This is a genomic window from Acidobacteriota bacterium (assembly GCA_016716905.1).
GTDB lineage: Bacteria > Acidobacteriota > Vicinamibacteria > Vicinamibacterales > SCN-69-37 > SYFT01.
On sequence record JADJUS010000022.1, the window covers coordinates 804269 to 912500 of the forward strand.

Here is a 108232-nt window from a genome sequence, read left to right on the forward strand (position 1 = left end):
AACGCGGGACTCATGCCACGTGCCGGCCGCTCGATCGACCACAAGCAGCCGCGACTCACCACGCGCGCGCGGGTGCTGCGCGATCAGGCGTTCGGGGAGATCAAAATCAAAGTCGCTGACGCGCACACCGTATGGTGGCACGTCTCACGGGTGCACCACAGTGATCGAGAACACCACTGGGCCCACCTGACCCGTCAGGCCCGACACCTGGATGCAGTACGTGCCTGCGGCCAGACTTCCGCTCAGGTGCGGTCCTGCCCCAGGTGTCGCGGCCACGTACGCATTGGCTCCAACGATGCAGACGCCTCCCGCTGTCACCGTCCCAGCCCCGACACCCAGCGGCACCGTCGGCTGCACCGAGCCGTCGGGAAGGGTCTGCGCTGCCGACGTCAGCGTCACGGTCACCTGCCCGCCGCCCTGCCCCACGGAATACGTTTTGATTGTGTTCTGCAACACGCCGGTCACCGGCGCGGCGACAGTGCCGGTCAACACCTCGGTGATCAGGGCTTCCGGCGGGACTGTCGGTTGATACAGCGTCACCGACTGATTGCAGCCGGTTGTGGCGAGGGCCACGCCGGCCAGGGCGAAAGCGAGGTGCCTGATTCGCATACGAGATTCTACGCCCGCCGGCCCTCCCGCCCGGGAGTGCTCAACAGGACAGCCGTGAAATGCGCGGCATGGCACAGTCGGAACATGCTACGAGCAGTCAAAGATCTCAAAGGCTACGCCCTCCTCGCCACCGACGGCCCCATTGGTCATGTGGTGGACGTGCTGGTTGACGACCGTCATTGGGCCGTCCGATATCTGGTGGTGGATACGGGCACCTGGTTGTCGGGCCGGAGGGTCCTGATCTCCCCCATGTCGCTGGGCCGCCCGGATTGGGCTCTGCAGCAACTCCCCGTGTCGCTGACGAAGGATCGGGTGGAACACAGCCCGGATGTGGATACGCAGAAGCCGGTGTCCCGCCAGCACGAAGAGGAACAACTGAGCTACTACGGGTATCCCGTGTATTGGGAAGGCACCGGCCTGTGGGGAACGGGTGCCTATCCGGGGATGCTGGCGGGCACCTCGGCCCTGGCCAGCCAGTCAGGCGCTTCAACAGCCACCGCCGAGCAGGACCCGCACCTGCGGAGTTGCGACGCCCTTGTCGGATATCAAATTCTCGCCACCGATGGCGACCTCGGCCACGTCGAGAACTTCCTCCTGGACGATGAGTCGTGGGCCATACGGTATTTCGTGGTCAACACGAGCAACTGGTGGGGTGGACATCATGTGCTCATCGCACCCCAGTGGGTGGAACGCGTGAGCTGGCCGGACTCGACGGTGACCCTGGATCTGAGCCGGGAAGCCATCAAGAACGCGCCGCCCTACGACGAAGCCAAGTTGTTCGAGCGCCAACACGAATTCGCGATGTACGAACACTACGGCCGGCCGAAGTACTGGGCGGACGAGCCGGAAGACCAGCAGTAAAAATAAAGCGTGGGTTTCAGCCCGTTTGGCGCGTCAATAGACGTGTGCTGGCTGAAGAGGACGTGCTTCGCGTCTACCGTGAGACCATCCGGCCGCTGTACGCCTACGTATCGCGCCGAGTGGGTGGCGATCGCAGCCTGGCCGAAGACCTGGTGCAGGAAACATGGATGCGGGCGCTCGACAGCTGGCCCGCCAGTGGACTGCCTGACGATCCGATGGCGTGGCTGGTCCGCGTCGCCCATAACACCCTGGTCAGCCACTTCCGTCGCCGGCGGCCCGTGTCCATTGATCCCGCGCTGATCGAAATTGAGGACGAGCGGTTCTCGCCCGCTGCCCCGGATTCAGCGGCGGTGATTGGCTGGGGCCTGGCCCAGTTGCGGCGCGGACACGCGGATGTCCTTGAAGCGTTTTACTTCGACGGCAAGTCCGTGCGCGAAATCGCCACAGCGCACTCGACGTCCGAGCGCGCGATCGAAGGCCGGCTTCGACGTGCCCGGGCCAAACTGAAAACACACCTCGACCGGATCCTGCGGAGGGACTGACCATGCATGAACCCAACGACGAATTTGTGAAGCGGCTGGAATGGCAGGTAGGCCTTGAGACGCGCCGCCGCAATCGCCTGGCCGATGCGCCGAAGCAGTTGTGGTGGCGATCGGCCTGGGTCATTGCGGCCTCGATGGTCATTTCGATGGCCATCGGCGGTGCCGCCGTCGCAACCGCCTATGAGGCGCAGGCCAGCGGCCGCCGCGAGCAGATTGTCTCGAACCTTGAGCAACGTTCTGATCTCGCGAAGCAGCGGCTGGCCCTCGCCACCGCCGAACTCGCATCCGCTGAGCGTCGTTTCGAAGTCGGGATGGGAACCGACCAGCAGATCATGGACGCCGGCCTCACCGTGGCCGCCGCTCAGGCGCAGATCGAGTCCATTGCACTCGACCTGGCCGAAGTCCGGATTACCGGCCAGGATCCTCGGAACGAATTGTCAGCGCCGGCCGTTTCGGGTCGCGACTTTGTCGGCGAACGGTTGCGCGTGGCCCTGTCAGTGCCTGAGAAGACGCTGGCACTGGAACGGAAGCTGGCAGAAAGCGTGCAGCGGCGCGTAGAGATCGGCACGATGGAGCCAATCCTGGTGGAGGTCTCGCGCGCGCGCATTCTGGACCTGGAGGCGTCCATTGACACCATCCGCAGAAAGCTCCTGATCCGCCAGCAATTCCTCGGCGGCAAGATGGACAAAGTCGAAGCAGAACTGCGCGTCCTCGAGACGGAGGCCGAACAACAAATCAGCACGCTGAAACCCAAGCTCGCCCTGGCCACCACGGACGCGGATCGAATCGCGGCGAGGGTAGAGGTCGGGACTGCGCACCCTCTGGATCTGGCGGCAGCGAAGCTGCGCGGGATGGAAATGGCCACGGCGCTCAGCAAGGCCGAGCTTGAGTTGGCGGTCGTGCGCCGCCGGATTGATCAGCACCGGGCGGGGCGGGACTGAGTCAGCGCGCCGACACGTGTTTCTGCACGTCGGCCAGGTACTGCTCCATCGTCGCGGTCTGCGAGAAGACGTAGCGCGCAAGGAAACGGAAGATCGGGTTGTAGACCTCGCCGTCTTCCGTAATCGTCAGGCGCGTGCCGCCGCCTTCCGCAGCAAGGTCGTACGTCCACGTGCCGCCGAAGGGTTGCTCCGGGTCATCAATCCGAGTGAGGAACCGAGACGGCGAGACTGACGATTCGATCCTGAAGATGATCGGGCCATTGCTGCCGTCTTCCCGAAACCGTCTGCCGCGACCATCGTCGGGCAGGATTTCGACCGCGGTCACGCCGGTGCGCCAGGACGGGTATTGATCCACCTGGGTCACGGCGCCGAAGACGCGAGCGGGCAGTGCGTCGATCACGGCACTTCGAGAGGCGGTGTGGCCGACGGGAAGCATCCAACCGACGACGGCCATCAGCCCGACCAGCCCGACGAGGACGGCGAATCCCACGAAGACCCGTTTGAACACGACGGGGATCCTACGCTACATCCCGCCGCGCAAATTGCCACGCGCCGAACGCGGTAATCGCGGCGGCACCGATGGCGCTGAACACGGCCGGGTGGATCACGGCGCCAGGCAGCGGTCGCAGCGTATGCAGGGTGAGCGACCACGGAAACCAGGGTCCGTATTCCGGTGAGTTGACCGCCATGAAGCCGACGACCATGGCGCACATGCCGAACCCCATCGCGGCGATGAATGAAGGCCATCGCAGGCTCACCCAATGCTGGATGGCCACCGCCATCAGGGCTGCAGCGGTGATCTTGAGGAGGGGCCACGCGACCACTCCCATCGGTAACGCCACGATCTTGAGGTCTGGAGCAAACTGCCTGAGCAACAGTCCGCTGACCATGGTGCCGGCGAAGAGCACGACGTGCGCGATCGCGACCAGTGTCAGGGTGACGATGAATTTGCTGACGTACACCGTCCATCGCGGCACCGGCATCGTCATCAGGTACTTCCAGTTGCGATCGGTGTGTTCCAGGCCCGCGAGCAGCGAGGTCTCGAGCGTAATGAACAGCGGCAGCATCAGCATCGTCCACAGCGAGATGCTGTTCCTGCCAATGCTGTCCCACACATCGGGATTCTGGCGGACGAGGGATGAGGTGCCCATGATCCCGAGCAGAAAGTAGAGGAAGACCACCACCAGCGGCAGCACGGTCATGCGGAGCGCCAACGTGCGCCGCAGTTTCATGTACTCAGTTGCGAGCACGGCGGGAAGCGCCTGGAGGCCGATCATCGGACCTCCGATTGCGTCATGCCAAGAAACATGTGTTCCAGCGAGTCTTCCTCGTGCACGAGCTGATGGACGTCGAACCCGGCTTCAACGAGAATCCGGTTGAGCGCCGCGGCTGGGGCGGTGGCTGCGGCGATCAGCGCCTCACCCTGCCGATCTGTGGACCAGCCGCGCGCATTCAGAAGGACGGCGGCGGCGGCCGGACGGTCCACGATAACGCGCAAGCGTGACTGGCGTCGCGCGGCGAGATCGGCGACAGCGCCCTGAAACACCATCGTGCCCTGCGACAGGATGCCCACGTGTGTGGCCAGTTGTTCCACCTCACTCAGGAGATGGCTCGAGAGGAACACGGTCACTCCGTGTTCGGACGGCATAGATTTCAACAGTTGGCGTACCTCGTGGATGCCGGCCGGGTCCAGGCCATTGGTGGGCTCATCAAGCACCAGCAGTTCCGGTTGCCCGAGCAGTGCCTGTGCCAAACCAAGCCGCTGCCTCATGCCGAGGGAAAAATTTCCGACCAGCTTCCTGCCGACACTTGAGAGACCGACGGTCTCGAGGACGCGCGAGATATCAGCTGACCGACGTTGAAGCAGCCGCGCAGGGATGGCCAGGTTCTCGGTGGCGGTCAGGTGCGGGTAGAGCGACGGCATCTCCACGAGCGACCCCACGCGCCGAAGCACGGCCAGACGCTCGGTGGCCAGAGGCAATCCAAACACAGTGATGGTGCCGCTGTCGGGCCGAATCAGCCCGAGGATCAGCCGGATGGACGTGCTCTTGCCGGCTCCGTTCGGGCCCAGAAACGCGTACACGGCGCCTTCGGGCACTTCCAAGTCGAGGGCACGGACGGCTGGCTGGCCGTTAAACGCCCTGGACAGCGTCTGCGTCTCAATCAGGTTCGGCACGCCGGTGGTTGGACGTGTCCAACAAGTGGAAGTTCATTGTGTCGGCCCTCCCAGCGACCGAAAACGGCCACTCCAGAGTAGACTCTCAGCCGGAGGATTGACCATGACTCGCCTGCGCCATCTCGTTCCCACCCTGTGCTTCATTGTGATCGCGGCTTCCGCACCTGTTGGGCTTTGGGCCGGACAGGCGACGCGCACGGTGTATGTGTCGGTCATGGACTCCACAGGTGCGCCGGTCGGCGACATGAAGCCGGAGGAATTCAGCGTCAAGGAAGACGGCACGGCGCGCACCATTGCCAAAGTGGAGCGGGCCTCAGAGCCGATTCACTACGTGATCATGGTGGACACGACGCCGGCGGCGGGCCGGGCGGTGAATGACATTCGCACAGCGGTGAAGGCCTTCACCGCGCTGTTGCTGAGTGCCGATCCGAAGACGCAGTTTTCGTTTGTGGAGTTTGGCGGAGCCGCCATGACCGTGATGGACTTCACCTCCGAGCAGGCGAAGATCGATGCCGGCCTCGGCAAGCTGATGCCCAAACCCAGTGAGTCGGTGTTGAATGAAGCGCTGGTCGAGGTGTCGAAAACATTGGCGGCGTTGCCACCAACCACGCGCAAGGTCATTCTGACCATCAACATGGAACCCACGATCGACTCCACGAACGTGCAGGCGAGGCAGGTGGCCGAGGAAGTGCGCAAGTCAGGCGCCATCGTCTGGTCGGTGGCACTGCAGGAAGGCGCACGGCGCGATTCCAACCGTGAAAACCTGCTGAAGGGGTTGGCGGCCAACACCGGGGGCCGGTGGGTGGTACTTCAGGGACCGAGCCAGACCAACCTGGGCGCATTCCTGCGCAGCATCGCGGCCAACTCGTTTTCGCAGTACGCCGTGACGTATACGCCGGGTGAGAGCGCCACGCCGGTGAAAGTCACCGACGTGGCCGTGTCGCGTCCGGGAGTGCTGGCACTCTCGATGAAGTGGAGCCGCTAGTTACATACGTTCGTTGACAGCTTTGGCGGCCGCGTTGGTGGCGTCCACCGCCGTCTGTCGCACGTTCTCGTACGTCTCCACGCCACGCTGCGTGGCCTTCTTCCCCCGTTCCACCAGGTCGTCGACCGCGTGAGAAACGGTTTCGTACCCGTCAGTCGCGCTCCGGCGAAGCCGCCCTGTGGAGTCGTAAATTTGCTGCCGCAATTCGGCACCTGCCTTGGGCGCCAGGAGCATCCCAACGGCCGCGCCTACCGCGGCGCCACACAGCAGCCCCATCACAAAGCCGCCACCGTTGCTGTCATTTTCAAAAGTCTTCATTTCACGCATCATTGCCTCCTTCGTTAACGAACCTGTCTAAGTCGCGATCTTTTGGGGCCGGCCGCTTCAAGCGCGCGGCCTTGCCCGCGGCGCGAAACGACGACACCGCGGCGAGCACACCCTTGGTGACCGCCCAGCCGGGCATCACCGTCGAGGTCACGACCGATGCCGCGTGGCTGAGGCCGCCGTTGATGCCCTGCACGGTTTGCTGAACACGGTCACCGGCGTGGCGGATACGCGCCACTTCCGTGCTGACGGTATCGAGCACATCGTTCACGCGCCGTGTGAGCGGTTCAATGTGGCGGCGCTCCAGTTCATCAATCGTCCGTCGGCTGTGCGCGTACAGGCGATAGCCAAAGATGGTGAGAGCGGCCAGCGCCGCAATCTCCACGACGCTCGCCACGGCGAGAACCGCCATCCACATATTCAAGTTGCTGAGCTGATCGGCCGTCATAAGTTCCCCACACACAGCGTAGTGGGCCGGCCTGCAATCGTCTGTCTCGTTTGCGACACTCGCTGCCTGCGGGGTGTGTCATCTGGGACAGCCAGGACTTCGTCGTCTCTGTGACAATGCCGAATTCAGGAGGTCTTCTTATGATGCAGGTCATCGATCCGAAGCGATTCGACGCCTTTGTCCAGCTGCTGTCGCTACCCGACCCGGCGGACCTGCCTCGACGAGGCCGGATCCTGCGATGCGAAGGAGACCCAGACCGCCGTACCACACGGCTACCGGCGATTCTGATGGGCTGGCTGCAGCGGCGTTATCTTGAAATTGATCTGGAAGAGGCCACAGGCGCCGTGATTCGCGGTCACAAGACGCGCGCCCGGGCGGACCTCCGCCTGCTGCGCCCCACCGGCACCGACAGCCTTACAGGCTCCAGCGGAGCAAGACCGAGCCTACGGTAAAGCCCGCGCCGACCGACGTCAGCAGTACAAGATCGCCCTTTTTGAGCCGGCCTTCCTTGCGCGCGTCCACCAGCGCGAGAGGGATCGTCGCGGCGGTGGTGTTGCCGTAATGCTCGAGGTTGATGATCACCTTGTCCATCGGCAAGCCAATGCGCTCGGCCGTGGCCTCGATGATGCGACGATTGGCCTGGTGCGACACAAACAGGTCCAGGTCCGCGCCGGTGAGGCCGTTCTTCGTCAGCACACGTGTGGCGATCTCGCCGCTCTTGCGCACCGCAAACTTGAACACGGCGGCGCCGTCCTGCCTCATGTAATGCAGGCCCTGATCAACCGTCTCATGCGTGGCCGGCAACCGGCTGCCACCCGCAGGCATGCACAGAGCCTCGCCGCCATGGCCATCGATCTCATTCGCGAAGTCGATCAGGCACGGTTCATCCGGACCAGCCACCGACAGCACCACGGCGCCGGCGCCGTCTCCAAACAACACACAGGTTGATCGATCCTTGTAGTTGATGATCGACGACATGACATCGGCGCCCACCACCAGCGCGTGGTCGGACGCTCCAGACGCCACCATCTTCCACGCGGTCGTCAGCGAATACACAAACCCGGAACAGGCCGCACCCAGATCGAATCCCCAGGCATTCGTGGCGCCGATCTTGGCCTGCAGCACACACGCCGTGCTCGGGAAAATGGTGTCGGGCGTGGTGGTGCCGAACACGATGAAGTCGATGTCCTCAGGCGTGAGTCCGGCCTCGGCGATTGCCGCCAGCGCAGCCGGCTTGGCGATATCGGAGGTCGCTTCGCCTGGCGCCACCTTGTGACGTTCGCGAATCCCCGTCCGCTGCAGGATCCACTCGTCCGAGGTGTCCACCAACTTCGACAAGTCGTCATTCGTGATCACGCCGGGCGGAACGTAGGCGCCCAACCCCGCAATCTTCACCGGTCTCATCGTCACCACAATCGATCCTTTCCAGGAGCCATCAGTCCGAAATATTCATAGGCACGCGCAGTGGCGACTCGCCCCCGCGGTGTGCGATCGAGAAACCCTATCTGTATCAGATACGGCTCGTAGATATCCTCGATCGCGTCTTTTTCTTCCCCGATGGCGGCCGCAAGGCTGTTGAGCCCCACAGGGCCGCCGCCAAACTTGTCGATGATCGTGCGCAGCAGACGGCGATCGGCTTCATCAAAGCCGTGTTCGTCCACCTCCAGCAACTCCAGGGCCTTGTGACAGACCTCGGACGTGATCACGCCGTCGGCGCGCACTTCGGCGAAATCTCGAATGCGCCGCAACAGCCGATTGGCGATGCGGGGCGTCCCCCTGGACCTTCGGGCGATTTCCTCGCAGGCGCCAGGCGCCGTCTGCACGCCGAGGATTCGCGCCGATCGCGTGACGATCTCTGTCAGGTCCACGTCCTGGTAAAAATCCAGGCGATGGACGATGCCGAATCGGGCGCGGAGGGGCGACGTGAGGAGGCCCGCACGTGTGGTGGCGCCAATCAGCGTAAAGGGCTGGAGGGGAACCTTGACCGATCTCGCGCTCGGCCCCTGGCCGATCAGAATGTCGAGCTCGTGGTCCTCCATCGCCGGATAGAGGATCTCTTCGATCACCGGACTCATACGGTGGATTTCGTCGATGAACAGGACTTCACGCGCCTGGAGCGAGGTCAGCATCGCGGCAAGGTCGCCGGGCTTCTCGATGACCGGCCCCGACGTGGCGCGGACGGGTACGCCCAGTTCGTTGCCGATCACGTACGCCAGCGTCGTTTTGCCGAGACCAGGCGGGCCGAACAAGAGCACGTGGTCGAGCGCCTCTGCGCGTTGGCGCGCGGCGGTAATCGACACCTGAAGGTTCTCGCGCACGCGATCCTGGCCGATGTATTCGTCAAACGTCCGCGGACGCAGTCCCGCGTCGTACTGCGCGTCGTCATCCTGCGGCGTCCCGTCGACGAGGTGGTCGCCAGGCATCGACTCATCGCTGCGCGGGTCGCTCATCGCGCGAGTTCCTTCAGCACTTCACGCAGTGCCGGTTCAAACGCCATGACATCAGGCGCACGACCCAGTACGCGATCGACCGCCTTGTCGGCGGCTGCGCGCTGGTAGCCGAGGTTAGCCAGGGCCGAAAGCAGGTCTTCGCGCACGGCCGCGCCACCTGTGGATGGGCTGGCGGGCACCTGGCCGAAGTCCTGGGCGAGCCGGTCGCGCAACTCCACCACCAGGCGTTCGGCCGTCTTGCGTCCCACGCCGGGAATGGCCGTGAGGCGGCCGAGATCGTTGTCGCGAATGGCGCGACCGAGATCCGACGGCTCGATCCCGGAGAGAATGGCGAGGGCGAGTTTGGGGCCGACACCATTGACGCCGATCAGGCGCTCGAAGAGCGTGTGCTCGAGCGCGGTGGCAAACCCGAACAACTGGATGATGTCCTCGCGCACATGGGTGTGGATGCGGAGCGCCACGGGTGAGCCCGCGTCGCCGAGTGTGTAGATCGTGGACAGTGGCGCGAGCACTTCGTAGCCCACGCCCTGCACGTCAATCACCAGACGCTGCACGCGGCGCGCGTCTTTCTCGAGCAGACGACCCGAAAGGTAGGCGATCACGGCGCCTGTCGCCCGGCAGTCGCCGGCCGGTAGTCGCGCCAGTTCCGGAGGTGCCGGGGCAGCGACCGCGTGGTGCGGCGCGCGAGCGCAGACGTGCCGGAATGGCTGTGGCACAATGCGGCCGCGAGCGCGTCGGACGCGTCGAACGGCTTGGGTAACGCGGTCAGTCCCAGCAGCAACTTCACCATGTGCTGCACCTGGACCTTGTCGGCACGGCCGTAGCCGACCACCGCCAGCTTGATCTCCGCGGGGGTGTATTCGACGATCGGCACACCGGCCTGCACGGCGGCCAGCATGGCCACACCTCGCGCATGACCGAGTTGCAGGGCCGATCGCACATTGCGGGCGTGAAACAGGTTTTCGATGGCCACGCAGTCGGGCGACGTCTCGCGAAGGACGCGAGACAAGGTCTCGTGAATGACGTGAAGCCGTTCGGCAAACCCCGATCCGGCCGGCGCTGAAATGGCGCCGCACGTCACCAGGACGTGGCGGCTGCCGCCAGTCTCGACGCACCCATAGCCGGTGCGAATCGAGCCTGGGTCAATGCCAAATATCCTCACGCCAGAGAGGCCTCGATGTCCTTTTCCTCGAAGTCGGCGTTGGTCCAGACGTTGCGGGTATCGTCGCAGTCGTCAAGCGCCTCCATCAATTTCATCATCTGGGCCACGGCCTTGCCTTCGATGGTGACGTAGTTCTGCGGCAGCATGGCGACTTCGGAACGGTCGGGCTCAAGGCCGAGGGCCTTCACCGCGTCGAGCACGGCCTGGTGGTTTTCGGGGCTGCACGTCACTTCCCAGACATCGCCTTCGTCCTTCATGTCGTCGGCGCCCGCGTCGAGCGCGGCCGACATCAGCGTGTCTTCCTGCGCCTTCGCCTTGTCCACCACGACCAGGCCCTTCTTGTCGAACATCCAGCCGACGCTGTTGGCTTCGCCGAGGTTCCCGCCGTACTTGCCGAAGATGTGGCGCACTTCACTGACCGTCCGGTTGCGGTTGTCGGTAATCGTATCGACGATCACGGCCACGCCGCCGGGGCCGTAGCCCTCGTACATGATCTCTTCGTAGTTGACGCCTTCTTCTTCACCGGTGCCGCGACGAATGGCGCGCTTGATGTTGTCGGCAGGCATGTTGACCTGCTTCGCATCAGCGATGATCGTGCGGAGGCGGGGATTCATGTCGGGGTCGCCGCCGCCGTTGCGCGACGCCACCGTCAGTTCCTTGATGATGCGCGTGAAAATCTTGCCGCGCTTGGCGTCGGCCGCGCCCTTCTTGTGCTTGATAGTGTGCCACTTGGAATGGCCAGACATGCCTGATCTCCCACCGCGTGAAATGCCGCCCTTCCGGGCGGAAAAATGGACCGTTTATCGTAACACGCGGCTGTTCTCGGGCTTGAGGAACAGCCCGAGCGACGATCCTCTCCCCGTACGCAGCGACGTTCCTCTCCCCCTTATGTAGCTCGGCCTGTTCCTCAAGGCCGAGTGGGGCTACCGCCGCCTGGCCAGCACCACCCAGACGTCTGCTTCCGGGTGCCAGGGCGCTCCGTCATAACTGCCGCGCACATCGTCCACCCGGAAGCCGGCCCGCTCAATTTGCGTAAGAAACTGCGCCATTGGCAGAGTCCGGAATGTCAGCGTGAAGTGGTGACGGCGCACCTCGCGACCGCGGCGGACGACGTATTGTTCGTCGAAGATGGTGAGGCCCTTGCGCCGGTCCTGGCGCACCGATTCGACCAGCGAAAGTGTGGTGCCGGGCGCGAACTGGCCCCGGATGGGAATGCGTCCCGAGTACTCCTCCCACACGGCGAGATCGGGCACCAGATCGATGCCGAGCAAACCGCCGCGTTTGAGGGAGGCCGCAGCCGACGCGAGCGTGGCCTCGAGATCGCGGTCGTTCAAGAGTGACTGAAGCAGGCCGTAGGCGGCCACGACGGCACCGAGTTTACCGGGCCGCACCGGAAGCGCGCGGACGTCGCCCCGCAGCAGCGACGGCCGAACGGCCTTCGGCACTCGCGCCAGTCGCCGCCGTGCGCGTGCCAGCATGGGTTCGGAACGGTCGATGCCAAGCAGCCGTCGGTTGGCGTCGGCTTCAGAGGTCAGCCAACTGCGCGCGATCGGTGCCAGAAGCCGTCCGGTGCCGCAGCCCAGTTCAAGCACGGGGCCGCGGGTCTCGCCCACGGTCTTCACCCAGAACGGCACGTCGCGCCGCCCGAGGGTGCGCGCGTTCTCCCAGTCGTAAAACGGCGCGTAGGTGTCCCAGCCGTGCCAGCCTTCGGTTTTGGCCACCCTAATACCCAACCAGGAGGCGGGCGGCGCGTTCGACGTCAGCTTCGCTGGGAAGGAACGCGTCCTCGAGGGGTGGCGAGTACGGCACCGGCGAGTCGAGCGAACCCAGGATGCGCACCGGCGCATCAAGCCACTCAAACGCCTCTTCCTGGATGATCGCTGCCAGCGACTCGCCCACCCCGCCCGTGCGGGAGTCTTCGTGCACGATCAGGACACGGCCGGTGGCACGCGCCAGTTCGAGCACCGCATCGCGATCGAGCGGCACGAGGGTGCGCAAGTCGAGCACGGCCGCTTCGATGTTTGAGGCGTGCAGTTTCTCAGCGACGCGCATCGCGACGTGGACGTACGCGCCGTAAGAAATGATCGTGAGATCTGTGCCCGCCCGCCGGAGGGCGGCCTTGCCAATAGGCAGGGGCGCAGGCGCGGCTTCTTCCAGCTGCTGCTTGATGCGCGGGTCGCGGTACAGCCCGATGTGTTCATAAAACAGCACCGGATCGGCGTCGGCCACGGCGGACGCCATCAGGGCCCTGGCATCATGCGGCGTGGAAGGGGCCACAATCTTCAGGCCGGGCGTGCGATAGAACCACCCTTCCGTATTCTGCGAGTGGTACGGGCCTGCGTGACGAAGCCCGCCCCATGGCATCCGCACCACCATCGGCACTTCGCCACCCCATCGATATCGAATCTTGGCGGCGTTGTTCACGAGCTGGTTGAACCCGGTGGCGACAAAGTCGTTGAACTGCATTTCGCCGATCGGCCGCAATCCCGCCAGCGCCGCGCCGATGCATGTGCCAAGAACAGCGCCTTCGGCCAGCGGCGAATTGAGGATGCGATTGCCGTATTTTTCAAGCAGCGGCCGCAGCAGCAGGAATGCGTTGCCGTATTTGCCGCCGACGTCCTGGCCAAACACAAAGACGCGAGGGTCGGCAGCAAGCGCGTCGCCCACGCCCATCATCACGGCGTCGAGCAGTGTGGTGCCGCGTTTGTCGAAGGGCGGCGCCGTCTCCACCTGCATCGCCGACTCAGGACGCGACCGGAAGCGCCGCCGCACTTCGGGATCGAGCACTTCCACCCGACGACGGTCCACCGGGTCGTCGCGGAAGACGCCGGTCGTCACCGTGGCGGGGTCGGGCCACGGCGCAGCAATCACGGCCTGCGCCTCAGCATCCACCAGCGCCTCTGCGTCGCGCTTGAGTTGCTCAACACCTGCGGCATCAATCACGCCGCGGGCGATGAGCCGGCGCGCGTACGTCGGAATGGGATCGCGCTCCTTCCAGAACGCGTACAACTCAGGATTCGCGTAGCCCTGCGCGGTGAGTGGCGGGTAGTCCCACCCTGGCTGGGGGTCTTTGCCCAGGTAAAGCATGTCGTCGTGATGGGCATGCCCGCACATCCGCATGGCGACCAACTCAATCAACGTCGGGCCGTGGCCCGCCCGGGCGCGCTCGGCTGCCCACGCAAACGTGGCTGCAATGGCTTCGGGGTCCGTGCCGTCGATGGTCACCCCCGGCACACCGTAGCCGATGGCCTTGTCGGCGAACACCCGCACCGCCGACTGCTCTGCCACCGGCGTGGACAGCGCGGTCTGGTTGTTCTGCAGGCAGAACAACACGGGCCAGCGGCGCGCCGCGCAGACATTGATTGCCTCGTGCCATTCACCCAGCGACGAGCCGCCTTCGCCGATAAACGACACCGCGATGCGCCCGCTCTGTGTTTGCGCGAACGCGCAGCCCATGCCGGCGGCGGTCAGTGTGCTGATGGTGAGCGGCGCCGATGCCGGCAACACGCCCCAGTCAAAGTCACCCAGATGCAGGTCACGCCCACCCATCGGCGGGCCGGCCTTCCCCATCTGCGCACTCAAGACCTGCCGCACGGCGTCGGCATCGCTTCGCATTGCAAGCGCGGCACCCAGGTCGCGAATAAGCGGCGCCACCACATCGCCTTGCCAGGCGCCTGCTTCGGATCGCCACGCCGGACCACGGCGGAGGCGCAGCGGCACGGCATAGATCGCTTCCTGTCCGAGCGACCGGAACCCTTTCCCCTGGAACGAGGCAGCGCCGTACTTGACCTCGCCGCCCGAGAAGAAGTGCTTCAGGCGATTGTCCACCGCGCGGGTCAGGATCATGCCCCGCAACATCTCCACGCGCTCCTCGTCTGTGAACGACTGAGCGATGGCCGAGCGCGCCAGGAAACCATCGACCGCGTCAACCAGTTCCGCCGTGGCGTGCGCCGCTCGCACGTCGCTGCCCACTCCGGGCGTCGTCGCCACCGGAGGCGAGGCATGGTGGGTCAGGTGTATCCGAATCCTGTCGGGCAGCATCCGGCGCAGTCGATCGCGCACCCAGGCCAGGTCTTCGACGCTTGTCAGGACATCAAACGCGGACAACACGGCAGGCAACCCGAACGGATGACGCTCGGCGACGAATGCGCGCAGTCCGTCGCGCAAGGAAACGTTGGTCACTCGACCTGCCATCGGCACACTTTAACAAGCCCACGGACCAAAGCGCCATAATCGTTGCATGTCATTTCACGATCTCGTCTCCGGTGCCCTGGTTGTGGCGCCGATGACCAAGGGTTCCAACCTGCCGTTCCGGCGTCTGTGTGTGGAACTGGGCGCTCGGGTGCTCGTCAGCGAGATGGCCGTGGCCCGCCGCCTCAAACAGCGCCGCGGCAGTGAGTTCGCGCTGCTGCGCCGGGCACCCGATGAGCCGTGTTTCGGTGTGCAACTGGCGGGCAACAAGCCGGAAGAAATGGCCTGGGCTGCCGCCCTGGCGCAGTCACGCGGTGCGGACTTCGTTGATGTGAATCTGGGCTGCCCGATCGACCACTTCACGCGCATGGGCCTGGGCGCGGCGCTGGGCCGCCAGCCGTCCAAGGTCCGTCGCATTGTCGAAACGATGAAGGCGGCTGTCACGGTACCGGTCACCGTGAAGATCCGGCTTGGATGGAAAGCCGATCAGCTCAACTATCTTGAACTGGCGCGGGCGGCGGTGGAAGGCGGCGCCGACGGCGTCTTTGTGCACGGTCGCACCCGCGAAGCCCGGTACCGCTACCCCGCCAACTGGGATGCGATCGCCGAAATCGCCGCGGCCCTGACGGTGCCGGTCATCGGCAACGGCGACCTGCTCTTTCCGCACGAGGTGCACGAGCGCCTGGCGTCGTCCGGATGCGCGGCGCTCATGACCGCCCGCGGAGCCCTCATCAAGCCGTGGCTCTTCCGCGAACTCACGTCGGGCTACTGGGACATCACCGCCGAGGAGCGCCTTGAAATCTACCGCCGCTACACGGCCCTCGCCCTTGAACACTGGGGCGACGATGAACATGGGCGGACGCGGGCGCGCGAGTTCCTGAGGTGGCACGCCGGGTTCTGGTGCCGCTACGTGCCGCAACGCGCGGACGGGCACTGGCCCTCGATGCAGATCCGCGAAGTACTGGACCAGCCGCGTTCCCCGCTCGAAGCGCTTCTCTCGCGGTCAGACGACCCTGCGCTCGAGTACGTGACCGACGAACTCCTGAACGCGGGCGATCTCTCCGCACCGCCCCCTGTCCCCGCCGTCGTCACCGACAGTCGGGCCGATCGCGGCCGGCGCACGGAGGAAGACGAGCCGGTCGAGGCAGGATGATCAAAACGACCGCTGAGAGCAAAACGACCTCTGAGGTAATGACCGTTGCAACTGATCGGTCATTACCTCAGAGGTCGTTTTGTCACAGATGTCGTTTTGTCAGCGCATGTAGACGCGGCCGTCCACGACGCACGCGTCCAGTCGAATTTCCCGAAGCAGCGCCAGCGCCTCGTCGGGCGTTTCGACCATCGGTTGACCTCGTGCATTGAGCGACGTGTTCAGCACGATCGGCACACCGGTGGCGGCCTCGAACGCCTGGAGCACATCGCGCAGTCCTCCGGCCCCGCTCGGCACGGTCTGCACGCGCCCGGTGCCGTCGACATGCACCACCGCCGGCACGAGGGCGCGGCGACCTGGCAGGAAGGCGGGAGCGCGCAACATCAGCGGACTGGTTGCCGATGTCTCTCCGAGATCGAACCACTCTGCCGCACGCTCCTCGAGGATGGCTGGTGCGTACGGCCGGAACGCTTCCCGGCGCTTGATCGCATCCAGCTTCGCCCTGACGTCGGCGCGCCTGGGGTCCGCCAGGATGCTCCGATGCCCAAGCGCTCTCGGACCAAACTCTGAACCGCCCTCAAACCAGCCGACGATGGCGCCGGAAGCGAGCAGGTCGGCCACTTCGGCGGCATCGGCCTTTGCCCGGGCGCCGCCAGCGGGATAGGTCCCGTACCGCCGGCCCAGGAAGTCGTCGGGCACTCGGAGCGGGCGATGCTCACTGGTCAGATGCCAGACACCATGAAACGCGGCGCCGATAGCGGTGCCGCAGTCTTCCGCCGCCGGCATCACAAACACATCGTCGAACCTGCCGCCGCGATAAAGGAGACGTTCGTTGGCTGTGACGTTCAGCGCCACGCCGCCGGCGTAACAGAGGTGGCGCACGCTCGAGTTGTGGGCGGCGCGATCGACGAACACGCCGAGTCCGCTTTCGAGGGCCGCCTGGGTGCTCGCGGCAAGATCGGTGTACTCGGCGCGCCGTTCGGGCCAGCGGTCAGCGTGCCGGAACTTCCGAGGCACGTGGTCCTCGAATCGCAGCGCACCATCAACCACTGAGAAATAGTCGGACTCGGGAATGGTTGCCGACCCATGGGCCGCCAGACCCATCAGCTTCCCCGAGTCGTGCCAGCTGCCGAAGACCTGCTCGGCCACGGTCTGGTACATGAATCCCAGGCTGGAGAACGGGAACATCCGCGGCCGGCCGTCGCCATCGTCATCAACATCCGGGTGTGCGGCCACGTGTTTCTCGACCGGCGTCACGGTGGCGCCCGACGCGCGATAGATCGAGACCACTTCCCTGCCGATCGCAGAGCCGCGAATGACCGCACGCTCACCTTCCGGAAGATCGTCCACCCGAGAGCCCATCGCGTCCACAACCAGGACCATCGAGTCGGAGAACCCGGAACACGCGTGGGCGCCGATGGCGTGACCGAGGTGATGCGAGATGGTGACGCGCGGCCGTGTGCCCAACCGCGGATGAAGTCCGAGGTTGTTGAAGGGCGCTGACGGTGGCTGCAGCGGGCACAACACCACCAGGTCGAGGTCAGCCACAGCAATTCCCGCGGCGTCGAGCACATAGTCCAAGGCACGGAACTCGCGGGCTGGAACAAGTGGCGCGTACTTCCGACGCGTCAGGCGTTCTTCCTGAATGGCCGCGACAATTCGGTGCCCGTGCATCAGGCACGCGGCGCCGTTATGCGAGGCCGCCAGGCCCAGCACCCACGGATCGCTCAACGGGTGACCCACCAGCCGGTTGCCGTGAGTCGACGACGGGCAGACGGCTCCACCATGTGCCAGGTCGTCGGGGTCGGCACGAACAGAGAGACATCGCCCAGGTGTGGATACCATCGTTCGCGGACGACAAAGTTCGGGCCTTCAGGATCTCCAAACGCGATGGCGCCACCGTCGGCTGCGGTCCAACCGTCGCACAGACCCAGCGAAACGGTGGCCCAGTACAGACGCCCGTCGGGGTGCACGGCCATGCCATCACCGGGCAACATCCGCCAGGCGTTGATCACCAGGCCATCGGGCAATTCGCGACCCAGCAGTCCACCAAGGAGCCTGCGCGTGCGTGCGCCAAGCAGAAACTTGCGCCAGTCGCGGAGTTGATTCCCATGGAGCAGGCATTTGTCGCCTTGCACCACGTCGCTGTCGAACCGTGCGTATGGCAATGCCTCGGCTTCAGCCGCAATCGCCACCGCGGCCTCGCGCGTGAGAAAGCCGGGCAACATCAGATAGCGGCGCCCACCCGCGCGGTCTTCGGCGAGTCGCCGAAGGCGCTTTGGGTCTTTCCATGCTGGAGACACGATGTCGGGCCAGTCCAGTGCTTCGTCCCAATTCACCTCGGCGATCGGTGGGGCTGGCGGCGGGGGTGCCGGCTCCCTCAGTCCTTCACGTCTCGTGTGAACCCCGTCCACCTTTCGCGCCACAACCAGTTGGCAGGCGTATTCCTGCACGAGCCGCGCCGAAAGTCGCAGGCGCCAGATGACGGGGTCTTCGACCGAGTCGACCTGGTAGTGCGAACGAATACCGAGTGCCTCGCCGTCTCCGCCGAGTGCCGCGAGCAACTCGGCGGCCGAGAACCTTTCCGCCGAAGGCACACGGTCTGCCCACGCGTAAGGGCAGCTCACAACGAGGGTGCCTCCCGGTCGCAGGAGGGCGTCGGCCTGCGCGAGCACCAGTCGCGGGTTGGCACAGGAGTCGAGCAGGTTCAACAGGAGCACGTTGTCGAACCCAGCCGGCGCAAATGGCGGGTCGGCGGCGTCGGCCACAATCGCCGTTGGCCCGTAGGACCGCGCCAGCGCCAGGTTCCAGTCGACGCCGATCACGTCTCGCCGGTGGTACAACCCGCCGCCGCCGCACCCCAGATCGAGAATATTCCCGCTCAGTCTGCTGACGAGATCCTCAACGCGACCCGCCAATGGGTCGCTGCCGCAATGGCTGAAGATGCGCACCAGCGCAGCGTCATCGGCGGTCTCGGCCTTCCAGGCACCGGCATCTTTCAGAACAACGGGCACACCGTCAATGACGGGGTAGGTGCCGTGACATCGCCCACAGGCGAGGTGATCGGTGCGAGGCTCGAGAAACCCGATCGAGAGAGAGCCATCATCGGTCCGCCGGCATCGCGGACAGACCAGTGACGTGTGCCGATCAGGGTCGATCCTCCACATTGCGCCGAGAATACACTGACAATCCCTTTTCAGCCGGTCCGCTCATCAGCAGTCCCGGTCCATCCATGCGCAAGCCAACCCGCGCAGGGGGCGCCTCCGAAGCGGCGCTCTTGCGCTGCGGAAGGCTTTCACTCAGCGGCAAGCGCATCGTGATGGTGGTGCCGCAGCCGAGGCCCTCGCTGTCGGCGGTGATACTGCCACCGTGAAGTTCCACCAGGTGTCTGCTGATGGCGAGTCCCAGGCCAAGCCCGCCGTACGGCCGGGTGGAGCGGCTGTCGCCCTGGCGAAAGCGCTCAAAGGCATACGGCAGGAACTCTGCAGCCATCCCAACGCCCGAATCCTGCACCTGCACCTCGATCGCCCTGCCGACGAGCGCGCAGCGAATCACGACGCGGCCGCCCTCGCCCGTGAACTTGATGGCATTGGACACCACGTGGCTCAGCACCTGACCCAACCGCTTCGGATCGCCCTCGATCGACGGCAGGCTTCTGGGAACAACCTTGGTGACCGTTATGCCCTTCTCATCGGCAACGGGCGACAAGTCCGCCACCACGAGCTCCAGCAGTTCAGTCACACGCACCGGCAGCCGTTCCACCTCGAGTTTGCCCGTGACGATCCGGGACACATCAAGAATGTCCTCTATCAGTCGGGCCTGGAGGTGCGCATTCCGTCCGATGACATCAATGGCTTGCGCGGTCCGCTCCGGCGACAGTCCGCCCATCTGCAACATCTGCACCCAACCCAGGATGGCGTTGAGCGGCGTCCGCAACTCATGCGACATCGTGGCGAGAAAGTCGTCCTTGTGCCGGCTGGCCTCTTCGGCCGCGGTCAGCCGCGCGAGTTCTCCCTCTTTGCGAGCCGTCACCATGATGCACACACCACCCATGCACACCGGAACGCCGTTTTCGACTTCCACCGTGCCTTTGCCTTCGACCCAACGCACGGTGCCGTCGGGCGCGACGATGCGGTACTCGGCCTGATGGGGCGTACCGTGCGTTTTTGAGTGCTGCAACGACTCAAGCACACGGGGCCGATCCTCGGGGTGAATCTCGCGCTCGAAGCCTGCAAAGGTGCCGTCGAAGCTCCCCGACGGCAGACCATGGAGCGCCTCGAGGTTGTCGGACCATCGCATGTGGTTGGTCGTGAAATTCCAGTCCCATGTGCCCATGGCGGCTGCATCCAGGGCGAATCGCAAACGCTGTTCGCTACGCTGGGCGTCTGCCGCAAGGCCCGCCATCTCAATCTCGACGTCAGCGTTCATTGCGGCCAATGTCCTGTTCGGCCAGGAACGCCGACAGCAATTCAATGTCCACCGGCTTCGTAAAGTGCCGATCGAATCCCGCTTCAGCGGCGCGGGCCTTGTGCGCAGCCTCCCCCATACCTGACAGCGCCACGAGGGTGAGCGTCGCTCCGCGCCGGCGACGGAGTTCCTCCGCCACTTCGTACCCACTGACACCAGGCATGCCAATGTCCAGAATGGCCACGTCGGGCTGAAATTCCGTGGCCAGGGCCAGGGCGGTCGGGCCATCTTCGGCAGTTGCGACGATGTATCCCTGGCGTTCAAGCACGAATGCGAGCATGTCGCGGCCATCCGCATAGTCATCCGCCACGAGGATTCGCAAGGCCTGGGTCATGCTGCAGAACGCTCCAGCACGCATCGTGCCATGATCTTTCCTCGCTTATTCGTACGCGCCTGACGGAAGGGCGTCATCGAAATGCCGCTCTTTACCTTTTGTGGACACAGAATTGGCCACGATCGGCACCCGACTACTCTCCCTTGTCATCTCACGCACATCCGGCCTGTGACTGCGTGGCTGCCAACGCATTCGATATAGTGCAGACGTGCTTCCGAATCCTGACCAGTTCAGCCGCTTCCTGGAGGTTTTTGTCCATGATCTCCGCTCGCCGCTGGGCGTGGCTCAGGGCTACATGAATCTGCTGCAGGGCGGGCAGTTGGCTGACGCGGATCGCGCGCGCGCGATGAAGGGGGTTGTGAATGCCCTGAGTCGGCTGACAACTCTGGTGGACCACGCCGGAGAACTCACGTCCCTTGACCGGGGAGAGGGTCACGGCGGCGTCCGTGTGGCTGCCGATGAAGTGTGCCACCGGGTCATGGCACAGGCGACGCGCCGCGGTGTGCTTACCGAGTCTTCGGGGATCGCTGCCGGTGTGTCGGTGAGGGCGGGCCACAGCGTGGATGCGCTGGTGGACGCGATCGCCCTCCTTCTTGATCTGGCATCGACGCATGGGCCGGCAACTCCGAAATGGCTCCTGCGGACGCGGATCGACGGCGGCGTCCTCAGCTTCGCGCTCACGCCGCCTGAGACGGAGGTTGTTGCGGATCTGGTGCCTTGTGATCCCTGGTCGTACGGAAAAGTTGACTACCTTGTCGCCCATCGTCGGCTTATTTCTGTGGGCGGGGGCGCGTGGTGCCAAGTTGGCAAGACTCGTGCAAGTTGCGTGACATTGCCGGTGGAACCTGTATGAATGCCCGTATAGCGCTCGTTGATGATGATCCCGCGTTCGCTGAGTATTTGCAGGTCTTTCTCCAGACCCGCGGATACACCGTTGATGTCCATCACAACGGGGCCACCCTGCTTGAACACCTGCAGACCGGTGCAGCGCCCCATATCGTCCTGCTCGACGTCGAAATGCCCGATCTGGACGGCCTGGAGACGTTGCGTGAGATCCGGCGTCTGCAGCCGACGGCCGAGGTCATTATGCTGTCGGGCCGCCAGGCGCCTGCGACCATTGTCGAGGCCGTCCGTCTGGGCGCCACAGACTATGTGCTGAAGGGCGGGAGTCCCGGCGGGCTCGGCGAGGCGGCACTGGAGGCCGCCATTCGCAACGCTCTTGAGCGTCAATCAATGACGGCCGAGATTGCCCGCCTCGGAGCGCAGTTGGCCGAAGACCCGCAGGGACTGCAGCCCTACTGGAGCGACTCCCATTCCATGCACGTGGTGATGGACATGGTGGACCGCGTCGCCGACAGCGCCGTGGGTGTGCTGATGCGTGGTGAAAGCGGTGTGGGCAAGGAAGTGATCGCACGCGAACTGCACCGGCGCTCGTCGCGGCGCACCCAGTCATTCGTCAAGGTCAACTGCGCGGCGTTGCCCGCGGAACTGCTGGAAAGTGAACTGTTCGGCCACGAGCGGGGCGCCTTTACCGGCGCCGGCACGTCGCGCGTGGGCAAATTCGAGTTTGCCCACCGGGGCACCTTGATGCTCGATGAAATCGGGGAAATGCCGGCGGCGCTCCAGGCGAAGTTGCTGCACGTGCTCCAGGACGGTGCGCTCACGCGCTTGGGCAGCAACCAGACCATCGACGTGGACGTCCGGATCATCGCCGCCACCAATCGCGACCTGGAAGCCATGATGGCGGCCGGCACATTCCGGGAAGATTTGTACTACCGCCTGCAGGTCATCGAGATCCGTGTGCCGCCATTGCGTGAGCGCCGCGAAGAAATCCCTGCGCTGATCGAGTACTTCCTGGCCAAGTACTCCGCCGTGTATCGCCGCCCGCTCCGCCGCCCCAGTCAACGGCTGCAGGAGGCCCTGCTGGCGCATGCCTGGCCGGGCAACATCCGCGAACTTGAGAACATGATGAAGCGGTTCGTGGTGTTGCAGGATGAGACATTCATCTTCAGCGAACTTCAGCGGCCGCGTGAGGGCGTGCGCGGATCCGTCACGTCATCGCCGGCTGCGGCGCCCGCGCCTGCGTCGGCCGACTCCACGTCACTGCCTCGCGCCGCGCGAACAGTGCCGCTCCCTGATCCACAAAACCAACGGGATCAGGATGTCACGTCGGAACAGCCGGTGGACCTGCCCACCCTGGCACGTGCGGCGGCGCAGCGTGCTGAACACAAAGCCATCAATGAGGCACTCGATCGCTTTCGGTGGAATCGCCGCAAAGCCGCGACATACCTCGGCGTGAGCTACAAGACACTGCTCAACAAGATGAAGGAATGCGGAATCTCCGATCGCGAGCAGGCCTGATTCCCGCGCAGAAAGACATTACCAACGTTGGGTAACCGGGTGCCGAGTCATTGGCGCGGCTTGGTCGTGATCCTTCCGTTTCTCGCGCTTCGCACTGCAAAAACACCAAAATGGGGTTCGGCACAGGAGTTGCACTGTAAGGGCGCATGCGAACTTCAACAAGCAACCCCACTCTGTCGCTGCGCGGTCTGCTGGAAACAACGAGCGCGTCCTTCACGGTCGTGCGCCATTGGCCAGGAGAAGTGATCTTCTATCAGGGCGACGACGCCGACACAGTGATGCACATCGAAGAGGGCCGTGTGCGCCTTTCGGTGTCGGGGGCGTCAGGCAAGGGCGCAATCTTCGGTCTGATGGGACCGGGCTCGTTCCTCGGCGAAGACGTGCTCGGTGGTCGCAGCCGCCGACGGCAGACCGCCACAGCCCTTATCGAAACCGAACTGCTGGTGTTGAAGAAAACCGAGATGACCCGCCTCATTCGTGCGGACGAGGCCATCTCTGAGCGATTCATCACGCACACCTTGGCGCGCAAGGCGTCGCTTGAAACGGATCTGACGGTCCAGCTCTTGTGCTCGGGCGAGGACCGGCTCATCCACACGCTGCTCACGCTCGCCGGATGCGACAGCCGTTGCAATGGACGGTATGCGCTCCCGAAGGTGTCACAGGAGGTCATCGCAGAGATGGTCGGCACCACCCGCTCACGCGTGAACTTCTTCATGGGCAAATTCAAGAAGCACGGCTTCCTTGAGAAGCAGGGCGACCTGCTGCAGGTCATTCCGTCCAACCTTGCGTTTCTGCGAGCTGACAGCCGTGCGCTCTAACGCCATGACGTACGTGGTGCCACCCGATTCCGAGAAGGCCCCGGTGGTGCCGCCCACTGATCCGCAGGCGCCGGACGTGGAGCGCGAGCCGAACATTGATCCACCACCGATGGATCCACCGATGACCGATCCGCCTGGGGTGCCGCCGGCGCCCATGGCCTGACTCACACGACGCACACGCACACGCACAAAGGAGATCAGATGTTGAACAAGAACGAACGTGAAGGAAAAGTGGACAAGGTCAAGGGCAAGGTCAAGGAGACCGTCGGCCGCATCACCAATGACCCGGTGCTCGAAGACGAGGGCGTGCGGGATCAGGCCTCAGGCGAAGTCCAGGACACCGTTGGAAAAGTTCAGCGAAAAGTCGGAGAAGCCGTCGAAAACGTCGGCAAGAAACTCAAGCACTGACGGGCTACAGCTTCCGCTTGAACGCGCCGTCCTGGAAAATTGACCCGTCCACCAGGATGTGCGCGCCGTCCTGATAGGACGGTCCGAGCGCGCTGTGCGGGCACGCCGGGCAGCCATGCGCGTCTTTGCCGCCCGAGATCCAGTTCAGCACGTCGTCGCTGATCTCATCGTCTGGCGCCTGGTCGCGTGGGGGATTCTCGGGGTCTGTCGCCATGGATTGAGGATACACCTGCCGGAGCGCCTACTCCGAGGGCCCCGACCGCGTCTGCGCGGTCACGGGCGGCGACACGTGTTCGCCTTCCAGATCAAGGGAGAAACCTTGAGGCGAATTCGCCATGGGTGTCATCACGGCGTTCAGCGTCTTCACGAACTCTTTCCAGCGGAGGGCCAGCAGTGGGTGAATCAAGCTGCCCAGAATAGACCAGTGGATGAGCACTCGGGCGGCGGTGGTGGGCCTGAGAATGCGCATGCTCGGGATGGCCAACAGAATCAGTTGCGACCGCAACTTCACGCTGTCCCATCGGTTGGTCGGCGAATGGTGATGCACCACCTGCAGCGCCGGATCGATGAGCAGGCGGCCATGGCGCGCGGCCTGTTTCGAAACCAGCAGATCCTCGCCAGGGGAATACCCCACCAGCCACGGCAGTGGCAGCAACTGACTGACCGCGCTGCGTCGGTAGGTCATGCAAAACCCGCACATGAACTCTGTGTCGAAGGGCCGGCCTTCGTGGGGCCACTTGTACGCGGACCCGGCCATACCCGTCACACTCAAACGGCCGGGCTTGCGACCGGCGATCAGGAAGATGCGGCGGAACAGATACCCGGCAAACGAGCCCCCGGGGGCCACATCCACACCCCCGACACCCATCAACTGCGAATCCTGCTCGTAGTGGGCCCGCAGCTTGCTCAGAAAATCCTCCGGGACCTCAACGTCGTCGTCGAGAAAGACGATGACGTCGCCGGTCACGATCGATGCGGCGACTCTTCTCGATGCATACAGGCCGTCCTGTACCTGCTTGCGATGGTACGTGAATCCAAACCCGGCGGCTGTTGCGCGCTCGCGCAAGGTCGAGACGAACACATCAGCCAAATCTCCATCGTCGATGATGACGATTTCATCGCCTGATTCCGGCCTGCATGATCGCGACAGCGAACCCACGCATCGCTCAACTTCGAGCGGACGGTTCCTGGTGCAGATACAGAGACTCAGCATGAAGAGTGGACAAAGTCTGGCACAAACCTCGTCACCCGTCGAGACGATTGATCCACCGGCGTGAGCGAATCGCGCTCAGGCGCCGGCGCCAGGACGCCGCAACACGCACCACCGGGGCCAGTCCAACGTCGATGAGGCGCAGCGCCCAGACCGCCCGACTGCGTCGAGGCCGCTGTTCACGTGCGCGGGACCGCGGCCACCTCGCGGGCAGGGCCTGCCACTGGGATGGTCGCTCGAAGACGGGCAGTGGATACGGCCAAATCTCAAGTCCCTGACTCACAAAGTGTTCAACGAGTGTCGCAAACGCGTCCTCGCCGGCGACGCTGTGCCCGAGAAGTGCGCGCATGACGGCCTCGCCACGCACCAGGAGGCCACCGGTGAACGTGGCGCCCTCCCATCGTGTGAAGACCGGATCTCCGCCCAGAGGCGGGATGATTCTCCGCGACGTGCCACGCGTCACCTCCCCTGCAGACTGGAGGCCATCGATGTCTGCCATCGTTAGCGCGGGCAACATCTGTGCAAAAGCCACCGCCTGAACCGTGATGCCGGCGTGGATCAGCAGCACGGCCTTCGCGTCGAGCGTTGCGAGTTCGTCATGAAGCGCGGTTGTGTCGTTTCTTGACAGATCGATATTGCAAACCGGAAACGATTTTGATGCCGGCACGTCGGCGGCGCCGTCGCGACTGAGGACCAGAACGCGTCGGATGGCCTTGATGGCCGCGAGCGACGTCAGCGTCCTGTCGAGATCGGCGGCCGAGCCACCGTCGACAATTGCGACGACGCTCGCGGAGGTCCCGGGACTCGCGACTGGCGTGAGATAGGTCATCCAGTTTGCGTGAAAGTCCAGCCACAGGCGCCGGGTCTCTTCCTGAGCAATTGCCGGTGCGCCGATCCACGCGCCATCGTCGAGGGCGCGCAGGAGGGCCTCGTGCAGCGCAGCCGGGGTGGCGTCGAAAAGCACCCGGCTGTGATCGTCCGGGTCCACCAGTTCGGGAACGCCCCCGACCCTGGCGGCCAGGAACGGGATGCCCCACAACAGCGCTTCATAGACCGTGCACGGAGAATTGTCGGCCGGCGACGCCATGACGGCGAGTTTCCGGCCCCGTAGCAGGTAGGCGATCGCCTGCGGTTGGCCCAGGTGAGTCACGGCCTTGACGCCGAACCGCCAGGCCTTGGCGCGCCTGGCCACGTAGGCCAGACCATCCATCCCCGCGCACACCCCGGGTTTTCCCAGGAACGTGACTGTGACCCGTCGATCGACCAGCGTGTCGTGCAGTTGGTCGAGCGCGTCGCAAAACAGTGGCAGGCCCTTTCGCGCTTCGAGCCGGCCGAAGAACACAAGCTCGGTGATGGGTGTAGCCGGGTCTAGCGACCCGGCCTCCTTCGGGATGGAAGGCGGTGAGGGAAGGCAGTACTGCTGCACGATGGTCTGCCGCGGCGACTCAAACGCGTGCTGCCGGGCCCAATCGAGCAGGTACTGACTAGGACTCCAAAGCACGTCGGCGGTTTTCACACTGAGCCGTTCGGCATGGTTGAGAGCCGACTGCACCAAGGTGGTCGCACGCGCCTTGTTTAACTCAAGAGCCCACTCCGATGGCCCGTGCAGGGCCACAACCAGCAGCGAGTCTCGAAACGCCAGACCGAGCTTCCTGGCGACAAGGCACAAGCTGCCCTCCCCGCCGTAATCATTGAAGTGGACGACATCGAAACGCCTTGTCGAGAGGTACTGGTAGACGAGGTACGGCGTGCCGAAACCGTGATCTCGCACTGGACCGGCGAGCCCCTTGAGCTCTTCGATGGAGAGCGCCACCCACTCGATGCCGCGGTCGGCGTATCGAGCCTTCCAGGGGTCGATGCGGATGTCTGGCGCCGATATGGTGCCGGTATACAGGATGCACACGCGGCAGCCGGATGCCGCGAGGTGTTCCGCCAGGCCGGTCATCGCCGTGCCGAGGCCTCCGCCTCCTGGCGGGCCGACGATCTCACTCGTCACCACGCAAACCGACGGCAAACGATCAGGCGGACCTGGAGGTCCGGCCTCCATCCGGAAGGAGGCCGGGTCTTTAGACCCGGCTGAACCCTCAGCCGCGCGTGTCACGGCGGCCCTTTGTTTCGTGCAGCGCGAATTCGATCTCGCGCAGCACTCGCTCGAAGAGCGTCATGTAGGCCGGGATCAGGTCGTCGGCCATCATCCGGCGGAACGCGCGGACGGCCAATCCGCGGCAGAGAGCCGGGTTCTTCTGCAGCGCACTCAACCGGGCGACTAACGCGGCCCCATCATGGTTGGGCACGCAGTAGCCGGTGACCTCGTCTTGCACCAGGTCCGCGACCGCGGCACTGCCGCGCGTCACGACCGGCAGGCACCCCTGTCCCATCGCGTGCACCACTTGCGCCCAGTGCCGGCCGGCATCGCCGAGCACCACGAACACATCGCGGCCCGCGAACACAGCGGGAGTCTGGTCGCGGGCATCGGTCAGCGCCACCGGGACACCCGCGTCGGCCAGTGCGGTGCCAAGCGCGGCGATCTCTGAGGCCTCCCCTGCGACAACGACTTCGAGCGGTGCGTGCCACGGCAGTGCGCGCACGGCCATGCGGCCAGGAACGTCGAGAACAGGAATGGTCACGATACGTGACGCGAGGGCTGGATCAACGTCCGCGAGGTGAGCCGCGATTGTCGGATCACCGGCAACGAGCGCATCACAAAAACGGCCTGTGGTGCGAACGCGTTCGAGTGACGCCGGGCTCAGGTCATCAACACGGGCAATGACGCCGACCTCACGCGAGAGATGCGGCAGGGCCCGGGAGTGGCATTCGTCCCCGCCGGTCAAGAACAGGCACGGCGCATGTCGCTCGAGGTGTTTCACGAGCGCGCGCCAATCCGTGCGCCAGAATGCGGGGCCGCCCTGCAGATCACACACGGCGACGCCGGTGCCGAAGCGCCCGGTCTCTAGCGCGGAGCGGGCGCCTGAGGCTACAAGTACATGGCTCTGGTGATCAGCGTTCTGTAATCCACTGGCAAGCCTGCGCACCACGCGATCGGCCGCCGGGTCCGGAACCGCCGGGGCGGCGACAATCACCGGGTACGGCTGGACCAACTCCGGGCGCCATTCAGGCACGCGCAGGGCCTGCGATGGCCCCAGGGCGCTCCGATAGTCTTCGTAGTCTTCGCGGTAGGAAGGAAAGACCCCAACACCAGCTATGCCTCGAAAGTACAGGACCGGCAGCACATCGGTGTGGCCGACATGGTACGGGGGCTTCCGCAGAAGCCCCTTCGGGCGAGTGAACCCGTGTTCCGGCTCCATGATTCGGCCGAACAGGGCGGCCCACGCCGCTGTCACGTCGTCACTGACGGATTCAGCCGCCGGAATCATGACAATTCGATCGGCCAGTTCGGGATGTCGATCCGCCACACGCGCGGCGAGCGCGGGAGTGGCACACACGATGGCGTTCCAGTAGCAGCCGAGGCGGTCCACCTGATCGAGATCCAGGGGATTGTCGTCCCGGACGACGCCGACAATTCGCACGCGTTCGGACAGGTGTGCACTGACATTGGAGTGTCGCCAGTCGCCCACCGGCATATAGATGCAGGGTGCTTGCTCCTCGAGCACGCGGACGAGTGTCCCCCATCGCGTGCCCCAGCTCGCATCCTGCGCGACGGGCAACGCCACGATCGGCACGTCGGAGGCCGGCGGGTACATCGGAGGCGATCGGCCGCGACTCTGTCAGCAGCAGGCCCGCGTTGGTACCGAGTTCGCGCAGTGATCGGACAAGGCTTTCCGCGAACTCATCGTGGCCACCCACCGACCCGCGCGGCACGCCAACGATCACGTCGTACGTCGACTGCGGCACCTCACGGACGCCGCCGACTGAACCAACCTCATGCGAGGGCGATGGCGCTGACACGACGCGGGCATCGCGGGCGTGGCTGCGCGCTTCAAGTGGTCCTTCCACATCGGCCGCCAGGTTCCATCCTGGGCGACCCAGATCCGCGTGGTACAGGTGGAGGAAAGACGGGTGGATTCGCGGGATCGACTCGTGAAGCGAATATCCGGTCGTTCTGTCGAAGCACAAGTCCGGGTTGTTGTCGTCCACGATGAAGTCGAATTGCGCGGGCAGGCAGCGCTGATCCTGGAAGCCCAGGATCCAGACCGTGGCGATGAGTGTTCCCTGATCTCGTGTTTTCCAATACGGGTCTTCGAAAATCTCGAGCGTCAGGCGGTGCCAGGTGTCCATGAACGCCGCCGACTCCGGACCGAACAGGAACACGCCGCCGTTCCAGTGCATCCAGTCGTTCGGCACGTGCACCTGGAACTTCGCGGCGATGGCGTCGGCGAGGTGGCCGCACGCAAGTCCCTGATCCGTAGGACATCCGCACCGCACGGCCCACGGACTGAACGTCGCCACACGACTATCGAGGTGCGTCAGATCGCGGGCGAACGTGACGGGCCCGGATGCATGCTCGAAAATGGCATCAACTCCAGTGTCCGTCGCGATGACGTCTGCGTCGAGGTAGGCATACACGCGCCCGCCTGGCAGGATGTGATGCAGGCTCGTCTTCAGAAAGATGCTGGCCTGGTGGTGGTCGAAGCCGGATGGAGTTTCGATGTCGATCACGGTGTCGTGTTCGATCGGAATCTCATTTCTCCGGCTATCGGTCACGACGACAATGGGAGACGAAGTCCTCGGGCGCAGGCACTCGAGCGAGCGATGGAGGGTCCGCATGTGGACGGCCGCACCGCAGACGACGTAGACGAAGGCGCGGTTGTCAGCCATCTCGATGTGTCATTCTGGCGACCCCTGCCGGAATGGACCTGAGATCGTATCTGAAGAAGTTCACCAGGCCGTTCTGGAAGACCGCAAGATAGGCCACGAGCAGCACGACGTACTCGGGCCAACGCCACGACAGTCCGACGAGCATGAACAGCGGGTACCAGCCTCGGTAATACTCGCTGAGCAGTTCGTATCCGTAGAGCTTCACCGCGAGTTCAGGGGCCAGCCGCCACGGAACCCACAGTGTCGTCTGCATCACATACGTCAGTTGGAAGACCCTCCAGGCGAAAAAGGCGAGTACGCCGGCGACGTAGAAACGCAGGTCAACCCCGTAGGCGACCGTCATCACCACGAAACCGATAGCCTCGGCCGGGAGCACGATCCGGCTGAGCAGGCTGAGGGTGACGGCAGGGCCGTAGCGCGTCGCGAAGGTGGTGACCCCTGAACGCCGATCGTTGTCGGCGTCGAGATACTGGTGGTTCAGGATGCCGCGGAGCCCGGCACAGAACGACCAGGGGAGCAGCGCCGCCATCAGGAGCGGCCGCGACACGGGTTCCCCCACCATGTGACCGAACGTGGTCCAGGTGATGAGTGCCGGAACCGTGTACGCGTACAAGGCGTCAGTGATCACACCGGGAACCGCCCGCGCCTTGAACCGCAACGGCGATGCGGCGTAGACGGTGAGCAGGAGCAACTGCAGGGCAATCAGCGAGAGGTTCCAGCGGTTGGCCGGCAGGACAAGCCAGGGTAGCCACGCCACGGCCATCAGCAACGCCAGGATGGCGCCCGTCTGCCATCGCGACCGGTCCACCATGGTGTTGTGCTTGCCAACGGCGCGGTCGTGGTCAACGTCACAGAGGTCGTTGATCACATGGCCGAAACCCGCCACGCCGATGAACGTGACCATGAACGCGACGAGCATCGCCGCAGCGCGAGCCAGGGCAATCTCACCATCGCTGATGGCCAGCAGGAAAAACGCCAGGCCCAACACCGGCGGCGCCTTGTCGTTCCACCATTTCTCCGCCTTGATCAGTTTGCCGGCAGACTGCATGGGTGCCTGGACATCCAGAGGGCGAGCACGAGCAGGCTCCACGTCTGCTGGTTGTTGGATTCGACGAACGGCTGCACCCCATTAAAATCGAGGACGCCGAAGATTGACTGATTGCGGTCGCCGAGATACTCGCGCTTCATCTCGGCGAGTTCCGGACTGGCGAGCCACTCGCTCATGGGGCCCCCGAAGCCCTGCTTGGCCCGGGTGCGAATTTCTGGCGTCCACGATGACCCATACGCCTCTCGCAGCAGCAGTTTCTCGCGCGCGTCGTCCACCTTCAGATGGTCGGGAAGCGACAGACAGAAGCTGGCCACGTCCACATCAAGGAATGGCGCACGCAACTCGAGGCTGCTGGCCATCGATGCCCGGTCGGTTTTCACGAGTACGTCACCGGGAAGATAGAGTTCCATGTCGAACCGCAGCATATCGCCCACCGTCCCAGTCCGATACCGTCGATAGTCGATGAGGGAGTCTGTCTCGCCGGTGTGTCCCAGTTGCCGCTGCTGTTCCGGCGTGAAGTAGACGCGGTCGGCGTGTGCGTACCGATACACAAGCGGGCTGGTGCCGGCAGGGGCGTTGAGGAGGTGACGCGACCAGCACAGGTATCCGCCGAGCAGTTCGTCCGCGCCGTCTCCGCCAAGCGCCACGGTCACATGACGCCTCGCGAACTCACTGATGAGGAACGTCGGGATGTTGGACGAATCGCCGAACGGTTCGTCATAGATGTCCTGCATTCGCCAGAGCAGCGCCGACACGTCGACATCTTCATCGGCCAGCTCGAAGTGGTGCGTGCCGTAACGTGCCGCCATGCCGCGCGCAAACGGCAGCTCATTCTCGACGCCCTGGCGGAATCCGAACGAAAACGTCTTCAATCCCTGCGTGTGGCGGCTGGCCACGGCCGCGACGGTACTGGAATCAACACCCCCGCTCAGGAACACGCCGACAGGGACGTCGGCCACCAGTTGCTTCTGGACGGCCGCGTCGAACAATTCACGAAATCGCTCCACCGCGTCCGGCATTGTCATGCCTTCGGTCACGTCCGGCGGCTCCCAATAGCGCGCCACCTCCAGCCGGCCGTTGTGAAAACGCAGCATATGCGCGGGCGGCAGCACGTGCACGTTGGCGTAGATCGTCTGGGTCGGGTGGACGTGCAGGCGTTGAATGTAGTGACTCAAGGCCTGCCGACTGAGAACCGGCTCGACCAGGCCCGATGCGAGCAGGGCCTTGATTTCTGATGCGACAACAAACTCGCCTTGAGACCCTTGCGCGAAATACAGCGGCTTCTCGCCGAAACGATCCCGCGCACACGTGAGCGTCTGGCGAGGACCGTCCCAGAGCGCAAACGCGAACATGCCGGGCAGGTGGGAGAGAAAGCCGTCGCCGTGCTTCGCATGCAGCGCCAGAATCACTTCTGTGTCGGTGCCGGTCTTGAACGGAAAGTCGGAGAGTGCCGCCTTCAGTTGCCTGAACCCGTAGATGGCCCCGTTGAAAGTCACCCCGGTTTGGGCGTCGGCCGAGAGGATGGGTTGGTCTCCGCCGTCCACATCGACGATGCTGAGGCGGGCACTGCCCAGCACGCACCGTCCGAAATCATGGAGACCCTGGCTGTCGGGGCCCCGATGCCGAAGCGCCGAGACCATTCGGGTGACCGTGGCCGCCGATTGCCCCCACGCTTCGGGCGTCACGATCGCGACAATGCCGCACATAACAACGGATGTAAGTATAGACATCTGCGGTCCGCTGGCGGGCCCGCGAGAGCGAGGGGAATGATCGCGGTGGATCTCAATGCGATCTCCGCATGTTCAGCGGACGACCCGGAACCGTTCAAGGGCTTCGATGCAACACTTGAGGATGCCATCGCCGCCGGACGAAATCGAGCGAGCGGTTGAGCAGACCTGCAGGCAGCGCGACGGCACGCCCGAGGAACTGCCACTTCACGCGCTGCCAATCCCGCTCGCCTCGCGCGAGCGAGTGGCCCGGCTGGCGTGCGGGGCGCGGGGCATTGCGGTGCCCGAGGACGAATCAGCACTGAACGCGCTGCGGCGCTCCCTCACCTGAGCTCCGGGTGCTGGCGATAGAAACGGGCGATATCCTCTGCCGTAATCACGGGAGTGGCCTGCGAGAGGCGTCCGAGGCTGGTGCCATCTGCCGGCTCGGCACGAGGGTCGAACCGGTAGAAAAAGTCTGCAGCCACCTTGAACACCTCGATGCCGCCGTCCGGATGCGTATAGTAAAAACGCGGCTCGACTTCCCGAGGGATCGTCGAGAGCAAGACAGCCACGCGCGCGCGTGCGCCCGTACTGGGCGGCGAGTAGTGCACCAGACGACTGTTGAACAGGACAGCCTCGCCGACCTTGACCTCTGGCGCGATCAGGTAGCGGCTGACAATCACATCGCGGAGCCCCGGTCGGTGAAACAGCGGCTGGAAGGGGCCCCGGTTCTTCGGAAACAGTCGATGGCTGCCTTTCATGACCATCAAGGGGCCGTCGTTGGCCCCGACTTCTGCCAGCGGAAACCAGCAGTTCACTGAGGCAAAACGGCTCTCGTCAACAAACGAGAGGTCCTGGTGGGCGCCTTGTTCGCCGCCTGGACCTGGGAACTTAACAGCGAATGTCCCTACCAGCATCCGGTAGTCCCGCAGATACCGTGCCGGGAGGTCGCCGCAGATTCGTTGCAGCCCCTCGCCCACCGCCACACGGTGACTCACGTCGCTGCTGTGCAGACTGACATAAAATCCTGAGCCAATTCCCGAGTCCACCGTCGCGAACAACTGCCGGAGCTGTTCCAGTCGATCGGGATCGATGAACGGCACGACGACAAAACCATCGCAATCGAACTGCTGCTGTACCGCGGCATCATGGAACGCCGGCCGCACGGCCGAATCCTCCCGGGCCACCGACCGGGAGAACCGCGCCATCAGGCGAGAAGACCAATTCACGCCGCTCATGATAGCGCACCACGAACGTAGTATTCTTCGACGCAGGAGGACGGGTCATCGATGAGAAAGACGTTTCGGGATGAGGCGCTTCAGAGGAAGCTCGAACAATCCGGCTTTGTGGTGACTCCCTTCCTGGGTGGGGAACCCATGGATCGATTTGTCGAGTTGGTCAATCGACTCCTGAATGCCGGGGACCACGACAACATGTACATCGCCGCCGGCTACAAGCTGACCTTGTTCAACAAGGATCCCGAATACAAGAAATTCCTCTTTGAGGCACTTCTTCCGACCGTTCAAGCGAGGACGGATGAAATTGCGGAAGACTACGAGGTCTACTCGATCAACATTTTCAGCAAAGAGCCAGGCGACCGGTTCACCGACATGCATTGCAACGCCACCCTGATTGATGAATCAGTGGCGACTTCTGTTAGCTTCTGGATCCCTCTGGATGAGACCGACGCGTCCAACAGCACGCTTGAGGTAGTGGAAGGCAGTCACAAGCTGGTCGACCCGATGCGATCCCTGAACCACCCGAGGATTTTTGACAGCCTGAGCCAGACGATGCGGGACTTGTTTACGCCGCTTCGAGTCAGAAAGGGCGAATGTGTGGTGATTGATGACAGCCTGATCCACTGGACCAACACCAATTCGTCCGACAGAACCAGGACGGCGCTCCAGGTCGTCATGCATCCGAAGGAAATGGAGCCTCATACCTACTACTACCAGCCTGAGCTCGGGCGGATGCAGAAGTACCGGTCATCGAGGGAGTTCGTCATCAACCGCGCTCTGTTTGACAAGCCGGCCGATGAGTTCCTGATTGCCGAATTTCCTCACACCGTACCCAGCTGCTCGGAACAGGAGCTTGTCGCGGCCCTGGCTGACCGACGATCACCTTAGAGTGCCCAAGGCCGCCGTCATGCAACATCCGATACACAGACGCACCTTGCGTCCCCGCGCGACATTCCGCGACGCTGCGTTGCAGGAGGAGTTCGCCACCAGAGGTTATGTGGTTGTGCCGCTTCTTTCGGCCGAACACATCAGGATGCTGACTGACCTCTACCACTCGCTTCCCTCGGGGATCGAATCGGGATTCTACAGCGTCATGTTCAGCCCGGATCCTGGTTACCGGGACCGGGTGAGCGAGGGAATCCAGGCGGTGATGCTGGCGCTGACGGCTCCGCTGCTGGCTGACTACCGCGCGCTGGCGGGAAGCTACATGGTCAAGTTGCCTGGGTCAGACAGCGCGCTCGCCGCACACCAGGACTGGAACATGGTGGATGAAGCCCACTATGTGTCGATCAACGTCTGGGCTCCATTGACGCCTCTGACCGCTGAGAACGGCGCCCTGAGCGTGATGCCGGGCAGCCACCTGTTCATTGACGGGCTCCGGGCAAGCGTCCTCTATCCCAGTTGCCTCGACCCTCATCAAGAGGTGGTCCGAGACAGGTACCTGCAGCAGGTCACTGTGCCAGAGGGGCACGCCGTCATTCACAACAGCGCGCTGGTTCACGCATCAAAGGCCAATCAGTCGCCCAGTCCGCGCGTTGTCGCCAGCCTGAGCATGATCCCGTCGGAGGCTCGGCCCGTTCACTATTACCTCGACCCAGCCACCGGTGATGTGGACTATTTCGAAGTTGATACCGCGTTTTTTCTGCGACATCTGATCGGCCAGCGGCCGACCTACCCGGTGACAGACCGAATCCAGGGCTATCAGGCGCCTCCTCTGACAGGAGAGGAACTGGAACGCCTGTTCACGGAGCACAACAGCGCTCGCATTTGAGTGGAGGAATCGGCATGTTCGACCTCAGTGGCCGCACCGCCCTCGTGACCGGAGCCGGGCGGGGCGTGGGCGCGGGCATCGCCCGCATGTTTGCCGCACAAGGAGCACGAGTCGCGGTCAACGACATCAGCATTGATCGCGCGCGGGGGACCGTAGAGGACATCACAGCGGCCGGAGGCCAGGCGGTGGCGGCTCCGTTCGATGTCTGTGACTACGAAGCGGTCCGATTCGGCATCGAACGCCTTGAGGCCGAGCTTGGTTCCCTCGACACGCTTGTCAATAACGCCGGCGTGCCTTCCGGCATGACGACCGTGCCGTTTGCCTCGAGCCAGCCACACCAGTGGCGGCCAGGCATCGATCTGAACTTGTACGGTGTGATGAACTGCTGTCACGTGGTCCTTCACGGCATGGTCATGCGCCGGTTCGGCCGCGTGATCACCATCTCATCGGGAGCAGGGACAACCGGCCTTTCGATCGGCGTCTCGCCATACGCGGCCGGAAAAGGCGGCGCGATCTCGTTCATGCGGCATTTCGCCCTTGAGAACGCGGGGTTCGGGATTACCGCAAATACCATCGCGGTCGGCATGATCGAGTCCGCCGCCGGCCCAACGCTCAACCTGCCGGCGATTCCAACCGGACGTCGAGGCACACCCGGCGATGTCGCCGCGCTATGCGTCTACCTCGCGTCGAACGAGGCAAGCTGGATAACCGCGCAGACGCTGCAGCTCAACGGCGGCAGTATCACGACCTGAGCCCCCTGCCTGATCCGGCCAGGCGTCCGAATAGTCTCTGCAGGACTGACCTTCCCTTTTCCACAGGAGGGGGTGGAGCCTCCGGTGAAGCGGCGTGACTCACCCCAGGCAGCCTTGCTGTGGGATACAGCCGGCGAATCTCGCCCTCCACATCGACGAGTTCGGTCTTCGGAATACTGCGCACGAACGTGTCCGGACGGGTGCCAAATGGCTTCTGGAGGAAATACTCGGGACCCGACTCGTACTCGTCCAACATCCCGGCATTTTCCTGATTCTGGTAATACAGTACCGGGTTCGATGACCGATCAATGACGGTCGCGCCGGCAACCAGGCGCAACGATTCCGTCTGATTAGTCGATGAGAAATGGATCGCTGCATTATCGAACACCAACGCTTCGCCGAGTTGGGTCGGTACTGGAACGGCGATTTGTTTCAGCACGTCGTAGTAGGCCTGGTACGCGGTCGGCGACGGTTCGGCCAGGCGCGGATGACGCGGCAGTCGATGACTCGCAGGCACGATCCAGAGGTTGCCATTGCGGGCGTGTGTGGCTTCGAGCGGACACCAGACATTCAGGGACACGTCTCCCGTTGTTTCGTCAACAAACGTCCAATCCTGATGCGCCGGAATATAGTCGGTCTTTCCATCACCTCGCGTCCTGGTGATGAACGAGCACTGCAGTGGGATTGGGCTGACAAAGGTCGCGCGCAAGGATGGTTCAAACACGCCGGCAATGCCATCACGGACGGCGGCTTTGACTCCTGGATCGGGCAGCGCACACGAGACAAAAAACCCATCGCGCGCCTCCACGAAGAGCCGGGCATAGAGTGCATTCAGCAGACTGACATCTGCACCGGTGAGCCACGGGATCTTCACATACCCGTTGGCGTCAAACTCAGCCTGAATGCGCGGATCAGTGAACATCGGCCTCCTGTGTGTCATGGCTGAATCCTACTCTCCGCCAGGCAGCGTCCAGACGCCATCGACCTCAATGAGCGGAGCCAGGCTCGAGAGGTTGACGCGAAGGCGATCGCGCGAGCCGGCAATGCGAAACGTCGGCGACGTGTTCTCCCAGCCGAGGGTTGCGACCGGTTCCAGCGTATCGCCTCTCCCAATGGCGCACTTCACCGCGTACTGGCCCTGCACCAGGGGCAGACGGACCCGGACACGAACTTCATTGTTGCCCGCCACGATCGTCAGCGGAGGACTCGTCAGCACGGTGATACAGACCCACAGGTCAGCCGTGAACACGAAGAACGCACATCGCATATCGTCCATCTGCAGGTGCGATCGATAGCGAGCGATCAGCACCGCCTCATCACCGACCAACAACTCGTCGCCCGACAGTGGCTGGACGCCAGCGTAGTCGATCACGACGGGCTCGCCCGCCGCTGCTGATTTCAGCAGCCCCTTCGAGGGATCCGCGTTCGCCAACGAGGAGTCTGTGCCACCCACGACGTCTGTTTCACCTGCGGCCGACTGGAGAACGCCATCCTGCAGTCGCGTGAGGTAACAGTCGAGTGTTTCGGTAATGCCGCCCACAAAGGCCATCCTCCCATGCTCCAGCAGAATGCCGCGTTGGCAGATGCTCTGAGACAGATGAGGGCTGTGGCCAATGAACACCACCGACCCGCCAGAATCGAGATATCGCACGATGTGACGAAGGCACTTGCGCTGAAAAGCGATATCACCAACGGCAAGCACCTCATCAAGCAGCAGCACGTCGGGCTTCAGGTGGACGGCCACTGAAAATGCAAGGCGCATGACCATGCCGCTGCTGTAGTACAGCAGGGGCGTGTCAATGAACTCCCGGACGCCGGAGAAGTCGATGATGTCCTCGACGTTCTCGTTGACTTCCGCACTGGACATCCCCAGCACGGCAGCGTTCGCAAACACATTCTCCCGGCCAGTCAGGACCTGACTGAACCCGGTGCCCAGTTCAATGAGCGCGGCGACTCTGCCACGGACCGTGATCTGCCCCACGTCCGGCTTCAGCAGCCCGCTGATCAGCTTCAATAGCGTGCTCTTGCCTGACCCGTTCACGCCGACAATCGCGAGCGACTCGCCGGCTCGGAGCTCGAAGCTGACGTCGCGGAGCCCCCAGAACTCTCCGGGACGGAGGTAGTCGGTCCCACCGATGCGCGGAACCACCTCGCGAACGATGTCCTGGATGCCGTACCGAAGGGACCGACTCAGGTCGCGGCAGAAACGCTTCGACACGCCGCCAACCTCAATAAGCGGGAGGGTGTCTGATCGAGTTGGACCGGTCACGTCCACCTCAGCTCGAAATGCGGGCGATCAGATGCGGCATCGCCAGGCGATAGAGCACCCAGGCTGCGGCACCAACGATCAGGGACGCGCCCGTCACCAACACAAACGCCACGGGTTGGGACAACACGCCAAGCGTCAACCACTCGCGAGCCGTCACCAGGAGCGGAGTGACGGGGTTGACATAGGTAATCAGGGTATACGGCCAGTGGGTCGGCGGTGGGTAGAACACCGGCGTGGCGAAGATCCAAAGGCTGCACGCGATGATCAGGCCGCGCTGCACGTCTTCGTACAACAGGCCCAGGGGCAGGAGCAGCAGGCCCAGCGTGGTTCCGAGGAGCACCAACGCCAGAATGGCCAGCGGCGCCAGCGCACTCGTGACCGCAAGCGGCACCCCGAACCAGACCAGCGCACCCAGGAGGAGCACCAGCCGAATGACAAACGTGAACAGCACCTCGACCAGCCCGGCAATGATGAGGGACTCGCGAGCAAAGTTCACCTTGGTCAACATGGACCGCGCCGACTCCATCTGCTGAAGTGGGCTGAGGAGCGCATCGACAAACCCCTGCCACAGCGTGATATTCACGAGCACAAATGCCGGATAGGAAATGCCGGTATCCCGGATGGACAGTAAACCTGAGGCATTCAGGCCAACCCAGATCAATGTGGTGGTGAGAACCGGCAGGACGGCCCAGATATAGCCAAGGAGCGATCTCCGGTACTTGCTGCGGAGGTTGCGTATCGCCAACCGCCAGCCCAACTGGTGCGCCACCACCAGGTCCGCCGCCATCCGCGAGAAGAACAGGCGTGGTCGGGCCAACTGCGGTTCTGAAGAATACGTCGTTTCGATCATCTCGCGCCCGGATCATAAGCGATCCGCCCCGTAGTACAATCCGGGCCCTGGGGGATGACTGATGACAAGTCCAGTGGCGACCGCGCAGCCTATCCTGCGAGACCCGGCCTTACAGGCGGAGCTGACCCGCTCGGGTGTCGCGATCACGACCTTATTCTCTGATGACCAGATTGCAGGGCTTACCGCAATTGTGGAACAACTCGAAGCCGACGCAGATCACGACAACGTCCACATCAAGACGCCGTTCCATCTCAGTGCATTTCACAACGACTCCGCGTGGAAGCAGCGAATCTACGATGAGATTCATGCGTACACAAACGACATCGTCAATACGTTGCTTGTTGACTATGAGCCGCTGGTCATCAATATTCACGACAAGCCGCCTGGTCCGAACACCTCACTCGGCATCCACCAGAACCCGTCGTTTGTGGAGGAGCCCGAACACAAGTCCGTGACTATTTGGATCCCGATGATTGATGTCCGGAAGGGCAACGGTACCCTCGGCGTCCTTCGCGGAAGTCACAACGTGTTCGATGCCATGCGGGCTGCGAACATGCCCGATGTGTTCGAAGATATCGCGCTCAAGCTCACGACGCAGTATTTCGAACCGCTTGAACTCAAGCGTGGCGAAGCCGCTGTGCTCGACGACAGCGTGATTCACTGGTCGTATCCGAATATGTCGGAGACCGTCCGCCTCGCCGTGCAGCTGATCATGGTGCCGAAGAAGCCGGACCACATCTACTACTACTACAACACGTCGGGTGAGCAGCCGCGGCTGGACCTGTACACGGTGGACAAGGACTTCTTTTTCAAGTTCAACTGCAAGGCCGAGCCCCAGGGATTGCCGTACATCAGGTCCATCCCGTACGAGTACTCGCAGGTGTCGGAAAGCGAACTGCTGAAACGTGTCAGTGCGCAGAATCCGGACGTGCTGACCAGACAGGCAGGATGAGCGGCTGGCCACGCACCGCGGCGGCCGACGTCGAGCGGTACTACGACGAGTGGACCCACCGGTACCTGGAGGTCGGCGAGAACCTGATCGAGGCGTGCCGCCCCGCCAGCACGCAAGACCTGCTCCACTACTACATCACGAGCATTGGCCTGCGGCCGGGCCAGCACCTGCTCGACGCGGGTTGCGGTGTGTGCGGACCAGCCGCGTTCTTCGCGCAACAACTGCCGGTGACCATCGAGGCCCTGACCATTTCACAGGTGCAGGTAGACCTGGCCCGTCGGGTTCTCGCCGATGCCGGCGTCGGCGACCGCGTGTCTGTGCGCAAGGGCAACTACGACGATCTGCCGAGTCTCTATCCGCCGGAAACGTTCGATGGCGTGATGTTCCTCGAATCCCTCGGCCATGCGGAACGGCCGGAGCATGTCATCAGGAACGCCTGGACCGTGCTCAAGCCGGGAGGGTTCTTGTACATCAAGGACTTCTTCGCCAGGGAAACCGATGATCCCGACGCTCGCCGCAAAGTCGCCTCAGTCACAAGGAACATCGACGACAACTACGCCTACAACACGCTCGACCTGCACCGGGTCTTGATGTCCGCGCGTAAAGTCGGCTTCAGGATTGACGTCATCAAGTCTCCTGGATTCGATATCGACGTCCGTATCCGTGCGCAGTTTGAGGAACGCAACGGCATCAGTATCTTCGGTGGGCTGCCCGAGTTCATTCCGACCGACTGGCTGGAACTCAGGTTCATCAGGGACGACGGCTACAATGCGAACTTCTCGGCCCGCCTCACCGGCTAGCGGGACGCGGACCTTCAGGTCGAGACTCGCCACTGCCCTGGTGGTCATGGTATCGCTCGTCGCACCACTGTCCGGTCTCGAGATCTACCTTCGCGTGTTCGAAGGTGACCGTATCGAACACCACAGTGGCGAACTCGCCCGCCGCAAGCTTGAGGCGACGAACCTGTTGAACTCGGCGCACGACCAGATGGCTCGCAGGCTGCAGCTTCATCCGTTCTACGGCTACACCGCCCAACCCGCGCTCTCCGACGTTCCGGGCGTGGACCGGTATGGCTTCCGCAACACTGAAGCCGTGAACTGGCTCGCCCCGCCTGAAGGCCGGAAGGTGGCAGTGATTGTCGGCGGGTCCGCCGCATGGGGCACAGGCATCCCTCGTGAAGAGGACACCATTTCAAAGAGGCTTGAGGCGCGGCTCAATGCGGCCCGGCCAGACCAGCGGTGGCTTGTCGTCTCACTTGCCGGGGGCGGCTGGCACTATCCCCAGCAGTTCATCGTCATTTCCCGGTGGATTGAACACGTCGATCTGGTCGTCACGTACGACGGGTTCAATGACGTGTTCATCCCTCTGATGAACACCTTCGGCGGAAGCGAGCCGACGCCGCCGGACTTCCCACAAAGCTACGCCATGCTCGCCCAGCCGTCGGATGACCTGACGCTGGCACGCTACGGGCAACTTGAATCTGAAACTGACTGGAATCCGGACGGCTACCTTGAACAGTCCGCGGTTTATACCTGGATTCGCTACCGGTTCTCCGAGCGCGCGCGTCAGAATCTCATGACGTACGACAGCGCGCCGCGCACTGACGTTCGAATGAGCAGAGAACCCACGTTGCCGCGCGAGTCGGCTGAAGATGTCATCACCTTCGGGATCAACGAGTACCTTCGGTATTCGCGTCTAATCGATGCGGTCGCTGGTGAGTACCACGTGCCGGTCCTACACGTCGTCCAGCCCTTTCGGCACGCCGATCCGCGTGTGCCTATGCCGCGCATCAACGATCTTCCCGAGACTATTCTTAAGAAGCTCCAACAGCCTCACCTCGGGTTCTACTATGCGTGGCTGAGGGAGCGCGCAGCGGCACAGTACTCGGGAGACAAGGGCCGGCCCGGCGTCTCCTATCTAGACCTCGCCGAGGCTCTGCCTCCGACTGATGACTACTGGGTTGACTACATCCACTCAAGTGCTAGAGCGGCTGACATCATCGCGGCCAGGCTCATGCAACAGCTGTCATCGTCGGGAGCATTGGACGTTCGCTAATTCTTCACCTCGCCTTGCACCGATTGCTGAGGTAGGTAAAATCGCCCCAATCCGTACTGATGTGGTACGAGCCGTCCTTGCACTTGACCGCTGGGTTTTCATGGCTGAACACCCCCAGCGGATTCGTGTAGGCGGGCACCGTCCACACGTGCAGCATCGGCAGGCTGCGCTCTTCACTGAACGTGAAGCCGAGCCGTTCGCACTCCGACTTCCCGATGACGCCGTCCGCGCCGAGTGACTCCATGACGCCATTTTTGCCGGCCTTGGAACAGACGTCGACGTGGCCGTGCCAACGATCGGCCTCGCCTGCAAATCCAACAGGATTCGGTCCTTGAGCGGTGTACATGAATCCGACGAGCTGAGCATCCGGCGCCGTGCCGCCAAAGAGCAACGAGGAAGGGTGCAGGATCTCCTCGTCGGTCAGCGGGCCTCCGCTGCTGATCAAGCCCCCCTGCCAGTGCGCCCCGAAACCCGGCGAATACGGACCGGCACGGCGGTATCCAGCGGCTTCGGCGTGCGAGACAGTCGGGTATTGCTGGACAAGGCGGCTGGTCAGGTTCAGCTGGCGTACCAACTCGGCCCGCGTAGCCGGGCTGGCCTCCAACGGTGGAGCCCCGTGCGCCCCGGTGTGAAATTTATCGGAGATCGCCCGAATCGCAGCCCAGCCACGGTCATCGCCGTCAGGGAAAAGAAACGCCAGTTCCGCCGAATGGCCCCCGGCGGCCGGCGCCTGGGCCACACCGTGGCCGGCCGCCGCGTGGTCGACTTGCGCAGGAGCCGGATCGGTGCCGCACGCCCCCGCGAGAACGATCGACAGACAGCACATGCGGGTTCCGGGTACGACTCTACGCATCCGCAAATGATATGCCCTATTGGCCCCGGTAGACGTCCGCTGACAATCGCGCGACGCGGTCGGCCGTGAACGACTCCTCGACAGATCGGCGTGCGGCCCGGCCGAGGCGCCGGCGCATCGCATTGTCTTCAATCAATCGCTCGATTTGCCGCGTGAATGCATGGGCATTCCCTGAAGGGGCCAGGAGGCCGTTCTCGTCGTGCCGAATCAGCTCCGGCATCCCGCCCTGATCCGAACTCACGATGGCGCGGCCGGCGGCCATAGCTTCAAGGCACGAGTACGGGCAGTTCTCCCAGAGGCTCGGCAGGAGGAAGATGTCGGCCCGACAGACGAGCGCACGCATCTCATCGAGCGCCAAGTGGCCGGCAAAGTGAACTGACCCTTTCAGGGTGCGCGCAGCCAGGTAGGGCCGCAGAGTCTCGTCGACGAAGTGGAACAAATCGCGGCCTGCGAACACGAAGGAGACGTCGTAACGCTCGAGAATCGAGGCCGCAATTTCCGGGCACAGGTGAATTCCCTTGCGCCGTTCCATCCGGCCGGCAAACAAGATGGTCAATCGATCGCGCGGCAGATCGAGTTCGCACCGGCCTTCCGATGCGGCCCGGTCAAACAGCGCCAAATCGAGCCCATTTGGAATGACTCGCGCAGACCGCGCAAGATTCAGCTCGGATGCCGCCGCGTCCGCCAGGAACTGCGAGCACGCAGTCAGCAGGGTCCCCGACTGAATCGCCCGCCGCTCCAACCACGAACAGAGCGTCGTGTCCAACGGCGTGACGTCGTAAAACGGCATGATCAACTGCGAGGGCGAATGCAGCCGGACGACCGTCGGGATCTCCGTCCGGCGATTCAACCACGCGCCCTCGGCTCCGCATTCCGGCATTTCAATGACGTCGAACCGATGTGCGCACATCAGGGCGCGCATGCCGCGGAACATGCTGAGCGCGTTTTCGAGGCGCTGCCTGGTCCACCAGAGACGGGCGACGCCGAGGCCCTGAAACGCGCGCATGCACAGGCCCGAGGCCTGAAACCGGTGGACGACGACGCCATCATGCTCCGAGGTGCGGAGCGGCGTCGCCTCGGTCGCACCCGCCAGCACATGGACCTCGTGGCCCAGTCGGACAAGGGCCCTGGCGTGGTACCAGGTGTAGGTGCCGATTCCGCCAAAGCCGGTCTCGGGCGGGTACTCAAACGACAGCAGGGCGATTTTCACGACGCGCGCCTCGCAAGTACGGTGCGAATGCGCTCATGGAACAACCCTTCGCAGTGAGCGACGTCGAATTGCCGGGCGGCCTTCTCAGAGGCGTTCCTGCCCAGGCGGGCCGCCAGAGCAGGGTCGGACAGAACGGTGCGAATAGCCGATGCCAATTGAACCGCGTCGCGCTGCGGAACAATGACGCCGTCTTTGCCTGAGTCGATCACCTCGGTCGTGGATCCGGCGTCGGTCGCGACAATGGCGCAGCGGGCGGCCATGGCCTCGAGCACGGCGGTCGAGATGCCGTCTTTATCGCCATTCTCCAGCTCGACAAACGGCGCCACAAAGACGTCTGCGCGCGCCAGAAACTCCCGCACCTCTTCACTGGTTCGCCGGCCCTCGAAATGCACTGCGGTCGCGAGTCCCAGCCTGGCCACCTGCGCGTCAAGGTCCTTTGCGTACGCCAGACTCTCCGGCATGTGATCGTCCGGGGCCCCTACGAGGTGAAGGTCAACGTCGATCCCCGACTGCCGAAGGAGGCTCACGGCATCCACCAGGTAGGTCAGGCCCTTCTTAGGCTCAATTCGACAGACCGACACCAGACAGGGCTTCCTGCCGGCCGGACGGTCATCACGAGTGGAGGACTCGAACTCGCGGGTGTCGATGGCGTTGGGTTTGACGATGACCTGCGAGAGGGGGCCTCTGCCAACGATCGTCTCGAGTTCAGCCTTGATGCGTTTCGAGGTGGCCACCACGACATCGCAGGTGGTCACATTCAGAGCCACGAGTTTGAGCGGATAGTCCTCGAGCATGTGATCGGCATAACAGCTCACGCCGCGAGGGATGCCAAGCAGCGATGACGCCACCAGTGTGAACAGGGTCTGCTCGTAAAAAAAATAACTATGGAGATAGTCCGGACGCCACGCTGCGGCCATCCGCGTGAACGAAAACGCCTGAAGAAAATGGTCATGGCCAAGCAGTGCGTGGCGCGACAGTCCGGAGGCTTCGGAGATCGTCCTCGTGAGCGCGTCGACCCTTTCCGGCATCCGTTTCTGGTAGAACCGCAGGTCGTGGTCGCGCAACCGCGACGCCAGCAGTAGCCGACGTTTGATTCGCCACATCAACGAGAAGCGGGTCGCGAGGGCTGACCGGTCTTCGAGTGTTGAGTACGAAAAGCGTACGCTGAATCCACCCTCGGACAGCGCACACACTTCCTGATACACGAACGTCTGCGAATAGATCGGAAATGGCCCGCAGGCGGTGGCCAGGATTCGCGGGCGCCTGGTGGCCCCCTGCAACCCGGTGAGCAGTGACTCGGCGCGGAGCCGGGCACGCAACCCACTCTGGGCGATGCGGATCAGGTGCCCCTTGAGGAACTCGGTGACACGCCTCAGGCCCCCCCTCAGACGCCGGCCGATCCCGATACAGACGGCGCCAACGGAGCGGACTCTCACAGGGCACATTATGACCGACGGCTCTGGTCAGTTCTTCTTCAGGACCGTCGTCTCTATGAAACGGGCCAGCCGCCGTAGTCCCTCAGGACCCGGATGTGGCTCTTTTGGCGAAATCGAGTATTGGAACGGTCGAAGGGGATCGACCTCGAGAAACTCGTCGGTTGTATGCGGCTGGATGCCCTTCGCGCGCAGTGCGTCAATCACGGGCGCACGCATGGGATTGGGCAAGACGTCCCAGACAATCACCTCAAATCTGGTGCCTGGGAATCGTTCTGCCACCTCGTCACGGGCCGCCTTCACGACAGCTCCGTAGAGGTCGAGATCCTCTTGAGCATACTCGGTCCAGTACCCTTTGTCGGATGCGGAATGCCGTCTCCTGCCGGGATCGTCTTCGAACGTGCCACGGCGAACTGCCACGCCATTTTCGAGAACAAACCTTGGGGCACGGGCCATCCACGGCGCCTCCTCGCGGCCGATCACTCTGCGGACATGATCGGTAATGGTCAAGTACACCGCGAGTTCCGGCCGCTCCTTCACAATGGTCGCGACCAGCCCGCTCTGCAAGGCGGCCAGCATTTCGTTCGGCCCCCAGCCGTTGAAGGCAAAGTTGTAAGTCGCCACAGCGCCACCGAGTGATTCGCCGACAAGGTACGGAAAGGTCTCATGGTCCTCGACGCCATGGCCAAAAGTGAAGGAACACCCAAAAAACAGGATGCTCTTCGTCGCCCTGGGCGCGGCCGGCGTGACCCGGAAGCCATGGGCATTGGTCGTGACGGTGATGTCGAAGACATCGGTGAACCCCACCCTCCGCGTCCACCGCAGCCTCTGGTTCGGCCGCGGTAGATTGCCGAGGATCGCGTGAGGCTCTGACCAATCGGCCGGATCAAAGTGTTCGACATTCCGATTATCAAGCCAGAGATATCCCAGGAACAGCAGCACCGCCACCGCCACGGCCGCGAGGTTCACGGCAACGACTCGGTACCTGGACGATTTCGCGGCCATCGTGACACACGCGATCAGGACAACGAGCGCAGTCCACACGATCCACGGGGATGCAGGCACGCACAGACTCTAACATCCCGACAACTCCCACCTCATGGATTGACAGTAAGCGCGTCGGTGGCTACCCTGCCGTGTTCAGCAGGCATGCTCTTCAACTCCCTCACCTTCGCGCTGTTTTTTCCGATTGTCACGACGTTGTACTTCCTGACGCCACATCGGTGGCGCTGGCTGCTGTTGCTCGTCGCCAGCTCGATCTTCTACATGGCGTTCGTGCCGGTCTACATCCTGATCCTGGTCTTCACGATCCTGGTCGACTATGCGGCGGGCCTGCTGATCGAATCGAGTCACGGCCGCCGCCGCCGCGGCTGGCTGTTGGCCAGCCTTGCCGCGAATATCGGTGTCCTCGCCATTTTCAAGTACTACGGCTTCATTGCGGACAACCTCTTGTGGCTCAAGAGCTCATTCAATGTGGACCTGACCCTGCCGCCGTGGAACATCGTGCTTCCATTGGGGCTCTCATTCCACACATTCCAGGCCATGGCCTATACCATCGAGGTCTACAGGGGCCGTGTGCCAGCCGAGCGGCACCTGGGGTACTACGCTTTGTACGTCATGTTCTATCCACAACTGGTCGCGGGGCCGATCGAGCGGCCGGATCACTTGCTGCCGCAACTGCGAATCGAACATCGGTTTGAGTACGGTCGCGTTGTTGCCGGCCTGAAGCGTATGGCATTGGGGCTTTTCAAGAAGGTCGTCATCGCCGACCAGCTTGCGCGAACAGTGGACCTCGTTTATGCCGATCCGACGCAGTGGACCGGCCTCGCCCTGATGTTGGCCGCGGTGTTCTTCGCGTGGCAGCTGTACTACGATTTTTCCGGGTATTCAGATGTTGCGATCGGAAGCGCGCAGGTTATGGGGTTCGAGTTGACTCGCAACTTCCGGTCGCCGTTCACTTCTCAGACACTGTCCGACTTCTGGCGCCGGATGCACATCTCACTGATGAGCTGGTTCCGCGACTACGTCTACATCCCGCTCGGTGGGAGTCGGACCACCACGCCCCGCTGGTGTTTCAACCTCCTCGTGGCATTCACCATCAGCGGCCTCTGGCACGGCGCTCAATGGACTTTCGTCCTGTATGGAACGCTGAGCGGTGTGATGGTCCTCGTCGGAGAAATTACACGACCGTGGCGGAAGCGGATGGGGTTTGCCCGCGGCGGCTGGCCGGCGGCAGCCATCACCTTCGGGCTCTTCGCCGCCTCCCTCGTCGTGTTTCGGGCCCCGAGTCTTGCGGACGCCGTCCACACGCTGACTCATCTGCACACGGGCCTGCTCGACGACTTCGCCACCATCGCCGGCGGTGGCGTCATCGCCGGGTTGTCCGGACTGGGCCTGGTCGCCATCCTCTCCGTCGTCGGCCTCCAACTGTGGGTTGACGCACTCGACAACACGAAGGATGCATTCGTCCGCCTGGCCGCCTGGCCGGCGACGGCGCGGTTCGCGGTCTACTTCGTCCTCGTCTACTCCTGTCTCGCAGCGGGCTCGATGCGTTCGCCGCAGCAGTTCATCTACTTCCAGTTCTGAACCGGTGATGCCTTCCGAGACCCGCACCTTGTTTCGCAGACTCGCAGCGCTGGCGCTGCCGTTGGTCGTCCTGCTGGCGCTCTACGTCGTGCTGGACCCGTTTCAGGTCATGCGCCGCGATACCGACTACCAGATGCGTCACGGGGTTGCCCCGAACCGGGAGGTGATGAGCACCGAAATTCTGCTCGAGCGGCGCAGCCAGACACTCTATGACGCGTTCATTCTCGGTAACTCCCGATCACTGGCCTTCCACACTCCGGACTGGCTCGACTGGATCCGGCCGGCGACGCCCTTTCACTATGACGCCTCGGCAGAGACCTTGTTGGGGCTGCGCGGCAAACTGCAGGTGCTGGAACGTGAACGCATACCGCTGCGCCATGCCCTGATTGTCCTCGACCACGATCTGCTCCAGCACACCCTGGACACCGCGGACATCGTGACGATCAAGCACCCGGCAGTCTCGGGTGGCAGCCGACTCCGGTTTCACGCCGTCTTCCTGAAGGCGTTCTTCTCGGACCTCTTCTTCGTCAAGTACCTCGACTATCGTTTGTTCAGTACCTGGCGGCCATACATGACCGGCGCCATCGATCCGCGCGCGTATGGGCGGAACGCCGAGACCAACGACATCATGTTCGTCGAGGCTGAGGCACAAATCGCCTCGGACCCCGATCGGTTTTATGCCCCCTCCCGCTGGCAGGGGATCGACCGTACGCCTCGTGATGCCGAGCCGGTCATCGGCAACCTGCAGTTCAGGATGCTGCAGGAGGTGAGCGCCGCTTTCGTCCGCCTGCACGCCGACTACCAGATCGTGGTCAGCCCGGATTTCGGGCGGGTCCGCCTCAACCCATCAGACGTGGCGATCTTGCGGGACCTCTTCGGCGCGGAGCGAGTGCACGATTTTTCACGGGACACCGAACTCGGCGTCAACATTCGAGACTGGTACGAAACCGCGCACTACCGGCCGCACGTGGCACGCGAGATCATGCGACACATCTACGGCCGGGACTGACGCTGCTATCATCGCGCAGCCATGCCACTGCCTTCGTCTCGCCTTCGAGGCCCCGTGCCGACGGCGCTGGCGCTGCTTGGCATCCTGACCCTGCTCGCGCTCTTTGGAGCGCGCGCGTTTCACGAGCGCGATCTCGCCATCGATGATGCCTACATCCTCACGCGCTACGCTTCCCACCTGGCCGAGGGTCATGGTTTTCGATGGAACGTCACTTCCCCCCCGGTCGAAGGCTTCACCTCGCCGCTGTTCGTCATGTTGCTCGCAGGCCTGCTCCGGCTGGGCGTCGCGCCAACCGCAGCCGCAGCAGCCCTGAGCATCATCGCCATCACGGGTCTCGTCGCACTCCTGGTGACGGCCGCCGGCCCGACACGCCCGGGGTTCTCTATCGCGACACTCCCGACGGCGTTCCTGCTCGTCGACCCTGGGATCGCCGTGCACGCCAGCCGTGGACTTGAGACGTCGGCGTTTTTCCTGGTGGCGGCAGCACAAGTCGCCATCGCCGGCGCCATGGTGCGCCGGCCCGCTCACACGACCGGCTACGGAATGGCCGCCGTCAGCTTCCTCCTCGTCCTGACGCGGCCGGACGGAGCCCTCATTGTCGCCGTGTGCTGGCTGGCTGCCGCGCTGGCGCTCCGCGGACGCAGCGGCGACGGAACACAGGCGTTGTTGCATAGCGGCGTCGCACTCGCGCTGGTGGGTGCGGCATTCGCCATGTGGAAGCTCTGGTACTTCGGCGCGTTACTGCCGACGGCGTACTACGTCAAAGCCGTCGGTGTCGGCTGGGCCGGGGTGACCGATGCCATGGCGTTCGTGGCTGACTACTCGGTTTGGCTGGTTGGGAGCGCGCTGGCGGCCTTGGGAACGATCGTCATGGCATTAAGCCGGCTCCCCGACCGATGGAGGCACGTGCACCTGGAGACCGTCATCCCGATGGCGGTCACCCTGCCGTGGCTGGTCTACTCAGCGAAGATCGTGCACGAACAGGGCTTCACGCACCGCTTTTCCTTCGTCCTGGTGCCCCTGGCCGCGCTCGCGGCCACCCATGCACTGCGAACGGCGTTCGATGTGGCGACAGAACGACGCTGGATTCGGCCCGGGATCCTGGCCACGGCTGGAACTGTCGCGGTGATCGGCTGCGCGCTCATGTTCGCGAGCCCGGTGTCGCACACCCTTCAGACGCTCCGCGGCGCGCCGCCATCGGATGCCAACGTGATTGTCTTTTCCCGGCTCGGGCGTGCGATCGCGAGCGCCGGCCTGGGTGAGCAGATCTCATTTCTGAACAGCGCCGCTGGGGCCGCGCCTTTTCTCGCAGGAGCCCGGCATGTCGATTCGTTCGGCCTGGCGACCAGGGAGTTTTCAAAAGTCGTTTCGATCGAACGGCGGCTGCAAATGATCGCGGATTCCGCCTTTGACGTGATCGAAATGCCCTTCCTTCCCGCGAGCCCTGGCGCGGAATCCGTGGATGACGAACCGATGCGTTTCACGGACTACTGGAAGCGGGTTGAGGAGGTCGGCCGCAACGCCAGGCAGTACGAGCCCACCGAGGATGGCATGGACGCGTGGTTCGCCACCGCGCACTCTGTGATGCGCTACTTGCGCGACCACACAACGCTTGTCGGAGGTGCGAACTACTCAGGAAACGTGATGCACATCTACGTTTCCCGGGAGAGCCACCACTACCAGCAGTTGGTCACGACGCTCTCGCGGGAACTCGACATACCCGCGGAGCAGCTCCGCTGATCATCGAGGGAGCCCGGATTGGAATCGGGTTGACGATACGACCGGATGAAACGCCATAATCGCCCGATGACACGTGGCCGACGACTCGGGGTCGCAGTTCTTGTCGCGGTCACCGCCTTCGCGAGCTCCTGGGTCTATCGAACAACTGCGTCGCAGCCGGTCGACGACCTGTACGCAACCTTTTGCGCAGCCGAGGCTATGCTGAGCGGGATCGATCCGTACGGACCGAAGTGCGTCGGACAGGGCAGCTTCACGGCCTATCCGCTCACTACGATCCTGGCCGTCGCGCCATTCACCCCCCTCGGATTCTGGTGGGGACCACTGACGTTCTGGTCCTTGCTGGCCGGCCTGCTGGCATGGGCACTTCTCGCGCAAGGACAGGTGTGGCGGCTGCTGACGCTCACGTCGATGCCATTTGTCATCAGCTTCATGTTTCTGCAGTGGGCGCCGCTGATCCTGGCGGTGGCATTCCTGCCGGGACTCCTGCCGTTGACCCTCACCAAACCGCACCTGGGCCTGCCGGTCCTGGCCACACACCTGACACGGCGCCGGGCCATGGGGTGCATGGCGTTTCTCGCCGTCACGTTCGCGATTGACCCCACGTGGCCCGCCCGCTGGCTCCCGCTGACGGGGGCGTTCGATGGATTCATTCCAGCATTGACCGTCTGGCCCGCTGGCCTGGTCCTCCTGGCGGCAGCGGTGCGATGGCGCACCAAGGAAGCCCGGTTCTTCCTGCTGATGGCGCTGATGCCCCAGCGGGGCCTCTACGATCTTCTGCCACTCTGGTACTTGGTTGACACCCGGCGACAGCTCCTGATTCTCAACGGACTCAGCTGGTTGATGCTTGCTTTGGTGACGTGGGCCAGTTTTCAGGGTGTGGCGATGGAGGCCATCTGGGCCTCCACCGTGCCTCTGATTTACGTTCCGCTGCTCATCAAGGTGTTGCGACGGCCCGTGCCAGGCCCTGACCAGGCCCTGGAGTCACGGTAGCGGCGGTCGGAAAGTCCCTTGAGGACAGACAGCGGAGTCGTCGACAGCATCAAGGCAAACGGAAGCACTGCTGCAACGTATCGATCAAGGAAGAACTCGACCTGCGCGGTCACGAACAGATAGCCCGCCGGCACCGCCAGCAGGGCGAGAAACACCAGCCGCTCCCTCATCGACGGCAGCAGCAGCAAGCCAAGCACAGGCAGCCACATGAGGACCCGCCACAGTTGTCTGAAGACGGATTCGCTGCGGCTCCACCAGGCGTTGGAGCCGCCCCGTACGCCGGGCGGCACAGGGGACTCCAGCGCCGCGATGGGCTCGGTGCCACTCGGCCAGGGCTCGAGCGTGGGCGCCGCCGCGTACTCCTTCCAGCTCTGGATCGTGGAGTGACGCAGGAACCCCGTCGGGTCACTTCGAAGCCCTTCCATGGCAACGGCGCCCATGAGCGACCTCGCATCGGCGTACGACATCCCCTGACGCTCAAGAACGGGCAACACATCCCAGTGCGCGACATCCTGTAGAGGCCGATTGCCCATCCGGGTGAGGAAAACTGCGGTCGCAGGTTCCCGGGCGTTGAGCAACCCCTGCTCGGTCACAACTCTGTTGTAGAGGTGCAAACCAGCACCGCCCGCGATCACAAAGCCTCCGCCGTTTGCATAGTGCCACGAGGCGCACAGCGCCATAAGCCCAAGGCCAGCACCCATCATGCGCGCGGTCCTGATCGCAGCGTCCCTGGTCCCAGTCATCGACCGATACAACAGGAACATCGGCACGACGATGGCAACAAGGGGAACCACGCGCGCGAGCCCTGCGAGTCCCGCAAGCATACCGGCAGCGACATCGCGCCGCAGGGCGCCGTTCGCACCGGCGCGAGACGCCAGCCACATCGCTCCCGCCATCCCGAAGAGCGCCACATTCTCCGAAAGGACCATCTGAGGCAGGAACAGCGTCGGTGCGACACTCCCGGTGATAAAGAGCGCGAGCGTGGCCAGGTCCTCGCCCACAACGCGCCGGACGATGTCGCGCAATCCGACAAGCGTGAGCACCATGCAGACATGCTGGACGAAGACGGCCAGCGCGCCTGGATAGGACGATGTGATGAGCCACCATGGCGCCAGGAAGAGGGAGTAGCCCGGCGGAAAGTAGCTGACCTGCCCTGCCGCGAATCGGCCGATGCCGTCGATGTATCCGCGCGCATCACTCGTGTAGCCGATTCCGAAGAACACGAACGCGAGCATGTGGAGGACGCCGATGTACGCCACCACCCATTTCAAGAGCGTCCTGGAGTTTCGGCTGGATCCTGCCACCGTGCCCAGACCGTAACACACACTCGTGTATCGTAAGCACCATCGTGACCGCGCTCGCTCTGTTGCTCGCGTTGATCGTGCTCATCATCGCCCCGTGGGCGCAGATCCCGGCGCCCGCATACAGGCTTTTGCCCCTCAGCGTCGGCGCGCCGGAGCTCAGCCCGTGGCTGCTGGTCATCGCCCTGCTGGCCTCGGTGCTAGCCACGATCGGTCTTCGACGCCGCCAAAGGGGACGACGCCTGCTCGCGCGCGCGGCCGTTGCACTTTCAGTGATTGCAACGGCTCTGCCCGCGTACGTGCTCGCACAAATTCCCGGCACGCTCCGCGAGATCGATGCGGACTGGCAGCGCGCGTTCGGCAAGCCCGCAGCCGACACCAGGACCGTTGACGCTCGCTCGTCCATGCGCCCGGCCCGACTCACCTGGCGTGAGATGTTCACGGGCCTCGACCTGCCTGCCGTGCGGATCACGCGCGACGTGCTGGTGCGGAACGCAGATGGCGTCACGCTCACGGTTGATATCTACCGGCCTGACCACGAAGGCGTCGTCCCAACCGTGGTGCAGATCTACGGCGGCGGATGGCGAGGAGGCGAGCCGGGGGACAACACGGAGATTGCCCATGCGATGGCGGCCGCAGGATTCGCCGTGTTTGCCATCGACTACCGGCACGCGCCCGACTGGACCTGGCCCACGCAGCTGGAAGACGTGCTCGACGCACTCCGGTGGGTCACGGCCCACGCGGCTGAGTACGGCAGCGACCCGGCGCGTTTGGCCCTGGTGGGACGGTCGGCCGGCGCGCAGCTCGCGATGCGCGCCTCGCAGGACATCGCGGCGCCTCCGATCCGCGCGGTCGTCACCATCTATGGCCCGGTGGATCTGACGGAAGGACATCGCGTGCCCCCATCGCCCGACCCGCTCGACGTGCGACTGATCGAAGAACAGTTTCTGGGTGGCACGCCCGACGAGCATCCCGATCGCTACGCCGATGCCTCACCGATCACGCGGGCCGCGAACCCACATCCGCCCGTGCTCGTCATCACCGGCGGGCGCGATCACATCGTCTTGCCGCGGTTCGGGCGCCTGTTGCACGAGCGGTTGCTTGAAAGCGGCGTGTCGGTGCGGTTGCACATGCCGTGGGCCGACCATGGATTCGACTTCGTTCCGTTCGGACCGAGCTCCCAAATCGCGCTGTACTACACGCAGCGCTTCCTCGCCGAAGCCCTTCGATAGTCGGCGACGTCACGGCGTCCACGACGGATCACAGGGAGACGCCGAGACACGGAGGCTTGCAGTCACGACGGATCACAGGGAGGCTCCGAGGCTCCGAGGCTCCGAGACCCTGGACTCTGGACCCTGGACTCTGGACTCTGGACTCTGGACCCTAAGCGCTCGCTGCCTGCGTCGATTGGCCAAGCGTCCACGTCGGCGCCGACGGGAGCTGATACTGCCGCTTCAGGGCGTGTGCGGCCACGGCCGCCTCGCCCCTGGTGGCAAAGACCTGGCTCGACACACAGGTGTCGCCGGTGAACAAATCCACGGCAAATTCACCGAACGTCTCCGCGATCCCGCAGTACATCCGTGACCGTCCGCTCCCAACTGACCAGATTTCCGCCCAGGAATTGTCCATGTGGCCCCCTTGGCCGGAGACACTACCCGGAACGTCGGTCCGGTGACCATCCCCCCAATACGGGATGCCGGGTCCCCCAGAGAGGGGATACGCTGTGGACCTTATGCAGTTCAGGACCTGGCCGGTGGCGGCCCTCGGACTGGTGGGATTGCTCGCCCTCATCGCCGTCTTCGGGGTAACCGGGGCGCGGAAGGCCGACGAAATCTACCGCCGGCTGGATGCGCTGAACACCCACCACCGCGAGGTGGATGCCACCTTGCGCCGCCTCCGGTCTGACGTCCACCTGTCGGGCATCCTCGTTCGCGACTACCTGCTCGACACCGAGCGAGCTCGCGACCCTGAGTACCGGGAGCAACTGGCGTCATTCCGCCGGTCCAACACCGCCGCGCTCGCGGATCTGCGCGCGCTGCTGGCGCCAGGAACAGAAGAAGTGGACCGCGCGGCGTTCCTCCAGGCCAACCTCGATGGGTACTGGGAAACGTTTGAGCCGCTGTTCTTCTGGTCGGCCGCCGAGAAGGTCACCCAAAGTGCATCGTTCCTGCGCCGCGAGGTTCTGCCCCGGCGCGAGGCTGCAATGGACCTGGCCCTCGAGATTGAGCAACTCAACAACGCGAACCTGAATTCTGAACGCGAGGAAGTCACCCGCCAGTACACGGCCTACCGCGCAGACATGCGGGTGCTCTTGTGGGAAAGTCTGCTTCTGGGAGCCCTGGTGACGGTCGTGGCCGTCGGTCAACTGCGTGTACTTGAGCGCCGCGCAAAGGAACAACGCGTGGTCACCGAGGCCGCGGAAGGACGGATGCGCGCGCTCTCGCAGCAAATTGTGGCGACGCAGGAGGAGGAGCGTAAACACCTCTCGCGCGAGCTGCACGACCACGTCGGCCAGATGTTGACGGGGCTCCGCATGGAACTGGGCCGCATCGAGCGCCTGGGCGCGCCCGGCAACGAACGTGTGGCGCAGGCGCTGGCGGAGGGCCGCGCATTGGTGGACGACGTGATGCGGACGGTGCGCGATCTGGCGCTCGGCCTGCGGCCGTCGATGCTCGACGACTTCGGTCTGCGACCGGCGCTCGAATGGCACGTGCGCGAATTCTCGCGGCGGTCCACCGTGTCGGCCTCGTTCAGTGCGACCGGCAATTTTGATGCGCTGCCGGACGCGTACCGCACGTGCATCTACCGTTCGGTGCAGGAAGCCCTGACCAATTGCGCCCGGCACTCGGGCGCGTCGCGCGTCGATGTGGTTGTGGGCTCGGATGCCGCGGGCCTGACGGTCACCGTGAAGGACAACGGCGTGGGCATCGCGTCAGATCGGCGCGCGCGCGGGATGGGGTTGCGGGGCATGGAAGAGCGGGTCAAGGAACTGTCGGGCACCCTCACGATTGACACCGTGTTTGGCGCCGGCACCACACTGCGATTCTGGCTCCCTGTCCCAAACACGTCGTCGGAGGTGCACGATGCGCGTCGTGCTGGCTGACGACCACGCGGTTGTGCGCCGCGGCCTGCGCAGCTTGCTGGAAACCGAGCCCGGCGTGGTGGTGGTGGCCGAGGCCGGCGACGGCCTCGAGGCCCTGCGCTTGTGCGCGGAGCACCAGCCTGATGTGGTGGTGCTCGACATCGCCATGCCCCTGCTGAACGGCATCGACGTGGCCGCCCGGCTGCAGAAAGCCGACCGGCGTCCCCGCATCGTGATCCTGAGCATGCACGCCGACGAGTCGTACATCCTGCGCGCGCTGGCGGCCGGCGCCCAAGCCTACCTGCTGAAAGATGCCACCGACGAAGAACTGCTGCCGGCGATCAGGACGGTCATGGCCGGCAAGCCATTCTTCAGTGCGGCCGTCGCGGCGGTCCTGGTGGAAGACTACGTCCACCACCTGCGTGCGCGGGGCCTGAGCGATTCGTTTCAACTGCTGACCGCGCGCGAACGCGAAGTGCTGCAGCTTCTGGCCGAGGGGCGATCGAACAAGGAGGTCGCGTCCTTACTGGAGCTGGGGCTGTCCACGGTTGAGACCCATCGCTCGAACCTGATGCAGAAACTCAACCTGCACAACACCGCCGAAATCGTGCTCTACGCCGTACGCAAAGGCATGATCCGGTAGCGTTTCTGTTCCCCTATCTCGTCCCTTCGACTCGGAACAGCGTGAGGCGAAGTGCTTCGGGCAACGCTGGTGCAGGCGCCACCTGCAGCACACGGGTCAACGTCACACGTGACGAGAATGCGGTCACGCTCTGCTCCGGAACGATGAGCCAGACGGGATCCGGCCTCGCCGCCAACAGGTCCAGAAGGTGACCGGACGGAGCCGCCGTCTGGGGACACCCTGCCAGCGTCAACACGAAGCGCACCGCCTGCGCGTTGAAATAGGTCCAGGTTCGTGCCTCGCCTGGAGGAAGGCCGAGCGCGTCGGTGTCCTCGATGAACACGTGATCCTGGCATTCGCCATTCCGTACCACCGCGTCTCGCACCGCGAAGAATGCGGCGTTTGAGTCGCCGTCACGAATGGCGCGGCGCTCCACCCTGACGATCGCCACAAGGTTGACCGTCAGGACCGCGACCAATGCGCCAGTGGCCACAAGCCGTGGAGCCCAGCCGCCTCTCTCCCAGATGCTGGAAAGGGCCACACCAGCGCAGACACACGCCAGGGGCACCAGCAGCAGAAGATAACGGGACTGGAGGGCGTGCGTAAATAGCGGCAAGACAAGCATCGGTAGCAGGAGCGCAATCGCCAGGAACGACCGGGCGCGGCCCGATAGTACGAGTCCGGAGGCGACCACGCCGAGCGTGGCGAGTTCAATGGCACGTCGCAGACGCGGAACGTCATGAAATCCCGCCCACAACCGTTCGCCCGTCCCGGCGATGGTCGTGACGAGCAGAGTCAGCGCTGACACCAGGCGGTCCATGTATTGCCCGATGGATTCCACCGGGCCGTAGACGTACGACTGTTTCTGAACGGCGTCGATCACCTGGTCAGGGCGGCCGGTCAGAATCCACAGCATCGGGGCGTAGCCGATACCAAACGCGACCGCGGCGACGTACACCTCCAAGCGTTTGAACCACTCGGCCGGCGGACACCGGACGAAATGCCACACAACCAGAGCGACGACCAGGACAACGCTCAGGGGATGCGACTGCACCATCAGACCCGCCAGAAAGCCCCCCGTCGCGAGCCACATCAAACGACGTTCGGTAACCCCTACATAGACCGCCGCCAACGTCGCGGTCGCCAGCAGCGGCGTCAGGGAATTTGACCACCCGAAGTGACTGCCTACCACCACAAGCATGGGACTCGTGAGCGCCAACAGTGCGGCGACGATGGCGACGCGCGCGTTGGCGACCATACGCGCGAGCAGGTAGATAGCCGGCACGGTGAGGGCTCCAGCAACAACGGCCACGACGCGCGCGGCCAGGAGATCGGCATCGAGGAGCCGAAACAGGGCAGCGACGATCACCGTGAAGAGCGGGCCGTAGTAGATGTCGTAACCGATCATCGGGACGTTCGTCCCGCGGGACACCTCCAGAGCTCGAATGACTTCAAGGCCCTCGTCTTCGAACCGGGGCACCAGATGGAAATAGGGCAGACGGATTGCCAGCGCCAGGAGAAACAGCGCGGCGAGGAGCAGGACTCGCCGATGGCGAGGCAGCATCCGCAGATTCTATCCGCAGGTCACGCCGGTGCCGCCGATGCCGCAGTAACCATTCGGGTTCTTGTCCAGGTACTGCTGGTGATACTCCTCCGCCAGGTAGTACGGCGGCGCATCTGCGATCTGCGTGGTAATCGCGCCAAACCCGTGCTGCCCCAACCGGTCAGCGTACGCCTGTTTTGACGCGTCCGCTGCCGCCCGCTGCGCCGGGGAGGTCGTGAAGATCACCGACCGATATTGCGTGCCCACGTCGTTGCCCTGGCGGTTGCCTTGCGTCGGGTCGTGGTTCTCCCAGAACACGCGCAGCAGTGCATCGTAACTGACGACGGCGGGATCGAATACCACTCGGACCACCTCGGCGTGGCCGGTGGCGCCGGAACAGACCTGCTGGTACGTCGGATACGCGCGCGTGCCGCCCGCATATCCCACCGACGTCGTGTGCACACCGGGCGTCGTCCAGAACTTGCGCTCGGCGCCCCAGAAACACCCAAGTCCGAAGATCGCTTCTTCGAAGCCTGACGGGACACTGCCCTTGATGGGAGTCCTCAACACTGTGTGAATCACGCCTGCTCCTTCGGCTCAAACTTGAGCGCCAACCCGTTCATGCAGTACCGCTCGCCTGTCGGGCGCGGGCCGTCGGGAAACACATGGCCCAGATGCCCGCCGCAATTCGCGCAGGTGACCTCGGTCCTGACCATGCCGTGGCTCCGGTCCTGGGTGGTGACCACGCCGTGGTCGAGGGCGGCGTAGAAACTCGGCCACCCAGAGCCGCTTTCGTACTTGGTCTCTGACGAAAACAGCGGATGCCCGCAACCGGCGCAATAGAACATGCCGTTGCGCTTCTCCACATTGAGCGGACTGGACCCGGCCCGTTCGGTGCCGTGGCACCGGAGTACTTCAAACTGTTCGGGCGCCAGTTCGGCGCGCCACTCATCATCGGTCTTAATGATTTTCTTCACACCTCTAGAATGCCATCAGAAGTGGTCGAGGCAGTAGAATCTTGGCCGTGACCCGACTCCTGATCGCCGTCGTGGCCGCTTTGGCGGTGGGTGTGGTTGCATATTTCGCCTGGGTGGGCAGGCGGGCCACGTCGATCGAGGTGGGCATTCCCCAGGCGCTGGCCGACGAGCGGGCGTCCCGCATTCGCGACCTGACGTACGAGGCCTCGTTCGATATTCCTGCCGCGCGCACTGAGCCGATCCACGGATCGATCACCGCCAGGTTCACCCTCAACGATGTCGCGGCGCCGCTCGTCTTCGACTTCGCCCAACCCGCCGAGAAGTTCCTGGGCGCCACGGTCAACGGCCAGGCCACCTCAGAGGTCGCGTCGCGCAACGGGCACCTGATTGTCCCGGCGAACCTGCTCGTTCCTGGTCAGCCCAATGAAGTCACGCTCACTTTCGTCGCCGGCGACGAGGCCCTGAACCGGCAGGACGAATTTCTCTACACACTCTTTGTGCCGGCCCGGGCGTCACTGGCCATGCCGGTGTTCGACCAACCCAACCTCAAGGCGCGCTGGGTTTTGTCGCTCAAGATTCCCGACGGCTGGACGGCGGTCGCCAATGGCGCCACCACGGGGGAGATACGGCTCAACAACCGGACGCAGCTGATCTTCGCGAAAACCGAACCGTTGCCGACGTACCTCTTCGCGTTCGCCGCGGGCAAGTTCCTGATCGAGACGGGCGAGCGCGACGGCCGCCAGTTCCGGATGCTGCATCGCGAAACCGACGCGGCCAAAGTAGCCCGCAATCGCGACGCGATTTTTGATCTGCATCACACGGCGTTGCGGTGGCTGGAAGACTACACGGCGATCCCCTACCCCTTTGGGAAGTTCGACTTCGTCGCCATTCCGTCGTTCCAGTTCGGCGGGATGGAACACGCGGGCGCGGTGTTCTACAACGCGTCCTCGATGTTCCTGGATGAGACGGCTACACAGAACCAGCGGCTCGGTCGCGCCAGCCTCATCGCGCATGAAACCGCGCACATGTGGTTCGGCGATTTGGTGACCATGCAGTGGTTCAACGACGTCTGGATGAAGGAGGTCTTTGCCAACTTCATGGCGGCGAAGATCGTGAATCCTGCCTTTCCGGAGGTGAACCACGACCTTCGATTCCTCTACTCGCACTACCCAGCGGCGTACGAAGTTGACCGCACAGCCGGCGCGAACCCCATCCGTCAGTCACTGGCCAATCTGAACGAGGCCGGGTCTCTCTACGGCGCCATCATCTACCAGAAAGCGCCCATCGTCATGCGCCAACTGGAGTTGTTGCTGGGCGCCGACGCGTTCCGTGACGGCCTGCGCGAGTATCTCAAGGCGCACGCCATGGCCAACGCCACCTGGCCCGACCTGATCCGCGTGCTCGACGCGCGCACACCGGCTGACCTTGTAGCGTGGAGCCGCGCGTGGGTGGAAGAGCGCGGACGGCCGCAGGTGACGGTGGATGTGAAGCCGGACAGCGCCGGTGGAATCACCGTGGCGCTCCAGGTCGGCGACGCTTTGGCTCCACAGAGCGGGTCTGGCCGCGGACTGGTGTGGCCGCAGACACTGCACGTCGTGTTGGGGCATGGCGCACACGCCATGAACGTCGATGTCACGCTGGGCGACTCGGGACGCGCGTCGTTTTCGCAGGCGCCGTTCCCGAGCGAGGGAGGCGGGACGCCCACAGACATTCGCTGGGTGCTGCCCACAGGCGGCGGCCTCGGCTACGGCGACTTCGTGCTTCCCGCTGCGATGCTCGACGCTTTGGCGGCCGACCTGTCAGCGATCGTGGATCCACTGACGCGCGGAGCCGCGCTGGTCACGCTGTGGGAGTCCATGCTCGAAGGACGCATCCCCGCCGCGCGCGTCCGCGAGGCGTTGATGGTCGCGTTGCCGCTGGAGCGGGATGAACTCAATGTGGCGCGACAAATGGGATACCTCCAGTCGCTGTTCTGGCGGTTTTCGTCTGCCGACGAGCGGACCGCCCTGGCCCCCGCCCTTGAGGCGTTGCTGCGCGACGGGCTCACCCGTGCCGGCACTATCAGTTTGAAGAGCGCATGGTTCAACGCCGTGCGCAGCACCGCCACGACACCGGAGACCATTGCCTGGCTCCGTCGCGTCTGGAACAGGGAGGAAACCGTTCCCGGGCTTCCGCTCTCTGAGAATGACGAAACGGATCTGGCGCTCGACCTCGCGCTGCGCGGCGCCACCGACGCGCAGGCACTGCTTGACGCGCAGGAGGCGCGCATCACCAACCCCGATCGCAAAGCGCGCTTCGTGTTCGTCCGGCCGGCTCTGGCCGACAGCGCCGCCACCCGTGAGGCGCTGTTCGAACGGTTCAAGGACGTCGCCAACCGGCGGCGCGAAGCCTGGGTGCTCGAGGCGATGGGCTATCTGCACCATCCCGTCCGCGCCGGCTCCGCGCGCCACCTGATCGTGCCCGCCCTGCAGATGGTGCGCGAGATCCGTGACACCGGCGACATCTTCTTCCCGAAGCGATGGGCGGACGCGGCGCTCGGCGGCCATCGCTCACCAGAGGCCGCCGCCGACGTGCGCGCGTACCTGGACAGCCTCCCCGCCGACTATCCCGAGCGCCTGCGCTGGGTGCTGCTGGCGTCAGCCGATCCGCTGTTCCGCGCTGCAACCATCGTGCGCTGACCGTCCACGTACGGATCTTTCACCATGAAGGTCCATGAAGATCCATGAAGACCATGGGCTGTCAAAAAAGCGCCTGGTTGGGAGCCCGGCTCTGCCGGGCTGCGCGATCAGAGGGAAGGCGAAAAAATGAAAAGGAACTCGGAGGCGAATAGGGTCGATCGAGCCTATTCGCCTCCGAGTTCCTTTTCATTTTTTCGCCTTCCCTCTGATCGTGCCTGCCGCCACAGGCGGCGCCCAACCTGGCGCCTTCATGGAACTTCATGCCCTTCATGGTGAATCTGTTCTCCTGAAACGGCCCTGGCCTCTGCGTCTCTGCGTCTCTCTGTGATCCGTACGTGATCTCTCCGTGGACTCGCTTCCCGATATACTGCGACCCGTGTCCGTTCGCACGTCGCTCGTCATCGCCTTCACCGCCCTGAATCTCACCATCGGGGGCTTGGTGGCGTGGCTGAAGCTGCCGATCTACCTGGATTCCACCGGCATCGTGCTGGCGAGTCTCCTGCTCGGCTGGCGCGCCGGTGTGAGTTGTGCGGTCCTCACCTGCCTCATCGGGTTTTTCGTCGTGAATCCGTACCTGCCCTTCTTCACCGGCACCGCGATCGTGATCGCCCTCGTGGTTGATCAACTGCGGCGTCGCAACATGTACCGTTCACCGCTGCTGACCGTCGTCAGCGCATTGATCCTGGCGTGCGCGGCGGCACTGGCGTCCGCGCCTGTGGCGGCATTTGTGTTTGGCGGGGTCACCACCAGCGGGTCTGATTTGATTACCGCGTTTTTTCGCGCCACAGGACAGAGCCTGATCGACAGCGTGATGCTCTCGCAACTGACCAGCGAACCCGTGGACAAACTCATCGTCACGCTGGTGTCCATTTCGGTCGTAAGGGCACTGCCGAACTCATTCCTGACCCAGCACGGCCTTCGCGGTCACAAAGACCTCAGAGGTCCTCTCTCATCTCAGGAAGACCTCTGAGGTCTTAAGTCTGTGGCTGGCGGCATCAGCGGTATTCGCGCCATCGCCCTGCTGGCGGTGTATCTGGGCATCAGCGTCTGCGCCTCATCGTTCGGCATCCCGGCATGGCTGACGTGCGTCGCCACGTTTGCGGCGCTGTTTGCCTGGTTTCGTATCTGGCCGCATCTGATCACGCTCGTGGTGATCTTTGGCATGTACGGCTTGGTGCTCGGCATGCCGCGCCCGGAGCCGTGGCCCGAGGCGCTGCGGTTGGTGCTCAACGACACCTCGCAGTTTTCGCTGCGGGTGCTGCTGTACCTGATCGTGCCGATGATCTTCTTCACATCCGTTGTGGACCCCTACCAGTTGGCCCGCGATATCGCACGATTGCGAATTCCTGGCGCCGGTCCCGTGCTCCAACTCATCGGATCGATTCGCCTGGCCGTGTTCAACCGGCTTGGGGAAATTGACTCGCACCTTGCCGTGCGGGGTATCAACTCGGCGTCGGGCGTGGGGCGATTGCGCACGGTCGGCCTGTGGACCGTGCCGTTGCTGGCCGCGCTCATCACCGAAGCGGCCAACCGCTCGGCTTATTGCCAGATGCTCGGCCTGCCGTTTCCGCCGACACTGGCCGCCACCAGGTCACCCGTCGGCCCCGTGGACATCGCGTTGTTTGCCTGCGCCGGAGGACTGCTACTGCTGTGGCGATTTACGTCCTGACGTCCAACCCAAACGTGATTGACTTCGACCACGCCGGCCTGCAGCGGCGCGTGGAGGCCGCGCTCGGCGTCCCGGTGGCGGTGTATCGTCCGCTTTCGTTTGTCGAACACAGCGGATTCAGCGAAACGGTCAGGGAAGAAATTGGCCTCGTCCTTTCCAATCACCATGAAGATCAGCCGCCCCTCCGACAGTTCGACGCGTTCGTCCAGGCCTGGGATCTGGGTGCCCACCTGGACCGGCGCGTCCTGGATCTTTCAGGCGGCTGGCGCAAGTTCCTGGGCCTGGCGCTGTTCATGAACCGACCCCTGCCGGCGCGATTGCTCCTTGATGCCACCAGTCACTTGAGCGACGCGCGAATACGCACGTTGCTCGCGCGTGCGGCCGAACAGGGCGATGCCGTGTTCTGCGAGTACGATCCCCAACTGTTGCTGGCGCTTCCCGCAGACGCGAGTGCGCCCGCGGCACCACCGCTCAGGCGGCTGAATGACGACGGCACAACGGTGGCCGAGGCATGAGCCTGTTACGCCTCGACAGCGTGAGCTTCCGGTACGGAACCTCTGCTCCAGTGCTGAGCGACGTCTCGTTCGTCCTGCAGGCCGGCGAATCCGCACTCGTGCTTGGCGACAATGGATCCGGCAAGAGCACGCTCGGCCGGCTGATCGGCGGGCTGCTGCGGCCCACCACAGGCACCATCTTCATTGGGGGTGAGCCACTGGATCGCGTGCCCGTGCGGGCGCGGCCCTCCAAGACGATCTACGTGTCGCAGGTAAGTTACCTGCAGTTCTTTCGCGCCTCGCTTGCGGATGAGATCACGTTGGCGGCGAAACAGTCCGGGCACCCTCCACCCGCCGAGGAGACGATCGCGCGCTTCAGCCTGCCGTCGCTCGAGACCAATCCGCGGGACCTCACCTATCCGGAAATGTGGCGGCTGCAATTGCTGCTGCTCGGCGCGGTGTTCCGCCCTTCCGTGATGTTCATCGACGAGATCGTCGCTCCCGGCGCACGAGAACAACGCGAGGCTCTGGAATTCACTCTGGCGCAACGCCACGCGCAGGGCCGCGTCACGCTCCTGGCGTATCAGCGATCCCTCGACACGCACTTCGATCGGGTGTTTTGGGTGAAGGGGGGCAGGGCACTGGGCCGGTCGGCCAGTCCCGAAGGACTCGGGCAATCCGTTGGGCTGCATGACCGTCCCACAAGTCGGGACGACGTGCCCTGAAGACCCGTCCGCCGTCGAGAATCTCTGTGACGATGGCAATGGCCTTGTGGACGTCGTCGCCCGCCAGGATGTTGGTGCCCTGTTCGATCGTGATGGGACGCTCCGTGTTTGGCCGTAACGTCACGCACGGCACGCCGAGCGCGGTCGTTTCATCCTGCACCCCGCCAGAATCGGTCAGCACCACGGCCGCATGCATCATGAGATTCATGAACTCGAGGTAGCCCAGAGCCTCGACGACCACCACCCGTGATGCGCGCAACCGGACAGCGAGACCTGTCTCTTCCAGACGGTTCACTGTCCGAGGGTGCGCGGGAAACACAACATCCAGGCGAACGGCCAACGCCATGAGGACCTCGACAATACGTGTGAGTGCCCTCGGATCGTCCACGTTAGACGGCCGATGAAGCGTCACGAGCACGTACGGCGCGGCCGCGCCGATCGTTGATGACATGTCGAGCGCTGCGGCCGCTTCCCGGTGGCGTTCCAACGTGTCGATCATGGTGTTGCCCACGAAGTGGGCGCGTGCGACGTCAATGCCCTCGCGCGCGAGATTCGCGATCGCCCCCTGCTCGGTGACAAAGAGCAGCGAGGCAAGCGCATCGGTCAGCACTCGATTGACCTCCTCAGGCATCGTGCGATCGAAACTGCGCAGTCCGGCTTCGACGTGCACCACCGGGATCTGCAGTCGCGATGCCGCCATCGCCGCGGCGACGGTCGAGTTGACGTCACCAAACACGATAACCGCTTCGGGCGGGTTCGCCACGAAGTCGGCCTCGAGCGCGATCATCGCCCGGCCCGTCTGCTCGGTGGCTGTGCCGGATCCCACCGCGAGATTGCTGTCTGGCGCGGGCATGCCCAACTGCCGGAAGAACACGTCTGACAACCGATCATCGTAATGCTGGCCTGTGTGGACCAGCCGCACGCGCCATCCCGACTCCGGTGCGCGCAGGGCGTCCACGACGGGCGCGGCTTTCATGAAATTCGGGCGAGCCCCCACCACGAGGGTGGCGGGCCTCATGACACGCGCGTCGGCCGGGTGTTTCGCGTGGACTTGGGAACCGTCAAGGCCACCGGAACGACGTCTGGCTGTCGAGTGTGCGGTCGCTGCCGGATGAGCGTCTTCAAGGTCACAGATTCATACGTGGTCTGGATCAGCTGATCCACTTCATGAAACAGCCACTGCACGCCACACACCGATCCGGCCGGGCACGGCTCGCCGGGAGGCGTGTGCACGGCGCACGTGCCTGCCTGCCGAGGCCGCTCGAAGACATGCATCACATCGAGCACCGTAATTTTGGACGCCGGCCGGGCGAGCCGATACCCGCCGCCGATGCCACGAGTGCCTGACGCCAGACCGGCGCGCACCATCTGCTGGAACACCTTGGCCAGCGCGCCTTCGGGAATCCGGTAGCGCGCGGCCACGGCAGACACCGTGGTGGGGGCCTCTCCCGCCTTCGCCATTTCGGCAGCCGCGTACAGCGCATAACGCGCAAACTTGCTGACGTTCATCGATATCTCAGGTTCGCGTACGTGCCAGGTCCAGGTCCAGACATAACCTGGGCGCCAGGGCGAATCCTTCGTGCTGGAAAAACGTGATCAATTCGGGATTGCGCCAGGAGACTTCGGTCTGCAGGGTCCGAATCCCGAGACCAAGCAGATTCGTGCGCAGTTGGTCCACAAGCGCCGATGCCACATGACGGCCGCGATAGTCGGGATGGACGCCGACAACATCGAGCACCGCCGCAGGTTCGACCACACCGAACTCGCCGTAATAGAGACGCGCCAGCAGGAATCCGACCACGTGGTCGTCGAGTTCGGCGGCAAGTGAGACGGCAATGCCCGTGTCCGCGAACGCCTGCTTCATCTTGATGGCCAGAAACCGGTCACGCCGGCGCCCGGCCGCCGCTTCGTCTATGGCCGTGATGGGCCCGATATCGTCGGGACGCAGGTTCCTGATCAGTACGAGGTCACGGGCCGGGTTGTCATTGTCCATATCGCTACCCAATCAACTGCCCACCATCCACACGCAACACTTGTCCCGTGACATGGCGCGCTAAATCCGACACCAAAAACACCGTGGCCCGCGCCACATCGTCGGGCTCGCCCAGCCGCGCGAGGGCAGATTCATCAACGGCGCGCTGGCGAATGTCTCCGGGCAACGAGGCGGTCATGGGCGTCGTGATCCAGCCTGGTGCGAGCGCGTTGACGCGAATTCCGAAGCCTCCGAGCTCGCGAGCGGCGGTGCGAGCCAGCGCGTTCACACCCGCCTTGCTGGCGGCGTACGACGACTGGCCGACTTTTCCTCGTTCGCCATTGATGGACGAGATCAGGACAATGGCGCCGGCTCCAACGCGCCGCATGGCCGGCACCGATGCGTGAAGCAGGTGGAACGCCGACGTGAGATTCGTGGCGATCACCAGATTCCAGTCTTCGGTTCGGGCCTTCCACAGGCGCGCGTCACGGGTGATTCCCGCCGCGTGCACCAGGATGTCGAGACGGCCCGACCGCCGGTCAACCTCCAGCACCGCCGCGGCGACAGCGGCTTCGTCTGTCACGTTGCACGCGATCTGGATCGCCCCTTCGGGCGGAGTACGACCCGCCTGGTCCAGGGAGTAGACGATGGCGCCGCATTCGAGGAGGCGGAGGCAGATGGCGGCGCCGATGGCGCCGGCGCCGCCCGAGACCACAGCGACGCGTCCGTGCAGGGTGAGCATCGCGACAAGGCTCACGACGCCACCTTCTCGCGCAACCGTTGCAGCTTCCGCGCCCGAAACGCGCCCCACAGCGCCGCGCCAATCGCGCCGGCCATCATCGAGTGTTCATGCTGCCTGATGTCCACACCCAGCTTCTGGCCGGCGGCCGCTTCGCGCAGCGCGGCCAGCAGGCCGGCGTCATTGGCGAGCCCGCCGGTGACGATCACCACCGGTGGTTTGCCGAGCGAGACCAGTAGCCGGACGGCCCGGCCGGCCATCGACGTGTGAATGCCCTTGAGGATGTTCGGCAGCGAGATGCCGCGCGAGACCATGTTGATGACGTCGGTTTCTGCGAGCACGGCGCAGATCGACGAGCAGACTTCGGGATTGTCGGCCTGCAGGGACAAGGCGCCAACCTCCTCGAGCGAGACCCCCAGGTAGCGCGCGATGTTCTCGAGGAACTGGCCAGACCCCGACGCGCACTGGCTGGTCATCCGGTAGCCCAGGACCTTGCTACGACTGTCCATGGCCACTGCGCGAGTATGCAGCGCCCCCATATCGATGATGGCCCTGGCTTCCGGCTCGAGGAACAGCCCTCCACGCGCGTGGGTGGTCATGCCGTAGAAGTGCCCCGTGCGCAGTGGGATGCTCTCTCCTTCGCCGGTGGTGGCGACGTAGCCGAGCGCCTTCCGATCCAGGCCGTTCTCTCTCAGCACATCGGTGAAGAGGCCGTCGGCCACGACATGAGCGTCGCGACGGCGGATACGTTCACTGCGGCAGGCCACGAGGCGCTCTGTACCCTCGGCGCCTGTTTCAAGAAGCGCCATCTTGATCACGGCCGAGCCGACATCCACGCCGGCCGTGAGCATCAGAGTGTCTGCAGGAGCTGTAGGCATATGACAGACCTCAATGGATCGAAGCGTCCGCGCCGGCCCGGCTCGCGTCCCTCAGGGCAAACAGGGCCGCACCGAGGGCGCCGGTGTAGATCGAGTCGTCGGAGATGTTGATGTCCAGATCGCCGTAGTGCTCGGCCAGGAGGCCGCGAAGTGCGCGCACGGCTGCGGGGTTTTTCGCCACGCCGCCGGTAAACGTGAACTCGTTGCTGATGCCACCCGACCGGGCGATGAGCGACATGGCGCGGAGGATGATGGCGCGATGAAGGCCGGCCAGGATGTCTTCGCGCTTCTCGCCAAGCGACAGCCGTTCGCGCAACTCGGCCCCGGCAAACACCGTGCATGTGGAGTTGATACGGACAGGGGCACTGGACTCGCAGGCCACCGGCCCGAGTTCGTGCAGGCCCAGGTTCATTTCATCCGCGATGTACCCCAGGTATCGTCCGCAGCCTGCCGCGCAGCGATCGTTCATCTGAAACGACGTCACGATGCCCTGATCGTCGATCTGGATGGCTTTTGTGTCCTGGCCGCCGATGTCGAGCACGGTGCGCGTGCGCGGGAACATCGCATGCGCTCCAAGGCCGTGACACAAAATCTCGGATTTGATTTGCCCCTCTGGGAACGGCAGACGCTGCCGTCCGTAACCGGTGCCGACCGAGCCGATCTGCTCGAGCTGGAGCGAGGCGATTCGCGACACCGCTTGTCCCAGCACCCCGCCGGCCGCGCCCGTGGCGGCCACCGCCGCGGCCATGTGGTCTTCAAACCGCCCGGCCGCTTCGGCCGAGTTCTCGACATCGAGAATCGATTTATCGAAGAGACCCACCACCTGGTCGTAGCCGACGCCGTGCTCCCGGCTTTCCGTCTCGGCCAGCTTCATGTAGCGGCCACCAGCCAGGTCGCGGAAGAAGTCGCTCTTGCGCCGGGTCCCTTCCGCGTAGAGCTCGGCCACCTCTGCCGCCATCTGCGACGTGATCCGTCCCACCGCGGCCCGCAGCGGCCCGCCGCCAATGAGCATGCGCCCGGCAAACCGATCGAGTTCGCGCGTCAGCACGGCCAGTTGGGAGCGGTACTGCTCGGCCCTGAACAGCCGCTCCAGTTCCCGCACCCAGCGGTCCAGTTCGGTGTCAGGCAGACCTGCGCCTTTCAGTTCGCCGCGCAGCAACGAGAAGCGCGTGTTGATGAGCGCCTCGCCCATCGCCACCTGGCACGCCACCTCATAGTTGCTGCGGCTGTTCGTGATGCCGCGACCCAGCACGGCCGCGCTCTCGTTGAGCACCACGGCCTTGGTCGTGGTAGACCCGAGATCGACGCCAACGGTGTACTTCACGCCGCACCTCCCGACTCAAGCCCTGTTGGCAGGCGCTTCTGCTCCAACATCTGGAAGTACGATTCGAGCCGGTTCTTGATGTTCGCGGCTGAAAAATAGCGCGGATCCACCAGGTCACTTTCGATGAACCCGCCGGGCCGCCCCGACAGGCGTTCCACCTCGCGCATGATGTGGAGCTGGCCGGCGCTGAACGAATTGCAGCTCTTGACCGAGTTGATGAGAAATCCGTCGGCCTCGTAGTCCTTGATGTACTGCGCCAACAGCTTGATGCGGGTGGGCAGGCCAAGATTGGTGTAGCAGCCCAGGCAGTACTCGGCCAGCGTCTCAAGCGGGCGCGACGGGTCGTGGCGGAAGCCCGTATCGTAGACACCGCCGACTTTCGTGTACGTCGAGGCTACCGCCACGGCGCCCTCATCGGAAAACATCTTCCAGAACTGGCGGAAGCTCGTCCAGTTGGGCGGCCCCTCCACCACCACACGGAAGCGCTCGCGCTCCATGTCGCCGTCGGGCGTGACCGGTCCCTCACCGGCCTTGATGCGTTCCTCGATCTCCGATCGCAACTCCCGGTAATAGTCCACGGCGGCCTGTGTGCCCCTGAAGGCGCTGAAGATCGGACCGACGTAGTACACGGCGCCGAAGTACGCATCAATCGGCGAGGGCCGGTGTTTCGCGGACTGCAGCACCCACACCAGATCGTCCTCGGCCTGAGCAGCCAGCGTCAGGTGCGCTTTGAGTCGATCCTCGTCGTACGCCCGGCCGGAAATGCGTTCCAGCGTCGGAATGATCTCGTCCTTCAGCTGCTTGACCACGTAGTCGCGCATGGAGGGCGTGATCCGGCCGTCGGGCTGATACGGCACGTGCAGCATCGCCACGGGACAGTGGTATTCCTCACGAAGCAACTCAAACCACTTGAGGAACGTGAAACAGCCGGTGTACGACAGCAGCAACACGTCAGGCTCGGGCAAACGCTGGCCCGTGGGCCCGATGTTGCCGGACTTCATCATGCCGATGTCGCTCTTCACATACGTGCACACATCCTCGGAGTGCCCCAGCTTTTCGGCCACCGCGATGTACTCGGCCGTCTTGCCCCGCATGGCCGACTGCAGCGAGTTGATCTCGGGAAGCACGGGCAACAAGTCGAAGCTGAGCAACAACTCGGTGAGGTTGCCAGGCACGAACGTGTAGGCCGTTTTTTCGCCTGTGTCAGGCGCCGCGGCAAGCCTGTCGAAGTGCTTCGCGATCATTTCCTTCTGCCGGAGCTGACTCTGGTCTTTGCTCATGCCTCACTCCATAACTTGATCGAGTCGGCAAACGTGCCCGCCTGCTCGCGGATGACCTGGAACTGACCGGTGTTCTCGGAGTACTTAAAGGCCGTCCACGGCACCCTGGTGGTTTCCACGGCGCGCACCATCATCGGCTGGTCCAGCAGCGCGGGGTCGCAGAAGCTCGGCGCGCAGAACAGCACGCCCTCGGCGCCGCTGGTTCGCACCCGGCTGTTGAGCTCCGCGCCCTTCACGCCCTGGTCGATGTACCGGGTCGGACTCGCGATGGCGTCCGACAGAAACGCCTGCACGAGGTTGCCAAGCGGGTCGCCTTCAGTGGGAATGTCGGATTTGATCCACCGATGCACCTGCACGAAGTCATCGTCAACGATGTAGCACCCGGATCGTTCAAGCGTGCGAATCAGCCCAATCGGTGGTTGTTCGCAGAAGGAGCCGGTCAGCAGCACCCTGGCTTGATCCAGGGGTTGGCGATCGTCGGCCGCGTCAACACCCGCGCGATACGCGTCAAGCAGGTCGATCGCTTCCTCAACCGGCAGCACCATGGTCGCCCGCAGCATGATGTACAACTCGGACGTCGGCACTTTCCACGGCGCCTCCTGGCGAAGCGCATAGAGGCCGCGCACGAGTGCGCGCAGGCGGTTGTAGAGCGCGATCGAGGCCGACAGTGACGCGGGGTCGTACGCGCGCGCACCGCGGGCTGTCAGATCGGCCGAGAGCGACTCGAGTTCATCGCGGTAAAACCGGCCGCCGATGTTGGGCGAGAAGTTCTGCGGCACGTCCAGGTACCGCACGAGTTTGTCCGGGAACAGGTTCTGCCAGATGCCGGACAGATTCCGGATCACGTCGCAGATGGCGGGAAAGATCACGCCGTCGAGGCAATCAAGGCTGCCGTTGAGCCCCAACTCGATCGTACTGCGGGGAATGTGGCAGATGTACGACTGGTAATACGCGTCGCCCTTGATGATCTCGAGATCGTCGCGCGCACCCAGCAGGCCAACCGGAAGCACGCCCTGCGCGTGCAGCAGCTCGCACGGAATGTAGATCGGCATGTACCCGATCGCGAGGCCGCCCGTGCGTGCTTTCCAGTCGCGCACCGCGCCAAGTTTGTAGTCGCGGTAGAGCGCCTCGGCCCGACTGCTCAACGCGGGGAGAGTGGTCATGCCGGTCATTGGTGCTTCCAGACTGGCGGCCGCTTTTCAACAAACGCCTGCAGGCCTTCAACGGCATCGTGGGTGGCCATCAACTCGTCCAGATACAGGTGCTCCAGCGCGGGAAGCTCGGTGCGCATCCTCGCAGTCAGGTCGGCCCGAACGGCCTTGACGGCCAGGCGCAGGCTCGACGCCGATCGCGACGTCAGATGCGTGCGGGCCCACGCCATCGCGGCCTCGGCGGGGTCACCATCAGTGACTTCGTCCACCAGTCCCATTACCAGTGCTTCCGGCGCAGAGACGATGCGGCCGGTGAGGCAGAGGTCTTCGCCGTGTGCGCGGCCCACTCGAGCGGGCAGCGCGATGGACGCAATGGGCGCGAAGACACCCAGGGCAATCTCCGGCTGCCCGAGCTTCGCGTCGGGAGCGGCAAAGATGCGGTGACAGAGGCTGACCACTTCCAGTCCGCCGCCAAGGCACTGGCCACGCACGGCGGCCAGCACCGTCACCTGGCACTCGAGCAGGTCCGTGACCAGCTGCCGGATGTCGGACAACATGACCGCGACGGGGCCCGGCAAGTGCTCTTGCACCGAGGCTCCGAACGAGAAGTGGCGCCCCTCGCCCTCAAGCACGATGGCCTTGAGCGGAGCCGAGGTCCGCGCCTTCCGAAACACCCCTCCCAAAGCCTCCATCGTCGGCCGGTCGAGGATGTTGCCCTTACCCCCGCCGAAGGTCACACGCCAGATGGCGCCTTCATCAAGCGGCGTAATCGTCACCAGGTCAGGCATCGGGTTCGCCTCCATCCATCAATTCGAGCTGGACATAGGGGCCACCGGCAAAGCCGTTGGTCCGGAAGAACGTGAGGACCGGAATGTTGTTGCGGCGAACCATGGTGCGCACGGTCGTGACACCGGCCGCGCGCAGACGCCGCACGGCTTCGTTGAGCAACGCCGAGGCCAGACCGTGGCGGGCGTGGGCGGGTTCCACGCCGACTTCGAGAATCCAGCCACACGGCTCGGAGCCAAACTCGAAGGCCCGCTCGTCGGCGAACAGGAACGCCGCCAGCGCGCCGTCGACCTCTGCCGCCAGCGCCACGCGCGTGCGCTCGGGTGAGCGACCAAGGAACTCGCCGAACAGCCGCGTCCAGTACGGACGCTGTTCGGCGCCCGTGTGGATGGCGTCGATGCGCACGACGTCCGCAAGGTCGCCACGGGAAAGCGACCGAATGCGTGTGCCCTTCATCGCGCGTGCGCCTGCGCCAGGATCTCTTCTGTCAGGGACTCGCCCCACACCTGTCCTTCAGCCAGCCGCCGGCGAAGGAGCAGGAAGTCCGCTTCACGGCATGACTTGCTGCCTTCGTGGAAGGCCCGGAAGCCGGCGCGTCCCTCGGTCATCATGTTGAGCGCCAGCCACGCGCGATTGCTCTCTCGATTGCGGTCCCAATGCTCGAGTTTGTGTTTCCTGACGCTCTCGATCGTCTTCGAAAGGCAGCCGGGCATGGTGTTCGCCAGCTTGAAGATCAGGTGATCGACCTCGCGGTCGAGCCTGGCGAGGTCGATGGTGCCGCTGGCCAGCACTTGCTTGCCCGCGTCCCGATCGGCGCCCGTCTTCATGTCGCCGTACACAATCTGTCCCTCGTCGAGCCAGCGGTCGGTGATGACCAGAGGGTTCGACACAAACGCGCCGTTGACGACAAGCGCCGGCACCACTTTGGTGATGAGACCGAGGCGCACGGCTTTGTGGGCGCTCCAGTGTTCGCAAAGCGTGCAACTTTCCATTGCCGCTTCGGCACCGACGAACAGAGGGAGAAAATCCGTGCTGCCGCCGTCGGGCGCCGAACCATGGCGCGGACCGGCCTGGCCAAACACCGCCAGATCCTGGGCCACGGTGAAATCGCACGCCATGCCAATCTCCTGGCCACCGGCGATGCGCATGCCGTTGACGCGGCAGATCACCGGTTTGTCGCACGCGAGGATCGCGCTCACCATGTCGTTGAAGAGGCGCATGTATTGCCGGTACTCCTCGGGACGCCCCGCGTAGTACTCGGCATACTCGGCGGTGTTGCCGCCGGTACAGAAGGCCCTGGTGCCCGACCCGGTGAACACCACCGCGACCGCCCCACGGTCATTGGAGGCCCGGCGCATGCCGAGAATGACGCCCTTGACCATCTCGGTCGTGTACGAATTGAGCTGCGACGGATTGTCGAGCGTGATGCGCACCACATGGAGGCCTGGTACCGTTTCGCCGGCCGGCGTGGTGAGTGCGGTTTCCTCATAACGAAGACCCGGCGCGGCCGCCGGCGGAATGAGGTCGTGGTCCTTGAACGTCATGCGTGAGCCTCCGGAATGAGCACAATGCGGCCGCGCGTCTTGCCGTGATGCAACTCGTCGAACACCTCGTTGATCTCGGACATTGGGCGACGGGTGATGAAGGGCTCCAGGGCCACGCGGCCGCTGAGCGCCAGCGCGACCACGGCCGGATAGTGCTCGGGGAGGCAACCCCAATTCCCCATCACGACGGCGTCAAACGCCATCAGGTTCGAGAGCCGGATCTCGACGGTCTTCGCCGTGTAGCCAACCACGCTGAGGGTGGCGCCGTGGCCAAGGAGGCCGAAGGCCAGCGACTGCCCCGCCGGGTGCCCCGATGCCTCGAAGATGCGCATGCGCCACGATGGAATGCCGCGCTCTTCACAGAGGGCACGGATCGCCTTCCGGATGACTTTGGTCTCGATCCGCGTGGAGTTGAACCCAACGGCCGCTCCGTGAGCCGAGAGTTCGGTGAGCCGATCGTCGTTCACATCAATGGCCACGACGGTGGCGCCAAGCGCCGCGCAAATCTGAACGCCGAAACCGCCCACGCCACCCACGCCGACCCACACCGCCAAATCTCCCGGCTGCACGTCGGCGCGTATCGCGGCTTGATACGGCGTCGACACCGCGTCGGCGATTACCGACAGTGCGGTCAGGTCGAGGCCGCCAGGATTGAGATCGCTGTTCAAGAGGTCGGGGACACGGCAGAGCCCACGCGCCGGTACGCGCACGTGTGTGCCGAATCCGCCGTGGACATCATTGCCCGGGAAGATCTGCGCCGGACAAATCTGCCCACGCCCCGCTCGACACGCGCCACATTCTCCGCACGGCAACACCGCCGGCACGACCACGGCTGCACCCAGCCACGGCTCCGCGCCTGCGCCGGCCTCCACGACGCGCCCGCTGATCTCGTGTCCGAGTGTGAGTGGAAACGGATGTTTCGTCGGGACGCCGTCGTAGAAGAAGCCGAGGTCGGTGTGGCACACACCGCACGCGGCCGTCTCGATCAGGACTTCGCCTGGAGCCGGCTGCTCCTCGCGCGATCGCCAGACCATTGCACTGCCGGGCTGTTCCACGACCCACGAGGTGACGTTCACGTGCCCCTCCGGTAAATAGGACAAACAGGTCCTATTTACCTATATCTCAGCAAGCGCACGCACGTCAACTGATCCGCGAGGATTCCCGAGCCGGCCGGGCTGTTTATCTCAGATTAAAGGTCATCTGGATTTCCACCAGATAGGCGACCGGCTTGCCCTGGAACCTGGCGGGCCGGAACAGCCACTGCCGCGCGGTACGGATGGCTTCCTGATCAAGACCATGGACGGCGTCGAGCGACTTCTTCACCCGCACGTCCTTGACCGCACCGCTGGCCGAAACCAGCGCTTCGAGAACGACGACGCCTTGGAGTTTCGCCCGCATGGCCTCGGTGGTGTATTTCGGGTCCAGCCCGCGCAGTAGCGTCGGCGGCTCGGCGCCGCTTCCCGGCCCCATCAGCCCGTCGCCCACGCCGCCGCCTAATCCAGGCCCCACACCGGGTCCGGTGCCAGGCCCCGACCCCGTGCCAACGCCCTTGTCGCCTCCGCCGCCGGAGCCGGCTCCGGGCGCAGGCGCATCCGCCAGGCCGTTGATGGCGCCCGCATTGAACTGGACCGCAGCGGCCGTCTGCACGGGAGCCACCGGGGTTGGAGGCGGTGGCGGCACGTCGACTTTGATGGGTTCAACCACGGCCGGCTTGGGCGCCTCGGCCTTCATCTCCAGTTTTCGGGGTGGGTCCGGCAGGTTGTTGCCTCCCCCTCCCCCGCCGCCGCCAGGGCCGACGGTGCGGACAAACACCAGATCGTATCTTTGCTCTGGCACCGGCTCAAAGACGCGCTCGGGCACCATGGACATCAGGAGCACGACCAGGGCCAGGCCGGCCCCATGGAGCAGCATCGACACCACAAACGCCCGGCCCGCCTTCCGGGCCGGTTTGTGGAAAAGCGTGGGATTGGCCGAAAGCCAGCCGCCATTCTCGGGGGTCATCGTACGTAGAATACGACGCGTGGAAACGCGAATCGGCCTGCCACCTCATCGATGATGTTGACCTGGCAGGTATAGAGGCCGGGCTCAAACGACGAGGCGGGCACCTCAAACTGAAACAGCGTCGCCTGGCGGTTCGCGGCGTCCACGGTGGCCTTGGCAACGACGGGGGTCTCGAGGACTTTGACCTGCCCGCGGTAAAACGCGATGGTCGTCCGAAGGTCGGGCAGTTTCGCAGCCGTCAGGCCGGGCTCGTACACCTCGTAATAGAAGAACATCTTCTGATCGCGTGAGACCACGTGCGTCAGATTCGGGATCATCTGCACGCCGTCCCGGATGAGCGGGTTGTCAGACTTCGCGGTGCTCGCCTGCACTTGCGTGCTCAGAACCACCGAGCTGACCTTCATGGGTTGGCGCGCCAGCTCAGGCACGTTGATGGCCGCTTCGAACGTGCCCATGAGGCCGGTGGCGTTTTCGCGTACCACGGCTTTGATCGAGAAGCGGCCTGGCGGCAACGTCATGCCCGACTGATACAGGATCTGCTTCCCGGCCAACGTCTTCTCAGTGCCCGCCGGCAACTTCATTGTCTGACGCAGCCTGCCCACCGGCATGCCGCGTTCATCCATCACCTGTCCGAGGACATCAAGCGTGATTTCCTTCAGGCCGGCGGTCACCGGCACGGCCGACCCTGGGACAGACACGGCCACCGGCACGTAGTACTTGTCGGCGGCGAGCCGGAAGTACATCGCGCTGGCAATCACGGGCAGGTCCGTCACGGAGACGGCGGCGAACAACTGCTCTTCGAGCAGCGCCTCGCGGTCGGTCTTCGAGGTGTGTGCGAAGTCGCGATCGGCGTAGTACCCGGCACGCGACTCGAGCCGGTATCCCGTATCGTTCTTTTTCAGGCGCACCTGGATGCGGCGGAAGCGCCCATCTTGATTCTTGTTGGTGCTGCTATAGCCGAGCAGGTAATAGGCGGACATGTCGCGCTGCACGCGCGCGAAGGCGTCGCCGAAGTTGTTGGTATCGGTGAACGCACGACCGCCCGTATCAGCCGCCAGTGAGACCAACGTGTCTTGCGACGCGGCCAGTTGGGAAAACTGCCGCGACATCCCGCGGCCGCTGAACATGGCCTGACCGCGGCCACTCGCCTGTCGCGCGTCTCCGCCCGGCACCACCGCCTGCAGTCCACGTGTATCGATGGGATAGATCGACACATTCGCGCGAACCGCTGCGTTGATGGCCGACCGCAGCTCCACCTGGTTGTCCTGACCGCTCCGCTGCATCCCGGCGCTGAAGTAGACAATGGCTTTTTTCTGTTCGATGAGCGTCAGTGATTCGGCCAGCGTCCGCAGCGCGCGCAGCCGCAGATCGTTGTTGAACATTTCGAGCTCGGCGGCTTCCGCGTCCGCGGCGGTCTCTTCGGTGGCTGCGGCCGCAGCCTCATCTGTCGCGGCTGTTGCGGCGGTTGGCGGCGGTGTCTCGGTGCCGTCTGAATACGAGAGCTGATTCAGCGCGGCCGACACCTTGTCGCGGTCTGCAGTGAAGTCGGTCAACACGGTGAGGATGCTGCTGACCGTGGCCACGGCCACCAGATCGGACGTGCTCATCTGCTCCGCCACGTACTTGCGAGCCGAATCGACAGAGCGCTGCACGTCTTCAGGCTGCATGGAACTGGTGTCGAACAACAGGATCACCATCCTGCGGCCCGCGAGGTCCTCGGAACGCATGGGCCCGGGTGCCGGTGTGACTTCAGCAACCGCCGCAACCGGCCGGGCGCCGCTCGCCGTGGCCGCCAGCGCCTTTTCGGCGACACCCGCCAGCAGATCGACCGAGACCACCGTCGAAGGCGCGTCCTTGATTTCTTCAAACGCAAACGTGCGCACGTCCTGCGCCCGGCCGTCCTCGATCAACTCGAAGTCCGCAGCCGTCAACCCGCGCACAACCTTGCCGTCCCGGTCGCGCACGATGACGTCCACCGACACGATGGAGAGGTTCGCCCTGAAGACGGGTGGCTTTGCCTGCGGCTGTTGCGCCGCAGGGCTGGGTGACAGCAGTGCGGCAAAGCCGACGGCAATCCCGAGTGCGGCGGAGATTCTGACGTGTGTCGTGGTCATGACGGCCTGCTTAGAACCGGAAGCGCGCGTTGAAGGTCATCGAGCGCATGGGCCGCACCGACGTAATCTGCCCGAACGACGGTGAGTTGATGCTGGTATTCACGCCGCTGTAGTTGACGGTGTTCAGCAGGTTGCTGGCATTCAGCGTCAGGCTCATCACCCGGTTGCCTCCCAGGCGGAGATCGCGTGACAGTTGTGCATTCAGCAGCCGGCTGCCAGGGCCGATCACCAGGTTGCGCGACGAGTTGCCGTAGGTGCCGGCGTCGGGAATCGAAAACGCCGATGTATTGAAGAACTGGTCGATGGTCGGATTCGAGATGCGGATGCTCGACCCGTCGTAATTCGCCCTCAGCGTTCCGCCCGCGCCACCGGCCACACTGCTCGCGGCCCCGGTCACCCTCACCGTGAGCGGCGTGCCTGACTGCAGGGTGAAGTTTGTGGTGAACCGCCAGCCGCCCAGGATGGAGCCCCAGACCCCGCCATTGGTGAAGAACCGGCGGCCGACACCAAACGGCAAATCCACATTGAGGTTGGCGTTCAGTTGATGCCGTCGGTCGAAACTCGACAGGCCCCACTCCGCCTGCAGGTCCTGGTCGTTCTGCGCCACCACCGTGCCGCCTCCACCCATCGACGATGCGTTGTCTCTTGAGCGGGCGAGGGTGTAGGACACGCCGCCGCCGATGCCGCGTACGGGCCGGCGCGTCAATCTGAACTCAGCGGCGTGCAGTCGCGACGACCCCTCGGAACTCTGCCACTCAAACGGCTGCACATCCGCAAGCAGCAATCCGCTTGGGCCGCGGTTGGGCGCGCGCACGATGTCGAGGTCCGAGCCGCGAATGTGGGTGTAACTCGCGCCCAGGTTCCAGACCTGCGTGAGGTCTCGGGAGATGTCGGCGTTGTAGGTCTGCACCATGCCGAGCACATAGTTCAGGTCCACACCGTAGTCATTGTTGACCTGGTCGGGTGTGGCCGTGGCGAGCGGATCGGTGAGCGAAAGCGGATTGGCAAGGTCACCGATTGCCGTGTTGGTTGTCGCGAACGGCGGCTGGTTGACCATCTGCCGCGCCATCGACGAATACGACCCGGCGTTGTAGCTGATGCCGTATCCGCCTCGCACGATGGTGCCCTGCGCCACGCGCCAGGCAAGTCCCACACGCGGCGCGATGTTGTTGGCGTCGGTACGAATCAATCCGTCGGGGTACGACCCGGAGTACGCTCCCTGCTGTCCGGAGATCACCGGCGTCACAGCCGTAAACCCAGGCGCAGCATCGAGATTCACCATGCGTCCGTTGGTTTCGACAAACGGCAGGATCAGCTCATACCGCAGTCCGAGATTCAGCGTCAGGTTCGCGGCCTTCCGCCAGTCGTCCTGCACATAGAGACTGAACGAGCGGCCCCGCAGGCTCACTTCACCGAGGCCATAGTTGACGGTCGCCTGCTGCGGCAGTCCCAGCAGGAAATCGGCGAAATCGTACCCGCCGCCTCTCACCTGCGCTGAGCCGCTTGAGTACAGGCCGGAGAATGTGAAGGCCCCCTGCGCGTTTGAATCTGATTGGCTCTTGGCCAGGTCCTGCCGGAAGTCGCCACCCATGCGCAATGTGTGCTGCTGGAATGGTTTCGTCATCCCGTACCCCAATGACCAGCGCGTGTCGCGACGTGTGCTCGGTGTGGTGTCACGCACACTCGAGAATGTGGAGAACGAGAGTGACGGCACGCCCCAGCTGATCGGATCGGTGGACACTCCGACAATACCGGCATTGCCGGCGACGTCTTCGACAAATCCAAAGTTGTTGGCCGTCGAAGAGGTGGTGCGCGAGTAGTTCAACGTGATCGCATGCTGGACGCGGTTCTTGGAGATGTTGATCGTGATAGGCACCGCGAGGGACGAGCCCGTGCTGGTGCCTCCGAGGTCGGGCAACACATTGGCCTGCTCGCTGCTGTTGCCGCGATACTGCACCTGCGCCGTCATGTTGATCGACAGGCCCTGATTGCCACGCCCTGCAGGCCCTCCTGCTCGACCGCCTCCGCCTCCGCCGCCTCGACCACCGCCAGCACCACGACCGGCAGCCTGCGTGAAGTTATGGGTGAGGCGCAATGTGACGTTGTTCGCCGACGAATCGCGCGTGGTCACGTAGTGGAAGTTACGGCTGGTGCCATCCAGGTTCGGCACCGGGATGAATCGCAGCAGCGCGAGCGACGCCTGGTTCAACTGTCCCTGCGGAATCTGATTGCCCGCAAAGGGCTGGCCGGTAGAAGGATCGATCAACGCTCCGCTCAGCGCAGAAAAATCGCCCGCGCGCTGCGCCAGCGTCGGCACGGTGGCGTACTGATCGAAGAGGTTGGCGCCGCGATTCCCACCGTAGGTCAAAGTAAAGGTCGTCCGGCGCGTTCCGTTATAGATGCCTGGGATGATCACCGGCCCACCCAACGTCATGCCAAAGTTCTGGCGGCTGTAGGGGTTTGTGACCGCCGGCGTATCCGACCGCAGCTGGTAGGGCGCCGATTCGAGCGCCGACCCGCTGTAGCTGTAGTTGGCCGTCGCCTGGAACAGGCTCTGCCCGCGGCCGCCACGGCCACCGATCTGGAAGTCGCCCGCGCCGCCGCGTCCAGCAGGGCCGCCGCGCCCGCCGGGCCCACCGGGGCCGCCTCTGCCCCCCGGCCCTTGCGCCGGCTCCGCACCAGGCGCAAACGTGCCGGTGGCGGGGTCAAATTCGCCGCGGGTGATCGCGCCCAGCCTGTCGCCCATCATGCCGCGATCGATGCTCGCCATCTGTCCGTTGATGGCAACCGCCTCATTCGAGAGTTCAGTGGAAAACCCTGGAGGCAGCAGAGCCATCGCGGCCTGTTCGGACTGCCGGTCGGGCGGCGCCACCTGCAAGGCGGCCGCAGCCGACTGGTCTGCCTGCACATTCAACGTGGCAAAGCGCTGGCCAGCCCCAGCGACCACCGCCGCGGGCGCCGCAAGCGACGTGGGCGCCGGTGCCACCACCGCGTTCGGCACTCGCGACGCGAGCACCAGCGCAAAATCCGTCTTCGATTGGCACGGCGGCTCGCCCATGGCCACCACCTGTTCACCACGCGCGAAGGCGGTCATCTCCACGGAGATCCGATACTCGGCCCCAGGGGGAACCGACAATTTGTAGGAACCATCAACCGCCGTCGAGGTGGCGGCCACCAGGCGTTCGCCGGCCCGCACGGTGACCGAAACACCCGGCAGTGGCGTGACGCCACTCAGCACCCGGCCGGTCACGGCGCACGTGGGCGGCGCCTGCTGGGCGCCCAGCGGCGGCAGCGACGGCCACGCCAGTGCGGCAGTCAGTGCAGCTAGCCCGCCGACAAAGAATCGCCAGGTCCGCAACGAAGCCGGTTTGGTCATGGTGCTTTGGTATACGACCCCACTTCGCACCTGTTCACACAACTGCCCTTGATCTGCCACACTCGTTAGACCGCCAATGTCCGCCGTTTCTTCCCCGCTCGACCTGCTCCACCAATATTTCGGTCATCCGGCGCTCCGGCCGCCCCAGATCCCCATAGTTGAGGCGGCCATGACCGGGGCTGATGTGCTTGCCGTCATGCCGACGGGCTCTGGCAAGTCCCTGTGCTTTCAGCTCCCGGCGGTGGCGTTGCCGGGGCTCACCCTGGTCGTTTCTCCCCTGATTTCGCTGATGAAAGACCAGGTCGATGAGCTGGTGAGACGGGGCATCGGCGCCGCAGCGCTGCACTCGGGCCAGACGGCCGACGAACGGCGCGATGTCCTCCGGCGGGCCCACAGCGGCGCGTTGCGCCTGCTTTACGTTGCTCCCGAACGTTTTGCGTCCGACTACTTCATCTCGGCCCTGCGCGACTGGCCGGTGTCCCGATTCGTGGTGGACGAGGCGCACTGCGTCTCTGAGTGGGGCCATGACTTCCGGCCCGACTACCGCCGACTCGCCGACGCCGCCGACGCCTGCCATCGGAGCGACGATGGGCCCGGACGGCCGCCGGTGCTGGCCTTCACCGCCACCGCCACTCCGGAAGTGCGCGACGACATCGTGTCGCTCCTGGGCATGCGCGAACCACAGGTGTTCGTGTCAGGTTTCGATCGGCCGAACATCGAACTACGCGTCCGCCCCGTCACCGGCGATCGCGAAAAACGTGCTCTGCTGCCTGAGCTGGTTGGCAAGAGCCGGTCGCTCGTGTACGCCTCCACGCGCAAAAGCGCTGAAGACGCATCCGAAACACTGGTTGATGCGGGCATCGCAGCAGCGGCGTATCACGCGGGGCTGAGCGACACCGAACGTACGCGCGTGCAGGACGCCTTTGCTGCGGGAACATTGCAGGTTGTGTGCGCCACCAACGCATTCGGCATGGGCATCGACCGCCCCGACCTCGAAGTGGTGGTTCACAAGGAACTGCCCGCCTCTGTCGAGGCCTATTACCAGGAAGTGGGCCGCGTGGGTCGTGACGGGCGTCAGGCGGTCGCCACACTCCTGTGGAATTACGTGGACGTGAAGACGCGTGAGTTCCTCATCGACAAACGCGACGAGGACGGAGGACGCGGCGACGTGGAATCCGATCCGGGTGACCAGGACCGTCGTCGCACCCTCGAACACCTGAAGCTCAAACGCATGGTGGCCTACGCCGACGGCACCGGGTGCCTGCGCATGACCATCCTTCGGTACTTTGGCGACCCCGAGGCGGGCGCGGATTGCCAGTCGTGCGGCAATTGCCTGCGGCGCGCAGCGCTCACTGACGATCAACTGTTGTTTGTGCGCAAGATCCTCTCGGGCGTGGCGCGCAGCGGCGAACGCTGGGGGCGGCGCAAGATCGCCGCCATGCTCGTCGGCGAGACGGAAGAACTGCCCGAAGCCCTCGCCTCACTTTCCACCACCGGGCTTCTCAAGAATCACGACCCGAAACTGGTCGAGAAGTGGCTCGATGCCCTTGTTGGTGCCGGGGCATTAACGAGTTCGCCGGATATCTACCGCACGCTGCGACTGACGTCCGTCGGCCGTGACGTGATGGCTGGACGCCAGACAACGATCACGCTTCTTGTGCCGACCGTTCGGGTCAAGGCGGCGGGAAGCGGCAAGAAGAAAAAAGCCGCCAAGGCGGGTCGGTCACCAAAGACCGGGACGGCGGCGACGGCCTCGGCGCCGGACGCGGAGCCTGCCGAGCCGGATGAAGCCATGCTGAACGCCCTCCGGGCGTGGCGACGTGATGAGGCGCGCACTCGCGCGGTGCCTGCGTATGTCGTGCTGCACGACAAGACGATTGATGCCATCGCCCAGGAGCGACCTCGCTCGCTGGCCGACCTCGGTGAAATATCGGGGATTGGTCCGGCGAAGCTCGCGGCGTATGGCGAGGCGATCCTCAAGGTCCTGAGTCCAGGGTCCTGAGTCCAGGGTCCTGTTGACCAAAACGACCTCTGAGGTAAACCAAAACGACCTCTGAGGTCATTGCCGTGGGCGCTTAGCGGTAATGACCTCAGAGGTCGTTTTGCTACGACACCGCAATCTTGAACACGACCTTGAGTACGGGCACAGGGTCGCCGATCGCCATGCCGGGCATGTGACCGTCTTCGGGCCACAGCAACACGAAGTCTCCAGGGCGCAACGTAACCTCGTCGCCTTCGCCGGTCAGCCAGAGCAGGTCTTTTGTCTCGTCATAGGGCTCGGCGACGAGGGTGTGGAGCGGCGCCACGCCGATGTGCTCTTCTCCGCTCACAACCATCTGCAGGTCGATATGAGTGCGATGCGCCTCCCACCGGCCTTCGCCCGGCCCCTTGGTCACATACCGCTGCACCAGCGCGCGCACATCATCTCCGCCAACGGGATAAGTCCCGTCTGGCATCGCGGTGAAGTCTGTGGCGAGGGCGAAATCGAACGCCCGCGCAAACCGCGGCCCAAGGCACCGATACCGTTCGTGGAGCGCGAGAAGATCCTTGACCATGGCGCGCATGCTACCAGAGAGAAGGTAGAATCGCGACGCCATGTCGGCCTCGATCTTTGATGAACTCGCGGGTCAACTCGACGCGCTCCTCGCCGGCGCGATGCGGCGCGAGTACGCCGATCACCTGGCCTCCTCGTCGGCCACCATGGGTGACGCCCTCGGTCAGCTTCGGCTGGCCATGCGCACCCACACCTGGAGCGGCGCCGGTCAGCGAGCGTCAGTGGCGCGCGCGATCATCTCGTGCGACCAGCGCACCCGAGCCGAGGGGTTTCACGCACTGCACGATTGGGACGGCATCGCCGATCACGTCAACCCCGAGATCATTCCTGTTGACGTGCTGGACTTCGTGCGCCGGGTGCGCGGCGAAGGCCGCCCCGACTCGGCCACCCTGTTGATTCTGGTTGACTACTACTTCTTCCACCTGTTGTCCCTCCTCGCGTTGCGCGTGTGGGACACCGGGAGTCCTGACGACGCGCTGGGCCGCGTCGGCGGGCTCGTGAATCACCTGCAGGGGCCACGCGGCAGCGGCCAGCCGTTCGTCGCCGACCCGGAGACCCTGCTGCTGATTGCCACGTCGCACTACGAGCCAGACGAACGCGGCTACGAATCCCTGCTCCGCCAGGTTCACGATCTATCCACAGAGCGGCAGCTCGCCGTGGCGTTGGGTCACGCCGCCAGCATGGGTGCGCACCTCAGATTCGGTTTTCACGCCACCTACGCGCGCAGCACGGAAGCGATGCGTGATGACAACGTCGCCGACTATCCCTGGTTGCACTACGCGGCGGACTTGGTCCTTCGGGAGTACGAGCGGCAAGCGGGTGGAGGGACTGGTGGCCCTGCCGAGGCGGTCGTCGTAGAGGCGCTCTTTGGCAGCCTCACGGCCGATACGTCTTCGCTTCTGGACTCGAGCACTTTCAGCGAGCGCCTTCGCGCGCTGGCCAACCGCCTGCGTCCGGCCTTTGCCGCGCTCGACCCGCTCGAGGCCGAGTACTCACCACTCTCCCTGTTCTTCAACTTCTCCCACAACGTCCTGAAGGGCACCTTGATCGACGCCATGCTGCGCGGCGACGCCTGGACCGTGTCGTTCAACGACCTGCTGACAGGCGCGGCCGGTGGGGGCAGCCCGCTCGGGTCACGCGCGGCATTGGCAGACACCCTGATGGGGTATGCCCGCCGCCATCCCCAGCGAATCCGCGGCCAACTCATGCCGGTGATCGTCTATGACCCGCCGGCGGGCCGTCTCGTTCACCAGGCCACGATGGCGCGCCTGGAGGCCGCCATCGCGTTATGATGGGCCGTCCCAACTGGAGGTTTCGATGCGACGACGATTGAGCGGGCGCTACAGGCAGACGGCTTTGATGGTGTGCGCATGCACCCTGGTGCTCGCAGTTGCGACGCGTGCGCAGCAGGCGCCCGCGCCGGCGGCCACGCTGGTGCCGGTTGCCGCCAGTTCTCTCCTGCTGCATCCCGACCTGTATCTCGGCAAGACGGTCTCGGTTTTCGGCACCGTGGAGCAAAACCTCTCGGCCACCACGTTCTCGATGGATCAGGACGCGAAGAAACCCGCGATGAGCGACCTGCTCATCGTCGCGCCCACCCTGAACGCGCAGCCCAAGGCCGGCACCTACATGACCGTGGTCGGCGTGGTGATGCGATTCGACCAGGCAGAGATTCAGAAGCGGTCCAGCGCCTACAAGCTGGACCTGGCGCCGAACGTCAGCGAGCGATACCGCGGGCAGGTCATGGTGTTCGCCACGTCGGTGGTGGATCCGGGCATGGTCGATCTGGCGAAAGTATTGCCCACGCCAATGACGCCCGAAGAAGAGGCGTTCGACAAAGTCATGAAGCAGGTCAATCCCGCCTCAGCGGAACTGCGGCGTGCGTCAGAGGCCTCCGACAAGGCCGCGGTGACTGCCCAGACGGCGTTGCTCGGAAAGTTGTTTGGCGAAACCAAGAAGTTCTTTGAGACACGCGCCAAGGCCGACGCGGTGGCCTGGGCCACGGAGGGTGTGGCCTTGATGGCGGCAATCGAGAAGTCGGCGGCGGCGAATCAGTGGCCTGACGTGCAGGCGTCCACAGCGAAGGTCACCCCACTCTGCCAGCAGTGCCACGCAGCGCACCGCGAGAGACAGGAAGACGGGACGTTCAGAGTAAAGAAATAGTCCAGGGTCCAGAGTCCAGGGTCCAGGGTTCGTGGAGCCTGCGCCTTGCGGCGCCGGGGCTTTCCTTGGATTACAGGATCCGATGAACTAAACCAAGCAAGACCTGCGAAGCAGATCCAGGAACTCTGGACCCTGGACCCTGGACCCTGGACCCTGGACCCTGGACTCAGGACGCTAGCAGCTCTGGCATCTATTGTTGTTCTTCGCGCCCATCTTCTCGAGGAGCGCGATGGTCTCGGGGAACGGGGAGATGCGAGAGACCGGCCCGTTCGCCATGTCCACGGTGGTTTGACCACGGCGGCTGATGGCCTTGGGGTCGGCGCCCTTTGAGACCAGATACAGGATCAACTCGTTGTCGCCACGCGCTGCGGCGTGGTGCATCGCGGTGTAGCCGTCGCTATCGCGGCTGTTCACGTCCGCCCCAAGTTCCTCCACGAGGTACTTGACCGTGGCAAGCCACGCATCGGGAGCATGCCGGTGGGCATTGCCAGCGAAGCCTTCGCCGTATTCGGAGCCGGCCGCCGCATGAAGGGGGAACACGCCGGGGCCGCCGCGCGGAACCGGAGGAACACCAGACGGGTCCATCGCGGGTGTTGTCGGCGCCGGTGCCGCAGGCGCCGCTGCGCCGTCGGGTCCGCCGCCGCGACCACCACCGCCGCCGCCACCGCGACCACCTGCACCGCCGGCGCGACCCGCCGCCGCCACATAGGTCGGGATGTTCGGGTCTGCGCCGTTCTTGACCAGGAAGCGCATCGCTTCAACGTCGGTGCCGTAGGCCGCGCGCCAGAACGCCGTGGCACCTGCCGAATTCGACAGGCCGCAGTTCGCGTTGCCGCAGTCGGTGTAGACCATGTACCAGGGATGCACGCGAATCCGCGCGTTCACGTCGGCGCCCTTGTCGATCAGCGCCTGCATCACCGTGATGTAGTCGGCCTTCTGCGCGTCCATCTCCTGCGGCTGCGGAAACCGCGTGCGCGGCTGCCAGCGTGCGTTGATGGTGGCCCACAGTGGCGTCACGCCATGGCTGTCGGATGAGAGGTTCACGTCGGCGCCACGGCGAATCAGCTCCATGGCGACGTCGAACTGTCCGTTGATCAGCGCGACGAGCAGGGGGCTGTGGCCATCACCGGTTTTTTCGTCTTTGAGCGCACCGGCGTCGAGCAGCGCGATGCTCGTGGCCAGATACCCCTGGCGCACCGCGTGATGCAATGCGGACAACCCGCCTTTGGCTGAGATGTTGGGGAGCGGCGTTTCCTGATTGCCCGCCGTGACCGGCGCGCCGGCGGCGTCGGGCCCACCCGCCGCGTCAGCCGCACCACGCCCGCCACCAGCCCCGCGTCCGGGCGCGGCAGGCGCCGCTTCCGGTGCCGCGCCACCGCGGCCTCCACGTCCACCTGCTGCACCGCCTGCGGCCGGCGGCTCGGGCAACTTGCCGCTCACGTAGAACTCGCGGGCGGCCTCAATCGCGCCCTGCATCTGGCTCGGGGTTGGCTCTGCGCCGCGGGTCACCGCGCTCGCCAGCACCTGACGCTGCAGGGTCTGTGCCTGGCGCGCCTGTGCGCCGAACACCGTCATATCAAGAGCCTTCGTCTTGCCCTTCACGTCGGCGCCACGGGCAATCAGGAGCTTCACGGCGTCCAGCCGATCAGCCGACGCCGCGAAGATCAGCGGCGTCTGTTCCCACTCCGTCTCTTTGGCGTTGATCTCGGCGCCTTTGTCGAGCAGCAGCGTCATCACCGCGGTGTTGCCCGCGGTGGCCGCCAGGTGCAGCGGCGTCACGCCGCCGGTGGATGTCTTCACCGAGACGGGCGCCTGCGCCTTCAACAGCGCCTCCACAGCCGCCGGACTTCCTGCGCGCGCCGCCAGGTGCAACGGCGTGTACTGACCGATGCGGGTCACGGCCGACACGTTGGCTCCGGCAAAGACCAGCATCGACACCATCGCGTCGTCGCCACGGTCAGCGGCCCAGTGCAGCGCGGTCATGCCGTCGCCGTGTGGCGCGTTGACGTCCGCGCCCTGCGCCAACAACGTGCGCAACGCGGTCGTGTCGGCGCGACGCGCGGCGTCGGCCACCGGGGTCGCTTGTGCCGACACCGTTGCGGTCGCAACCGCAGCCAGGCAGACCGCAACCATTAGGGAAGCACTTATGCGGCGCATATGAGACATCACAAATCCTTCTTCAAGTTCTCGGCCTTGAGGAACAGGCCGAGCTACGTACGTTGCGGACTTCTTACGCCGCGGACTTCTTACGCCAGTGAGAACGGTGCCGTGCTGTCGCCGAAGTGGGTCGCGTCCATACCCAGGTTCTGCATCAGCGTGAGCATCACGTTGGCCATCGGCGTGCCATCTTCAGCCTTCAGGTGCACGCCACCCTTGAGCTGGCCGTTGCCGTGCCCGAACAACACCAGCGGGCACCGCCGGTGATTGTGCACGTTGGGATCGGCCATTGGCGAACCCCAGATGATCAATGTCTTGTCCAGCAGGTTGCTGTCGCCCTCGACGGTGTTCTTCATGCGGTCGAGGAAGTAAGCCATCTGGCTGACGCGGTACTTGCAGATCTTGTTGAACTCCAGCACCCGCGCCTCGGTGTTGCCGTGGTGCGACGCCGGGTGGAAGGGCTGAGTGGATCCGCTTTCCGGGAACACGCGGTTCTGCGCGTCGCGGCCGGTCTTGAACGCGATCACGCGCGTCATGTCCGTCTCAAGGGCCAGCACCTGCAGGTCGAACATCAACTTCATGTGCTCGGAGAACGAGTCGGGCACGCCCGCCGGTGCGTCCGGCAACTCGCGCGATTCACCGCTCGTGTTGTGCGCTTCCACCATACGGATGCGGCGCTCGATTTCGCTGATGTGCTCCATGTAGCGATCCAGGCGCTGGCGGTCGGCCGGTCCCAGCGTGGCCCGCATCGTCGACACTTCCCCATGCACCCAGTCGAGGATGCTGCGCCGCGTCATGCGCCGCTCGGCGCGGGCCGCCGTGGTGCCGCCCGATCCAAACAACATGTCGAACGCCACGCGCGGATCGCGAATCATCGGCAGCGGCTCGTTGGGCGAGGCCCAGCTGATCGAGTCGGTGTAGGCGCACGAGTAGTTGTAGGTGCAGCCACCGGCCTGATCCAGATTCTCGATGCAGAACTGCATCGACGGCATCGGTGTGGTCTGGCCGAACTTCTTGGCGTACATCTGGTCGAGCGACGTGCCGGCCCAGATATCCGAGCCCTGCGTCTGTTTCGGGTGCGCCTGGGTCAGGAACACCGCGCTCGATCGGAAGTGGTCGCCGCCGATTTCCGGGGCGTTGAACGCCTCGGCCATCCGCACGTCGGTGTTGGAGACGATGGTGGTGTAGTCGCGGAAGGCGTCGAGCGTGCTGAGCGGATTGTCGGGCACGAGCGTGTAGTCGCGTCCCACCTTCTCAGGCGCAAAAAGGAACTTGCCGGCGCCGATGCCGTTACACCCGGCCAGGCCATGCACTTCCTCAATACAGACAAGACGCGTGTGCGTCGGCGCTGCAGCGCGCGCACTGGCGCTCCAGCCGGCCGGCACCATCGCGTCGAGGAAGGGGAGGGCCACGGTGGCGCCAGCGCCCCGCAGAAAGGTGCGCCGAGCCATGTGTTTACCGGTGAGATACGCCATCGCTGAGACTCCTTGGAAATCGATCTACGGCTCTATTGACCCTACTGCTTACGCCCGGCGGCCGTGTCCGGCACGGCCTCGGCCTTGCTCATTCGAAACGCATCACTCTTGACCACGCCCAGAATCAGGGACGAGACCGGATACTCGCCCGCCTCTGCACTGCGCGTGATGGCCCGAATCGCGGGCTGGTCGTAGTACTCCGCCCGGCGTCCCAATGCAAACGCCAGCAGGTTTTCGGTCAACATCCGCACCAGCGGCACCGGCCGCTTCAGCAACACGGCCGACAACTGCGACGGGGTCGAGACCGGCGTGCCGTCGTAGAAGTCGCCGCGGGTGTCGAGGGGGCTGCCGTTCTCGCGCACGCGCCAGCGGCCGGTCACATCAAAGTTGTCCAGCGCCAACCCAATGGGATCCATGAACAGGTGGCAGGACCGGCACTGCGGATCAGCACGGTGCATCTCCATGCGCTCACGGGTCGTCACGGCCTTGCCGTTTTTCGACTCCGCGGTGTTCTCAAGCGGCGGCACATTGGCGGGCGCGGGCGGCGGCGGCGTGCCCAGCAGCACCTCCATCACCCACTTGCCGCGCAAGACGGGAGACGTGCGGTTGGCGAGCGACGTCTGCACGAGCACGCTGCCCTGTCCGAGCACGCCGCGCCGCGTGTCGTCCGGGTACGCCACTCGCCGGAACTGGTTGCCCGACACGCCGGCGATGCCGTAGTGGCGCGCGAGGCGCTCGTTCATGAACGAGTAGTTGGCGCGGTACAAATCGAGCGCGCTTGCATCGCGACGCACCAGGTCATTAAAGAACGTGATGGTTTCAGTGCGCATCGCATCCGCGACACGATCATCAAAATTCGGAAAAAAGTTCGGGTCCGGGTGCACCTTGCTGATGTCCTGCAGGCGCAGCCACTGGGCGGCAAACCGTTCGCCGAGCGCCTTGGAGCGCGGGTCAGCCAGCATCTGCCGCGCGACCTTATCCAGACCCGCCGGCGTGGCCAGCAGACCCTTGCCGGCCGTGGCCAGCAGTGCCTCGTCAGGCGGCGTGCCCCACAGGAAGAAGGACAGGCGCGACGCCAACTCGTAATCGCCAATGCGGTAGGTCTCGCCCGGCTTCACGCGGTCGGGCTGCCGCTCGAGGCGGAAGATGAAGTGTGGGCTCGCGAGCAACGCCTCAAGCGTGGTGCGCACGCCGCCTTCGAAGCCACCCGAGACGCGGCCGACGTCGTAGAACTGCATCACCGCGTCCACTTCGCGGTCGGCCAGCGGACGCCGGTACGCCGACGCGCCCAGGCGGGCGACGATGGCGCGCGCGCAGGGTTTTTCGTCGGCCTGACTGGTGGGCCGGCAGGAAAACACCTTGCGGCGACTCGGCGACTCCGAGAGCCCGGTCACTTTCAGCGGCCCACGAATCACGAGATCGCGCACGTGCGGCAGAGTCGTGATGCCCGCGCCGCCTGAGCCGCCCCCGGCAAACGACCAGTCGTGCGGCCGAATCAGATCTTCATACGGCCCGTCGGTGCGGCGCACAAATGCGGCCGCCACCGTGTGCTGCCCCGCTTTCACCATGATCGGGTCGGTGAGCATCGGCACGCCGCCGCGGCCGTCAGCGGACTCGGCCTGCTGCGTCTCGTACTTCACGAGCGCGGCGCGTTCGCCGTTGATCGAGATATCGATATCTTCGAACCGGCTGTTGTTGCCACCGGTCATGTTCACTTCAAAGACGTACTCTCCGTCGGCCGGGAAGACGTGGCGCACCACAAGGCCGCCACGGGTGCCAAACGGCGCACCTTCGACGTGATCCCAGGGGTGCTGCGAGGCATAACTCGTATTGGCGTAGGTGCGGTCGAGCTTGGTGGCATTGCGATCACCCACCGCCATGCGGCTGATGTCGCTTGCCGCGTTCAGGAAGGCTTCGAGCAGCGTGGCCGACAACATCTGCTCGTCGGCGATGTTGTCGAAGTTCGCGCTCATCGAGTCGAGCGGCAGCCACTGGCCGGCATCCACATCCAGGTCCAGCAGTTCGCGAATCGACCTGGCGTACTCCACGCGATTCAACCGCGGGAACGTTCGCGACCCGGGATTGGGCCGCGCAAGCGCGCCGGCGTCCAGCCGCGTCTCAAGTGCACCAATCAGTCCGGCGAGGCTCGCCGCGTCGGGTGGCGGTGTTCCGGGCGGCGGCATCATGCCCGCGCGCAGCTTGCGCACCATGCGTTCCGCCATCGCCGCGTTGGCTTCAGTGGCCGCGACCTTGAATGATTCAAACGAGAGGCCCGACGGCTTGGTCACGTCGTTATGGCAGTCGACGCAGTAGTCCTGGATGACTTCGTCGGGCGTGGCAGGCACCCGCACATCAGATCGCGACGCATGCGCGCTCATCGTCAAGCGCTTCCCGTCGGCTGCGGTCAACGCGGCGGTGCGTCCACCCGTTAAATGTTCGGCGTTCGCGATCACAATCGCGCCGCAGACCGCCGTGCACACCGCTGTCAATCTGACCGCCGTCATAGGCATATTGCGCATGTCACCCCGACCCAAAAAAGTCTAGATGCGCCAGACTATAACACCGAAAGTCCACCCCTGAAACGCACCGATTGAACACGATTTCCCCTACAATGGGCACGTTTTCCAAACGAGTTTCGGAGGTTCTTTCTGTGAGAAAGCCGGCCCTGCTGTTGTGTGTGCTCCTCTCGCTGATACTGGCCCCGAGCCTGAGGGGGCTGGCGCAGAGGCCCGATGGGCTGCCCGCGACCGGTCCCGGCGGCCGCCCGCCAGACACCGTTTTCCTTGAGGACCTCACGTGGGCCGAGGTCCGCGACCTGGTCAAAGCCGGCACCACGACGGTGATTATCGGGACCGCGGGCACCGAACAAAAAGGCCCCCACATGGTGGACGGCGAGCACAAGTTCGTCATGCAGTTTGCCGCAGACAAGATCGCCCGGGCCCTGGGCCGCACCCTGGTCGCGCCGGTCGTGACCTACGTCCCTGAGGGCAGTTGGGAAAACCCGGGCGGGCACATGGGCAAGCCGGGCACCATCACGCTGCCGGAAGACCGATTCATCGAACTGCTGGTCAGCGCGGGGCGCAGCCTGAAGGCCGGCGGGTTCACCACCGTCCTGTTCCTGGGAGAGTCGGGCGGCAACCGCAACGGCATGCGGACCGCCGCCACCCGCCTGAATGAATTGTGGAAAGACACGGCCCGCGCCTTCTGGATTGACGACTACTACACGAAGTCACACGCGGACCAGAACAAACACATCACCGACACCATGGGCATTCCCGCTGATCAGATTGGCGGCCACGCGAACCTGCTCGACACGTCAGAGATGTTGTTTGTGGATCCGAAACATGTGCGCCGCAACAAAATCGCGCCCGGCGGCGGCTACCCGAATTCCGGGGTGAGCGGTGACCCCACACGGTCGAGCGCGGCCCTGGGCAAGGTCTTCATCCAGATGAAGGTCGACAACGCCGTCGCGCAGATCAAAGGACTGATGGCCGGGACCCTCCAGCCGGCCGAACCACCTGCAGCGCGCGGCGGGGGTGGTGGCGGCCGGGGCGGCGGCGCGGCTGGTGGCGGCCGAGGCGCTGCCGCCGGGGGCGGCCGCGGCGAAGGGCGCGCAGGCGCAGCGGCGACCGAGCCGGCCGGTCCTCGTCTGCCGACCGCGAAGACCGCGCCGGCGGGCATTTCACCGTCTCAGGCGCCCGACACCGTCTTCATTGATGAACTGACGTGGGAGGAAACCCGCGACGCGATCAATGCCGGCAAGACCACGGTCATTATCCCGACCGGCGGCACCGAAAAGAACGGGTACCACATGGTGCTCGGCAAACATAACTACATCGTCGCGCACTCGGCGAACCTGATGGCGCGCCGGCTTGGGAACGCCCTGGTCGCGCCGCCGATTCAATATGTGCCCGAAGGCAATCCCGACCGCGTGCCACCCGGGGCAATCTCATTGCCCTCTCCCGCGTACGATCAGTTGCTCGACGCGGCCGCACGCAGCCTCAAGGCGCATGGCTTTACGCACATCCTCTTTATCGGTGACAGCGGCGGCAATCAGGCAGGCATGACTGCCGTGGCGACCACCCTGACCGAAGAGTGGAAGGCCGAGAATATCCGTGTGCTGTCGCTCACGGACTATTACGAAACGGGACGCGAGCACTACCGCGCGTGGATGCTCGCACAGTTCGGCTACACCGACGCCATCATCGGCAGCCACGCCGGGATCAGCGATACGTCGCAGATGCTGCACGTGCGGCCCGCGGGGGTTCGCAAGGAGCAGGTCAAGCCGTGGGGCGGGGCCACAGATTCGGGCGTGTCGGGTGACCCGACAAAAGCCACGGCCGAAATCGGCCGCCTCGGGATTGAGTTCAAGGTCAATGCGGCGATCGCCCAGTATCGCGCGGCGATCGCACCTCCGCGCGCGGGCCGCGGTGGTGGAACGGGGTCGCGCTGACTGTGTTATCGTGCCCGCAAATCCCCGGTGGTGGCATGTCCTGGCTGTTTGTGCGCCGATCGCTCTTTGTGTTCGTCCTGGCGAGCGCCCTCTTTACGGCGCTGGTCACGACGTCGAACCTGAACGCCCAGGCAGCGCCAGCGGGCGCCAAGACGACCAAGGGGCGCGTCTACAGCGCGACCCAGGCGACGCGTGGTGAGCAGACCTACATGAGTACGTGCGTGTCGTGCCATCCACCCAGCACCTACAAAGGCGCCGTGTTCCTCAACTGGCAGGGACGGTCCCTCGGCGAACTTCTTGAGTTCCTGACAGAGAAGATGCCGAAGAATGAACCGGGCAGCCTCTCGCCGAAGGAATACACGCAGGTGGTGGCCTACCTGCTGAAGCTCAACGGCATGCCCGCCGGGCGCGTGGACCTTCCCGCCGATCCCGCCGCGTTGCGCGGCATCACCATCAATCTCCTCCCGGACAAGCTCGCGCTCGTTCCATCACTCGTGACCGACCCGACCCGATAAGGACCCACACCATGGCACAACCGATTCGAATCACACGCATCGCAGGCATGGCTCTGCTGGCGGCAGTTGCGCTCGGCGGCGCGCTGACGGCCTTCGACCAGGCCAGAGCCACCAGCCAGCCCACACTCGTGCGCGGCAACGCGCCCGGGGAATGGCGGTACTGGGGCGCCGACGCGTGGAGCACGCGGTACTCGCCGCTCGATCAGATCAACGCGTCCAACTTCGAATCGCTCGAACAGGCCTGGCAGTGGAACGCCGGCTCGTTCAGCGCCGATGAGTACTACAGGACCACGCCGTTGTATGCGAACGGGCGGCTCTTCACGGTGGCCGGCACGCGCCGCGTGGCCACCGCGCTCAACCCTGAAAACGGCGAGACGTTGTGGATGTGGCGGCTCGACGAGGGCATCCGCTGGCAGAAGGCGCCACGCCAGTTTGCCGGTCGCGGCCTCGCCTATTGGACCGATGGCAATGCGGAACGCGTGATTGTCGTCACACCCGGGTACCACATGGCGCTGATCGATGCGAAGACCGGCTTGCCGGATCCGAAGTTCGGCAAGAACGGCGTGGTCGATCTGATGGACGGCCTCGGATTCCCGCTCGTGCCACTCGCGGTGGATGACAACGGCCCGCTCGTGATCAGCGACGCGGCCCCGTATCGGCAGGCCAAGCCCGGTGAAACGTGGGATGCCGAAAAGGGCACCGGCGCCGACGGCACGGTCGGCATCGATCCGAATCAGGGACAGATCGCCGCGAGTTCACCGGCCATTCTCGTGGGCGACGTCATCATCGTGGGCAACTCATCCATTCACGGGTACTACCCGATCAAGTTGCACAACCTGCCGGGTTACATCCGCGGCTTCGACGTGCGCACCGGCAAACAACTCTGGAAGTTCAACCTGATTCCGCAGAAGGGCGAGTTCGGCGCCGAGACGTGGGAAAACGGGTCGGCTCCCGGCACACCCGGCGTCGGCAAAAACGACGCATGGGCCACCTATTCGGCGGACCCGGAACTGGGACTGGTCTACATCCCGGTGGGCATGCCGCTCAGCGACGAATACGGCGGCCATCGCCCTGGCGACAACCTCTTCGGCAACGCCATCGTCGCGCTCGACGCCAAGACGGGCCAGCGCAAGTGGCATTTCCAGATGGTGCATCACGACATCTGGGACTACGACACGCCGATGGCGCCGAACCTGATGGACATCACCGTGAACGGCCGGCTCCGCAAGGTGGTGGCGCAGACGACGAAGCAGGGATGGGTGTATACGTTCGATCGCGCGACCGGCGAGCCCATCTGGCCGATGCCGGAAACACCCGTGCTGCAGAGCGAAGTGCCTGGCGAAAAAACTGCGCGCACGCAGCCCATTCCGTCGAAGCCGGCGCCCTATTCGCAGCAGGGTCTGGAAGAAGAGGATCTGATCGACTACACGCCGGAACTCAGGGCGGCCGCACTGCAGCTTGCGAAGAAGTGCCGGATGGGACCGTATTTCATTCCGCCATCGCTTGCCGATGGCAAGACGCCCAACGGGTTTGAGTGTTCGTGGTATTCGCCAGGTGCGTCGGGCGGTGTCAACATCGATGGCGGTGCGGCAGTGGACCCAGAGACGGGCTTCCTCTACGTGGCGTCGCAGTCGGGGATGAGCACCACCGAGGTGGCGAAGGACCCGTGCTCGGAGCACAACTACACCCAGGCGCCACACAACAGCTGCGGCCAGCTCGGTGCGGCGCCGCCGCCGCCGGGATACGTGGCGCCCCAGCGCGGACGCGGCGCCGGCGCGCGTGGCGCCGGGGCCGGCGGTCGTGCCGGCGGCCCAGGACCGGCCAGCTATGCAACCGCGCCTCCGGGCACGTCCACGATCGCGGGCATCTCGATCCTGAAGCCGCGCGAACTGGGCGGCGTGACGGCGTACAACATGAACACGGGCGACAAGGCGTGGTGGGTGGGCAACGGAGGCACGTTCACGCCCACGCCGCAGGCCTCGTCACCTGATGCGAAGCTCTTCGAGGGCGTCAAGCTGCTGCCGCAATCGAGCAGCAGCCAGCCGCAGGTGATCACTACCAAGACGCTGGTGATTTACGGCACCGGCCGCCGCGGCGGCCCACCAACCGCAGACCCGGGCTTGTTCGCCGTCGACAAGGCGACCGGCAAACAGGTGGGCATGTTGCCGATTCCCAGCAAGACCAGCGCCGTGCCGATGACCTTCATGCACAAAGGGCGTCAGTACATCGTCTACGCAACGGGATCAGCGTCGGCTGCGTCACTCGTCGCCTGGAGGTTGCCAAGATAAGGGGACGGGTGTCGATTTGTGGAAAACACTGAATGTGAAAACGACCTCTGAGGTAGTTTTCGGCTACTCATCCGCGAAAACTACCTCAGAGGTCGTTTTCACATTCAGAGTTTTCCACAGATCGACACCCGTCCCCCTATTTGGCTAGTTTTCGGCGCTTCGCGTACCAGTAGCCCCATGCGGCGAGCCAGATGACAATCGCCGCCCTCAGGGCCGCTGAAGTGATTTCGCGCTGAGTGAATGGGAATTCGTGTTCGAACAGCGTGGCACCGCGCGCCATCATCCAGTGCCAGGCCTCGTGCGCGACGAGCGCCGATATCAGGATGCCGCCGATGCGTTCCGGGACGACATAGCGGAACAGTAGGGAGAGCGCCGGCACGATCACCAGCAGCGCCAGGACCTGGCCGATTTCCACGCCCACGTTGAACGCCACGAGAGAGGTGACGAAATGGCTGCCGCCAAACTGCAGCGTCTCTCGCAGCGCAAACGAAAATCCGAATCCGTGGACCAATCCGAACGCGAACGTCAGCGCCCAGCGGCGCCGCATCTGGGAGACGCCGACGATATTCTCAAGCGCCATCCACACAATTGAGAGCGCGATCAGGGTTTCCACCAGCGGCGGAAACCACAGACCGCTTGGGACGAACTCAAACGCCGCCGCGATAAGTGTGATCGAATGCGCCACAGTGAACGCGGTGGCCATCAGCACGAGCGGCTTCAGGGTGCCTCGGCCTTGAGGAACAGGCCGAGCTACGTCCAGGGCAGGCCGAGCTACGTCCAGGGCAGGCCGAGCTACGTCCAGGACAGGCCGCGCGCCGTGGATCACCGGCACGACCAGGCACAGCAGGAAGAGAAGATGGTCTACGCCACCCAAGATGTGCTCGACGCCAGAAACCACGAAGCGGCGCGCGGCCTGGAACCAGCGCGGGTCCAGATCCAGCACGCCGGCATCACCCATGTACTCGAACACCCTGACGGCACCACCTGGGGGCAGGAACCGGACCACACTCCGCGTCCGTACGCCGAGCCTGGCGAAGTCGGTCTCGATCGCAAACCGAGAGGCGTCCGACTTCACCGGAAACTCGAGGAGGACATCGAGTTGCGCCTGTGTCCAGAGCAACTGGGTGTCGGCCGGGAGTGGCGCGCCCGTCACGTGCGCGAGGGCCTGCTCCCAGGTGTCGAACGATCGATCAGACGGCAGCGACACCTGCACGGCGGTCATCACGGGCCGCGCGAGTGGCTGGCCTTCCTCCCACACGCGCACCCCATTGGCGATCCACAACTCCGCAGCGATGCGAACCGCGCGCTCGGCGGCTGTCAGTTCCAGAAACCCCGGCTCACGGGTCGGGAAGATCACATCCCGCATGGACTCGAGGGGCGCGCGCACGAGGAGCCGAAGGGTCTGCCCTTCAGGCTTCACGAGCACGCGAATCGTCACGTCGGCGGGAATTTCGTGAGCGGAGACAGTGAGGCTCGACGAAGCCCAGACCGCCGCCACCAGCGCGCACACGAGTCCGATGCGCCAGAGCGCCTGTTGATGCGTGCGCGAAACTCTCACGGGTGCAGCCGCCGGTAGTATACTGGCGCCCGATTTCACCCAAATTCAGCCGGGCCACCTCCGACGGAGATCATCGATGGGCACACAGCAATCCTCGGGCTTGAGAAACAGCCCGAGCTACGGTCGGCTCTCTCTGGCAGCCGCGGTCGTTCTTCTTGGTTGGGCCGGCGCACAGGGACTTGCACAGGCGCCTCCACGCGCCGAAGCAGACCCGCTTTGGCCGCGACCGCTCCCCAATCACTGGATTCTCGGCTCGGTCACCGGTGTGGCCGTGGACAGCCGCGATCACGTGTGGGTGCTGCACCGGGGCCAGGCCTCGCTCAACGCCCGCACCGAAGCCGCGCTGACCGCCACGCCGCCAGGATCCGAGTACTGTTGCGCTGCCGCGCCATTCGTCCTGGAGTTCGACGCGGCCGGTGCGCTGGTCGGCCACTGGGGTGGTCCGGGCGCCGGGTATGACTGGCCGCTGAACCCAGGCGGAATCGCGGTGGACGCGGCGGGCAACGTGTGGCTGACGGCTGCCGGTCTGCCACCGGCTCCTGCCGGCCGCGGAGGACGAGGTGGTGGCGGAGCCGCCGCTCCCGCGCCCCCACCCGAGGACGCACACGTCCTCAAGTTCTCGCGCGAGGGCAAGTTCCTCATGCAAATCGGAAAGCCCGGCGACACCGGCGCACCCGACAGCCGCACCGGACTCAAGCGCCCGGCCGCAGTCGAAGTGGATTCGCAGGCAAACGAAGTCTTCGTCGCCGATACCGGCAACCGCCGAGTGGTGGTGTTTGATGCCACGACAGGCGCGTACAAACGTCACTGGGGCGGGTATGGCACGCCTCCCGACGCAACGGCACCGCCGGCATATGCCGCGGGCTCCGGGGCGGCGAAACAGTTCCGCGCACTCTCCTGCCTCGCGCTCTCACGATCGGGCGAATTGTTTGTGTGCGACCGCGAGAGCAACCGCATTCAGGTCTTCAAGAAAGACGGCACATTCGTGCGCGAGGCAGTTGTCTCCCCATCGACCCTCGGCAGCGGGTCTGTGTGGGACATCGCGTTTTCTTCCGACGCGGCCCAGCAGACCGTGTATGTGGCCAACGGTCAGGAGCAGACGGTGCACGTCCTTCGTCGTGACACCCTCGCGCAGGTGGGCACGATTGGCAGCGGCGGCCGGTGGCCCGGACACTTCTTCGGCGTCGGCGCCGTCGCGGTAAGCACGCAGGGACACGTCATCACTGGCGAAAACCTGCAGGGCAAACGCGTTCAAAAGTTCGTGGTCAAGTAGGAGTTCGCATGAAAAGACGCACATCACTCGCCGCCGGAGTTTTCCTGGCCGGACTCGCGCTTCTCCTGGTGGCCGAACAGTCGTTCGAGCGGATGGCCGCCGAAGGTCAGGCCGCCTCGATGGTGGAAGCCCCGAAATTTGAAGTGGATCCGACGTTCCCGAAGCCGCTTCCCAATGGATGGCTGATGGGGATGGCCATCGGCATCGCCGTGGACGCCCAGGATCACATCTGGATCGTCCATCGTCCCGATACCCTGTCGGCGCAGGAGGCCGCGGCTGACGAGAACCCCCCGACAGCGAAGTGCTGCAAACGTGCGCCACCGGTGCTGCAGTTCGACAAACAGGGCAACCTGCTCAAGGCCTGGGGCGGCCCCGGCCAGGGCTACGAGTGGCCTGAGTCCAACCACGGCATCTTTGTGGACCACAAAGGCATCGTGTGGATTGGCGGCAACGGCACGAACGACGCGCACGTGCTGAAGTTCACACAGGACGGCAAGTTCATCGCGCAGTACGGAAAATCCGGCAAGACCGCCGGCAGCAACGACAGGGAGAACTTCGGTCGCATCGCCAAGATCTTCGTTGACCCCAAGGCCAACGAGGCGTACCTGGCCGACGGCTACCTCAACAAACGCGTGGCCGTGATCGATGCCGATACCGGCGCCTTCAAACGCTACTGGGGCGCCTACGGCAACAAGCCAGACGATGCGAACCTGGGACCGTTTGATCCAGATGCACCGCTCGCGCAACAGTTCAGGACACCGGTCCATTGTTCAGACCTGTCGGTGGACGGCCTGGTCTACGTCTGCGACCGCCCGAACAACCGCCTGCAGGTCTTCACCGCAGACGGCAAGTTCGTGAAGGAGCAGCAGATCGCGAAGCGCACGTTGGGTGACGGCGCGGTGTGGGACGTGGCGTTCTCACGCGACCCGCAGCAGCGCTATCTCTACGTGGCCGACGGCAAGAACGAGCGCGTCTACATCATGCGGCGGGATTCGCTTGAGATGCTCTCGTCGTTTGGTGACGGCGGACGTCAGCCGGGACAGTTCTTCGCGGTCCACAGCATCGTGACCGACTCGGCCGGCAACATCTTCACGACCGAGACCTACGAAGGCCGCCGCCTGCAGAAGTTTGTCTTCAAAGGTGTGACCCAGGTCCCGCGCGACCAGGGAGTTGTGTGGCCCGTTAAGAAATAGAAAACGACCTCTGAGGTCGTTTTCCAGGTGGAAGCAGGGAAAACGACCTCAGAGGTCCTTACGCCGCGGCGGTGACGCCTGGCTTGCCGAGGACTTCGCCGAAGACGGCGACCGCGCGCTTCATCTCGTCCATCGTGCCGAGCGAAATGCGGCACCACGCGTTTTCGAACGGCGGGAAATCGCGGCCCACGCGCACGCCCTTGGCCATGCACCCGTCGCGGAACTGCTTGGCCGGGACTCCGACATTCACGAACATGAAGTTGGCGTGAGACTCGGTGGACTTCATGCCGCGGTCGGCGAACCACTTGGTGGTGAAGTCACGCGCGGCCTTGTTCCTCGCACGCTCGGCTTCGACGAACGCCGGCCCCTGTTCAAGGGCGGCGACGCCGGCGTGCAGCGCCAGCACGTTGAGCGAGCTCGTGCCTGAACCGCTGTCCCAATCGGACATCTTGCGGATCGCATCCGGGTGCCCCACCGCATAACCGAGCCGCAGTCCGGCCATCCCGTACGCTTTTGAGAACGTGCGCGCGACGACGATCCGCGGGTCCTCCAGCGCCACCGGAATCATCGTCTGATGGTCGGGATGGGTGACGTATTCGAAGTACGCCTCATCCACCAGGATTGTCGTTTCGGGTGAGATGCGATGGACGCGCGCGATGAAGTCGCGCGTGGCTGTGGCGCCGGTGTAGGTCGCCACAGGGTTGTTGGGGTTGCAGTAAAACACCAGTCCTGAGCCTTTGGCCGCCGTGGCCATCCGCTCCAGGTCCATCTGGAAGTCGCGGCCGAGCGAGACCGCGCGCACCGGGTGGCCGAGCATCGCCGCATAACCCGCGCACTCCTCGTACGTCGGGATGGTGCCGACGAGTGCCTTCGTCCGGCTGGTGTAGACATGCGTGGCCGTCCGCAGGATCTGCGTGGAGCCGCACCCGAGCGTCAGGTTCTCGGACGTCACACCGAGACTCTTCGACAACGCGTCGCGAAGCGCGCCCGTGGCATTTGAGTACCTGCCGGGCGTCGCGCCGTCGGGCCCGAACGCTTTTTTGATCGCGTCGAGCACTGCCGCGCTTGGTCCAAACGGGTTCTCGTTGCTCGAGAGCGGAATGACGGACATCCCCTGAGTCGATGCCTCGAGGGAGGGTGAGAGTGCATTCCAGATCGCGTCTTCACGGCCGCGCGCGCCGATCCACGAACTGGTGAGGGCGCCGGCGGCGCCGATGCCAACGGTTTCTACGAATTTGCGTCGTGTCAACATGGCGCCTCCTATCGACCCCCGCCACCGGCGCCATTCGCCGGTCGCAATACATCGCGGAAGACCGCCGTGGCCTTCTGCATCTCCGCCATCGTGCCCAGTGAAATTCGCGCGTGGCTGCCTTCAAATGGAGGGAAGTCGCGTCCCACCTGGATGCCCTGCGCGCCGCATCCGCTGCGGAACTCCGCGGCGGTGCGCCCCACATCCACAAACAGGAAGTTCGCCTGCGAGGCGGTGCACTTGCAGCCGAGATCCTCGAGGGCCTTCTGAGTGAAGGTGCGCACTTCGGTGTTGCGCGCGCGCTCGGCTTCCATGTGTTTGGGATCGCCCAGCGCCGCAATCGCAGCGGCCACACCGAGCACCGAAATGTTGTACGGCATCCCGAGACGCGCGAGCGGCTTGATTGTGTCGCCGCCGCCGATGGCGTACCCGATGCGCATACCGGCCATGCCATATGCCTTGGAGAACGTCCGCGCCACAAACACATTGGGCGTGGCCATGGCGAGCGGAATGGCCGTCTCGTACGCGGGGTCGGTCACGTATTCGTGATACGCCTCGTCGATGAGGATGACCGTGTCCGGCGAAATCCGGCGCACACGTTCCACGAAGTCGGTGATCGTCTTCGCGCTGTGCACGGTCGCGGTCGGATTGTTCGGGTTGTTGACGAACACCAGGCCTGCGCCGCGAACGGTGGTCAGCATGCCTTCCAGGTCGAGGCGGAACTGGCTGTCGACTTTGATTTCGACGACCGGATGGCCCATGCGTCGCGCGACGTTGGTGGCGTTTTCAAACGTGGGCGTGGCCGTGACCAGGTGACGGGCCGGGCTCGTGAACCCCCACACCGCCGTCTTCAGGATCTCCTGCGACCCGGCGCCGAGCAGGACGTTCTCGGGCTTGACCTTGTGGAGGGCCGCGATGGTCTCCACCAGCTTGCGGTCGCCAACCTTCGCGTTGAACGGGTATCTGCCGGCTTCACCGAACTGCGCGACGATCGCGTCGAGCACTGCCTTCCCTGGCCCGACAGGATTTTCGTTGCTGCTGATCTTGATGGAAGGAGGCTGGCCTTCGCGAGGGGCCGCCGGGGGCCCGCCTCGCCGGCCGCCCGCCTGTTGCCAGGCTTCGGCCGATTCCGCCTCAAGCCCACGAGCCGCGATGAGCCGGCCGTCAACCGCGGCATCCAGGGCGACGCCTCCAGGCGCGCCCAACCTCGATAGAAATCCCCTGCGCGTGACAGACATGGCTGCACTCCTCGCGACGTTCGGACTCGGACGTCTGCTATGTGGAACCTGCGGATTCTACTCCCGCGCGCCCTGGAGGTCAAAGCACCGCCGACTACGACGGATTACAGGAGGCCGCCGAGTTGGGGAGGAAAAAGACACCCGACGTCTTTTTTGGTCACGACGGATTTACAGGAGACGCAGAGCTAGGGAGGTTTTCTGGGAAAACCAAGAAATCAGCTCCCCGTCTCTGTGTTCTCCTTTAATCCTTCGTGGCAAAAGGATTGCCTCCGTGTCTCGGCGCCTCCTGTGATCCGTCGTGATCACTTGCGGACGTAGCGCTTCAAGGCTCTGGGCCCGACTTCGGCCCCGTAGATGACGCCGTCGCGGTCCACCGCCATGCCCTCTGCCGCGCTGGTGCCTGTGGCGTTGGGCAACGGGTCCGGAATGAAGGCGGTGATTTTGGCGTTGGGCCCTTCCTTCAAGCTGCCGATCCGGATTCCGCGAAGCCAGGCTTTGCGCGGGGGGTTAATCGAGCCCGACTCGGAGTCTGTTCCGTAGAGAGTGTCATTCGCGTCGATCCAGATCCCGCTCAGCCGGCTGAACTGTTCGTAGCCGACTTCGAGCAGTTTGCCGTCCTCGTCGAAAATCTGGATGCGGTTGTTCGAGCGGTCGGCCACCACGAGCCGTCCCTTCGAGTCCCACGCCAGCGCATGCGGCTGGTCCATTTCGCCGGGGCCGGCGCCGCGCTTGCCCCACTCCTTCAAGAACTTTCCGGTCTTGTCGAACTTGACGATGCGCGCGTTGGCCCCGCCGTGACCTTCGGCGACGAAGATGTCGCCTGCGGCGTTGGTGGTGACGTCGTTCGGTTGGTAGAACGAAGCAGGGTCGGCGGGCTCATTCGGCCGATTGCCACCGGCCTTGCCCAGCGTCAGCAGCAATTTTCCGTCGGGGCTGAACTTGTAGATCTGATGGCCGATGATCTTCGCCGGCATCGCAGGCAGGGGCGCATCGGCAGCGGCGCCGCGCGCCCGCCGCGGGTAATTGTCCTGACCGTCGGTGACCCAGATGTTGCCGTCGCGATCAACGTGAATGCCGTGAGGGAACACGAACATGCCCTGCCCGAAGCTCTTCACCAGGTTACCGCTCGAATCGAATTTGAGGACGATGTCGAGTGGAGAGGGTTTGCCCTCGGCGCCGTTCCAGCACGTGTTGGCGCCGCAGCGTTCGGCGACCCAGATTGATCGGCCGTCGGGATCGATATCGACGGCGCTCGTGGCGCCCCACGTGCGGCCGGCCGGCATTTTGGCCCAGCCTTCCTCTGTCACGTACGGATTGGGGGCGTCGTTGGTGGGCGCGACTGCCGGTGCTTGCGCGGCCAGGCTGGTGCATCCGAGGAGAGCGGCGGCAACGGTGTACCTGCGCAGTCGATTCATCGATGAGCTCCTTGCGAAACGAGAGCGCATCTTACCGCGGAATGTGCGTACAAAAGAAAAGGCCCGATGCGGTTGGCATCGGGCCTTTGGGGTAAATAATCCTGGCAGCGACCTACTCTCCCACACAGTTACCCATGCAGTACCATCGGCGGTAGTCGGCTTAACTTCCGTGTTCGGAATGGGAACGGGTGTGACCCAACTCCTATGACCACCAGGAAACTTGACGTGCTCAAAGATCAATCGTGGCGGCGGAACATACGCCCGCCGGCACATGCACGGTCGGTCGCCATACGGCGCCCGGCGTGCAAACAGCTATGACAGCTGAACACCCTGCAAACGGTAGTTAATTCATCACCACAAAAGGGTGAAAAAGAATCAATGGACAAGCCTCACGGCTGATTAGTATCGGTAAGCTTCACGCATCACTGCGCTTCCACACCCGACCTATCGACCTGGTAATCTTCCAGGAGCCTTTAGAGACTTACGTCTAGGGAGATCTCATCTTGTGGAGGGTTTCACGCTTAGATGCTTTCAGCGTTTCTCCCTTCCGCACGTAGCTACCGAGCGCTACCCCTGGCGGGATAACTCGTACACTAGAGGTGCGTCCAACCCGGTCCTCTCGTACTAAGGTCAGCCCCACTCAAATCTCCTGCGCCCATCACAGATAGAGACCGAACTGTCTCGCGACGTTCTAAACCCAGCTCACGTACCACTTTAACCGGCGAACAGCCGGACCCTTGGAACCTGCTACAGCTCCAGGATGTGATGAGCCGACATCGAGGTGCCAAACCTGAGCGTCGATGTGGACTCTTGGCTCAGATCAGCCTGTTATCCCCGGCGTACCTTTTATCCGTTGAGCGATGGCCCTTCCACGCGGAACCACCGGATCACTAAAGCCTGGTTTCCCACCTGCTCGACTTGTAGGTCTCGCAGTCAAGCTCGCTTATGCTTTTGCACTCTATGGCTGATTTCCAAACAGCCTGAGCGAACCTTCGCGCGCCTCCGTTACACTTTAGGAGGCGACCGCCCCAGTCAAACTACCCACCTAGCAGTGTCCCTTTCCCCGATAAGGGGAACAGGTTAGAACGCCGCAGCAGTCAGGGTGGTATCTCACCGTTGACTCCACCGAATCCGAGAATCCGATATCAAAGTCTCCCACCTATCCTGCGCAGACGGCGGCAGCATTCACTACTAAGATGCAGTAAAGGTGCACGGGGTCTTTTCGTCTTGTGACGGGCAACCGGCGTCTTCACCGGTACCACAAATTCGCAGTGCCCCTCGTTGAGACAGCGCCCAAATCATTACGCCATTCGTGCAGGTCGGAACTTACCCGACAAGGAATTTCGCTACCTTAGGACCGTTATAGTTACGGCCGCCGTTTACCGGGGCTTGAGTTCAGAGCGTCGCCTTGCGGCTAACCCCTCCCTTTGACCTTCCGGCACCGGGCAGGCGTCAGACCCTATACGTCGTTTTCGACTTTGCAGAGCCCTGTGTTTTTATTAAACAGTTGCTTGGGCCTCTTTATTGCAACTCCGAGATGCTTCGTGCGCGAGGCACTACACAACTCAGAGCACCCCTTCTCCCGAAGTTACGGGGTCAATTTGCCGAGTTCCTTAACGAGGGTTCTCACTTGCGCCTTAGGATTTTCTCCTCGCCTACCTGTGTCGGTTTGCGGTACGGGTACTTGGACTACTCCTTAGGGGATTTTCTTGGCAGCGTGGCGTCTGCGACTTTATGAACCTTGCGGTTCTCGCTCTGGTCTCTCAG

97 protein-coding genes, 2 rRNA genes and 1 pseudogene (2 of these 100 cut by a window edge) are annotated in these 108232 nt (G+C 64.2%); 37 read left to right on the forward strand and 63 right to left on the reverse strand.

All coding sequences use genetic code 11. The features are described from left to right. Positions 1 to 126 carry the start of a tRNA preQ1(34) S-adenosylmethionine ribosyltransferase-isomerase QueA gene (queA, locus tag IPL75_19545; protein MBK9242390.1) on the reverse strand. Its footprint begins 1008 nt before the window's first position, so the window shows 126 of its 1134 coding nt (coding positions 1-126); it begins with the start codon at positions 124 to 126; its stop codon lies beyond the left edge, outside the window. A gap of 18 nt (positions 127 to 144) precedes the next feature. Further along, positions 145 to 609, reverse strand: coding sequence for a hypothetical protein (locus tag IPL75_19550; protein ID MBK9242391.1), 465 nt, complete (start codon positions 607 to 609; stop codon positions 145 to 147). A gap of 84 nt (positions 610 to 693) precedes the next feature. Between IPL75_19550 and IPL75_19555 the strand changes: the two genes are divergently transcribed. Genes IPL75_19555 through IPL75_19565 form a run of 3 tightly spaced genes read left to right on the forward strand, consistent with a single transcriptional unit; the run spans position 694 to position 2953 of the window. Further along, positions 694 to 1470 (forward strand): PRC-barrel domain-containing protein, encoded by a 777-nt coding sequence (locus tag IPL75_19555; protein MBK9242392.1) that lies wholly within the window; start codon positions 694 to 696, stop codon positions 1468 to 1470. A gap of 44 nt (positions 1471 to 1514) precedes the next feature. Continuing rightward, the gene (locus IPL75_19560) at positions 1515 to 2012 is read left to right on the forward strand and encodes a sigma-70 family RNA polymerase sigma factor (GenBank protein MBK9242393.1); all 498 of its coding nucleotides are present in this window, start codon (positions 1515 to 1517) and stop codon (positions 2010 to 2012) included. 2 nt (positions 2013 to 2014) lie between these two features. Continuing rightward, entirely contained in the window at positions 2015 to 2953 is a 939-nt protein-coding gene (locus IPL75_19565; GenBank protein ID MBK9242394.1) for a hypothetical protein, read from the forward strand. Position 2954: 1 nt separating this feature from the next. On the opposite strand, the gene IPL75_19570 is transcribed toward IPL75_19565, so the two are convergent. Genes IPL75_19570 through IPL75_19580 form a run of 3 tightly spaced genes read right to left on the reverse strand, consistent with a single transcriptional unit; the run spans position 2955 to position 5129 of the window. Beyond that, positions 2955 to 3461, reverse strand: coding sequence for an SRPBCC family protein (locus IPL75_19570; protein ID MBK9242395.1), 507 nt, complete (start codon positions 3459 to 3461; stop codon positions 2955 to 2957). Between the two features lie 10 nt (positions 3462 to 3471). Next, entirely contained in the window at positions 3472 to 4230 is a 759-nt protein-coding gene (locus tag IPL75_19575) for an ABC transporter permease (GenBank protein MBK9242396.1), read from the reverse strand. After that, a complete protein-coding gene (locus IPL75_19580; GenBank protein MBK9242397.1) occupies positions 4227 to 5129 on the reverse strand; it encodes an ABC transporter ATP-binding protein in 903 nt (300 codons plus the stop codon). The genes IPL75_19575 and IPL75_19580 overlap by 4 nt, the downstream gene beginning before the upstream one ends. A gap of 103 nt (positions 5130 to 5232) precedes the next feature. Between IPL75_19580 and IPL75_19585 the strand changes: the two genes are divergently transcribed. Beyond that, on the forward strand, positions 5233 to 6114 hold the full coding sequence (locus tag IPL75_19585; GenBank protein MBK9242398.1) for a hypothetical protein: 882 nt from the start codon (positions 5233 to 5235) through the stop codon (positions 6112 to 6114). Here the strand turns inward: IPL75_19585 and IPL75_19590 are convergent, their stop codons facing one another. Both IPL75_19590 and IPL75_19595 read right to left on the reverse strand, forming a co-directional pair. Beyond that, on the reverse strand, positions 6115 to 6432 hold the full coding sequence (locus IPL75_19590) for a YtxH domain-containing protein (protein ID MBK9242399.1): 318 nt from the start codon (positions 6430 to 6432) through the stop codon (positions 6115 to 6117). It lies immediately after the preceding gene. Between the two features lies 1 nt (position 6433). Then, positions 6434 to 6850 carry a hypothetical protein gene (locus IPL75_19595; GenBank protein ID MBK9242400.1) on the reverse strand — a complete coding sequence of 139 codons (417 nt, stop codon included), beginning with the start codon at positions 6848 to 6850 and terminating at the stop codon, positions 6434 to 6436. A 176-nt stretch (positions 6851 to 7026) separates the two neighbouring features. Between IPL75_19595 and IPL75_19600 the strand changes: the two genes are divergently transcribed. Further along, entirely contained in the window at positions 7027 to 7338 is a 312-nt protein-coding gene (locus IPL75_19600; GenBank protein MBK9242401.1) for a hypothetical protein, read from the forward strand. Here the strand turns inward: IPL75_19600 and IPL75_19605 are convergent. The 7 genes from IPL75_19605 to IPL75_19635 form a co-directional block, all read right to left on the reverse strand. Then, the gene (locus IPL75_19605; GenBank protein ID MBK9242402.1) at positions 7301 to 8290 is read right to left on the reverse strand and encodes a ketoacyl-ACP synthase III; all 990 of its coding nucleotides are present in this window, start codon (positions 8288 to 8290) and stop codon (positions 7301 to 7303) included. The genes IPL75_19600 and IPL75_19605 overlap by 38 nt on opposite strands. Positions 8291 to 8292: 2 nt before the next feature. Continuing rightward, positions 8293 to 9309, reverse strand: a complete 1017-nt coding sequence (gene ruvB, locus IPL75_19610) for a Holliday junction branch migration DNA helicase RuvB (GenBank protein ID MBK9242403.1) — start codon at positions 9307 to 9309, stop codon at positions 8293 to 8295. A 23-nt stretch (positions 9310 to 9332) separates the two neighbouring features. Then, positions 9333 to 9938, reverse strand: a complete 606-nt coding sequence (gene ruvA, locus IPL75_19615) for a Holliday junction branch migration protein RuvA (GenBank protein MBK9242404.1) — start codon at positions 9936 to 9938, stop codon at positions 9333 to 9335. Further along, complete coding sequence (gene ruvC, locus IPL75_19620; GenBank protein ID MBK9242405.1) at positions 9935 to 10498, reverse strand: crossover junction endodeoxyribonuclease RuvC; 564 nt, start codon at positions 10496 to 10498, stop codon at positions 9935 to 9937. Before ruvC ends, ruvA begins: the two co-directional genes overlap by 4 nt. After that, complete coding sequence (locus IPL75_19625; GenBank protein MBK9242406.1) at positions 10495 to 11244, reverse strand: YebC/PmpR family DNA-binding transcriptional regulator; 750 nt, start codon at positions 11242 to 11244, stop codon at positions 10495 to 10497. The genes ruvC and IPL75_19625 overlap by 4 nt, the downstream gene beginning before the upstream one ends. Positions 11245 to 11421: 177 nt before the next feature. After that, entirely contained in the window at positions 11422 to 12219 is a 798-nt protein-coding gene (locus tag IPL75_19630) for a class I SAM-dependent methyltransferase (protein MBK9242407.1), read from the reverse strand. A gap of 1 nt (position 12220) precedes the next feature. Continuing rightward, positions 12221 to 14692 carry a hypothetical protein gene (locus IPL75_19635; protein ID MBK9242408.1) on the reverse strand — a complete coding sequence of 824 codons (2472 nt, stop codon included), beginning with the start codon at positions 14690 to 14692 and terminating at the stop codon, positions 12221 to 12223. A 46-nt stretch (positions 14693 to 14738) separates the two neighbouring features. Between IPL75_19635 and IPL75_19640 the strand changes: the two genes are divergently transcribed. After that, positions 14739 to 15842 (forward strand): tRNA-dihydrouridine synthase family protein, encoded by a 1104-nt coding sequence (locus IPL75_19640; GenBank protein MBK9242409.1) that lies wholly within the window; start codon positions 14739 to 14741, stop codon positions 15840 to 15842. A 99-nt stretch (positions 15843 to 15941) separates the two neighbouring features. Here IPL75_19640 and IPL75_19645 read toward each other — a convergent pair whose 3' ends face one another. From IPL75_19645 to IPL75_19660, 4 genes are read right to left on the reverse strand one after another with little or no spacing between them, the layout of a single operon-like run. Next, positions 15942 to 17582 carry a carbamoyltransferase gene (locus IPL75_19645; protein MBK9242410.1) on the reverse strand — a complete coding sequence of 547 codons (1641 nt, stop codon included), beginning with the start codon at positions 17580 to 17582 and terminating at the stop codon, positions 15942 to 15944. Beyond that, on the reverse strand, positions 17567 to 19006 hold the full coding sequence (locus IPL75_19650) for a methyltransferase domain-containing protein (protein ID MBK9242411.1): 1440 nt from the start codon (positions 19004 to 19006) through the stop codon (positions 17567 to 17569). Before IPL75_19650 ends, IPL75_19645 begins: the two co-directional genes overlap by 16 nt. Next, positions 18987 to 20267 (reverse strand): PAS domain-containing sensor histidine kinase, encoded by a 1281-nt coding sequence (locus tag IPL75_19655; GenBank protein ID MBK9242412.1) that lies wholly within the window; start codon positions 20265 to 20267, stop codon positions 18987 to 18989. The genes IPL75_19650 and IPL75_19655 overlap by 20 nt, the downstream gene beginning before the upstream one ends. Further along, positions 20257 to 20664, reverse strand: a complete 408-nt coding sequence (locus IPL75_19660; GenBank protein ID MBK9242413.1) for a response regulator — start codon at positions 20662 to 20664, stop codon at positions 20257 to 20259. The genes IPL75_19655 and IPL75_19660 overlap by 11 nt, the downstream gene beginning before the upstream one ends. A 184-nt stretch (positions 20665 to 20848) precedes the next feature. Between IPL75_19660 and IPL75_19665 the strand changes: the two genes are divergently transcribed. From IPL75_19665 to IPL75_19685, 5 genes are all read left to right on the forward strand, one after another. Next, positions 20849 to 21493 (forward strand): hypothetical protein, encoded by a 645-nt coding sequence (locus IPL75_19665; GenBank protein ID MBK9242414.1) that lies wholly within the window; start codon positions 20849 to 20851, stop codon positions 21491 to 21493. Next, positions 21490 to 23001, forward strand: coding sequence for a sigma-54-dependent Fis family transcriptional regulator (locus IPL75_19670; GenBank protein MBK9242415.1), 1512 nt, complete (start codon positions 21490 to 21492; stop codon positions 22999 to 23001). Before IPL75_19665 ends, IPL75_19670 begins: the two co-directional genes overlap by 4 nt. Before the next feature lie 146 nt (positions 23002 to 23147). After that, positions 23148 to 23819 carry a Crp/Fnr family transcriptional regulator gene (locus tag IPL75_19675; GenBank protein ID MBK9242416.1) on the forward strand — a complete coding sequence of 224 codons (672 nt, stop codon included), beginning with the start codon at positions 23148 to 23150 and terminating at the stop codon, positions 23817 to 23819. 4 nt (positions 23820 to 23823) lie between these two features. Then, entirely contained in the window at positions 23824 to 23982 is a 159-nt protein-coding gene (locus IPL75_19680) for a hypothetical protein (protein MBK9242417.1), read from the forward strand. A gap of 38 nt (positions 23983 to 24020) precedes the next feature. Next, positions 24021 to 24227, forward strand: a complete 207-nt coding sequence (locus tag IPL75_19685; protein ID MBK9242418.1) for a CsbD family protein — start codon at positions 24021 to 24023, stop codon at positions 24225 to 24227. Between the two features lie 4 nt (positions 24228 to 24231). Here IPL75_19685 and IPL75_19690 read toward each other — a convergent pair whose 3' ends face one another. The 6 genes from IPL75_19690 to asnB all read right to left on the reverse strand — a co-directional run bounded on the left by IPL75_19690 (position 24232) and on the right by asnB (position 32967). After that, positions 24232 to 24441, reverse strand: a complete 210-nt coding sequence (locus IPL75_19690) for a hypothetical protein (GenBank protein ID MBK9242419.1) — start codon at positions 24439 to 24441, stop codon at positions 24232 to 24234. Between the two features lie 27 nt (positions 24442 to 24468). Then, the gene (locus IPL75_19695; protein MBK9242420.1) at positions 24469 to 25440 is read right to left on the reverse strand and encodes a glycosyltransferase family 2 protein; all 972 of its coding nucleotides are present in this window, start codon (positions 25438 to 25440) and stop codon (positions 24469 to 24471) included. A 31-nt stretch (positions 25441 to 25471) separates the two neighbouring features. After that, positions 25472 to 27433 carry a glycosyltransferase family 4 protein gene (locus IPL75_19700; protein ID MBK9242421.1) on the reverse strand — a complete coding sequence of 654 codons (1962 nt, stop codon included), beginning with the start codon at positions 27431 to 27433 and terminating at the stop codon, positions 25472 to 25474. A gap of 88 nt (positions 27434 to 27521) precedes the next feature. Next, positions 27522 to 28964 (reverse strand): hypothetical protein, encoded by a 1443-nt coding sequence (locus IPL75_19705; protein ID MBK9242422.1) that lies wholly within the window; start codon positions 28962 to 28964, stop codon positions 27522 to 27524. Positions 28965 to 30205: 1241 nt separating this feature from the next. Then, the gene (locus IPL75_19710; GenBank protein MBK9242423.1) at positions 30206 to 31261 is read right to left on the reverse strand and encodes a UbiA family prenyltransferase; all 1056 of its coding nucleotides are present in this window, start codon (positions 31259 to 31261) and stop codon (positions 30206 to 30208) included. Next, positions 31240 to 32967, reverse strand: coding sequence for an asparagine synthase (glutamine-hydrolyzing) (gene asnB, locus IPL75_19715; protein ID MBK9242424.1), 1728 nt, complete (start codon positions 32965 to 32967; stop codon positions 31240 to 31242). The genes IPL75_19710 and asnB overlap by 22 nt, the downstream gene beginning before the upstream one ends. Positions 32968 to 33112: 145 nt before the next feature. Here asnB and IPL75_19720 point away from each other — a divergent pair, with 145 nt between their 5' ends. Continuing rightward, positions 33113 to 33319, forward strand: a complete 207-nt coding sequence (locus IPL75_19720; GenBank protein MBK9242425.1) for a hypothetical protein — start codon at positions 33113 to 33115, stop codon at positions 33317 to 33319. Here the strand turns inward: IPL75_19720 and IPL75_19725 are convergent. Then, entirely contained in the window at positions 33312 to 34199 is an 888-nt protein-coding gene (locus IPL75_19725; protein MBK9242426.1) for a phytanoyl-CoA dioxygenase family protein, read from the reverse strand. The genes IPL75_19720 and IPL75_19725 overlap by 8 nt on opposite strands. A 60-nt stretch (positions 34200 to 34259) precedes the next feature. Between IPL75_19725 and IPL75_19730 the strand changes: the two genes are divergently transcribed. The 3 genes from IPL75_19730 to IPL75_19740 are packed head-to-tail and all read left to right on the forward strand — an operon-like array spanning position 34260 to position 36731. After that, positions 34260 to 35096: a phytanoyl-CoA dioxygenase family protein gene (locus IPL75_19730; GenBank protein ID MBK9242427.1), complete on the forward strand. Its 837-nt coding sequence runs from the start codon at positions 34260 to 34262 to the stop codon at positions 35094 to 35096. A gap of 1 nt (position 35097) precedes the next feature. Next, entirely contained in the window at positions 35098 to 35979 is an 882-nt protein-coding gene (locus tag IPL75_19735; GenBank protein ID MBK9242428.1) for a phytanoyl-CoA dioxygenase family protein, read from the forward strand. A gap of 14 nt (positions 35980 to 35993) precedes the next feature. Next, positions 35994 to 36731, forward strand: a complete 738-nt coding sequence (locus IPL75_19740; GenBank protein MBK9242429.1) for an SDR family oxidoreductase — start codon at positions 35994 to 35996, stop codon at positions 36729 to 36731. Here the strand turns inward: IPL75_19740 and IPL75_19745 are convergent. From IPL75_19745 to IPL75_19755, 3 genes are read right to left on the reverse strand one after another with little or no spacing between them, the layout of a single operon-like run. Then, a complete protein-coding gene (locus IPL75_19745) occupies positions 36721 to 37671 on the reverse strand; it encodes a phytanoyl-CoA dioxygenase family protein (protein ID MBK9242430.1) in 951 nt (316 codons plus the stop codon). The genes IPL75_19740 and IPL75_19745 overlap by 11 nt on opposite strands. A 9-nt stretch (positions 37672 to 37680) precedes the next feature. Further along, positions 37681 to 38949, reverse strand: a complete 1269-nt coding sequence (locus IPL75_19750) for an ATP-binding cassette domain-containing protein (protein MBK9242431.1) — start codon at positions 38947 to 38949, stop codon at positions 37681 to 37683. A gap of 58 nt (positions 38950 to 39007) precedes the next feature. Then, positions 39008 to 39850, reverse strand: a complete 843-nt coding sequence (locus IPL75_19755) for an ABC transporter permease (GenBank protein MBK9242432.1) — start codon at positions 39848 to 39850, stop codon at positions 39008 to 39010. 61 nt (positions 39851 to 39911) lie between these two features. On the opposite strand from IPL75_19755, the gene IPL75_19760 reads away from it, so the two are divergent. From IPL75_19760 to IPL75_19770, 3 genes are read left to right on the forward strand one after another with little or no spacing between them, the layout of a single operon-like run. Beyond that, positions 39912 to 40802, forward strand: coding sequence for a phytanoyl-CoA dioxygenase family protein (locus IPL75_19760; protein ID MBK9242433.1), 891 nt, complete (start codon positions 39912 to 39914; stop codon positions 40800 to 40802). Then, a complete protein-coding gene (locus IPL75_19765) occupies positions 40799 to 41602 on the forward strand; it encodes a class I SAM-dependent methyltransferase (protein MBK9242434.1) in 804 nt (267 codons plus the stop codon). The genes IPL75_19760 and IPL75_19765 overlap by 4 nt, the downstream gene beginning before the upstream one ends. A gap of 46 nt (positions 41603 to 41648) precedes the next feature. Next, positions 41649 to 42857 (forward strand): hypothetical protein, encoded by a 1209-nt coding sequence (locus tag IPL75_19770; GenBank protein ID MBK9242435.1) that lies wholly within the window; start codon positions 41649 to 41651, stop codon positions 42855 to 42857. A 4-nt stretch (positions 42858 to 42861) separates the two neighbouring features. Here the strand turns inward: IPL75_19770 and IPL75_19775 are convergent, their stop codons facing one another. From IPL75_19775 to IPL75_19790, 4 genes are read right to left on the reverse strand one after another with little or no spacing between them, the layout of a single operon-like run. After that, positions 42862 to 43710, reverse strand: a complete 849-nt coding sequence (locus IPL75_19775; protein ID MBK9242436.1) for a hypothetical protein — start codon at positions 43708 to 43710, stop codon at positions 42862 to 42864. 16 nt (positions 43711 to 43726) lie between these two features. Continuing rightward, the gene (locus IPL75_19780; protein ID MBK9242437.1) at positions 43727 to 44920 is read right to left on the reverse strand and encodes a glycosyltransferase family 4 protein; all 1194 of its coding nucleotides are present in this window, start codon (positions 44918 to 44920) and stop codon (positions 43727 to 43729) included. After that, positions 44917 to 46356: a glycosyltransferase family 4 protein gene (locus IPL75_19785; GenBank protein MBK9242438.1), complete on the reverse strand. Its 1440-nt coding sequence runs from the start codon at positions 46354 to 46356 to the stop codon at positions 44917 to 44919. Before IPL75_19785 ends, IPL75_19780 begins: the two co-directional genes overlap by 4 nt. A gap of 27 nt (positions 46357 to 46383) precedes the next feature. Then, the gene (locus tag IPL75_19790; GenBank protein ID MBK9242439.1) at positions 46384 to 47418 is read right to left on the reverse strand and encodes a hypothetical protein; all 1035 of its coding nucleotides are present in this window, start codon (positions 47416 to 47418) and stop codon (positions 46384 to 46386) included. A gap of 84 nt (positions 47419 to 47502) precedes the next feature. Between IPL75_19790 and IPL75_19795 the strand changes: the two genes are divergently transcribed. From IPL75_19795 to IPL75_19810, 4 genes are all read left to right on the forward strand, one after another. Continuing rightward, positions 47503 to 48939, forward strand: a complete 1437-nt coding sequence (locus IPL75_19795) for an MBOAT family protein (protein ID MBK9242440.1) — start codon at positions 47503 to 47505, stop codon at positions 48937 to 48939. Between the two features lie 7 nt (positions 48940 to 48946). Continuing rightward, the gene (locus IPL75_19800; protein MBK9242441.1) at positions 48947 to 49948 is read left to right on the forward strand and encodes a hypothetical protein; all 1002 of its coding nucleotides are present in this window, start codon (positions 48947 to 48949) and stop codon (positions 49946 to 49948) included. 21 nt (positions 49949 to 49969) lie between these two features. Further along, the gene (locus tag IPL75_19805) at positions 49970 to 51688 is read left to right on the forward strand and encodes a hypothetical protein (GenBank protein ID MBK9242442.1); all 1719 of its coding nucleotides are present in this window, start codon (positions 49970 to 49972) and stop codon (positions 51686 to 51688) included. A gap of 66 nt (positions 51689 to 51754) precedes the next feature. Further along, a complete protein-coding gene (locus IPL75_19810; GenBank protein ID MBK9242443.1) occupies positions 51755 to 52678 on the forward strand; it encodes a hypothetical protein in 924 nt (307 codons plus the stop codon). Here the strand turns inward: IPL75_19810 and IPL75_19815 are convergent. Then, on the reverse strand, positions 52606 to 54003 hold the full coding sequence (locus tag IPL75_19815) for a glycosyltransferase family 39 protein (protein ID MBK9242444.1): 1398 nt from the start codon (positions 54001 to 54003) through the stop codon (positions 52606 to 52608). The genes IPL75_19810 and IPL75_19815 overlap by 73 nt on opposite strands. Positions 54004 to 54026: 23 nt before the next feature. Between IPL75_19815 and IPL75_19820 the strand changes: the two genes are divergently transcribed. Further along, a complete protein-coding gene (locus IPL75_19820; GenBank protein ID MBK9242445.1) occupies positions 54027 to 55211 on the forward strand; it encodes an alpha/beta hydrolase in 1185 nt (394 codons plus the stop codon). A 151-nt stretch (positions 55212 to 55362) separates the two neighbouring features. Here the strand turns inward: IPL75_19820 and IPL75_19825 are convergent, their stop codons facing one another. Further along, on the reverse strand, positions 55363 to 55608 hold the full coding sequence (locus IPL75_19825; protein ID MBK9242446.1) for a hypothetical protein: 246 nt from the start codon (positions 55606 to 55608) through the stop codon (positions 55363 to 55365). A gap of 103 nt (positions 55609 to 55711) precedes the next feature. On the opposite strand from IPL75_19825, the gene IPL75_19830 reads away from it, so the two are divergent. Together IPL75_19830 and IPL75_19835 are read left to right on the forward strand one after the other, a co-directional pair. Next, positions 55712 to 57082 carry a sensor histidine kinase gene (locus tag IPL75_19830; GenBank protein ID MBK9242447.1) on the forward strand — a complete coding sequence of 457 codons (1371 nt, stop codon included), beginning with the start codon at positions 55712 to 55714 and terminating at the stop codon, positions 57080 to 57082. Then, positions 57063 to 57704, forward strand: coding sequence for a response regulator transcription factor (locus tag IPL75_19835; GenBank protein ID MBK9242448.1), 642 nt, complete (start codon positions 57063 to 57065; stop codon positions 57702 to 57704). Before IPL75_19830 ends, IPL75_19835 begins: the two co-directional genes overlap by 20 nt. A gap of 13 nt (positions 57705 to 57717) precedes the next feature. Here the strand turns inward: IPL75_19835 and IPL75_19840 are convergent, their stop codons facing one another. The 3 genes from IPL75_19840 to msrB are packed head-to-tail and all read right to left on the reverse strand — an operon-like array spanning position 57718 to position 60203. Then, positions 57718 to 59247: a glycosyltransferase family 39 protein gene (locus IPL75_19840; protein MBK9242449.1), complete on the reverse strand. Its 1530-nt coding sequence runs from the start codon at positions 59245 to 59247 to the stop codon at positions 57718 to 57720. A gap of 9 nt (positions 59248 to 59256) precedes the next feature. Continuing rightward, positions 59257 to 59808 carry a peptide-methionine (S)-S-oxide reductase MsrA gene (gene msrA / locus IPL75_19845; protein MBK9242450.1) on the reverse strand — a complete coding sequence of 184 codons (552 nt, stop codon included), beginning with the start codon at positions 59806 to 59808 and terminating at the stop codon, positions 59257 to 59259. Beyond that, positions 59805 to 60203: a peptide-methionine (R)-S-oxide reductase MsrB gene (msrB, locus tag IPL75_19850; protein MBK9242451.1), complete on the reverse strand. Its 399-nt coding sequence runs from the start codon at positions 60201 to 60203 to the stop codon at positions 59805 to 59807. Before msrB ends, msrA begins: the two co-directional genes overlap by 4 nt. Before the next feature lie 47 nt (positions 60204 to 60250). On the opposite strand from msrB, the gene IPL75_19855 reads away from it, so the two are divergent. The 4 genes from IPL75_19855 (at position 60251) to IPL75_19870 (ending at position 65065) form a co-directional block, all read left to right on the forward strand. Continuing rightward, the gene (locus tag IPL75_19855; GenBank protein MBK9242452.1) at positions 60251 to 62881 is read left to right on the forward strand and encodes a hypothetical protein; all 2631 of its coding nucleotides are present in this window, start codon (positions 60251 to 60253) and stop codon (positions 62879 to 62881) included. Between the two features lie 376 nt (positions 62882 to 63257). Further along, complete coding sequence (locus tag IPL75_19860) at positions 63258 to 63851, forward strand: hypothetical protein (GenBank protein MBK9242453.1); 594 nt, start codon at positions 63258 to 63260, stop codon at positions 63849 to 63851. Positions 63852 to 63863: 12 nt separating this feature from the next. Continuing rightward, positions 63864 to 64550, forward strand: a complete 687-nt coding sequence (locus IPL75_19865; protein ID MBK9242454.1) for a hypothetical protein — start codon at positions 63864 to 63866, stop codon at positions 64548 to 64550. Further along, a complete protein-coding gene (locus tag IPL75_19870; GenBank protein MBK9242455.1) occupies positions 64532 to 65065 on the forward strand; it encodes a hypothetical protein in 534 nt (177 codons plus the stop codon). Before IPL75_19865 ends, IPL75_19870 begins: the two co-directional genes overlap by 19 nt. A 546-nt stretch (positions 65066 to 65611) precedes the next feature. On the opposite strand, the gene wecB is transcribed toward IPL75_19870, so the two are convergent. The 16 genes and pseudogenes from wecB to IPL75_19950 form a co-directional block, all read right to left on the reverse strand. After that, positions 65612 to 66787 carry a UDP-N-acetylglucosamine 2-epimerase (non-hydrolyzing) gene (gene wecB / locus IPL75_19875; protein ID MBK9242456.1) on the reverse strand — a complete coding sequence of 392 codons (1176 nt, stop codon included), beginning with the start codon at positions 66785 to 66787 and terminating at the stop codon, positions 65612 to 65614. Continuing rightward, positions 66784 to 67278 carry an Rrf2 family transcriptional regulator gene (locus IPL75_19880; protein ID MBK9242457.1) on the reverse strand — a complete coding sequence of 165 codons (495 nt, stop codon included), beginning with the start codon at positions 67276 to 67278 and terminating at the stop codon, positions 66784 to 66786. The genes wecB and IPL75_19880 overlap by 4 nt, the downstream gene beginning before the upstream one ends. 7 nt (positions 67279 to 67285) lie before the next feature. Then, positions 67286 to 67762 carry a GNAT family N-acetyltransferase gene (locus IPL75_19885; protein MBK9242458.1) on the reverse strand — a complete coding sequence of 159 codons (477 nt, stop codon included), beginning with the start codon at positions 67760 to 67762 and terminating at the stop codon, positions 67286 to 67288. A 4-nt stretch (positions 67763 to 67766) separates the two neighbouring features. Next, on the reverse strand, positions 67767 to 68483 hold the full coding sequence (locus tag IPL75_19890) for an SDR family oxidoreductase (GenBank protein MBK9242459.1): 717 nt from the start codon (positions 68481 to 68483) through the stop codon (positions 67767 to 67769). Between the two features lie 11 nt (positions 68484 to 68494). Continuing rightward, positions 68495 to 69334 (reverse strand): benzoyl-CoA reductase subunit D, encoded by an 840-nt coding sequence (gene bcrD / locus IPL75_19895; GenBank protein MBK9242460.1) that lies wholly within the window; start codon positions 69332 to 69334, stop codon positions 68495 to 68497. 34 nt (positions 69335 to 69368) lie between these two features. After that, positions 69369 to 70682 carry a benzoyl-CoA reductase subunit A gene (locus tag IPL75_19900; GenBank protein MBK9242461.1) on the reverse strand — a complete coding sequence of 438 codons (1314 nt, stop codon included), beginning with the start codon at positions 70680 to 70682 and terminating at the stop codon, positions 69369 to 69371. Further along, a complete protein-coding gene (bcrB, locus tag IPL75_19905; GenBank protein MBK9242462.1) occupies positions 70679 to 71962 on the reverse strand; it encodes a benzoyl-CoA reductase subunit B in 1284 nt (427 codons plus the stop codon). The genes IPL75_19900 and bcrB overlap by 4 nt, the downstream gene beginning before the upstream one ends. After that, positions 71959 to 73125: a benzoyl-CoA reductase subunit C gene (gene bcrC, locus IPL75_19910; protein MBK9242463.1), complete on the reverse strand. Its 1167-nt coding sequence runs from the start codon at positions 73123 to 73125 to the stop codon at positions 71959 to 71961. The genes bcrB and bcrC overlap by 4 nt, the downstream gene beginning before the upstream one ends. Before the next feature lie 5 nt (positions 73126 to 73130). Further along, positions 73131 to 73901: an enoyl-CoA hydratase/isomerase family protein gene (locus tag IPL75_19915; GenBank protein MBK9242464.1), complete on the reverse strand. Its 771-nt coding sequence runs from the start codon at positions 73899 to 73901 to the stop codon at positions 73131 to 73133. Beyond that, positions 73894 to 74355 carry a GNAT family N-acetyltransferase gene (locus IPL75_19920; GenBank protein ID MBK9242465.1) on the reverse strand — a complete coding sequence of 154 codons (462 nt, stop codon included), beginning with the start codon at positions 74353 to 74355 and terminating at the stop codon, positions 73894 to 73896. The genes IPL75_19915 and IPL75_19920 overlap by 8 nt, the downstream gene beginning before the upstream one ends. Further along, a complete protein-coding gene (gene oah, locus IPL75_19925) occupies positions 74352 to 75443 on the reverse strand; it encodes a 6-oxocyclohex-1-ene-1-carbonyl-CoA hydratase (protein ID MBK9242466.1) in 1092 nt (363 codons plus the stop codon). The genes IPL75_19920 and oah overlap by 4 nt, the downstream gene beginning before the upstream one ends. Then, positions 75440 to 76477 (reverse strand): 6-hydroxycyclohex-1-ene-1-carbonyl-CoA dehydrogenase, encoded by a 1038-nt coding sequence (gene had, locus IPL75_19930; protein ID MBK9242467.1) that lies wholly within the window; start codon positions 76475 to 76477, stop codon positions 75440 to 75442. The genes oah and had overlap by 4 nt, the downstream gene beginning before the upstream one ends. Before the next feature lie 145 nt (positions 76478 to 76622). Continuing rightward, a complete protein-coding gene (locus IPL75_19935; GenBank protein ID MBK9242468.1) occupies positions 76623 to 77444 on the reverse strand; it encodes an energy transducer TonB in 822 nt (273 codons plus the stop codon). Then, positions 77441 to 79558 carry a VWA domain-containing protein gene (locus IPL75_19940; GenBank protein MBK9242469.1) on the reverse strand — a complete coding sequence of 706 codons (2118 nt, stop codon included), beginning with the start codon at positions 79556 to 79558 and terminating at the stop codon, positions 77441 to 77443. Before IPL75_19940 ends, IPL75_19935 begins: the two co-directional genes overlap by 4 nt. 10 nt (positions 79559 to 79568) lie before the next feature. Further along, the gene (locus IPL75_19945; protein MBK9242470.1) at positions 79569 to 81992 is read right to left on the reverse strand and encodes a TonB-dependent receptor; all 2424 of its coding nucleotides are present in this window, start codon (positions 81990 to 81992) and stop codon (positions 79569 to 79571) included. Next, positions 81989 to 82283, reverse strand: a pseudogene (locus IPL75_19950) (hypothetical protein). Before IPL75_19950 ends, IPL75_19945 begins: the two are co-directional and overlap by 4 nt. Before the next feature lie 727 nt (positions 82284 to 83010). Here IPL75_19950 and IPL75_19955 point away from each other — a divergent pair. After that, positions 83011 to 84936: an ATP-dependent DNA helicase RecQ gene (locus tag IPL75_19955; GenBank protein MBK9242471.1), complete on the forward strand. Its 1926-nt coding sequence runs from the start codon at positions 83011 to 83013 to the stop codon at positions 84934 to 84936. A 103-nt stretch (positions 84937 to 85039) separates the two neighbouring features. On the opposite strand, the gene IPL75_19960 is transcribed toward IPL75_19955, so the two are convergent. Next, entirely contained in the window at positions 85040 to 85489 is a 450-nt protein-coding gene (locus IPL75_19960) for a YhcH/YjgK/YiaL family protein (GenBank protein MBK9242472.1), read from the reverse strand. A 40-nt stretch (positions 85490 to 85529) separates the two neighbouring features. On the opposite strand from IPL75_19960, the gene IPL75_19965 reads away from it, so the two are divergent. After that, on the forward strand, positions 85530 to 86780 hold the full coding sequence (locus tag IPL75_19965) for a hypothetical protein (GenBank protein MBK9242473.1): 1251 nt from the start codon (positions 85530 to 85532) through the stop codon (positions 86778 to 86780). A gap of 25 nt (positions 86781 to 86805) precedes the next feature. After that, the gene (locus IPL75_19970; protein ID MBK9242474.1) at positions 86806 to 87651 is read left to right on the forward strand and encodes a hypothetical protein; all 846 of its coding nucleotides are present in this window, start codon (positions 86806 to 86808) and stop codon (positions 87649 to 87651) included. Positions 87652 to 87825: 174 nt separating this feature from the next. Here IPL75_19970 and IPL75_19975 read toward each other — a convergent pair whose 3' ends face one another. The 3 genes from IPL75_19975 to IPL75_19985 all read right to left on the reverse strand — a co-directional run bounded on the left by IPL75_19975 (position 87826) and on the right by IPL75_19985 (position 93787). After that, the gene (locus IPL75_19975) at positions 87826 to 89784 is read right to left on the reverse strand and encodes an ankyrin repeat domain-containing protein (protein ID MBK9242475.1); all 1959 of its coding nucleotides are present in this window, start codon (positions 89782 to 89784) and stop codon (positions 87826 to 87828) included. Between the two features lie 113 nt (positions 89785 to 89897). Further along, the gene (locus IPL75_19980; GenBank protein ID MBK9242476.1) at positions 89898 to 91283 is read right to left on the reverse strand and encodes a DUF1552 domain-containing protein; all 1386 of its coding nucleotides are present in this window, start codon (positions 91281 to 91283) and stop codon (positions 89898 to 89900) included. 41 nt (positions 91284 to 91324) lie between these two features. Next, positions 91325 to 93787, reverse strand: coding sequence for a DUF1592 domain-containing protein (locus IPL75_19985; GenBank protein MBK9242477.1), 2463 nt, complete (start codon positions 93785 to 93787; stop codon positions 91325 to 91327). A 146-nt stretch (positions 93788 to 93933) separates the two neighbouring features. Here IPL75_19985 and IPL75_19990 point away from each other — a divergent pair, with 146 nt between their 5' ends. The 3 genes from IPL75_19990 to IPL75_20000 are packed head-to-tail and all read left to right on the forward strand — an operon-like array spanning position 93934 to position 98539. Beyond that, a complete protein-coding gene (locus tag IPL75_19990; GenBank protein ID MBK9242478.1) occupies positions 93934 to 95736 on the forward strand; it encodes a creatininase family protein in 1803 nt (600 codons plus the stop codon). 35 nt (positions 95737 to 95771) lie between these two features. Further along, positions 95772 to 96251, forward strand: a complete 480-nt coding sequence (locus IPL75_19995) for a cytochrome c (GenBank protein ID MBK9242479.1) — start codon at positions 95772 to 95774, stop codon at positions 96249 to 96251. Between the two features lie 11 nt (positions 96252 to 96262). Beyond that, positions 96263 to 98539: a PQQ-binding-like beta-propeller repeat protein gene (locus tag IPL75_20000; GenBank protein ID MBK9242480.1), complete on the forward strand. Its 2277-nt coding sequence runs from the start codon at positions 96263 to 96265 to the stop codon at positions 98537 to 98539. Between the two features lie 136 nt (positions 98540 to 98675). Here the strand turns inward: IPL75_20000 and IPL75_20005 are convergent, their stop codons facing one another. Beyond that, on the reverse strand, positions 98676 to 100097 hold the full coding sequence (locus tag IPL75_20005; GenBank protein ID MBK9242481.1) for a HupE/UreJ family protein: 1422 nt from the start codon (positions 100095 to 100097) through the stop codon (positions 98676 to 98678). Positions 100098 to 100173: 76 nt separating this feature from the next. Between IPL75_20005 and IPL75_20010 the strand changes: the two genes are divergently transcribed. Together IPL75_20010 and IPL75_20015 are read left to right on the forward strand one after the other, a co-directional pair. Beyond that, positions 100174 to 101370, forward strand: coding sequence for a hypothetical protein (locus IPL75_20010; protein ID MBK9242482.1), 1197 nt, complete (start codon positions 100174 to 100176; stop codon positions 101368 to 101370). Positions 101371 to 101462: 92 nt separating this feature from the next. Beyond that, positions 101463 to 102563 carry a hypothetical protein gene (locus IPL75_20015; protein ID MBK9242483.1) on the forward strand — a complete coding sequence of 367 codons (1101 nt, stop codon included), beginning with the start codon at positions 101463 to 101465 and terminating at the stop codon, positions 102561 to 102563. A gap of 58 nt (positions 102564 to 102621) precedes the next feature. On the opposite strand, the gene IPL75_20020 is transcribed toward IPL75_20015, so the two are convergent. From IPL75_20020 to IPL75_20040, 5 genes are all read right to left on the reverse strand, one after another. Next, a complete protein-coding gene (locus IPL75_20020; GenBank protein ID MBK9242484.1) occupies positions 102622 to 103815 on the reverse strand; it encodes an aminotransferase class I/II-fold pyridoxal phosphate-dependent enzyme in 1194 nt (397 codons plus the stop codon). 8 nt (positions 103816 to 103823) lie between these two features. Beyond that, positions 103824 to 105050, reverse strand: a complete 1227-nt coding sequence (locus IPL75_20025; protein ID MBK9242485.1) for a histidinol-phosphate aminotransferase family protein — start codon at positions 105048 to 105050, stop codon at positions 103824 to 103826. Between the two features lie 302 nt (positions 105051 to 105352). Beyond that, a complete protein-coding gene (locus IPL75_20030) occupies positions 105353 to 106465 on the reverse strand; it encodes a hypothetical protein (protein MBK9242486.1) in 1113 nt (370 codons plus the stop codon). Positions 106466 to 106564: 99 nt separating this feature from the next. Continuing rightward, positions 106565 to 106681: ribosomal RNA gene (gene rrf, locus IPL75_20035) — 5S ribosomal RNA — on the reverse strand. 162 nt (positions 106682 to 106843) lie between these two features. Continuing rightward, positions 106844 to 108232, reverse strand: a 23S ribosomal RNA gene (locus IPL75_20040) (it continues 1600 nt past the right edge of the window).

What these genes read in the sequence shown, in the direction of transcription:
- IPL75_19550 (MBK9242391.1), bottom strand. Translation starts at nt 609, where the DNA reads ATGCGAATCAGGCACCTCGCTTTCGCCCTGGCCGGCGTGGCCCTCGCC.
- IPL75_19555 (MBK9242392.1), top strand. Translation starts at nt 694, where the DNA reads ATGCTACGAGCAGTCAAAGATCTCAAAGGCTACGCCCTCCTCGCCACC.
- IPL75_19565 (MBK9242394.1), top strand. Translation starts at nt 2,015, where the DNA reads ATGCATGAACCCAACGACGAATTTGTGAAGCGGCTGGAATGGCAGGTA.
- IPL75_19575 (MBK9242396.1), bottom strand. Translation starts at nt 4,230, where the DNA reads ATGATCGGCCTCCAGGCGCTTCCCGCCGTGCTCGCAACTGAGTACATG.
- IPL75_19585 (MBK9242398.1), top strand. Translation starts at nt 5,233, where the DNA reads ATGACTCGCCTGCGCCATCTCGTTCCCACCCTGTGCTTCATTGTGATC.
- IPL75_19590 (MBK9242399.1), bottom strand. Translation starts at nt 6,432, where the DNA reads ATGAAGACTTTTGAAAATGACAGCAACGGTGGCGGCTTTGTGATGGGG.
- IPL75_19595 (MBK9242400.1), bottom strand. Translation starts at nt 6,850, where the DNA reads ATGGCGGTTCTCGCCGTGGCGAGCGTCGTGGAGATTGCGGCGCTGGCC.
- IPL75_19600 (MBK9242401.1), top strand. Translation starts at nt 7,027, where the DNA reads ATGATGCAGGTCATCGATCCGAAGCGATTCGACGCCTTTGTCCAGCTG.
- IPL75_19605 (MBK9242402.1), bottom strand. Translation starts at nt 8,290, where the DNA reads ATGAGACCGGTGAAGATTGCGGGGTTGGGCGCCTACGTTCCGCCCGGC.
- ruvB (MBK9242403.1), bottom strand. Translation starts at nt 9,309, where the DNA reads ATGCCTGGCGACCACCTCGTCGACGGGACGCCGCAGGATGACGACGCG.
- IPL75_19625 (MBK9242406.1), bottom strand. Translation starts at nt 11,244, where the DNA reads ATGTCTGGCCATTCCAAGTGGCACACTATCAAGCACAAGAAGGGCGCG.
- IPL75_19635 (MBK9242408.1), bottom strand. Translation starts at nt 14,692, where the DNA reads ATGGCAGGTCGAGTGACCAACGTTTCCTTGCGCGACGGACTGCGCGCA.
- IPL75_19640 (MBK9242409.1), top strand. Translation starts at nt 14,739, where the DNA reads ATGTCATTTCACGATCTCGTCTCCGGTGCCCTGGTTGTGGCGCCGATG.
- IPL75_19650 (MBK9242411.1), bottom strand. Translation starts at nt 19,006, where the DNA reads ATGTGGAGGATCGACCCTGATCGGCACACGTCACTGGTCTGTCCGCGA.
- IPL75_19655 (MBK9242412.1), bottom strand. Translation starts at nt 20,267, where the DNA reads ATGAACGCTGACGTCGAGATTGAGATGGCGGGCCTTGCGGCAGACGCC.
- IPL75_19660 (MBK9242413.1), bottom strand. Translation starts at nt 20,664, where the DNA reads ATGCGTGCTGGAGCGTTCTGCAGCATGACCCAGGCCTTGCGAATCCTC.
- IPL75_19670 (MBK9242415.1), top strand. Translation starts at nt 21,490, where the DNA reads ATGAATGCCCGTATAGCGCTCGTTGATGATGATCCCGCGTTCGCTGAG.
- IPL75_19675 (MBK9242416.1), top strand. Translation starts at nt 23,148, where the DNA reads ATGCGAACTTCAACAAGCAACCCCACTCTGTCGCTGCGCGGTCTGCTG.
- IPL75_19680 (MBK9242417.1), top strand. Translation starts at nt 23,824, where the DNA reads ATGACGTACGTGGTGCCACCCGATTCCGAGAAGGCCCCGGTGGTGCCG.
- IPL75_19685 (MBK9242418.1), top strand. Translation starts at nt 24,021, where the DNA reads ATGTTGAACAAGAACGAACGTGAAGGAAAAGTGGACAAGGTCAAGGGC.
- IPL75_19690 (MBK9242419.1), bottom strand. Translation starts at nt 24,441, where the DNA reads ATGGCGACAGACCCCGAGAATCCCCCACGCGACCAGGCGCCAGACGAT.
- IPL75_19695 (MBK9242420.1), bottom strand. Translation starts at nt 25,440, where the DNA reads ATGCTGAGTCTCTGTATCTGCACCAGGAACCGTCCGCTCGAAGTTGAG.
- IPL75_19710 (MBK9242423.1), bottom strand. Translation starts at nt 31,261, where the DNA reads ATGCAGTCTGCCGGCAAACTGATCAAGGCGGAGAAATGGTGGAACGAC.
- asnB (MBK9242424.1), bottom strand. Translation starts at nt 32,967, where the DNA reads ATGTGCGGCATTGTCGCGATCGTGACGCCCGAAGCGTGGGGGCAATCG.
- IPL75_19720 (MBK9242425.1), top strand. Translation starts at nt 33,113, where the DNA reads ATGCCATCGCCGCCGGACGAAATCGAGCGAGCGGTTGAGCAGACCTGC.
- IPL75_19730 (MBK9242427.1), top strand. Translation starts at nt 34,260, where the DNA reads ATGAGAAAGACGTTTCGGGATGAGGCGCTTCAGAGGAAGCTCGAACAA.
- IPL75_19740 (MBK9242429.1), top strand. Translation starts at nt 35,994, where the DNA reads ATGTTCGACCTCAGTGGCCGCACCGCCCTCGTGACCGGAGCCGGGCGG.
- IPL75_19745 (MBK9242430.1), bottom strand. Translation starts at nt 37,671, where the DNA reads ATGACACACAGGAGGCCGATGTTCACTGATCCGCGCATTCAGGCTGAG.
- IPL75_19755 (MBK9242432.1), bottom strand. Translation starts at nt 39,850, where the DNA reads ATGATCGAAACGACGTATTCTTCAGAACCGCAGTTGGCCCGACCACGC.
- IPL75_19760 (MBK9242433.1), top strand. Translation starts at nt 39,912, where the DNA reads ATGACAAGTCCAGTGGCGACCGCGCAGCCTATCCTGCGAGACCCGGCC.
- IPL75_19765 (MBK9242434.1), top strand. Translation starts at nt 40,799, where the DNA reads ATGAGCGGCTGGCCACGCACCGCGGCGGCCGACGTCGAGCGGTACTAC.
- IPL75_19770 (MBK9242435.1), top strand. Translation starts at nt 41,649, where the DNA reads ATGGTATCGCTCGTCGCACCACTGTCCGGTCTCGAGATCTACCTTCGC.
- IPL75_19775 (MBK9242436.1), bottom strand. Translation starts at nt 43,710, where the DNA reads ATGCGTAGAGTCGTACCCGGAACCCGCATGTGCTGTCTGTCGATCGTT.
- IPL75_19795 (MBK9242440.1), top strand. Translation starts at nt 47,503, where the DNA reads ATGCTCTTCAACTCCCTCACCTTCGCGCTGTTTTTTCCGATTGTCACG.
- IPL75_19800 (MBK9242441.1), top strand. Translation starts at nt 48,947, where the DNA reads ATGCCTTCCGAGACCCGCACCTTGTTTCGCAGACTCGCAGCGCTGGCG.
- IPL75_19805 (MBK9242442.1), top strand. Translation starts at nt 49,970, where the DNA reads ATGCCACTGCCTTCGTCTCGCCTTCGAGGCCCCGTGCCGACGGCGCTG.
- IPL75_19810 (MBK9242443.1), top strand. Translation starts at nt 51,755, where the DNA reads ATGACACGTGGCCGACGACTCGGGGTCGCAGTTCTTGTCGCGGTCACC.
- IPL75_19825 (MBK9242446.1), bottom strand. Translation starts at nt 55,608, where the DNA reads ATGGACAATTCCTGGGCGGAAATCTGGTCAGTTGGGAGCGGACGGTCA.
- IPL75_19830 (MBK9242447.1), top strand. Translation starts at nt 55,712, where the DNA reads ATGCAGTTCAGGACCTGGCCGGTGGCGGCCCTCGGACTGGTGGGATTG.
- IPL75_19835 (MBK9242448.1), top strand. Translation starts at nt 57,063, where the DNA reads ATGCGCGTCGTGCTGGCTGACGACCACGCGGTTGTGCGCCGCGGCCTG.
- IPL75_19840 (MBK9242449.1), bottom strand. Translation starts at nt 59,247, where the DNA reads ATGCTGCCTCGCCATCGGCGAGTCCTGCTCCTCGCCGCGCTGTTTCTC.
- wecB (MBK9242456.1), bottom strand. Translation starts at nt 66,787, where the DNA reads ATGAGGCCCGCCACCCTCGTGGTGGGGGCTCGCCCGAATTTCATGAAA.
- IPL75_19880 (MBK9242457.1), bottom strand. Translation starts at nt 67,278, where the DNA reads ATGAACGTCAGCAAGTTTGCGCGTTATGCGCTGTACGCGGCTGCCGAA.
- IPL75_19885 (MBK9242458.1), bottom strand. Translation starts at nt 67,762, where the DNA reads ATGGACAATGACAACCCGGCCCGTGACCTCGTACTGATCAGGAACCTG.
- IPL75_19890 (MBK9242459.1), bottom strand. Translation starts at nt 68,483, where the DNA reads ATGCTCACCCTGCACGGACGCGTCGCTGTGGTCTCGGGCGGCGCCGGC.
- bcrB (MBK9242462.1), bottom strand. Translation starts at nt 71,962, where the DNA reads ATGAGCAAAGACCAGAGTCAGCTCCGGCAGAAGGAAATGATCGCGAAG.
- bcrC (MBK9242463.1), bottom strand. Translation starts at nt 73,125, where the DNA reads ATGACCACTCTCCCCGCGTTGAGCAGTCGGGCCGAGGCGCTCTACCGC.
- IPL75_19915 (MBK9242464.1), bottom strand. Translation starts at nt 73,901, where the DNA reads ATGCCTGACCTGGTGACGATTACGCCGCTTGATGAAGGCGCCATCTGG.
- IPL75_19920 (MBK9242465.1), bottom strand. Translation starts at nt 74,355, where the DNA reads ATGAAGGGCACACGCATTCGGTCGCTTTCCCGTGGCGACCTTGCGGAC.
- oah (MBK9242466.1), bottom strand. Translation starts at nt 75,443, where the DNA reads ATGACGTTCAAGGACCACGACCTCATTCCGCCGGCGGCCGCGCCGGGT.
- had (MBK9242467.1), bottom strand. Translation starts at nt 76,477, where the DNA reads ATGGTCTGGCGATCGCGCGAGGAGCAGCCGGCTCCAGGCGAAGTCCTG.
- IPL75_19935 (MBK9242468.1), bottom strand. Translation starts at nt 77,444, where the DNA reads ATGACCCCCGAGAATGGCGGCTGGCTTTCGGCCAATCCCACGCTTTTC.
- IPL75_19940 (MBK9242469.1), bottom strand. Translation starts at nt 79,558, where the DNA reads ATGACCACGACACACGTCAGAATCTCCGCCGCACTCGGGATTGCCGTC.
- IPL75_19945 (MBK9242470.1), bottom strand. Translation starts at nt 81,992, where the DNA reads ATGACGTTGGGTGGGCCGGTGATCATCCCAGGCATCTATAACGGAACG.
- IPL75_19955 (MBK9242471.1), top strand. Translation starts at nt 83,011, where the DNA reads ATGTCCGCCGTTTCTTCCCCGCTCGACCTGCTCCACCAATATTTCGGT.
- IPL75_19960 (MBK9242472.1), bottom strand. Translation starts at nt 85,489, where the DNA reads ATGGTCAAGGATCTTCTCGCGCTCCACGAACGGTATCGGTGCCTTGGG.
- IPL75_19965 (MBK9242473.1), top strand. Translation starts at nt 85,530, where the DNA reads ATGTCGGCCTCGATCTTTGATGAACTCGCGGGTCAACTCGACGCGCTC.
- IPL75_19970 (MBK9242474.1), top strand. Translation starts at nt 86,806, where the DNA reads ATGCGACGACGATTGAGCGGGCGCTACAGGCAGACGGCTTTGATGGTG.
- IPL75_19975 (MBK9242475.1), bottom strand. Translation starts at nt 89,784, where the DNA reads ATGGTTGCGGTCTGCCTGGCTGCGGTTGCGACCGCAACGGTGTCGGCA.
- IPL75_19980 (MBK9242476.1), bottom strand. Translation starts at nt 91,283, where the DNA reads ATGGCGTATCTCACCGGTAAACACATGGCTCGGCGCACCTTTCTGCGG.
- IPL75_19985 (MBK9242477.1), bottom strand. Translation starts at nt 93,787, where the DNA reads ATGACGGCGGTCAGATTGACAGCGGTGTGCACGGCGGTCTGCGGCGCG.
- IPL75_19995 (MBK9242479.1), top strand. Translation starts at nt 95,772, where the DNA reads ATGTCCTGGCTGTTTGTGCGCCGATCGCTCTTTGTGTTCGTCCTGGCG.
- IPL75_20000 (MBK9242480.1), top strand. Translation starts at nt 96,263, where the DNA reads ATGGCACAACCGATTCGAATCACACGCATCGCAGGCATGGCTCTGCTG.
- IPL75_20010 (MBK9242482.1), top strand. Translation starts at nt 100,174, where the DNA reads ATGGGCACACAGCAATCCTCGGGCTTGAGAAACAGCCCGAGCTACGGT.
- IPL75_20015 (MBK9242483.1), top strand. Translation starts at nt 101,463, where the DNA reads ATGGCCGCCGAAGGTCAGGCCGCCTCGATGGTGGAAGCCCCGAAATTT.
- IPL75_20020 (MBK9242484.1), bottom strand. Translation starts at nt 103,815, where the DNA reads ATGTTGACACGACGCAAATTCGTAGAAACCGTTGGCATCGGCGCCGCC.
- IPL75_20025 (MBK9242485.1), bottom strand. Translation starts at nt 105,050, where the DNA reads ATGTCTGTCACGCGCAGGGGATTTCTATCGAGGTTGGGCGCGCCTGGA.
- IPL75_20030 (MBK9242486.1), bottom strand. Translation starts at nt 106,465, where the DNA reads ATGAATCGACTGCGCAGGTACACCGTTGCCGCCGCTCTCCTCGGATGC.